The organism is Bowdeniella nasicola (assembly GCF_900107735.1).
GTDB lineage: Bacteria > Actinomycetota > Actinomycetes > Actinomycetales > Actinomycetaceae > Bowdeniella > Bowdeniella massiliensis.
The window spans coordinates 57168-169829 of record NZ_FNQV01000003.1 but is presented as its reverse complement, the minus strand read 5'-3'; the positions used below and the strand labels follow the sequence as shown (position 1 = coordinate 169829).

The following is a 112662-nucleotide window of genomic DNA, read 5'->3' as shown; positions in this document are numbered from 1 at the left end:
AGAATCAGTGGATCGATGCCGAGGTCGGGAAAAGCGGCCGATCGCGTGGCGTTGATCGCGCGATCAATCGGGTCGGCCGGGTCAAAGCCCCACGAAAATGGCTTGAAACTCACATCCACCCCATCGCCCATCGTGCGGGGTAGATAGCCCTGGCTCGGGCAGTGCCCAGTGGCGGCCGCGAAATCCAGCCAGCTCTGTGGAATGGCATCCGCGACGTCAATGGGGTGGCCGGCCGCGATCGCGACGAGGTGCGTCCAGGCGCGCGGCGGTACCGAACATACGGCGTAGCCACCACCGCCGAGCGCTACCCACCGCCCGTGGGCGTAGGTATCGATCAACTCTCGAAGCATGAGGGCCGCGGCGCGCATGCCGTCGATGGAAAAGGCTAGGTCGGTCAGCGGATCCCGCACGTGCGAATCGCACCCGTGCTGGGTGATGACGATCTCGGGGTGCAGCTCTGCCAGCACGGGCTCGACGATCGCCTCCAGGGCGCGCAATGCCTGGCCATCGCTCGTGCGCGGCGGCAGCGCAAGGTTGACGCTGTGGCCGCGGGCGTTCGTCCCGCCGATGTCTTGGGGGTAACCGGTAAAGGGAAAAAGCGTGTCGGGATGCTGATGCAGCGAGATCGTCGTGACCCGCGGATCGTCGCGGAAGACCTTCTCGACGCCGTCACCGTGATGGGCGTCAATGTCGATGTAGACGATGGAGGATGTCCCAGCCGCAAGGAGGTCTGCGATCCCGACGGCGGCGTCGTTGTAGATGCAGAAGCCCGCGGCCTTGGCGGGCATCGCGTGGTGCATTCCACCGGCGAAATTCACCGCCCGCTTCACCCCACCCGAACGAACGATGCGGCAGGCCGCAACGGTCCCGCCGGCGAGCCGAGCGGCGGCGCGATGCATGTGCACAAACGGGGGGCAATCGGCATCGGCGAGGCCAAAGCTGTAGCCGTCATCGGGCATGGTGCCGTCAGAGGCAGCTTTGATGGTCGCAACGTAATCGGCGGCATGGACTCTCAGCAGTTCCTCATCCGTCGCGACCGGTGGGGCGAGCACTTGAACCGTCGGTAATGCGGTGAGCCCGAAGGCCTGGATGAGTTCATAGGTCAGTTCCAGGCGGACGGGCGCCATGGGGTGGAAGGGGCCGAAGTCGTATTCGGTCAGTTCCTCGCTGTAGTACACCGCCAGGTCTGCCATGGGGCAACGCTACCGCGCGCGCTACGCTTGGGGATACCTAACGGCTTCGCTGGGTGATGAGGAGGATCCATGTCGCGTACCCGCGCGCTCGCGAGGCGGTCACGAGACTGGGTCGATGAAATCGCCCAGTCCTCTCCGGCCCGGCTCGCTCTCCTCGTCTTTACTGCCATCGTCCTCGTGGTCACCGCGTTGCTGTCGCTCCCGATCGCGACGACTGATGGGCACCGCGCGCCCCTCGCCGATGCGATGTTCACGGCGACCAGCGCCGTCTGCGTCACCGGTCTTGTCACCGTCGATACCGCCACCTACTGGTCGACCTTTGGGCATACCGTCATCATGGTGGCGATGGCCGTCGGCGGCCTCGGCGTCATGACTCTCGCGTCGATCCTCGGATTTGCCGTCTCCCGCCGGATCGGCCTCACGCAGCGGATGCTCACCGCTCGCGAGACCAAGACCGACCGCCTCGGCGAGGTGGGCTCCCTCATCATCGCTGTCATCGTTGTATCGCTTTCGGTCGAGATCGCTCTCACGCTGGTCCTCCTCCCCCGCTTTACCACGCTCGGGGAACCGTTCGGGGAAGCGTTGTGGCACGCGTCCTTTATGGCGGTGTCCATCTTCAATAACGCCGGATTTGTGATTCTGCCTGAAGGCTTGCAGCCCCATCTCGGCGATTGGTGGATCGGGCTGCCGATCACTGTCGGCACTGCGATCGGCGCCATTGGCTTCCCGGTCCTTCTCAATCTGCGCCGGCATCTGTTTCACCCTCGGCACTGGTCACTGCATACCAAGCTCACGCTGGTGATGTACGGCTTCCTCTCAGCGCTGGCCTTCCTCGTTATTCCAGCAATGGAGTGGACGAATCCCGCGACCTTTGGCCAGATGGATACCTCGGAGAAGATCCTGACCGGGTTGATCTACTCGGTCAACGCCCGCTCTTCTGGAATCGAGACGATTCCCGTGGCGCACATGCGGGAAGCGACCTGGTTCTTCCAAGATGCCCTGATGTTTGTCGGTGGCGGGACCGCGTCGACCGGCGGCGGCATCAAAGTGACAACCTTGGCGGTGCTGCTGCTCGCCATCGTCGCCGAAGCCCGGGGCGATCGCGACATCGAAGCCTTCCAACGCCGGATTCCGCCCGGTACCGTTCGACTGGCAGTCGCAGTCGCGTTTATCGGAGCCACCCTCGTTGGGCTGTCGACTCTCATCTTGTTGTCGATCACGAACCTGCAACTCGACATGGTCTTATTCGATGTCATCTCCGCCTTTGGCACGGTGGGACTCTCAACGGGTATTACCGGGCATCTGCCCGATGCAGGCAAGTATGTCCTGACCGGAATGATGTTCATGGGTCGTGTCGGCACCATGACGCTGGCTGCTGCTCTTGCCCTGCGCTCGCGGCGCCGCGTCATTCGGATGCCGGAAGAGCGTCCGGCGGTAGGCTAAGACCAGGTTTCATAAGGAGTTTTCATGCCGGAACGTCGCACCAATTCGGGCGTGCTTGTCATCGGCCTCGGCCGTTTTGGCTCGGCCCTGGCGATCACCTTGGAGAAGTCAGGTCGAGAGGTTCTCGCAGTAGAAAAGAACCCTGATCTCATCGAACAGTGGTCGGGCAGACTTCCGCTGGTTGAGGCCGATGCCACGAATCCCGAATCCCTCGAACAGCTCGGCGCCTCCGAGTTTCCGGTAGCGGTCGTTGGCGTGGGAACGTCGCTGGAAGCTTCAGTCTTGATCACCGGCAACCTCGTTGATCTCGGAATGCCGGAGATCTGGGCGAAGGCGGTCTCCGCGGAACACGGCCGAATCTTGCGTCGAATCGGAGCTCACCACGTCGTCTATCCCGAACATGATGCCGGGCAGCGCGTGGCGCACATGGTCTCGGGCCGGATGCTGGACTTTATTGAAATGGAGGACGGCTTCACGATCGTGAAGATGCGTCCGCCGCGCGAAACGTGGGGCTTCACCCTCGCCGAATCCGATATCCATAAGAAGTACGGCATTACCGTCATCGGGGTGAAGCCCCCGGGCGAGCCCTTTGAATACTCGACCGAAAACACTCGCATTAACCGGGACGACATTCTTATCGTCTCCGGCAATACGGAACTGCTCGAGCGTTTCGCGCAGCGTCCCTAGTTACTTCTCGATAGGACCGAGCACAACATTGGCCCATGCCGCGTGCGTCGATTCGTCATCGGAGGGCTGGAAGAGGCCCGCGAGGACGTCGCGATAGAGGCGCGAGAGTTCGTGGGAGTTGTAGTACGAGCGTCCGCCACATGCCCGAATCGCCTTTTCCACGGAGTTCTTTGCGGCTTCGGTGGCACGCACCTTGATCGCCGAGACCATCGGCATCCATAGTGGCCCGCGGTCCACTCCCTGATCGATATCTCGGGCGGCAAGGGTGAGCTGCGGGTAGATGCCATCCATCTCAATTGCTGCGCTGGCGAGCCGCCAGCGGATATCCGGATCGGCGGCGTAGCTCGTTTGGTTCTTCACGCTGGCACGGTTTTTGACTGTCTCAGCCGCTACCTCGATCGCGCGCTTGCCGATGCCGGTGTAACAGGCCGCGAGCAGGATCTCGAAGTGGGAAAAGATCCCCCATACAACCGGGTGAGCGTTAGGCCCCGGCTCGATACGGCACAGAATCTGTTCTGCCGGCGCGTGTGCCCCTTCCAGCTTGGTGGTGTGGGACTGTGTAGCCCGCATCCCCAGGGTGTCCCAGTCTTCTTTAATGGTGAAGCCGCCGTCTTCCCGGTTCAGTACCGCGAAGACGCTCATGGGATCTCCCTCGGAATCATCCCGCCCAAAGGTCATCAGCCGCGTCCACGCCGGTGCTAGGGAGGTGAAGATCTTCGTGCCGGTGAAACTGAAGCCGCCCTCGCCATCTGGCTTTGCTTCGGTGATGGATCCGAACAGGACGAGATCGTTTGACGGTTCGGAAATCCCGAAGGCAAACAGGTGGCCCTCGCCTGCATCTTTCAAAATGCGAGCGCCGCCTTCGAGACCGGCATCGTGCAGCATCCTGCCGACCCCGACGACAATGTGGTGCATATTGACGGCGAGCGCTGTGGCCGGAGCGGCACCGGCGAGCCGAATCTGCTCGTTAACGATCTCCTCCAACGTGAGCCCAGCTCCCCCGAACTCCGTGGGCACGAAGGCGGAGAGATAACCTGCGGCTTTCAGATCAGCAAGATCCTCGTCGAAAAATACGTTCTCCCGGTCGGTTTTCTCCGCCCGGGAGTGGATCGTTGAAAGAAGCTCGTCGGTGAGCACTGCGCTTGTCATGACATCCTCGATTCGATCGGCCACTGCACTTGACGCCATTGTTTCGCGGCAGGCAGCTGTACTCAAGTGCACGCCTGCTGGCAGCGACGTCCTTACCACCCCGTAGGCTGGCCCCATGGCTCGAACAAAGGCGGCATATGCATGCACAGACTGCGGGTGGACGACCACCAAGTGGGTGGGACAGTGCCCGGCCTGTAAGGCGTGGGGAACCGTTGAGGAAGAGGCATCGGTGGCGACCTCCGTTCGCGCTGTGACGGCCTTAGCGCCATCGCGCCCGGCCCAACCGATTGACGAGGTCAAGGCTGAAGATGCCCGCGCCCGCACAACCGGATTGAGCGAGCTGGACCGCGTCCTTGGCGGTGGCATCGTTCCCGGAGCGGTGATCCTGCTGGCCGGTGAACCGGGCGTCGGAAAGTCGACGCTGCTCCTTCACGTCGCCGCCCGCGCGGCCCAGAAAGCTTCGAGGACAGGCGCTGGTCCGGTTCTGTATCTCACGGGGGAAGAATCCGAAGCCCAAGTGCGAATCCGCGCCGACCGAATCGGAGCGGTATCGAGTAATCTGCTTCTTTCCTCCCTCACTGATGTTGGAGCGGCCCTCGGACATATCGAACAGACGCGCCCCTCAATGGTGATCGTCGATTCCGTCCAGACCTTCGCCTCCGCGGATATTTCCGGCGTCCCAGGTTCTGTCACCCAGGTGCGAAATACGGCCGGAGCGTTCATTGAGGTTGCCAAGACTCAAGGGGTCCCGATCGTCCTGGTCGGACACGTCACGAAAGACGGTTCGATTGCCGGACCCCGAGTCTTAGAACACCTCGTCGATGTCGTCTGCCAGTTCGAAGGCGAGCGCCATTCTCGTCTCCGCATGTTGCGCGCGTTGAAGAACCGGTACGGCGCTACCGATGAGGTTGGTTGTTTCGACCTGACCGATGCAGGAATCATCGAGCTGCCCGATCCGTCCGGGCTCTTTCTCGAAGGCGCGGACGTCCATGTGCCAGGCACCTGCGCCACGATCACCCTCGAAGGCCGCCGACCGATGCCGCTGCAAGTGCAGTCCTTGCTGGCAGAAACGACATTCTCCTCCCCACGGCGCACGACCTCGGGCCTGTCGCAATCTCGAACGATGATGACCCTTGCCGTTCTACAAGCACGGCTCCGCCTGCCCCTCGGCAATTTCGATATCTACGTCTCCACGGTCGGTGGCGCGGCAACGAGTGAGCCGGCTGTCGACCTGGCCATAGCAACATCTGTCGCGGGTGCGGCGCTCGATAAGACCTTCCGCCCCGGATTTATTGCCCTTGGCGAGGTCGGACTGACCGGTCAACTTCGCTCTATTGTCGGCATTGACCGCCGCCTCAACGAGGCAGCGCGGCTTGGCTTCACCGACTCGATAGTCCCGAAGCAGGCCGCTGGCCACGCCAAAGTGCCTGCCGGCATGTCACTGCACCCTGTTGACTCCGTATCAGCAGCCCTGCGGGTGGGACTCGACATGGATGCCTAGCGCGCTGGTGCACCGGTCGGCAATCAGGGCACTACCATAGAAGTGTTCGAGCACACATGAGAATTGGGGGCACCCGTGGTTTCACCAGACCTTCGCTCCACACTCGCCCGGGTCGCGCCTGGCACGGAGCTCCGTGATGGTCTAGAACGCATCCTGCGGGGTCGTACCGGCGCCTTGATCGTGCTCGGGGATAACGACGTGGTGGAATCGATTTGTTCGGGTGGCTTCCAACTTGATGCCGACTTCACCGCGACCCGGCTGCGTGAGTTATCGAAGATGGATGGCGGCGTTGTCCTGGATGCCTCGCTACGAACCATCACCCGCGCCAATGTCCAGTTGCTCCCGGCCTCAGATATCCCCACCACGGAAACCGGGATGCGGCACCGGACGGCTGACCGGGTTGCCAAACAAACGGGCTTTCCCGTCATCTCCGTTTCTCAATCGATGAGTATCATCGCCCTGTACGTCGAGGGCACCCGCCACGTGCTGGAAGACTCGGACGTCATTATTTCCCGGGCGAGCCAGGCCCTCGATACTCTGGAGCGCTACCGGACGAGGCTCGATGAGGTCCTTGCTACCCTCACCTCGCTCGAACTTCGCGGACTCGTCACCGTCAGTGATGTCGCCGTCGTCATGCAGCGCCTCGAGATGGTCATCCGGATTTGGGACGAGATCGAGTCCTACGTCATCGAGCTTGGAATCGATGGCCGATTGCTCAAGCTCCAGCTGGATGAACTCGTCACGGGTGTGATCAAGGACGGTGAACTCGTCCTAGCGGAGTACTCCCGAGTTCCCCCGGAGCAGGTGTGGGAGGAACTCGACCATCTCACGTCGGCGCAATTACTCGAGCCACAGCTCGTCGCCGCAGCGCTCGGCCTCGGCGGCGAAGCTCGCGGTGTGGATCAACTCCTGCCCGTGCGTGGGCTTCGTTTACTCTCCAAGATTCCGCGCCTGCCGTCAGCGGTGGTCGAAGAGCTCGCGGTCCATTTTGATTCGATCGAGGACTTGCTCAGCGCATCAGCAGCAGACCTGCAAGAAGTCGAAGGCGTCGGCCCACAACGTGCGCGAGCGATCCATGATGGATTGGAACGCCTCGCCGAATTGACGATGTTCGGCCGCCATTAGCTAACGGACTTCAAAGGTCGCAGAGTCTTCCGCTCCGCCGACTGACACCCTCGCCTTGTAGACGCCAGGCTTTGCCTTATCGCCTGCCTCACATCCCGAGGTTCTATGCTGCCCGGGCCACACGATCGTCCGTGACGTCTCTTCGCCTGCCGGCAGCAGTAACGTCTGCGAATCGCCCGCACACGAGGCGCTGGTCCAGATGGTCTCGTCACCGGAGGTGATGACGGTAGCGATCCGGGCATCGGTCGTGTCAACCAAACAGGGAACGGGGAAGTCGTTCGTGATGTGAGCGACGACGTTGAATGCCCCACCGCTGCGATTAGCGATGTCGACGGAGACCTTCACGCTATCGGCCGGACACACCTCCGGAGCCCTACCCTTGAGCGCCATAAGACGCTCCTGCTCATCAAGCGCTGCCCACTCTGCCGAGGATGTTGGGACCGGATTAGCGGTGGGCTCAACCTTCGAGTTCTGCGTCAACGACTGAGTTATGGCCTTGGTAGCGGCCCAGGCCCCCCAGATCACGAGTCCCGCCAAGGCCAAGACAAGCAGGGAAAAGACGACGCGTCGCACCATGATCTGCCCCCGAGTCGGGCGCTTAGCCTTGGTCCGGTTCGATTTCGCTGCGGTCGGGCGCTTCCCGGAAGCACTGGCTGAACGCGCAGCATTACGCGGCGCCGACTTGGTCTTCGGCGCTTGCTTTCGTCCATTATTCTGGGCCACCTGCTACCTCCAGTAATCACGGTAGATGATGGCGCTTCGCTTACGCGCCACGCCACGCTTAGCATTGCCAGGCACAATGAGAGATGTGCCAACATCGCTCACCACTACCCTGCTGACCTGGTTTAGCCATCACGGTCGATACCTGCCCTGGCGGGAGCCGGGGACGAGTCCCTGGAGCATTCTCGTCTGCGAGGTCATGAGTCAACAAACGCCGGTGTCTCGGGTGGTTCCCCGCTGGCACGAATGGCAACAACGCTGGCCCACCCCAGCTGATCTCGCGGCCGCTGACCGCTCCGACGTGTTGCGAGCCTGGGACCGTTTGGGATACCCGCGGCGCGCCATTCGTCTGCACGAATGCGCCAAAGCTGTGGTCGAACGGTTCGGCGGCAAACTCCCCACCGATGTGGCGACCCTCCTAACGCTCCCCGGCATTGGCCAATACACCGCCGCCGCAGTCGCGGCTTTCGCCGGCGGACATCGCGTCGTCGTCGCAGATACCAATATTCGCCGCGTCCTTGCTCGGCTCCACGGCGAAGCCGGGGTTCCTGCTCACCTTCGACGATTTGAGATAGACCGGGCGGAGAGGATGCTGCCACAGGATCCCGAACAGTCCGTCGTGTTTAACGAAGCACTCATGGAACTTGGTGCGCTGGTATGCACGGCCCGAAACCCCGAGTGCGAGAGTTGTCCCTTGCAACCGCACTGCCAGTGGTTTGCTGCTGGCAAGCCAGCAGACCCCACGCTGCGGTCTCGCACGCAGTCGTGGCACGGTACCGACCGCCAAGCCCGCGGCGCGATCATGGCACAACTCCGCCTCCTCCGAGACCACCAGGCATTACCGCGCGAAGATGCACTGACGGCCGCCTCATCCGATGTGTCACAGGCAGAACGAGCCCTCTCCAGTCTGATCGCGGATGGCCTAGCGCAGGAGGACGAGCGCGGTTGGATCCGGTTAGCGTCCTCGCGGTAGATTGCACATCGTGAGCACCGAATCTTCCCTCTCCACCGATGACGTCATGCATGCCCGCGCTGTCGCCACGGCACGCCTGAGTTTGATCGTCGGTGTCGCGCTCGCGTTTGCCACCGGAGCACTCAGCGCACTCCTCGTGCTCTCCACCCCGAAGGACGCTGCCGGGCAGGTCGCGCTGTGGCTTGCACCGGTGGGCCTGCTTGGCTCCCTTGTCATTGCGGGTCTTGGATTAGTGCTAGTTTTTGCTCCCGAACCTCGTGCGGCGCTCCTTCGTCACGCCCGGGGGCTACGGACCCTGTGGCGTCTCGGGGCGATCGTCATTATTGCTTCGGTCGCAGGTCTCATGCTCATGCGCCCCGGCACCTGGCTCGTCACGGTCCTAGGCGCTGTCGTTGCCGCCCACTTCGTCGTGGCAGCCTATGTCCTGTCACCGATGGCTGCCCGCCGCGCCGACCCAAAGCCACTCGGCGCACCCGATCGGCTCGCAGAGTTCTAAGTCAGATCGGCATACAGCGCCGGGATCGCTTGGATACCGGTTGCGACGGCGACACCTAGCAACAGCAGCGCGAATACCAGCGTCAAAACGGATGAGGGGACTCGCTTCGTCAGTGGACCCCCGAGCACCCCACCTAGTGAGGAACCAACGGCGAACAACGCAATTACTGGCCAGTCAATATGAATATCCGCACCGAGACGCGATGCTAGGCCTGCGACAGACGCAATCACCATGACAAGCAGCGAGGTTCCCGAGGCCTGTTTCATTCCGAACGCCATGACGAGAACCAGCATCGGCACCACCGCGAATCCGCCGCCGACACCGAAAAACCCGGTGAGGAAACCAGTAAGCGTTGCTGACACGATCAACAGTAATAGCCCGTGAGAGTCGCGCGCTGCTGCCGCCCACGTGGCCTTGCGGACGATCTCATCTTCGCGACCGGCCGCGATGAGTCTTTCTTCTTTTCGAGTCAGGCGCGCCCGTCTCAGCATGACAAGCCCGACGGCGACGAGCAGCACAGCGAACAAGCTCATGAGGACATCAGAGGAGACAAAGCGCGAGAGCAATCCGCCCAGCAACGAGCCGATTACCGATAGCGCTCCGAAAACCAGGCCATCCTTGACTCGCACATCACCGGCGCGCCACCGCCCCGGCAGTGCCACTAGCGCAGTCACGCCCACGATCATGAGAGATGCTGCGGCAGCGTCGTGAGGATCCTGGTGCAGGAGATACACGAGGATCGGGACAGCGAGGATGCCACCTCCGGCGCCGAGTGCGCCCACGATGATGCCTACCGCTAACCCGATAATAAAAGCCATAAGACTCTCGCCTTTCGTCTGCCGTCAGTGTAATGGGCGCGATAGACAACCAGCGCATCGGGTCCGCGGTAGGTCCGAGCGCTGTCTCGATAATGGCGGGAGCGTCAGCTCAGCGGTTTGACCAGCGGGAAGAGAATAGTCTCGCGGATGCCGCGACCAGTCAGCGCCATAAGCAGCCGGTCCAGCCCCATTCCCATACCACCGGACGGCGGCATGCCGTACTCCATGGCCTGCAGGAAGTCCTCATCTAGGACCATTGCTTCCGGATCTCCTGCCGCGGCGACGAGCGCCTGGTGCTCGAAGCGTTCCCGCTGGATGACGGGGTCCACGAGCTCGGAGTACGCAGTAGCGAGCTCGAAACCTCGAACATAAAGGTCCCACTTTTCCACCACGCCTTCGCGCTCGCGGTGACCGCGGACGAGGGGCGAGGTGTCGACGGGGTAGTTCATGACAAAGGTTGGCGCGTACAGGTTCTTGCCAACCAGTTCTTCCCAGATCTCCTCAACAATCTTGCCGGGAGTGTAGTGCGGGGCGATGCCGATGTCGTGCTTCTCCGCCAACGCCTCGAGCGTTTCGCGCGGTGTTTCGGGAGTGATGTCTTCGCCCACCGCTCCGGAGATTGACTCGTAAAGGTCGATCTCCGTCCAGGTTCCTGAAAGGTCGTACTCGCTACCATCTGCCAGCGTGACGATCTCGGATCCGATCGCTTCGCGAGCTGCGGTCTGGATCAGATTGCGCGTTAGCTCGGCCATTGTTCGATAGTCGCCGTAAGCCTCGTAGGCCTCGACCATCGCGAATTCGGGCGAGTGCGAGGAATCTGCCCCCTCGTTTCGGAAGTTTCGGTTGATTTCGAAGACCTTCTCAATACCGCCCACCACTGCTCTCTTGAGGAAGAGCTCGGGCGCGATGCGCATGTACAGCTCCATGTCAAAGGCGTTCATGTGGGTCACAAACGGGCGGGCGGCAGCGCCGCCATGAATGACCTGGAGCATAGGGGTCTCGACTTCGATGAAGCTGAGTTCATCGAAGGTCTTACGTAGTGACTTCACGACCGCCGAGCGCGTTCGAACCATCTCGCGTGCGGCGGGACGGGTAATGAGGTCGACATAGCGGCGCCGGACGCGCTCCTCATCCGACAAACTCACCTGTTCGCCGTCTTCGGTCGTGAATGTCTTTGGCAGCGGGCGGATCGCCTTGGACGCGATGCGCCAGTCCTGCGCGAAGATCGATAGCTCGCCGCGGCGCGAGGAGATGACCTTGCCGGCCAGGAACAGGTGATCGCCAAGGTCGACGTCAGCCTTGTAGTCGGTCAGCGAATCGACCCCGATTTCGCCAGCGGAGAGCATGCCCTGAATGGTGGTGCCGGCACCGTCCTGGAGCGTAACGAAGCAGAGTTTTCCGGAATTGCGCTGGTAGATCACCCGGCCTGCGAGTCCAACGACATCCTCGGTTTCTTCGCCAGCTTGGAGGTGACCGTACTTCTCGCGCACGTCCTTGATCGTCGTCGTCAGCGGCACGGAAACGGGGTATGCCTCCCGACCCTGGGACAGGATGCGCTCGCGCTTTTCATGGCGCACGCGAATCTGCTCAGGCTGATCGGATACGTTTGATGCGGAAGTCTCGGTCATAACCCGATGGTATCGGGCAAGTACTGACTGAAGAAAGCCTCACCCCTTATACCCCTAGGGGGTATCTGCTAGCATGGGTTCATGGTTGAACTCGATACCGCTGAGGCACGCGCGGCCCGCAATCGCCTGGCGCGCGCTAATGGCCAGCTTGCGGCGGTGATCCGCATGATTGATGACGGCGAGGATTGTCGCGACATCCTCACCCAGCTCGCAGCATGTTCCCGCGCCATCGACCGCGCCGCCATCACGTTGCTGTCGACCGGGATGAAGCAGTGCTACCTCGATAACGAGTCGGAAGAAGCCCAGGCGGAGCTCGAAAAGCTCTTTCTTTCCTTCACCTAACCACACCCACCTAGGGAGTATGACCTGTGACCAAGATCGTCGTGATCGGCGGCGTCGCGGGCGGCATGTCCGCGGCTGCTCGCGCCCGCAGACTGGATGAGAATGCCAGCATCATCGTCCTCGATAAGGGCCCGTACGTATCGTTTGCGAACTGTGGCTTGCCTTACCACGTCTCCGGTGAGATTCCCTCACGCGACAGCCTGCTACTGCATACGCCCGAGACACTGCGAGCTCAGCTCAATCTCGATGTCCGAGTGAACAGCGAAGTCACGCGCATCAATCGCGAGGAGCGGACCGTCACGGTTAACGGCCCGGAGGGCACGTACACGCTCGGATACGACACGCTCATCTACTCCCCCGGTTCCAAGGCCGCCACTCCCCCTGTGACAGGGCTCGACCATGCCTCCGTTCACTGGCTCCGCACAGTGCCCGAGATGGACGGACTTATTGCTCGTATCGAAGGCCGCTCAGAATTTGACGCGGTAGTGGTCGGCGCGGGCTTTATCGGATTGGAAGCTGTCGAGGCTCTTGCCCACCGCGGTGGGCGAGTCACCCTCGTCGAGTTCGCACCACACGTTCTGCCCCCGCTCGATTCCGAGCAAGCGGAATGGGTCGATCGCGAGCTTCGCAAACACGGCGTTCGCGTCGTTACCGGCACCTCCGTGGAGGCGATCAGCGACGCCAACGGTGCCGCGCGAGTCCGTCTGTCCACGGGTGAGGTACTCCCCGCTGACCTCGTCGTCATGTCAACGGGCGTTATCCCAGATTCCTCGCTCGCAAAGGATGCCGGACTAGAACTCGGGTTGCGCGGTGCGATCGTTGTCGATGGTTATCTACGCACGAGCGATCCCCACATATTCGCCATGGGCGACGCCGCCGCAATGCGGCAGGAAATCGGAGATGGGGACCTCATCGCTCCAGTTCCGCTGGCAGCACCGGCGAATCGGCACGGTCGTCGTGCCGCGGATGCTGCGGTCCTCGGGATCGGGAGGGCAGCCGACCGCGTGGACGATGCGCACCAGGCGCCGCGGGTGCTCGGTACCGCGATCGTTCGCGTCTTTGACCTCACCGCGGCGTTGACGGGTGCCAACCGCCGGACGCTGAGCGCTCAGGAAGTTGACCACATCACCGTGCACGTCCACCCGGCCGATCACGCCGGCTACTTCCCCGGCGCCGAGCAAATGCACATCACGGCACACTTCGCGAAAGACACCGGCGAGCTCCTCGGTGCTCAGATCGTCGGCGGAGCCGGCGTTGCGAACCGGATCAATGTTTTCGCCACCGCACTGAAAGCTAGGATGACCGCGAACGATCTGGCTGATCTTGACCTGGCCTACGCCCCGCCCTTCGGCAGCGCCAAGGACCCGGTCAACATGACAGCATTTGTTGCCCAGAACATCCTCACCGGGCAGATGCCGGTCTGGTATTCCGAGGATCTCGAGCAGGTCGCACGTGAAGCCCTCATTTTGGATGTGCGTTCCGCAACAGAATGCGAAGACGGCATGATCCCCGGCGCGCTCAATATCCCACACACCGAAGTTCGGGATCGAATCGAGGAGATCCGCAAGGCCTCAGCCGGGCGGTGGATTGCCGTCCACTGTGCCTCCGGCGTCCGCTCCTACCTCGCCACCCGGATACTCATCGGCCATGGTTTTGACGCACGCAACCTTTCCGGGGGCGCGCTCACCCTAGACGTCACCCGTCCGGACTGGAAGCAAAATCCCAGCTAGCCAACGGGCGACCTCCAGCGACCTTCCATCGCGTCGGAGACCGAAGTTCCCTCGTCCACAATTGTGCAGTCTCAGCGGCGGTAGGTCTCAAACGGCATACCCGAGGGCTCCACATCGTGCGGGTTATCGGCCGGGACCTGACTCGGATCGGTGTTGATGTCGATAATCCGGTTGGCTTCATCAACAAACACCACGTGCGGCTGGTAGGTGCGCGCGGATTCGTCATCAAGCTGACCGTAGGCGATGAGGATAACGAGATCACCCTCATGGATAAGATGAGCCGCCGCGCCATTAATACAGATCTGGCCCGAGCCACGCTCACCCGGAATCACATAGGTAGTAAGACGCGAACCGTTGGTGACATCGACGACGTCCACCTGCTGCCCAGCAAGCAGATCCGCCGCGTCCAACAGATCCTGATCCACGGTAATAGAGCCGACGTAGTTCAGGTCCGCGCCGGTGATCGTGGCACGGTGGATCTTGGACGTCATCATCGTCCGCACGTACATGTCAGGAATCTTCCTTCGCTTCCAGCTCGATCCGCCGATTATCGATAAGCCGGGTGGGCCCAACAAATGCGGCGAGCGCAAGGATGATCTCGCGCGTTGCGGCATCGGCCGGCAGGTAGGTGCTTGCGTCCACCGCGGCTACATAATCTACCCGCACTCCCGGTGCATCGGCCAGTGCACGCTCAGCGATGTCCGCCAACTGCGCAGGGCTGCTCGCGTCGCCCGTTGCCGCGGCCTGCTCGGCAGCATCAAGGGCCGCGACGAGGGCGCGGGCGTGGCCACGCTCTTCGGTGGAGAGGTAGGCATTGCGAGAGGAGCGGGCAACGCCATCATCGTCGCGGGCGATGGGGGCTCCAACGATGCGCACCGGGATATCCAGGTCGGCAACAAGGGTACGAATTAGGGCGAGTTGCTGGGCGTCCTTCTCACCGAAGATCGCCACATCGGGCTGGGTGAGGTTCAGCAGCTTGGTGACGACCTGCACGACGCCCGCGAAATGCGTCGGCCGCGTCACGCCCTCGAATAGTTGTGCGACCGGGCCCGGGTCGATGCGAACGAGGGGTTCACGCGGGTACATCTCCTCGATACTCGGCGCGAACACGACGTCCACGCCCTCGCCCCGTAGCAGCTCGACATCGCCCTTGAGATCACGCGGGTAGGAATCAAAGTCCTCGTCCGGGGCGAACTGCAGCGGGTTGACGAAGTCGGTCACGACGACGACGTCCGCGAGTTCCTTAGCGCGGCGCACGAGGCTCAGATGCCCCTCGTGAAGCGCCCCCATCGTCATCACGACGGCGCGCCGGCCCGGCCGGATCGCAAGCGCGGCACGCAGCTCAGCCTTCGTCGTGACAACTTCGGTCGGTGGCAGCAGCACACCGGTGAGATCCGCGAGCTGGTCATCGCTCAGGACGTCCCGGTCGTAACAGCGCTCGGCGGTCGTCAGGGCCAGGGCGCGGTAGGAGGCCTCAATATCGCCCTCACCGATGTCTGCGAGCGCGGCGAGGTGGGCGCGGATGGTGCCGGCGTCCCCGCGCATCACCGGTCCGGTCAGGGCCGAATCGCCGGCTCGCAATGCACCTTCGACAGCTGTGCGCACGAGCGCCTTGAGAGTTGCTCCCGGGTCTACCTGGCCGATCGCCGTGAGCAGTCTGCGGGCCTGCGCAATGAGCGTGACGGTGTGGTTTGCGGCGTGAGACAGCGCAGCGTGATACGCGGGCCGGTCGGCGTTCGCGATCGTGACGGGGTTGCCGCCGAGGTCGGCAACGAGGGCGTGCGCGATCGGAAGCACCGCCGGGTTTGCCGTCACCGCGAAGGCGCAGTCCTGCAGCCGGGCGATATCGAGTGAGGTGCCCGAAAACGTCATCGCGGGGTGCAACGCGAAAACGAGCGCCCCGCGCGCGGCGAGCGGCTCCAAGATCTGCAGGCCATGGGCGCCGGAGGTATGGGCGACGAGCTGGCCGGGCTCAACCGGCAGCTCGCGGGCAATGTCGGCAAGTGCGTCATCGCTGACCGCCAGCAGGATGAGGTCCGCCCCCTGAGCGATATCGGCGAGCTCCCGCACGGGCACGTCGGGTAGGACGGCGCTGACCCGGTCGATCGCCGCATCGTGGCGCGCCGTGATCCCGACGATCTGGTGTCCAACCTGGCGGAAGGCGGCGGCAAGGACGGGGCCGACTCGGCCCGAGCCGACGACGGCAATGCGTAGCGGGGTGGCAGTAGCGGAGGCGCTCATGCCCTCTATTATGACGCCACGCTTACCGCGCGCCGCATCCACTCCTCGGGGCCCTCATGACCACGCGCAATACGCGCTCGCTCAGCTTGCTCCACCAGGACCGTGAGCGCGACCTCTTCAGGCAGGTGGTGCGTCTTGGTGTAGACCGGCCCCGAAACCGAGTGTGCCGCGAAGTTCGCGAGCTTCAAGGCGCGCTCAAGCGGCCCCTGCTCGATCCCAAGCGATTGGGTTCGCTCGTGCGGAACGACGGCTGCGCGCCGGACGAAGAAGCCGCCACGGATCAACAGCACCGTTCGCGTCACCTTCAGCCCGTGGCGCCGCCAGGTAAACCAGTCGAGGTAGCGCGCCCGGCGCGGCGCGGTGTAAAAGCCCTGGGCGCTACCGGTTCCGGTCAGCAGAGCGCTAATGACGGCCTGCGGATCGTCGACCCCAAGATCCGGCACGATGAGCCACAGCACGCGCTCCAGATCGAGCCGGCTGCCCACGGGCAGCAGCACCGTCTTGGTGTCCGACGTCGATGACTTGTCGGACTCGCCGCTGCCGCCGTAGCCCGCGACGTTCACTTCCACCCGCCACCAGTCCTTCAGCCGCCACAGCATGGGCTGGGTGATTCCCACAGCCTGGATGCGGCGCGGCGGAATCGTCTGCGCGCGGGTTTCGGTCAGGCCGTGCCGGGAGCGAATACCGTCGGGCGAAATCGCGAGCGTGAAGTCAAACTCGCCGGCGACGCGTGCCCACAGCCAGCTCACGAGCCCGATGATCGCCGGAACCATGCCGAACAGGAAGCCCCAGGCACCGTTGGCGATGGCGATCACGATGCCGATCACCGTCGCGAGCGTGAAGATCACGAGGGCGGGTGACATGAGGATCGAGGTGATGAGCTGGCCGAAGCCGACGTTTAGGACCTGGCGTTCGGGGGCTTCGACGAAGTCGGCGCTGGCATCGGGGGTGGCCGGCCCCGCCTTGACGCCAGCGGCGCGGGCGAGGATCTCGTTGCGTACGCGCTGGGCGTCGTCTTCCTTCAGGAACTGGATCTGGACGTTGGAGTTGGCACCGCCAGCGGTCTGGACGTCGACCGCGGCGAGCCCAAAAAAGCGGGCCAGCAGCGGGCGCACGATGTCCACCGCCTGAATCCGGTTGAGCCGCGCGTGGCGCTGGTTTCGAAACAGGATGCCGTGGTGGTAGTAGACGGCTTCCTCGCCGATCGCGTACTGGATGCGACGCCACGCGAGGAAGGAATACAGCCCGATCACGATGATGATCGCGACGATGACCCCCACGACGATGAGGAACACGTAGCTCGGCAGCGCGCGGGCGCTACCCGCGATCTCGTCGATCTGGTCCTGGACGATATCGAACAGCTGCCACACCGCGAAGGCAGCGAGCACCGCCAGGCCTTTGATCGCTTGGATGAGCGGCGTGACCACGTGCACCGCACGCCAGTCGATGGCGGTTTCGGCAGGCGCGCTCTCGGGAGCCTGGTCCTGGTTCATAGCCCCGCCAGGTTCGCTTCGCCCTTGGCGGTGAGCCGGTCGCGTAGCCGGGCGGCTTCCGCTGGCGGCAGGCCGTCGATGGAGGCGTCCGTCGCCGCCGAAGCGGTGTGCAACTGGATCGAGGCGATCCCGCACCAGCGCGCGATCGGCCCTTCGGACACGTCGACGTATTGCATCCGGCCGTAGGGCACGATCGACAGCGAACGGAACATGATGCCGCGGCGGATGACGAGATCGGATTCGGTTTCCGCATAGCCCAGGGCGCGCACCTGGCGTGGGATCAGCCAGCTCAGCCAGGCCGCGAGGACGGCGATGACGCCGACCGCGATCCAGAGCCACGCGGTGAGCGTTAGCGCGATGATGATGGCCGCGATGAGCGGTACCGCGAGCACGGCTGCGGTGATGATGAGCCGAGCCTTCATGAGTCCGTCTGACACCGGCCGAAACTCGATGCCGGCAGGGTCGAAAATGGTGCGTGCCCCCTGTGATGTCATAGCGCTATTGTCCCACATCATGCGGGGTTGGCTGACCGCACCCCCGTTGGTGGGTCCTGGTCATCGGGCGGGATCTCGCACCAGGATTCGACGATGAGCGCAACCGTCACCAGGGCGAGGCAGGCAAGGAGCGTCGTTGCCGCAATCCACGTGTGCTCGAAATACAGCGGCGAGGAATAGTTGCGGGCGCCGATGAACGTCTGGGCCCCGAAGTAGCCCGCGAGGCCGGAGCCGCCGAGGGAACAGGCTTTGGCGAACATCGCCACGCGCGCCGCACCAATCGCATCGATTCTCGTTTCTTGCCGCGCGATCAACTTCTTCACGCCGAGGCCGAGGCGCCAGAGCATCACGGCGAGCGCCAGCAGCAGCATCGTCGTGATCGCGGAGACGGGCACGGGGTGGGCGCGCCGATCATCGAGGTAGACGAGCACGAGCTGGGATGCCAGGCCGACGATGATGGCGATCGTGACCAGGCGTGGGATCGACGTGCGGGTCACAGCCAGTCCTCGATGCGCTCATAGACCTCGCCCGTGGCGGCGGCGAGCAGGTCGCTCAGCTGGTGTCCCGCGAGCGTCGCGTGCGGGCGCAGGGCCGCATAGGGCACGAGGACGAAGGCACGGTCGCGCGCCCGGGGATGCGGGATGGTGAGCGCGGGATCGCAGGAGCAGTAGCGCGCGATATCAACGATGTCGATATCCAGGGTGCGCTCGCCCCAGGTTTCAGTGCGGACCCGTCCGAGGGCGTCTTCGATGCGGTTGGCGAGCGCCAGCAGCTCCGTGGCGGCGTACCTGCTACGGGCGATCACGACGGTGTTGTAGTAATCGGGCTGCGGGCGCTGGCCGGGCGCGAGGACGGGTGCGGTGCGCAGCAGCGGCCCCACCTCGACCTCCGAGAGTTCGGCGCGCAGCAGGTCGACCGCGGCGCGCAGCTGCGCGATCGGGTTACCGAGGTTCGCGCCGAGGGAGAAGACGACCTCGCGCGCTCCGGCGGGTACGAGGCTCGCCCGGGTGCGGGTGATCGTCAGGCAAACGTCGGAAAATGGGACGTCGATCGGCGCTTCGGGTTTGTGCACGCTGACACGCACCTCGTCGGCCCCTTCAAAGCCGAGCACGATGCGTGCGAGGTTTTCCGCGAGCGTCTCGATGAGGTCCAGGCTGCCCGTTTGCAACCCCTCGGCTACGGCCTCGGCGACCTCGGCGTAGGAGACGGTCTCGGCCAGGTCATCACCGCGGGCCGCCGCCCGGGTATCGAGCTGGTAGGCGATATCGGCGATGAAGGTCTGACCAGCCTGCTTCTCGGCGGCAAAGACGCCGTGGTAGGCATGCGCGGTGATGCCCGTCAGGGTAATGACGTCAGGCATGACGCCCCCGGCCCAGGCGTTCGGCGACTTCCAGGGCGACGCGGGTCGCGGCCACGTCGTGCACCCGCAGCGCCCACACGCCGCGCTCGGCGAGCAGCGCGGAGAGCACGGCCGTTGCGAGGTCGCGCTCGCTCGGCCCATCGGCCTCGTGCGGCACGAGATCGGATAGGAAGCGCTTGCGCGAGGCACCGATCATGACGGGGTAGCCGAGCGCCGTGAAGCGCTCGAGGTGGGCGAGGATGCGCCAATTGTGCTCGGCGTTCTTGGCAAAGCCGACGCCCGGGTCCACGAAGAGCTGGTCATCGGGCACCCCGGCGGTGACGGCCTGATCGAGTTGGTCGGCGATTTCGCGTGCGACGTCCCCGATGACGTCGCGGTAGTGCGCGAGATCGGCCATCGTCTCGGGGGTGCCGCGCCAGTGGCCAAGGATGTAGCGCGCTCGCGGCTCGGCGGCGATCGCGGCGTGCATGGCTGGATCGGCCAGTCCGCCCGAGACGTCGTTGATATAGGTGGCGCCGGCCGCGAGCGCGCGGGAGGCCGTAGAAGCGTTGAGGGTGTCGACGGAGACCGCCGCGCCCAACGCCGCGCATTCGGCGACGACCTGCCCGATGCGTTCCCACTCCTCATCGGCACTCACTCGGTGGGCGCCGGGCCGGGTCGATTCGCCCCCGATGTCGATGATGTCGGCGCCCGCGGCGATGAGATCACGCGCGTGGCTGATGGCGGCATCGGCGGCGAGGAATTTCCCGCCGTCGGAAAACGAGTTCGGCGTGACATTGACGATCCCCATGATGAGGGGGCGGGGCCGTCCCATGGTTACCTCCCGGACATGATGAGGCTCATCGCCTCCGCGCGGGTGGCCGCATTACGCATTTGGCCGCGCACCGCGGAGGTGATCGTGCGGGATCCCGGTTTGCGCACGCCCCGCATCGACATGCACAGGTGTTCGGCCTCCACGACGACGATGACACCGCGCGGGTGCAGCCGGTCGACGAGGGAGTCGGCGACGAGCGAGGTGAGGCGCTCTTGAACCTGGGGCCGGCGCGCGTGGCCCTCCACGAGCCGCGCGAGCTTGGACAGGCCCGTCACGTGGCCCGATTCGTTCGGGATGTAGCCCACATGCGCGAGCCCGTGGAAGGGCAGCAGGTGGTGCTCGCACATGGAGTACATCGGGATGTCCTTGACGAGGATCATCTCCTCGTGGCCGATGTCGAAGGCCGCGTCGAGGGGGTCGGCGGGGTTTTCGTGCAGGCCCGCAAACATCTCGGCATAGGCCCGCGCCATCCGCCTCGGGGTGTCGATCAGGCCGTCGCGATCCGGATCCTCGCCGACGGCGATGAGGAGATCGCGGACGGCTTTTTCCACCCCGGCGGCGTCATAGGCCCGATTGGGGCCGGCGCCCACGCCGTTGGTGAAGTGGTCGCTGCGCTCGGGATCGGGCCGCGACATCGCTAGTGTCCTTCCGATATCGGCGGCAGCGGGTCGCCCGCCTCCGCAGCCTGATCCACCGGATCCTTCTCCGCTTCGCCCGCCTCGATCTCGGCGGGGGTGCGTACCGGCGGGATATCGGAGATCGTGCGATCCGGCGAGGAGTGCCACACCGGGCGCGGATCGCGCTTCGTGACCGAAGCGAAGATGCGCGCGATCTCCTTTTCGTTCAGCGTCTCATGCTCGAGTAGCTCGAGGACGAGCTCGTCGAGCACGTGGCGGTATTCCGTCAGGATCTCCCAGGCCTCGTCATTGGCGCGATCGAGCAGGCGACGCACCTCATCGTCGATGACGCGGGCCGCGTCCTCGGAGTAGTCGCGCTGGTGGCCCATGTCGCGTCCGAGGAAGGGTTCGGAGGAGTCCTGGCCGAGCCGCACCGAGCCGACGTGTTCGCTCATGCCGTATTGCGTGACCATCTTGCGGGCCATCGACGTGGCCTTTTCGATGTCATTGGAGGCGCCCGTCGTCGGATCGTGGAAGACGATCTCTTCGGCGACGCGTCCACCCATCGCGTAGGCGAGCTGGTCGAGCAGTTCGTTGCGCGTCGTGGAATAGCGGTCCTCGGAGGGCATGACCATGGTGTAGCCGAGTGCGCGGCCGCGCGGCAGGATCGTGACCTTGGTGACCGGGTCGGTGTAGCGCAGCGCCGCCGCGACGAGGGCGTGCCCGCCCTCGTGATAGGCGGTGACCTTCTTTTCCTTCTCATTCATCACGCGGCTGCGCTTTTGCGGGCCGGCGATGACGCGATCGATTGCCTCGTCCAGCGCGCGGTTATCGATGAGCTGGGCGTTGGAGCGGGCCGTCAGCAGCGCCGCCTCGTTCAACACGTTGGCGAGGTCCGCACCCGTGAAGCCGGGCGTGCGCTTCGCGACCATATCCAGGTCGACGGAGGCCGCCATCGGCTTGCCCTTGGCGTGCACCTTCAAAATTGCGGCGCGGCCCACAAGATCGGGAGCCTCGACCGCGATCTGGCGGTCGAAGCGGCCCGGGCGCAGCAGCGCCGGATCGAGCACGTCGGGGCGGTTGGTCGCCGCGATGAGGATGACGTTCGTGTTGGAATCGAAGCCGTCCATCTCCACCAGCAGCTGGTTCAGCGTCTGCTCGCGCTCATCGTGTCCACCGCCCATGCCTGCGCCACGGTGGCGTCCGACGGCGTCGATTTCGTCGACGAAGATGATGGCCGGCGCGTTGGTCTTTGCCTGCTCGAACAGGTCGCGCACGCGCGAGGCACCGACGCCGACGAACATCTCCACGAACTCCGAGCCGGAGATCGAAAAGAACGGCACGTTGGCCTCGCCCGCGACGGCTCGCGCGAGCAGCGTCTTACCGGTTCCGGGCGGGCCGTAGAGCAGCACGCCCTTGGGGATTTTGGCGCCGACGGCCTGGAATTTTTGCGGCTCGGCCAAGAACTCGCGGATCTCCTGGAGCTCCTCGACGGCCTCGTCCTCGCCCGCGACGTCGGCGAACGTGACGTCCGGGGTCTCCTTATTCACCATCTTCGCGCGCGCCTTGCCAAAGCCCATCGCGCCGCGGGTGCCACCCTGGGCACGCATCATGAGGAACCAGAAGACGCCAAGGATGAGGATCATCGGCAGCAACAGCGTCAGCAGCGAGGACCACCAGCTCGGCTGCGGCACCTCGGAGTTGTAGCCGTTGGCGGGTTCGGCCTTCTCGATCGCGCGGATGACGCCCTCGCCCTGCGGCTCGACGTAGAAAAACTCGACCTGTTTGCCCTTATCGACGTCCTTGCCCTGGGCGTCCTTCGTGGTGAAGGGCTTGCTGAGTTTCATCCGCACGCGCTGCGCGCCCTCGGTGACCTCGACCTCTTGGACCGTGGTCTCCTTGGCGTTCAGCAGCTTCAGGCCGTCGGAGGTATCGATCTGTTTGAAGGCCGGGCCGGTCAAAAATGACATGCCCAACCAGGCGAGGATCACGATGAAAAGGAGCCACACGACGGGCCCGCGGGCAAACTTCATCTTGCCCTTGTTCTCGGGCTTCTGCCCAGATTTCTCGGTTGCCATAATTTCCTTTACCTACCCGCCGTACACGTGCGGGGCGAGCGTGCCGATGAACGGCAGGTTACGGTATCGCCCGTCGTAGTCCAGTCCGTATCCGACGACGAACTCGCTGGGGATATCAAAGCCGCAGTACGCAACGTCGACCTCGACCTTGGCCGCCTCCGGCTTACGCAGCAGCGTCGCGACCTTGATCGATGCCGGCTCCCGCGAGGACAGGTTACGCACGAGCCAGGACAGCGTCAGGCCCGAGTCGATGATGTCTTCGACGATGAGGATGTGCTTGCCGTGGACGTCGGTCGACAGGTCCTTCAGGATGCGCACGACGCCCGATGATTTGGTGCCCGACCCGTAGGAGGAGACGGCCATCCAGTCCATCGTGACCGGGGTGTGGATGCGCCGCGAGAGGTCCGCCATCACCATGACCGCGCCGTTCAGGACGCCGACGAGCAGGACCTCCTTGCCCGCGAAGTCACGGTCGATTGCCGCGGCCAGCTCGTCGAGCTTTGCCGCGATCTCGTCCTCGCTGATGAGGACCTTGGAAAGGTCGCGTCCCATGTCGTTAGCGTCCACGTATGTCTCCTTGGGGTGATGCCACCATTAGCATGCCATTAACTTTCTGTGCGATCACACCGCCCGGGGTGAAAATCGGCCCGTGGACGCCGCCCGTCGTGACGAGGCGATCGACCTCGCCGACGTGCACCGAGCCGATCTGCACCCCCTCGCCCGCGGCCGCGGCAAGCGCGCGATGGATGAGCCTCGTGCGGATCGCGGGGTGGGCGGCGCGCAGGGCGGCGAGGTCAAAGCAGGTGCCAGCGGCGCCCTCGCAGGCCACCTTCGCGGCATCGGCAAGGTCACGCGCGAGTTCGCTTAGGGCGTCATCGTCGCGGGCGAGCTGATCGGCGGTTCGGGCCAGGGCCAGCGGTACGGCGGGGCCGAGGATCTCCGTCAGGGCCGGCAGGACGCGGTGGCGCAGCGCGATGCGTCGCAGCGCGGAGCCGTCGGCCGCGCGCCACGGCCCTTCCAGGTCGTTGCTCGGATCCTCGATCGGGCGCAGCGCGTGCGCCTCGCAGATCGCGCGGGTCTCATCGCGGCGCAGGCCCAAGAACGGTCGGGCCCACAGGCCGTCGCGACGCCGCATTCCGGACAGCGAGGCCGCGCCCGAGCCGCGAGCAAGCGCCAGCAGCACCGTCTCGGCCTGATCGTCGAGCGTGTGGCCGAGCAGGATCGCGTCCGCCTCGTGGCGCTCGGCTGCGGCTAGCAGTGCGGCGCGCCGGGCCGTTCGCGCGGCGGCCTCGGGCCCGCCGTGCCCGGTGCCACCCGCCCCGCCCGGCACCGTGATGGCAATGACGTCGACGGGTAGGCCAAGAAAGCGCACCATCGCGGCCGCCGCCGCGGCCTCGGCGCCGGAGGTCTCGCGCAGCTGATGATCGACGACGATGACGTGCACGTCCCAGCCATCGCGGGGCGCCACGAACGCCGCGCACGCCGCGAGTGCGAGCGAATCCTGGCCCCCGGAACAGGCGAGAATCGCCCGCCGCGAGCCGAGCTCGCGCAGCGCCCGCCGCCCGCGCGCGACGGCCGGATCAGGGCCGGCCACCTACGCCTCGCGAGCCGCGGTGCGTTCCACCCAGCGCTCGGGCTCGCGGATCTCCGCGGCGCTTGGCAGCATCTCGGCGGACTCGAATACCCGGTTCAGCCCGGCGTGACCGACCTGCTCGACGACGGCGCGCACGAACGCCGCTCCGTCGCGATACTGGGCGAGCTTGTCCTCGATGCCTAGCCCGCGCCGCAGGACCTTTTCCAGCCCGGTCGGTGACATCCGCCGCTTGTCGAAGGCCGCGCGAATCCGGCGGACGCTCGGCAGCCGCGCGGGCGAAATCGCATCCATGACGACGTCGGCGTGGCCCTCCAGCAGCGCCATGATGGCGCTCACCTCGGCCATCGTCTCCTGCATCGCCTCATCGAGCAGCGCCTCGGTGATGGGCGTATCGTCATCGCCGCGCAGCGCCTGGTTGAGCCACGCGACGAACCGCTGCGCGCTGCCCTCACTGTGCTCCTCGAGGTCGCCCAGCAGCGTGCCGGTCAGCTTGTGCAGGTGCTCCGCGAGCCATGGCGCGGCCGCGAACTGTACGGCGTGCGTGGTCTCGTGCAGGCACACCCACAGCCGGAAGTCCATCGCGTCGAGGTTGAGCTCTTTTTCCACCTTGAGCACGTTTGGGGCGACGAGCAGCAGCCGCTTATGGAACGGGTCGTACTGGCCGAGCACCTTGGTCGATAAGAACGCGAGCGCCGCCCCGAGATCGAGCCGCCCCATCGAGACCTGCGGCATGCTCTCGCCGATCATCACGTCAAAAAGTTCGCGATTGGCGGCCTGAAAGCGCGGCCGGTCAACGACGTAGACGGGCACGTTAGCGGCCTTCTCGGCGGCGCGATGCAGCCCGGTGATTCGGCCCACCTCCGCCGGCGCCTGGGCGGCGCTACGACGCAGCACGTCGACGACGGCGCGAGCCTGAGCTTTGCTGCCGGGATCCCCGGCGGGCGTGAGCGCCGCGATCAGAGCGGTCGGTGAGGAAAGAGAGGTCATAACCTCCACACTAGTCAGCAAACTTCGCGAGGGAAGAGATGAACGCATCAAGTTCACCTCGGGCTTGCTGATAGGCCCCTTCTTCGACCTCGGGCGCCAGAATCGAGAACGCAAATTGGCGGCCGTCGGACTCCAGCACCCCCGACAGGCTGATCGCCGTCACGAGCGTTCCCGTCTTGGCGCGCACGAGCCCCGCCGCGCCGTCGAGCCGAGTGCGCAGCGTCCCGTCCAGGTGGGCGACGGGCAGCGCGCTGATGATCGGTGCAAGCTCGGGGTTTTTGCCCGACGCGGCTGCCTCGACGATGTCCGTCAGCAGCCGGGCGGAGACCTTCGTCGCCGAATCCAGCCCGCAGGAATCCGCGAGCGTCGTGCCTTCGACGCCAAATCCCGCATCGGCCAGCTGGGCCAGCACCGCTGCCCGCCCGGCGTCAAAGGTCCCGGCCTCACCGCGCGCGATCGCGACGAGCCGCGCCGTCGCCTCCGAGGTCGTGTTATCCGAGGCCTTGAGCGTATGTTCCACGAGGTCCGCGACGGATTCCGCCTCGTGCGAGGCGAGCAGCACGTCCTCGGCCCCGGCCTTGCCGCGCGCCGTGCCGCTCACCTCGATTCCGGCTTCGGTGAGAGCCGTCGAAAACACGCGTCCGGCCGCGATCGCTGGATCGGCGTCCGCGCGCGAGCCATCGGTCTTACCCGAGTTGATGCCAAGCGCCTGCACCGGCTGAATCCACGGCCGGTCGAGATCGCCCCAGCCGGGCGCCCACACCGGGCCGGTAAACAGGGAATCGTCCACCCGCACCGCCACGCGCTTGAAGCCGGCAGCGCTAAGCCCCGCCGCCGTCTGGTCGGCCAGGCGCTGCACATCGGCCGTCGTAAGCCGCATATTGCCGCCACCTACCAGGCTGACGGTCCCCGAGCCATCGAACATCACCCGCGTCGCTAGCGGCTGATCCGGCCCCAGCGCCGCGAGCGCTGCCGCGGCCGGCAAAATCTTGACCGAGGACGCCGTCGTGTACGCCGTATCCGCATCGCGTTCGGCGAGCACGGTCCCGCTTGGCACGTCCCGAATCATGACGGCGATGCGCCCCCCGAGCGCCCTCGATCCGGCAGCAAAGTCGTCGACGAGCTGCTGCAGGCTGCCCGCGGACTCATCGGGCTGGAGGCTCGGGCGGTTAACGGCGCTCGCTGCGGGCGGCAGCGGGCGCGGGTAGTCGACGGGCTTGGCCCCGCGCGGGGCGAGCGTCAGGACGCCGGGGACAACATCGAATGCGTCCGCGGTCGCATATCCCCCTAAACTGAGCACCAGCGCTCCCGACAGGAGGAGGGATGTTGCCTTCTTCATCGTTCCACCTCTCGATGCGCTACCGCTTATAACGTACGTGGGTCAGACTAATGTGTAGAGGGACAGTTTTCATAGAAAGGGCCGGACGTGGAATTCGACGTCACCATCGAAATCCCCAAGGGGAACCGTAATAAGTACGAGGTAGACCACGAGACCGGACGCATCCGCCTCGACCGGATGCTCTTCACCTCTACCCGCTACCCCGATGATTACGGCTTCATCGACGACACCCTGGGCGAGGATGGCGATCCCCTGGACGCCCTCGTCCTGCTCGAAGAGCCGACTTTCCCGGGCTGCGTGATCCGCTGCCGTGCGCTCGGCATGTTCCGCATGCGCGACGAAATGGGCGGCGACGATAAGGTCCTGTGCGTGCCCGCGGGCGATCAGCGCGCGTCCTGGCGTACCGATATCGACGACGTATCGGAGTTCCACCGCCTCGAAATCCAGCACTTCTTCGAGGTGTATAAGGATCTGGAGCCGGGCAAGAGCGTCGAGGGCGCACACTGGGTGGGCCGCGAGGAAGCGGAAGCCGAAATCCAGCGTTCCTTCGAGCGCGAACGTGAGCGAATCGCGAGCGAAGGCGCACACTAACCCTCAGTTGTCGGTCCCGGGTGACATTTCGTAAGAAACAATGTCACCCGGGTCACACTTTGTGTGGCACACTATCCTGAAATGGCCTCCGATCCATGCTGGTGGCCACCACCGTTAAGGGAGGACATGTGACCGCTATCTTGAAACAACTCGAAGACTTCTTCGGGTGGCTCTCCAGCATCGTCTGGGGGCCGTTCCTGCTCATTCCGCTGCTGCTTGGCACCGGCATCATCCTGTCGATCCGGCTCGGCTTCCTGCAGTTCCATAAGCTGTGGCCAGCGCTGAACCTCGGAATCCTCAAGCGCCGCGATCACGGCGCCTTCGGGGGCGATGTCTCCCAGTTCCAGGCCCTGACAACCGCGCTCGCCGCGACCGTCGGTGTCGGTAACATCGTCGGCGTCGCCGGCGCCATCATGCTCGGCGGGCCCGGCGCACTGTTTTGGATGTGGGTGACCGGCCTGCTCGGCATGGCCTCCAAGTACTCCGAGGCCTTCCTTGGCGTTCGCTTCCGCACCAAGGACGCTGCGGGCGAGATCTCCGGTGGCCCGCAGTACTACCTCGAGCGCGGCATCAAGGGCGGCTTTGGTAAGTTCCTTGCCCTGTCCTTCGCGATCCTGGCGGTCCTGGCCTCCTTCGGTATCGGCAACATGACGCAGGGCAACGCCATCACCGAAAACATCCAGAACACCTTCGGTATCCAGCCGTGGATCGTCGGTATCGTGCTGACCGTCGTCGCCTTCGCTGTGCTCGTCGGCGGCATTAAGTCGATCGGCCGCGTGACGGCCGCGCTCGTGCCGTTCATGATCGTCGTCTACATCCTCGCGGCGATCTTCATCCTCGCGGTCAACGCCTCGCAGATCCCCTCGGCGATCGGCCTGATCTTCACCGAGGCGTTCACCGGACACGCCGCCTTTGGTGGCGCCGCCGGTTCCGCCTTCATGCTCGCGCTGCGCTACGGTGTCGCGCGCGGCATCTTCTCCAACGAGTCGGGCATGGGCTCGGCCGCGATCGCTGCCGCGGCCGCCAAGACCACCCACCCGGTGCGCCAGGGCCTCGTCTCGATGACGCAGACCTTTATTGACACGATCGTCGTCGTGACCTTCACCGGACTCGTCCTCGTGACGACCGGCGTATGGGAGGATCCGAAGGCGTCGCAGGCGACGCTGACGGCCGAGGCCTTCAGCCATGGCCTGCCCGGTACCTGGGGGCACGCGATCGTGACGATCTCCATCGCGCTGTTCGCCTTCTCCACCGTTCTTGGCTGGGCCTACTACGGCGAACGCTGCACCGAGCGCCTGTTCGGTCGCAAGGGCGTCATGCCCTACCGCGTGATCTTCTCGCTCATGGTCTACGTCGGTTGCACCGTGCCGCTCGCCGTCGTCTGGAACTTCTCCGACCTCATGAACGGTCTGATGGCGCTACCGAACCTCGTCGGCCTCATCATCTTGTCGGGCCTCATCGCCCGCGAGACGAAGCACTACCTGAAGAACGATCCGACGCTGTCGGCGTCCAAGGAAGAGATCGACGCCTTCATGGAGGGCCACCCGGGCGGCATCGATACCTACGAGTCCACCGGCAAATAACGAGCCCAACACTGAGCGGCCCGGCTACCTTCCCCAGGAGCCGGGCCGCCTTTTGTGTGCCTCCCTATGGCGCGCTATTTCACGCGACCACCGTACGGCAGAACGTTGGTCCAGTACATCTTGACCAGTTCGACGCGCTTGCCGGGGCTCGGAGCATGCACGCGCATGCCGTTACCCGCGTAGAACGCGACGTGGTAGATGCGGTTATTGGGGTTGCCGCCCTGGGCGTAGAAGATGAGGTCGCCCGGCTGCAGCTGCTTGACGGGCACGCGTGCCGTCGCGTTGTACTGCCCACCCGAGGTGCGGGGCAGCTTGACACCGACCTGCGCGTAGGAATACATCACGAGGCCCGAGCAATCAAAGCCCGAGGGCGTGGCACCGCCATAAACGTAGGGCACGCCGACGTAGCGCTTAGCGACCTCGAGCGCCTGCTGCGCCTTCGACGAGGCTGGCGGCGGCGGTGGGGGCGGCGGCGTCGGCTTAGGCGTAGGCTTGGGAGCCGGTGTGGTCGGAGCCGGAGCGGGCGTCGTGGGACGCGGGGCCGGCGTCGTGGGACGCGGGGCCGGCGTCGTGGGACGCGGGGCCGGCGTGGTCGGACGCGGGGCCGGGGTCGTCGGGCGTGGGGCCGGTGTCGGAGCCACCGTCGTCGGGGCGGGAGCAGGGGTGGTGGGAGCCGCCGTCGTCGGGGCCGGTGCGGGGGTCGTCGGAGCGGGAGCCGTCGACGGAACCGGTGCCGGCGTGTAGGTGATTTCGGGGCGCGGGGCCGTCGTCACCCGCGGGACCGGGCGGGTCTCGGCATCGCGCGACGCCGCATTGAGCTGATCCTCGCGGGACTGCTCCTGGATCCGCGCGTAGGCCACCTGTGATTCGCGCTCTCGGCGCTGCTCATCGAGCTGATCCTGGCGTTCGCGCTCCAGCTCGATGGTCGTTTGGCGCTGCTGGGCAAGCTGCGCGATCAGCTCATCGCGACGCTGGGTATATTCGCGCTCCTGCGAGTTTGCCCGGTCAAGAGCTGCGGAGGCTTCGAGTCGACGCTGTTCGGCGAGGTCGGCGGCCGCCCGGGCTTCATCGCGCGCCTGAGACGCCTGAGCTTCGAGCATGTCGGCCACGGCCTCAACGCCGAGGAAGGACTGAAGCACGTCGCTCGTACGGCTCGTGAGCGTTCGGGTGAGGTGCTTGAGCGTCGCGAGCTCTTGGAATGTCGTCTCGGCAACATACGGCGCAGCGCCACTGACGGGCACCGAGCCCTTGCGATACAGATCGCGTGCTTTGACTCCGAGTTCACCGCGAGCTTCCTCAACAGCCGCGCGGGCCGCTGCAGCAACCTTGGCCGCCTCGGTGGAGCGCGCTTCGGCAGCGAGTCGGCCATCGTCAGCCAGCAGGTATTCTTCGGTCGCGATCTGGGCGTCGATGCCCGTGTTCTCGGTGGTGCTTGATAGCTCGGCGAGCGCAATCTCGAGCTCGGCAATTTGCGACTCGGTGGAACGTTCCGCCTGCCGGGATTGATCAATATCGTCGTTCGACGGGGGCACCGCGACCGCCATGGGCACGGCGAGGCCTGAAATCGCAAGGGTTAGCCCGCAAATGCTGGCCAGAGAGCGGGTTAGCGTGATTCGCACGGCCACACGTCCTCCGAGGGGATTGAGGGTCTCTCGGCGCGTCTTCTTGACGACCGACAACTAGGTACGCTTCTAAGCGTATACGAGACTGGACGCAAGGGGAACACCTGTCTCGCTAGTCACACACTACACGATCTTCTCTTTTGTCACACACACCTCAGTTGTCACAGTTGCCCCACTGTTCGAACGCAGGCCACTTACCTGACGTGGGCGTGTCAGTGGTCGATGATCCAATAGTTTTATGACCACAGAAGTTCCTCAGACTCCGGGTGAAGCACCGGAGCCGGCTGACCAATTGCGTCAGTTCGCGGAGATTTCTGTGCGATCTTTTGCCACTGTCAATACGATGATCGACGGCGCGCAGATCCTGACCGAGACGATGTCGTATTCCGAGGCTGATCCCGGACTGCACATTAAAGCTCTTGCCGAGGCGTCCCGCGCCAAGAACCGCCTCCATGCCGTCGAGCTCCACCATGCGTACCTAGCGGCCCAGTCGAATGAGTATCACTACGCTGACCGCCACGGCATGATCTGCACCGCCGCAGAGGATCTTGGTCTCGTCCTTGGCATCTCCGCCACCCAGATGAAGCACTTCATCAAACGGGGCACGACGTTCTTTGACCACCTGCCCATCCTTGTCGAGGCGCTCAACGAAGGCCGCATCTCGCCCGACAAGGTCACCATGATCACCAACAAGCTGTGCGATCTCCCAGCGCCCATCACCTTTGAGGTCGAACAGCAGATCATCGACGTCGTCGACGTGATGTCCTGCAGCGAGTTGCGTCATCTGATCGACAAGATCCTCATCGAGATCGATCCGGACGACGCTGACGATCGTCATGCGCGCGCGGCCGCGAGCCGCCGAGTCACTCGCCCGCAGCGAGGAAACGATGGCATCTCCTTCATCCGCATCGCAATGCCCGATGAACAGGCCGCCAGCTTTGACACGGCCCTCGAAGCCGCGGTCGACGCTGCGATCAAGGCCGGCGATTGCCGCTCCCGCTCTCAACTCCGCGCCGATATCCTCGCCTCTTGGGCGATCTTCGCTATGCGTGAGGGGTGGACATTCACGACCGATTGCGGCGAGCCGGTCGAGGTACCGCCAACGAAGATCAACGTCACCATCCCCTTCGAGGTCCTGCTACGCGCCCTGCCAGGCTTCACCCCGCCGCCAAGCTACGCTGAAGCCTTCGTCCATGACGTCCTCGGCGACGATGACGACGATGATCTCGAGGCATCCCCGGCTGTCACGACCACTCCAACCTCCCCCACGCGCCTCGAGGGCAGCGATCCACCCACCCAGGGGGCGGCGCCCGCACTCATCGCGGCGCCACCAAGTCCCCCGCCGCCGCCCGAACCCGAGTCATGGACCAGCAACCCGATACGCCCCGTATCGGGACTGACCCAGGCCGCCTGGATCGAGGGCTACGGCTACATCTCCCCCACGCTCGCGCTCATCCTCGCGCAGGGCGGCCAGTGGCGACGCATCGTCACTGACACCCTCACGGGCGCCCCGCTCGATATCGGCCGGGAACGATACCGTCCCCCAGCCGCGATCACCGCGGCTGTGCGGACGCGGGATCGGATGTGCCGCCGGCCGGGATGCGCACGGGCAGCAGCCCACTGCGAGATCGATCATGTCAAGGCCTTCAGCGAGGGCGGGACCACCTCGGTCTCCAACCTCTGGCTGCTCTGCGGCCGGTGCCACCGCACCAAGACGATGGGCGCGGCACGCATCCTCGAGGTCAACGACAATGGCACCCGGACGTGGGAGACCAAATCGGGCACCTTCACGATTCCAGCTGCGCCTCGACGTAAGCACCACCACCTCGAGCTCAGCGAGCTCACCCAGGCGCAGGCCCGCGAAAAACTCGCGGAATACGATCCCGACGCGCCCATCCCCTTCTAGCCGAGCGCTCCGGCATATCTCACATGGTGAACCGGCATTGGCTCACTGTGCGTCACTGCGGCTAGAGTCACACACATGTTGTGCAACCGTCGAATGTGCCGCTGACGCGGTCTTTCGCCTGCCCGCCGTCAGTTCTATAACGGCCTGGGCCTGCAGCAAAGAATCCACACCCCCTCGGGCATAGCTATATCTGGATTCTAGATCGACCGTGTCACCCCAGGATCGGGAGCGGCCGGACCGTAACCCGGTCCAGCCCGGCCCCCAGCCCCCCGCTCATCCGAACTGAGGACCCACCATGACTTGGAACTTTGAAACCCGCCAGATCCACGCCGGCCAGAGCCCCGACGGCGATACCGGCGCCCGTGCCCTTCCGATCTACCAGACCACTTCCTACGTCTTCGACTCGGCCGACCAGGCCGCCAACCGTTTCGCGCTCGCCGAACTCGGCCCGATCTACACCCGCCTGAACAACCCGACCAACGAGGTCGTCGAAAACCGGATCGCCAGCCTCGAAGGCGGCGTCGGCGCGCTCCTCGTCGCCTCCGGCCAGGCCGCCGAAACCCTCGCTATCCTCACGATTGCCCAGCAGGGCGACAACATCATCTCCTCGCCCTCGCTCTACGGCGGCACCCGCAACCTCTTCGCCAACACCTTGCCGCGCTTCGGCATCGAGATCCGCTTCGTCGACAAGCCCGATGATCCGGCCGCCTGGGAAGCCTTGGCCGATGAGCGTACGGTGGCCTTCTTCGGCGAGACCATCCCCAACCCCAAGGGCGACATTCTCGACGTCGAGGCCGTGGCCGACGCTGCCCACCGAGTCGGCGTACCACTCATCGTCGACAACACTGTTGCCACCCCCTACCTGCTGAGGCCCATCGAGTGGGGCGCCGACATCGTCGTGCATTCCGCGACAAAGTTCCTTGGCGGTCACGGCACCGCCATCGCCGGCGCAATCGTCGACGCCGGAACGTTCGACTTTGGCGCGGACCCGGCGCGCTTCCCGCGCTTCAACGATCCGGATCCGTCCTATGGCGGCCTCGTCTACGCCCGCGACCTCGGCCCGGACAGCCCCTTTGGCGCGAACGTCTCCTTCATCTTCAAGTGCCGGATCGAGGGCCAGCGAGACTTCGGCTTTGCCATCTCACCGTTCAACGCCTTCCTCATCGCCCAGGGCATCGAAACGCTCTCCCTGCGGCTTGACCGGCACATCGACAACGCGCGCAAGGTCGCCGAGTATCTCGAAGGCGCCGACGGCGTCGAGGCCGTACGTTGGTCCTCCCTACCGTCCTCGCCGTACTACGAACGCGCCCAAAAATACACGCCCAAGGGTGCGGGCAGCATCGTGGCCATCGACCTCGAGGGCGGCCGCGAAGCCGGCAAGGCCTTCATCGACGCGCTCACCTTGCACTCCCACGTCGCCAACATCGGCGACGTTCGCTCGCTGGCCGTCCACCCCGCCTCGACGACGCATTCGCAGGTTCCCGACGAGGGCCTCGCTGCCGCCAGCATCACGCCCGGCACGGTGCGACTGTCGGTCGGGCTGGAGCACATCGACGATATCCTCGCCGATCTCGATGCGGGGCTAGCAGCCGCGCGCGCCACCACGCAACCCTCCATTCAGGCGATTGCGTAGGCCCGGTCATGCACGAACCAGAAAATACCGCGACGATCCCCGCGACCGGGGCCTGGCGCACCGGCGATGACCCGGGCGAGCGACGCTTTGCCGACCTCGGCACAGTGCTGCTCGAATCGGGCGAGTCCCTACCGGTGACGCTCGCCTACCAAACCTTCGGCCAGCTGAACGCAGCGCGCGATAACGCGGTCCTCATCTTGCACGCACTCACGGGCGATACGGACGTGCCCACCTGGTGGCCCGGCATCGTCGGTCCGGGCAAGATCATCGACACCGATCGCTACTTCGTGCTCGCACCAAACATCCTGGGCGGCTGCCAGGGCTCCACGGGGCCCGCGTCGTTAGCCCCCGATGAGCAGCCGTGGGGGGCACGCTTCCCGCAGATCACCGCGCGCGATCAGGTCCTTGCCGAATCGCTCCTTGCCGATCAGCTCGGCATCGCGCGCTTCACCCTTGTTGTTGGCGCCTCCATGGGAGGTCACCGCGCCCTGGAATGGGCGATCTCCAGGCCGGAGCGTGTCGCGCGATTGGCGGTGATCGCTTCGGGAGCGCGCACGACGGCAGATCAAATCTCACTAGGTCATACGCAGCTGCTGGCCATCTATGGCGACCCGAATTTCGTTCACGGCAACTACTACGACCGCTCGCCGGGAACCGGGCCCTGGTACGGGCTCGGCCTCGCACGCCGCATCGCGCACATCTCCTACCGCAGCGCCTACGAGCTCGATCAGCGCTTCGGGCGGATCTCCCAGGGCAGCGAGGAACCCCTCGCGGGTGGGCGCTTCGCCGTCCAGTCCTACCTCGACCACCACGGCGCCAAGCTCGCCCGCCGCTTCGATGCGAACTCCTACATCACCCTGACGCGGGCCATGCTCACGCACGACGTGGGGCGCGATCGCGGGGGGGTGCGTGAGGCCCTATCCCAGATCACCGCGCGCACCCTCGTGATCGCGATCGATTCCGACCGGCTGTTCCCGCTGGCCGAATCCCAGCTGCTCGCCGAGGCGATTCCCGACGCCTTCCCGCTCGCCCTCATCGCCTCCGACTACGGGCACGATGGCTTCCTCATCGAGACGGACGCCGTCGCCACCCAATTGGCTCGGCTCCTCACACCGGTGAGGGCGAAACGTGAGCAAGGTCAATGCGTGCTGGATTAGTGTCACACCCCGAGGCGATTCCGGTCCCGGCCCCGGCACGCGACAATGGCTAGGTGAGTATTCAGCCTGCCGAAGCTCCCGTCGACGCCTGGGGTAGCGACCTCCTCGGGTGCGGTTTCCAAGCCCGTACCCTGCCGCTGCTCGACGACGATGAGGGCGCCTGCGTGGCAACCCTCGTGCGGCACGTCGCCGCGGAGGACAGCAAGGCGCTGCCGGGGACGCCGTCGAGCCCGCACTTCGCGATGCTCTACGTGCACGGCTGGAACGACTATTTCTACCATCCGCACCTCGCCCGTGACGTGGCGCGCGCGGGCGGCGTGTTTTACGCCCTCGATCTGCGTAAATACGGCCGCTCGCTGCGCAGCCATCAAACCCGCGGTTTCATTACGGACCTCGCCACCTACGACGAGGACATCCACGAAGCCATGAAGGTCATCCGCGCCGAACACGGTTTCGGCATGGACGTCGTCATGATGGGCCATTCCACCGGGGGACTCACCGCCTCGCTGTGGGCGGACCGGCATCCCGGCGCGCTGCGCGCGCTCGTCTTGAACTCCCCGTGGCTCGCGCTGCAGGGCTCGGCGCTGCTCAAACTCGTCTCACAGCCCGTCGCCGACGTCGTCGGCCGGCGCAACCCCAAACGCATTTTCCCGCTGCCGGATAACGGGTTTTACTACCGCAGCCTGCAGGAACTCGGCTGGCAAACCAATGACCGGTGGCGCACGATGCCCTCGGCTCCCGTGCGCGCGGGTTGGCTTTCGGCGATCCTGGCCGGGCACGCGGCCGTCGCAGAGGGGCTGGATATTTCTTGCCCCGTCCTCGTCATGACCTCCGGCGCGACCGATTTTTCGCTGTCATGGTCCGAAGCGCTGCTCGGCTCCGATACCGTCCTCGATGTCAAAGAGATCGGCCTGGCCGCCCTCAAGCTCGGGCCGCTCGTTACGGTCGCCCGATTCGAGGGCGCGATCCACGACGTCTTCCTCTCACGCGAGGACGTTCGCGCCTTCGCCTCCGGGGAACTGCGCCGCTGGCTAGGAGCGTACGTCTAGCTCGTCGGCCTCGTCGAGCTCGTAGCGGGCGTCATCCAGGTTCGGGCCCGCCTCACCAAAGCGCCACACGCGCCAGCCATCCACATCATCGCGGCCCGAAACCGCGCACGCCGCCGCCGACGGGTCGCGGTACTCATCGCCGTTTTCAAGCACGAGCTCGCCCGTCACTCGCAGCGTCGCCTCGTGGCTGACGCCCTTGCGTAGCTGCAGCCACGTCAATCGGGTGTCCTCCCCCAGGTACTTCGCGATCGCGAGCAACGTACGGGCCGCCTCATCCATCGGGGCGGTATAGCTCGGCTGGCTGGGCTCGGCCGCCGGCTCCTCCGGTTCGGTTTCCATCGTCCCGGTCGCTTCGACGTCGCCGTCGGCCTCGTCTTCTTCGGGCGCGACGGGCGCGAACTCCTGCGCGGAGGCCAGTAGTTCGACTTCCTTGGTCGCGCGCCCCAACATGACCATCTGCGAGCGGGCAGCGAGCGGCCCGCGCACGGGCGCCACATCGATGAGTCGGCGACCATCGCCGAACTCACGCAAGCTCAGTTCGTAGACGTCAACGCCCGAGCCGGACAGCAATTCGAGCGCGGGGCGAACGTCGTCGGTGATGTGATCGGCGACGATGACGACGCGCGGACCCGCCGGGGTGCGTGGCGGCAGCGATTCGCGAAACTCATTCCAATCCCGCCGAAAGGCGCCCTGCCCTGCGGGATACATGGCGGCCAGGTCGAGCCAGCCGAGGGCCGCCCAGTTACCGGCGCGCGACAGCGCAGCAACGAGGCTTGCAGCATTGAGTTCGTCCAGGACCTCGACGGTGACGACCTGGCCGGAGGCGTCCATGCTGAGCAACTGTGCCTGCTGGCGCTCTTCCCAGACGACGGGAAACAGCGGCCGGCCGACGAGCTCGAGGACCTGATCCTTGACCGCTCGCAGCATCTGAGAATCGAGCCGCGCGCTGCTCGTATGCCCAAAGCGGGCGGGAATGAGGTGACCGGAGTCGAACTCGAAAAGAGACATCTTCACAACCCTGCTGCTATTGGAATCGTTGTTCTATTGTGTCATGCCGCGCGAGCCTTGCAGAAGTGCAGCGAGGTGGATTGCGCGGCGATCCGAGAGCTGCGCGATCTGGGTTCGGCAGGAGAACCCGTCGGCCAGCACGAGCGCATCCTCGTGCTCGCGCAGCGCGGGTAGCAGCGCGGTTTCGGCGACGGCTCGCGAGACCTCGGCGTGGTCGGCCTCCATGCCGAAATTGCCCGCCATTCCACAGCATCCGGTTATCGTGGTGACCTCGGCGCCGGCGGCGGCGAGGAGCTCGTGGTCGGCCTGCCAGCCCATCACCGCATAGTGGTGGCAGTGCGGCTGGGCGAGGATTCGAACGCCGGTGAGGTCCGGCGGCCTGAAATCCGTCGGCCCCAACTGCGGGTGGGTGAGGAACTCGGCGAGGGTGAAGGTCATGGCGGCGACGGCGCTCGCGCGCGGGTCCTCGGGATTGAGCGCCGGTAGGTCATCGCGCAGGGTGGCCAGGCAGCTGGGTTCGATGCCAACGATGGGCACGCCATCGAGCGCGAGCGGTGCCAGCGTTTGCAGCAGGCGCTGCTGGCTCGCGCGAGCCCGCTCGAGCTGGCCCGTCGTGACATAGGTCAGCCCGCAGCAGGCGTCCTCGGGCGCGAGCAGGACGGTGTAGCCGAGTTCGGAAAGGAGCTCGATCGTTGCTTTCGCGCCGCCCGAATCAAGCAGGTGGGAAAACGTGTCGGCCCATACGATGACGAAGCGTTCGGGGCGCTGGCGCCGGGCGGCGCGGCGACGGAACCAGCGCGTCAGGGAGACGGATTCGAGGTCGATGAGCTCGCGGGACTCAGCCATCCCGGCCGCGCGCAGCACGAGGCGTTCGAGCGGTCGGATCCGGCGCACGGCGCGAGCCGCGGCGGCCGCGACCGGCGGCCCGGCCGGGGTGGCGGTCAGCAGCCGGATGAGGCGCGGCAGCCAGCCGAGCGTGTAGTGGGTGCGCGGGCGGCGACGCCCGGCATAGATCTGGGAGAGCACCTCGGACTTGTAGCGCGCCATGTCAATGCCGGTGGGGCAATCCGAGCTGCAAGCCTTGCACGCCAGGCACAGGTCGAGCGATTCGCGCACCGCGTCCGAATCCAGGGCGTGGACGAAGGAGCCGTTGGCGACCTCCTGCAGGATCCGGGCGCGGGCACGCGTCGTATCCTTTTCGTCGCCGGTGGCCCGAAACGAGGGACACATGACGTGCCCGGGGGAGGTGACGCGGCATTTGCCGACCCCCGTGCAGCGGTGCACGGCGCGGCCCAGATCATAGCCGTCGGAGCCGAGCGTGAAACTGCGGGAGATAAGCGGCTGCCCCTGCGGCAGGCGCAGGTCCTTCGCGAGCGGCGCGGGATCGGTAATGACGCCCGGGTTCAGGATGGCGTCCGGGTCGAACAGGCGCTTGACCTCGGCAAAGGCGGTCAGCAGCGCCGGGCTGTACATCGCGGCGAGTACCTCGCTGCGCGCGCGGCCGTCGCCGTGCTCGCCGGAGATGGAGCCGCCGTGGCGCGCGATGATGGGGGCCATCGCGTGCATGAAGTCGTCCATGATGCGCGCGCCATCGGGCTCATCGAGGGGGAAGTCGATCCGCACGTGAACGCAGCCATCGCCGAAATGGCCGTAGATGAGCCCGTCGAGGCCGAAGCGGTCGAGCTCCGCGGTGAAATCGCGCAGGTAGGCGCCGAGGTTCTCCGGCGGGACGGCCGCATCCTCCAGCCCGGGCCAGGCGGGCTTGCCCTCCGGGGTGCGGCCGCCGAGGCCGGCACCGTCGGCGCGGATCTTCCACAGCGCCGCCGCCGCGGCGCCCGGCGGGTAGAGCGCGGAGTCGATCGCGTGCGAATTCTCCGCGAGCTCGCGCGCTCGGGCGCGGGCCCGGGCCGGGTCTCCCGTCGGATCGGCGACCTCGACGAGCAGCCAGCCGCCGCCCTTCGGCATCGCGGGCACGGCGGATGCGCCCTTCGCGGCAATGACGTAGTCGACGAGCCGCGCGTCAAAGCCCTCGATCGCCGTGACCGCTTCGTCGAGCAGGCGCGGCACGTCATCGGCCGCCGTAATCATGTCCGGGTAGCCGAGCACGAGCAGCTGCGGCTGGCGCGGCGCCGTCACGAGAGCCAAGCGCGCCCGCGTGACGATGACGAGACTGGCCTCGGTGCCGACGAGCATCTTCGGCAGGTCAGCGCCCCGCTCCGGTAGCAGGTAGTCGAGGCTGTAGCCCGAGACCTGCCGCGAGAACGTTCCGAGTTCGGTGCGGATTTCGGCGAGGTAACGCCGTACGATCTGATCGAGTCCGGCAACGCTGCCGAGCTCTCCAGCGCGCGCGGTAAACGTCCGACCCGTGCCGTCGATGCAATCCAACTCCAGGACGTTATCGGCCGTCTTACCATAGGCCACGGCCCGCGGCCCGCACGCGTTATTGCCGATCATGCCGCCGAAGGTTGCGCGCGTCCACGTCGAAGGATCGGGCCCGAACCGCAAGCCGTGGGGCGCCGCCAGTGTCTGCAGGCTGCCCATGACGACGCCCGCATCGACGTCGGCGACGCGCGCGTGCGGATCGAGGGCGTGAATCGTCGTGAGATGGCGGGAGGTATCGAGCACGAAGCCGTCCGAGATGGCGTTGCCCGCGATCGACGTGCCGGCGCCTCGCATCGCGATCGGGACGCCGTGTTCGCGCGCGAACTGGACCGTCGCGACGATGTCCGCCACGTCCCTCGGATAGATGACGGCGGCGGGCAGCAGCCGATAGTTGCCCGCATCGGAGGTGTACTCGGCGCGCCGGCGGGGGTGCGTCTCGACCGTGCCGGACAGCTGCGGGCGCAGCCGGGCCGCGAGCTCGACTCGCCACTCGCGCTGCTGGATCATGCTCCTAGTGTGGCACCGCTCGGCGGCCCGATGCGCCCCGGGCCGGGTAGTGGACTGCGGGGTCTAGCGCTTGGGGGCGAAGAAACAGCCGGCGCAGCCTGGGCGCATCTCGGCCTCGGGATTCGCCCCGGGGCAGGAGCTGCAGCCGGGCGCGCCGGGCTCACGAACCTCGATCAAGCCGAGGCGCTCATAGTGTTCGGCGGCGAGCGCGGCGACCTCGGGCGAGTAGCCGGCTTCGCGGCCGGCCTGGGCGATCGTCGCGCCGCGTCGAAACGCGCTCAGCATCGAGGCCATGGCTACCACCAGAGCCTTGCGACGTTAAAGACGCCCACCGACAGCACCCAGGCGAGCGCGAGTTGGACGAGGAGCGCGGCGCCCGTGATCTTGAAGCCCAGCATGCGGCGCTGTTCGGCGAGCGTTGCCAGGCACGGGGTGTAGGCCAGGACGAAGATGAGGAATGCGAGCGCCGCCGCCTTGCCGTGGCCGCCGGAGGACTGATTGAAGTTCGCGCGGATCTTCTCCCCGAGCGTGCCGGCATCGTGCGGGTCGTCGGGTTCGTCGACGGCGAAGGACTGCGCCATGTTTCCGACGACGACCTCCTTCGCGACGAAGCCGGTGATGAGCGCGGAGGACGCCTGCCACGAGCCGTAGCCGGCGGGCGCGAAGGCGGGGGCGATGCCTTCGGCGACGGTGCCGTACAGCGAGTCTTCGACGGGAACGTCGGCGATGCGGTGGCCGCCCGTAACCGGGATGGCTTGCAGCAGCCAGACGAGGGTGAGCGTCGCGATGATGACGCTGCCGGCGCCGGTGATGAACGCTTTGACTCGCCGCCAGGTCGAGGCGGCGAGTGCGGCCAGGCGCGGCAGCTGGTAGGCGGGCAGCACGAGCAGCAGCGGCTCGTTGCGGCTTCTGGCCTCCCCCACGATGGCGCGCATGACGAGGCCACCGAGGACGATGAGGAGGATCGAGACGAGGTACATCGCGAAGATGACGTTGCCGGCCGCGGAGCCGAAGAACGCGGTGGCGAGCAGGATGTAGACGGTCAGGCGCGCGGCGCACGAGGCGTAGGGCACGAGGATCGCCGTGATAAGGCGCTGGCGGGCGTTTGGCAGGGTGCGGGTGGCCGCCAGCGCCGGCAGGTTGCAGCCGAACCCGACGATGAGCGGCATGATGGCGCGCCCGTCGAGCCCGATCAGGCGCATGGCGCGGTCGGCGGTGAAGGCCGCGCGCGCGAGATAGCCGGAGTCTTCCAGGATCGCGATCGCGGCGAACATGATCGCCATGAGCGGGACGAAGGACAGCACGGTTCCCACGCCCGCGAGGATGCCGTCGATCAGGAAGCCGTGCAGCCACGGCACGTCGATCCCGGCTCCCCCAAGGACGGCGACGACGCCGGAGGTAACCGGGCCGGTGACGAGCGATTCGGCCCAGTCCATGATCGGCTCGGCGACGGCCGTCGTGAGCTGGAAGAGCGTCCACATAAGGAAGAGGAAGACGGGGATGCCAATGAGCGGATGCAGCAAGAAGCGATCGATCCGGTCCGAGCGGGTGGCGGAGCCGCGGCCGGCATCGGCGCCGATCGCGCCCATGATCGATTCCACCCACGCGAACAGGTGCTCGGCCTCGGCCAGTTCCTCGGCGAGCGGGGCGGCGCCCTCGCGTGGGACATCGGGGGCCGCGGTTGCCGGCGGGGTGCAGCACGAGGACGTGCCCACGCACCGGCAGCCAGGCTCAGTTAGCACGGGGATCTCGGGCACCTCGCGCGGGGCGGGCTTGAAACCGCAGACGAACGACGGGCTCGCGAGCGCATCGGCAACGACGGCGGCCAGCTCGCTCAGGCCGGCACCGGTGCGCGGATTGACCGCGACGACGGGGATCGCGAGGGCGGCAGCGAGGCGCTCGGCGGCCACGGGCTCGCCGGAGGCCTCGGCGATATCGCCCATGGTGAGGATGCCGACGACGGGCGTGGCGAACTGGGCCACCTGGCCGAGCAGATAGAGCGAGCGGGCGAGCGCCGTCGCATCGAGCATGACGAGCGCGAGATCGGTGCCGGGCGCGGCAATCGCGTCGGCCGTGACCTGCTCGTCGGGCGATTTGGCGAGCAGCGAGTAGGTGCCGGGAAGGTCGGTGACGCGGGCCCCGAGCGCGCCCCAGGTGCCGCTGAACATTTCCACCGTTGTGCCGGGCGCGTTGCGCACGTCCTGGTGCGAGCCCGTCATGCGGTTGAACAGCGTCGACTTGCCCGTGTTGGGATTGCCGACGAGCATGAGGCTCGCGGTCTTGTTCTTTGGTGAGCTCTCGAGCGTCATGGCTGGATCTCCTCGACGCTGATGTGCTGGGCGGTGGCGCGGTCGATGGCCACGCGCGAGGTGCCGATGGCAAGGACGAGGCCGCCGAAGGCGCCCCGCTGGGCGATCCGGATGACCTGCCCGACGCGCAGCCCCATCTCGCGCACGCGCAATCGCGCTGCGGGCACCACGTCGATGTCGGTGATGCGCAGCGAGCCGGCGGGCAGTCGGCGGTGCAGGCCGCGCCGCGGTGCGGCGGCAATGAGCTGAGCAAGCGTCACCTTACCAAGGTAAGGCCATCCTTGCCTTAGGCGAAAGGGCTTTGGTCCTACAAGCGGCACACACAAAAACCGCCCGGCCTCTCCAGGCGCTGGAGCGGAGAGGCCGGGCGGCGGTCGGGGGGCGACTTAGGCGGTCGCATCGCCTCCGGATTCGACGGCGGCGCGGCCCGCTTCCAGGCGCGCTACCGGCACCCGGAAGGGCGAGCAAGACACGTAGTCCAGGCCCACGCGGTGGAAGAAGTGGATCGAGTCCGGATCACCGCCGTGCTCGCCGCACACCCCGAGGTGGATGTTCGGCTTGACGGCGCGGGCCCCGTCCACGCCCATCTTCACGAGGGTGCCAACGCCCCGCTCGTCGATCGATTCGAACGGCGAGACGCCGAAGATCGAGGCTTCCTGATACTCGTCGAAGAACGCGGACTCGACGTCGTCGCGGCTAAAGCCCCACACCGTCTGCGTCAGGTCGTTTGTGCCGAAGGAGAAGAAGTCCGACTCGTCGGTGATCGACTCGATCGTCACGGCCGCGCGCGGCAGCTCGATCATGGCGCCGATCGGCAGATCGACCTCGATGCCGGCCTCTTCGGCCACCTCCGCGAGGATCTTTTCCGCGCGTTCGCGCACGATCTGCAGCTCACGCACGGAGCCGACGAGCGGCACCATGATCTCCGGCTTCGGATCGCCGCCGGCCTTCTTGCGTTCGACGTAGGCCTCGGCGATGGCGCGGATCTGCAGCCCGAACATGCCCGGGATCTTCACGCCCAGGCGCACGCCGCGAAGGCCAAGCATCGGGTTGGCTTCGTGCATGCGGAGCACGGCCTCCAACAGCTTTTCCTCGCGGGAAACGTCCTCGCCACGCTCCTTGCCGAGCGCGACCTTGACCGACAGGTCGGTCAGGTCCGGCAGGAATTCGTGCAGCGGCGGGTCGATGAGGCGCACCGTCGTGGGCAGGCCGTCCATCGCCTCGAAGATCTCGATGAAGTCGCCGCGCTGCAGCGGCACGAGCGCCTCGAGCGCCGCGTCCTGCTCCTCGGCCGTTTCGGCCAGGATGACGCGCTCGACGTAGGTGCGCCGATCGCCGAGGAACATGTGCTCGGTGCGGCACAGCCCAATGCCCTCCGCGCCGCGTTTGCGCGCCGCGATGGAATCCTCGGGCGTATCGGAGTTCGCGCGCACCCGCAGGCGCCGCACCTTATCGGCGTGCGTGAGGATGCGGTCCACGGCGTGGACGAGCTCCTTGGTCTCCTCGTCGTGGGCCTGCTCGAGCGCCGCGTCCAGGCCGTCGGCGATGTAGGTCATGACGGGCGAGGGTACGACGGGCACGTCGCCGACGAAGATCTCGCCGCTCGTGCCGTCGATCGCGATGATGTCGCCGCGGGTGAGGACGGTGTCGCCGACGCGCAGCTCCTGCTTGGCGGCGTCGATCGTCACGGCTTCGGCGCCGACGACACACGTCGTGCCCATGCCGCGCGCGACGACGGCCGCGTGCGAGGTCTTGCCGCCGCGCGAGGTCAGCACGCCGATCGCGGCGATCATGCCGGGCAGGTCATCCGGGTTGGTCTCGCGGCGCACGAGGATCGCATCGCGCCCCGCGGCCTGCGCTTCTTGCGCCTGCACCGAGTCGAAGGCGATCTCGCCGACGGCCGCGCCCGGGGAGGCGGCCATGCCCTTGGCGAGCAGCGTCTTGTCGGCGTCCTCATCGAACTGCGGGAACATCAGCTGGCTGAGCTGGGCGCCCGTGACGCGCTCGATCGATTCGTCGACGGTGATGAGTTTTTCGTCCACGAGCTGGGTGGCGACGCGGAAGGCCGCCGCCGCGGTGCGCTTTCCGACGCGGGTCTGCAGCAGCCACAGCTTGCCCTTTTCGACCGTGAACTCGATGTCGCACAGGTCGCGGTAGTGTGTCTCGAGGCGGCGCATTGCAGCGCGCAGTTCGTCGTAGGACTTCTTGTCGAGCTTCTCGAGCTCGGCCAGCGGCAGCGTGTTGCGGATACCGGCGACGACGTCCTCGCCCTGGGCATCTTCCAGGTAGTCGCCGTAGACGCCGGAGTGGCCCGTCGCGGGGTCGCGCGTGAAGCACACGCCCGTGCCGGAGCCTTCGCCGAGGTTGCCAAAGACCATGGTGCACACGTTCACGGCCGTGCCCAGGTCGTGCGGGATGCGCTCGCGGCGGCGGTAGAGGACCGCGCGCTCGGTGTTCCAGGAGTTGAAGACGGCCTCGACGGACTTATCGAGCTGTTCGCGCGGATCCTGCGGGAAGTCCGCGCCGGACTGCTCCTTGGTGATCTGCTTGAACGTCGCGACGAGTTCCTTCAGGTCCTCGGCGCTGAGCTCCGGGTCAGTTGCGACGCCGCGCGCCTCCTTCAGGTCATCGAGCGCGTTAGCGAACAGGTCGCCGTCGATGTCGAGCACCGTCTTGCCGAACATTTGGATGAGGCGACGGTAGGAGTCCCACGCGAAGCGCTCGTTGCCGGAAAGCTTGGCAAGCCCCTCGACGCTCTGGTCGTTGAGCCCGATGTTGAGCACCGTTTCCATCATGCCGGGCATCGAGAATTTCGCGCCCGAGCGCACCGAGACGAGCAGCGGATTGTCGTTGTCGCCAAAGCCGCGGCCAATGGCGGCCTCCACCTCTCGCAGCGCGGTCGTGACCTGGACTTCGATCTCTTCGGGCATCGAGCGGGTGTCCATATAGGAGCGGCACGCGTCGGTCGTGATGGTGAAACCGGGCGGAACGGGCAGGCCCAGGTTGGTCATCTCGGCAAGGTTTGCACCCTTGCCACCGAGCAGGTCTTTCTGCTCTTTGTCGCCCTCGCTGAACATGTAAACGTACTTCGGCATGGTGAAAGCCTCCAGCGCCTTTCGGGGGTAGTGACGAACCTCGTTGCGCGTCACGCCCCCCAGCCTACCCAGTGACCGCTTTGACCGTGGCAGGACCAGTGACCCACGGGCGATCGAAAGAATGTGCTAGGTGGGATCGGTGGGGCGCTGACAAACGGCGACGCCCCGCCTCACGGATTCGTGAAGCGGGGCGCCGCGTGAGTAGGAACAGTTGGCTTACTTGAACGCGTCCTTGACGTTCTCGCCGGCCTGCTTGGCGTTGGCCACAGCCTGGTCCTTCAGGCCTTCGGCTTCCATGGACTTGTTATCGGTGGCGTCGCCGACGCCTTCCTTAACCTTGCCCTTGGCTTCCTGAGCCGCGTTCTTAATCTTGTCTCCCAGACCCATAAGGTTCTCCTTTCGTCGGTGACAGTACTTTCACGCTAGCCCCAGGCGGCCGCCTTCGCATCTTTTTACCCGACGGCGGGCCCGGAGCTCGGGCGGGCGTCTTCGGGCTGGCCGTCGGTTGCCGGCTCGTGATCCGAACCCGAGCCGTGTTCGACCAGCATGGAGCGCTGCGCGGCGATGTCCGGATCCCCGATGTGGGGGGCCCGCACCGGCGGCAGCTCGTCGACATCCTCGCCGCGGAAGATGAACTCGCCGAGCACACCTTCGCCCTGCGCATCCACGATGACCTTCTGGCCGGCCTTGATCTCTCCGAAGAGGATCTTTTCCGACAGGACGTCTTCGATATCGCGCTGGATGGCGCGGCGCAGCGGCCGGGCGCCGAGGACCGGATCGTAGCCGCGTTCGGCCAGCAGATCGCGGGCGGCGTCGGTGAGCTCGATCGTCATCTCCTGCTCGCGCAGTCGCTCGTCCAGGCGCGCGATCATGAGATCGACGATGCGGCGGATCTCGTCCTTCTTCAGCTGCGGGAAGACGACGATCTCATCGACACGGTTCAAGAACTCGGGCCGGAAGTGCTGCTTGAGCTCTTCGTTGACCTTGGACTTCATGCGCTCGTAGTCGGTGGCGAGTTCGCCGTGGGCCTGGAAGCCCGTCATGACGCCCTTGGCGATATCGCGGGTGCCGAGGTTCGTCGTCATGATGATGACGGTGTTCTTAAAGTCCACGAGGCGACCCTGCGAGTCGGTCAGGCGGCCGTCTTCCAGAATCTGCAGCAGCGAGTTGAAGATATCCGGGTGGGCCTTTTCGACCTCGTCGAACAGAACGACGGAGAACGGCCGGCGGCGGACCTTTTCGGTCAGCTGGCCGCCCTCGTCGTAGCCGACGTAGCCGGGAGGCGAACCGAACAGGCGCGAGGCGGTGTGCTTCTCGCCGAACTCGGACATGTCGAGCTGGATGAGGGCGTCCTCATCGCCGAACAGGAATTCGGCCAGGGCTTTGGCCAGCTCCGTCTTACCGACGCCGGTGGGGCCGGCGAAGATGAAGGAGCCGCCGGGGCGCTTCGGATCCTTCAGGCCCGCGCGGGTGCGTCGGATCGCCTGGGACAGGGCCTTCACAGCGATGTCCTGACCGATGATGCGCTTGTGCAGCTCGTCTTCCATGTGCAGCAGCTTGGTGGACTCGGCCTCGGTGAGCTTGAAGACCGGGATGCCGGTGGACTGGGCGAGCACCTCGGCAATGAGTTCCTCATTGACCTCGGCGATCTCGTCCATGTCGCCGGAGCGCCACTTGTTTTCCTTCTCGTTGCGCGCGGCAATGAGACGGCCTTCTTCATCGCGCAGGGCGGCGGCGCGCTCGAAGTCCTGATCGTCGATCGCGGACTCCTTTTGGCGCTTGACCTCCTGGATCTGGGCCTCCATCTCGCGCAGCTCCGGCGGCGCGGTCAGGCGGCGGATGCGCAGGCGGGCGCCGGCTTCGTCGATGAGGTCGATGGCCTTATCGGGCAGGTGGCGATCCTGGACGTAGCGATCGGCAAGGGCGGCCGCGGCCTTCAGCGCGTCGTCGGTGATGGACACGCGGTGATGCGCCTCGTAGCGATCGCGCAAACCCTTCAGGATCTCGACGGTGTGGGCGACCGTCGGCTCCTGAACCTGGATCGGCTGGAAGCGACGCTCCAGGGCCGCGTCCTTTTCAATGTGCTTGCGGTACTCATCGATCGTCGTCGCGCCGATCGTCTGGAGTTCGCCGCGGGCGAGCATGGGCTTCAGGATCGAGGCCGCGTCGATGGCGCCCTCGGCGGCGCCCGCCCCGACGAGGGTGTGGATCTCGTCGATGAACAGCACGATATCGCCGCGGGTACGGATTTCTTTCAGGACCTTCTTCAGGCGCTCTTCGAAATCGCCGCGGTAGCGGGATCCTGCAACGAGCGAGCCGAGGTCCAGGGTGTAAAGCTGCTTGTTCTTCAGCGTCTCGGGCACATTGCCGGCGACGATGTCCTGCGCGAGGCCCTCCACGACGGCGGTCTTGCCGACGCCGGGCTCGCCGATGAGGACGGGGTTGTTCTTGGTGCGGCGCGACAGGACCTGCATGACGCGCTCGATCTCGTTATCGCGGCCGATGACCGGATCGAGTTTGCCCTCGCGGGCGGCCGTCGTGAGGTTGCGGCCGAACTGGTCGAGCACGGCCGAGCCCGCGGGCTGATCGGCGGCGGGGCCACCGGAGGCGACGGGCTCCTTACCCTCGTAACCGCTCAGCAGCATCATGACCTGCTGGCGCACGGCCTGCAGATCGGCGCCGAGCTTTTGCAGCACCTGAGCCGCGACGGATTCGCCCTCGCGGATGAGGCCGAGCAGGATGTGCTCGGTTCCGATGTAGCCGTGGCCGAGCTGCAGGGCTTCGCGCAGCGAAAGTTCGAGGACGCGCTTGGCGCGCGGGGTGAACGGGATGTGGCCGGAGGGCGCTTGCTGGCCCTCCCCGATCATGTTGATGACCTGCTCGCGGACGGCCTCCAGCGAGATGTCGAGGGCCTGCAGCGCGCGGGCGGCGACTCCCTCACCCTCGTGGATGAGGCCGAGGAGCACGTGCTCGGTCCCGATGTAGTTGTGGTTGAGCATCCGCGCTTCTTCCTGCGCGAGGACGACGACGCGGCGGGCGCGATCGGTAAACCGTTCGAACATCTGCTCTCCTTGGGTGCTAGGGGCGTTGTTCGATGGTATCCAGGCCAGCCAGCCGGCTGCTCATCTGTTCGCCACAGGCGTGAGGGTTACGGGCTTTCCACGATCAGGGTGACGGGCCCGTCGTTGATGAGGCTGACCGCCATGTCCGCGCCGAAGACGCCGGTGGCGACCTCGATGCCGCGCTCGCGCAACAGTTGCGCGACGCGTTCGATCAGGGGTTCGGCGACGTCGCCGGGCGCGGCCTTCGACCAGGAGGGTCGGCGGCCCTTTTTCACGTCGGCATACAGCGTGAACTGGGAGACGATGAGGACGGGGGCGCGAAGATCGCCGACGGATTCTTCGTCGCCCAGGATGCGCAGATCGTGAATCTTGCGCGCCATCCACTGGCATTGCTCTTCGCCGTCATCGTGCGTGGCGCCGAGCAGGACCAGCAGGCCCGGGCGGGTGATCTCGCCGACGATCCTCGAATCGACTTCAACGCTCGCGCGCGTGACGCGCTGCAACACTGCTCTCATGGCAGGCAGTCTAGTGGGCCCGATTGCGGCGCATAATAGAACTATGACCTCTGCCATCACTCGCCGCGCCGCCATTGCCGCTTCCGCCGCCGGACTCGGGGGCGTCCTCGTCGCCTGTTCCGGCTCCTCACAATCGGCCGGTGAGGCGGGCGAGGTCCTTGGCACGACGGCGGATTTCACCGACGACGCCTTCGTCACGCGCACCGCTGCGGGGGCGGATGTCGTCGTCGTGCGCGACGGCGAAAAGGTGCGCGCATTTTCCGCGACGTGCCCCCACGCCGGGTGCATCGTGCGTAAGAAGGACGGCGTGCTCGACTGCCCGTGCCACGGCTCGCTGTTTAATGCCGCGACGGGCGAAGTCGAGCGCGGACCGGCGACGCAGGCGCTCTCGCCGATCGACGTGCGCCTGGACGGCGATAAGGTCGTCGTCGCCTAGAACTTGCCGAGGCCGCCGAGCGTCGGGGGCTTCTGCAAGCCGCGATCGCGCACGCCGCGTAACTCATCGCCCGGGCGCGTCTCGGGCCGGGCCGCGCTGACGCCCTCGGGGCTCACAATGATCTCCTGCTTGGCGGGGACCTCATCGACGAGGAGCTCGGCGTCCGCGGGCGTGTTGCGCTTGAGCAACGCGAGGGCGATGGGGCCGAGTTCCGGGTGACGGATCGAGCTCGTGACATGCCCGACGCGCTTGGCGCCGAGGCTGACGTCGCTGCCGGGGGCCGGGAGGTGTTCGGCGCCGCCGTCGAGGTGCAGCAGGGTGAGGCGCCGGGGTGGACGGCCAAGGTTCACGACGCGAGCGATCGTCTCCTGGCCCGCATAGCAGCCCTTGTTCAGGTGCACGGCGGTGCGCAGCCAGTCGAGTTCCATGGGGATGGCGCGCTCATCGACTTCGCTCGCGAAGCTCGGCCGCCAGGAGGCTATGCGGGCCGCCTCGCATGCCCACGTGCCGGCGATGGCCTCGGGGTGGGTTGCCGCGAAGTCGGAAAGCGCCTCCTCGGTGGCGAGCGCGAGGGCGATCGGTTCAACCTCGGGTTCGACGCCCGGCGGGGTGAAGGTCGTGCCGCCGGGCACGTGCGGCCACGGATCGCGCCAGATGGCGGTCACATCAAGCGGCGGGGCGTCAATCGCGGCGCCCGCGAGCGCCACGACGGTGCCGGGCGCCTGGGTGATCGTGACGCGCGCGGCGAAGACCATGCGTTGCAGGTGCTCGAGCGTGGCCGAGAGCCCGGCCCGGTCGACGTAAGTGAGGACGCGCTCGCCGTCGTCGATGATCCGCAGCTGGGCCGTGATGTGCCCGTTGGCGGTGAGGATCAGCGCCTCCGTCGGGGTTCCGGCAGCCAGCTGGTTCAGGTGCTGGCTGGACAGCGTATGCAGCCAGGTGAGGCGGTCCTGGCCGGAGATCTCGATCGCCGCGAGATCATTGCGGACGACGATCGCGCGGCCGGCGAGAAAGTCGCGGTATTCGTGGACGGGGCGGCCGCGGTGAAGCAGCACATCCGGCTCGGCCTCGGACGTGACGGCGCCGTCGAGGCGGGACAGATCAAACATCGGTGGGCTCCTCGTGATCGGTGCAGGCCAGCCGCACGGTGAGGTATGGGGCGAGCTCGTTTCCGAAGGCCGCCATGGCGGCGGACCACATGAGCTCGCCATCGGTGAGCAGGTAGCGGCGCTCCAGTTCCGTGACGGGCGCCGCGGTGGCGGTGGCCGCGATGGCGGTGGCGGAAAGGGCCGCGACGTTTTCGCTCGCGCGGCCGGCGAGCGCTGCGGTAAATCCAGCGGGATCGGCGAGCATGCCCTCGATATCGTGCGGCGCGGGACCGCCGATGGCGTCCGGGCGCAGCCGCAGGTAGAGCGTCTCGGTGCCCCACACGTCCTCGGTCGTAAGCGCTGCGAGTCCCTCGCGCGCGCTCGCATCGGCGGCGATGCTGCCAGCCGGAGCCGAGGCGGTATAGAACGTGGACACGGCGATGAGGTAGGGGCCGCCATCGTGGGTGACGGTGAAATCGTGGATGAGGACCTGGTGTTCGACGCCGCCGCCGCTGAAGGCTCCCCAGCCGCGCCAGGTGCCTAGCAGCCAGGCCAGGGGTGCAATTTCGATGCCAGGCTCGCCGTTGTTCGTCATACCTCTACCGTAGCGATTGCGCGCGCCACGATATAGACGACGATGCCGGAGGCAAGGACCGGGAGCAGGGCCGCGGCGATGGCGGGGCGCACCCGGCGCGAGGCCGGAAACATGCCAAACAGGATGTGCATGCCGGTATAGAGCACGCCCACGCTGAAGCCGGTGATGAGGCCGGGCAGCCAGCCAACCGAGGGGAAGATCCAGCCGACCCCGGTCCCGATGCCGGTGGCAAGCAGCGTGGCGAAGTAGGCCGAGACGGCGCGGGGAAAGACGATGGAGCCGATCGTCGCGCCGGTCAGCGAACAGGCGCCAACGAGGATCATCGCCATGGGCAGCGGATGGTTCAGGGCGTCGGTCTCGCCATAGCGGGTCACGACGGTCACCCAGCCGGCACCCAGGGTGACGACGATGACGCCGGTCACCGTCGCGGAGACGGATTCCACGAGCCGGGGCCTGCCGTCGGTGCGCAGCATCTGGTGGACGAAGGAGGCGACGACGCCGGCCGCTAGCACGATGGGCAGCAGCCGGAACTGGTGGGTGGTCACGGCGATCACGAGCGCGCCGAAGCCGGAAAGTGCGATGACGCTGGAGGCGCCGCGCTGGGCGGGAATACCGAGGAGGCGCGGCCAGCCGGCGGCGAAGAATGCGACGGCGACGGCAAGGATCGCCGCGATCGTGATCCCCTGCGCGTTGTTCTCGTGACCGATGAACGCGGTGAGCGCGAGAGTCGCGGATGCGGCGGCGGTGACTCCCCCGCGCATGGGTGCGGTCATCAAGGCGCGTCAACTCCATTTCCGTTCTCGGGTCAGGATCTATTGTGCCTTATCGACAGGTGGCTGCTGGCGCTAGGCGGCGTCCGGGAATGGCAGCGGGAGGGCATCGTGGCTGATCCGGCGAAACGCGCGTGCGGGATAGCTCGTATAGGTACCGGTGGGTGTTTGCCACACGCGCGAGCCATCGGGGCGCACCGCAATGAGGTATTCCCCGGCGGCGGACTTTCGGCGGTGGCAGCGTTTGCACAGCACGAGGAGATTGCCGACGCTCGTGCCGCCCCCGTCGTGCCACTCGATGACGTGGTCGAGCTCACCGCGAGCGCGCGAATCACAGCCCGGGCCTTGGCAGGCCAGGTCGCGTGCCCGCACGGCCGCTTCGATCGCTGCCGGTGGGCGATACCGGTGACGGCCGACGTCCAGCGGGACGCCACTCGGCCCATCGGTGATGATCCGCTGCCACGTGCCGCCGGCGGCCAAGAGCGCTCCGAGCGCGGGCGCGATCGGCCCATAACCTTCGACCCACGCGGCCTCGGTCCGCCCGACTGGCCGCCCGAGCGCGTCCCGGCTTAGCTCGAGGATCTGGCGGCCATCGCCGAGGAGCTGAGCGGTTCGCTCGGCCGTTTCGGCATCGCCGTCGTATAGATCAGCCAGCACTGCCGCGGGTGCGCGGTGTGGGTCCCAGCCGGGCAAAAGGCGCGCGAGCACCTCGAGCGGCACGGTCACGGCGATCTTGGTCGGTGGGATGTGGACCGGATCGCCGCAGGTCGTCGTGAGGTGGGCGCCAGTTTGCAGGGCTGTGATCGCCCAGCTCGCAAGGACGTCGGCGCGCAGCTGGTGATACGTGCGGCAGTCCCCCGCCGTCAGGGCCGCGCGGGCCGCGGCATCGAGGGCGTGATCGATACTGGCACTCTGCTCGGCGGTGAGGTCCATCCGCATGAGCGCCATGCCATGGGCACGCGAGCGCGGCCGACTGACCCGGCGGCGCTCGCTGGCATCGGCGTGCAGTTCATTAGCGGTGTCAGGATCGAGTTCGATCAGGAGCCGCTCGATGTCCTTGCGGATTTCGCTCACCGTGCGGACGCTGGCGTGGCTGAGCGCCACGCTTTCGACCGCGTGGGCGAGATGCGGCGGGACCCCGCGCAGCCCATCGGCCAGGACGATGGCTTTGTCGAGGGAGAGTTCCCCGGCATCCAGGGCGGCGGCAGTATGTGGCAGGTGGTCGTAGATTTGGGCGGCGGCGCCGAGGAGTTTGCCGGCCTTGTAGGTGGAGATGCCAAGCGAGCGCGCCAGCTGCTCCCCCGTCGTGTCGAGCCCGCCGGCTGGGTCATCGAACATGAACGCGCGGGAGGCTTGCGCATGCATGGCGTGGCGCAGCAGTGCGGCGTGCGCGCGGTTAATGAGGCGAGCGACCTGACCGGCCGCGACGATATGAGTCATCCCACTGACGTCATCGCATGCCGGCGACTCGGTGAGGATTTGCACGGGTTCGAGCATCCGCTCCACGACCTGGTAGCTGTGGACAAGCGCCTGTCGCAACTCGGTATCGCGCGCGTGATTGGCCCGATTGTGGCGCACGTAGGCCTCATGGGCCGTCTCGACCTCGAAGTCGAGGAACTCCGGGTCGTCTTCCGGTGGTGGGGTGTCCGGTTCCATGATGCCTCCAGCGTGATCGACGTGTGGGAAGTCAATCACCTCGCCATGACACGGGCGGAAACCGCGTGGGCTTGTCCACATTGGATGGCGCGGCTGGGCACCTTGTGCATATAGTTCTTCAGTCCCGGATCGGCAAGCCCCGGGCTCCAACATTTGCCGCTTCGAGCGGCCTCGCGCCGTCAGGCGCCTGCCGGTCCGGGGCTTTTTCATGCCATCGGTGGTCTCACTCTCACCGGTGTCGGGACGTAAGTACCAGATGGCCTAAGTCAGCGCGCGGGGTGACCCAAATGTGAACGGGACCCTAATGGCTGGTTGCAGGTTTTCTATGACTTTCGCCGATCGTGATCTACCCTGGTTGCGGATGTGGCCGACCGCCTGTCCGCCCGTCACCATTCAGGAGATTCCGTGCGATTTCGAGTAACTCCCCACGACAGTTCATTCTTCGACATCATGGCCGAGACAGCTGACTGTCTCGTGCGTGGATCCGCGCTTTTGGTGCAGATTCTGAACGCTGACATGAAGGACCGCAAGGAACTGGCGGCCAAGCTTCACGAGGTGGAAAACGAGGCCGATGGCTTCACCCACAAGCTCTACCAGAAGCTGAACCAAACGTTCGTCACGCCACTGGATCGTGACGACCTGTACCTTCTCGCATCCAATATGGATGACTGCATGGACTACATGGATGAGGCCGGCGACCTCATCGTGTTGTACAAGATCGGTGAGCTGCCCAAGCGCGTCGTCGCCCAGGTCAACGTCCTGCAGCGCTGCGCCGAACTCACCGCGGAGGCCGCTCCCCGACTGCGCTCGATGGATTCGCTGCGCGATTACTGGGTGGAGATCAACCGGCTCGAAAATGAAGCCGACCGGGAATACCGTCGCCTGCTTGCCGACCTTTTTGAAAAGGAAGACGATCCCAAGCGGATCATCAAACTCAAGGACATCATCACGTCGCTGGAACGTGGCGTCGACGCCTTCGAGCGGCTCGCCAACGCCGTTGAGACCATCGCGGTGAAGGAGTCCTAAGGTGGATTTCGCTGGGGTGCTTGTCATCCTCGTCATCGTCGTAGCCCTCGTCTTCGACTACACCAATGGCTTCCACGACGCCGCCAACGCGATCGCTACCTCGGTCTCGACGCGGGCACTGACCCCGCGTGCGGCGTTGCTCATGGCGGCCGTCATGAACCTCATCGGGGCGCTCCTGGGGACCGGGGTGGCCGAGACCATCGGCTCTGGCATCATCTCCGCTCCCGAAGGGGTGCATGGGCTCACGATTGTCTTTTCTGGCCTCGTTGGTGCGGTCGTGTGGAACCTCATCACCTGGTGGTTCGGGCTACCTTCCTCGTCCTCGCACGCGCTGATCGGCGGCCTTGCCGGCGCCGGTCTAGCGAGCGCTAGCCAGGTGCACTGGACGGTCATCGGGGAAAAAGTCGTGATTCCGATGGTGGTCTCCCCCCTCGTCGGCTTTGGCCTCGCGTATCTCGCGATGGTCGGACTCATGTGGTGGCTCAAGGACGTGGCCTACCGCCCCGCGATGCGACGCTTCCGGCTCCTGCAGACGATTTCTGCCGCCGCGATGGCCCTGGGCCACGGCCTGCAGGATGCGCAGAAAACGATGGGCGTGATCTTCCTGGCCCTCGTCGCCCATGGCTGGGCGAATCCGGGCGATGGCATCCCCTTGTGGGTCAAGCTCGCGGCGGCTTCCGCGATCTCGCTTGGCACCTACTCCGGTGGCTGGCGCATTATGCGGACCCTCGGACGCAAGATGATCGAACTCGACCCAGCACGCGGCTTCGTTGCCGAAACGGTGGCGGCCGGCGTGCTTTATTCGACCGCGTTCTTGTGGCACGCCCCGGTTTCCACGACCCACACGATCACCTCGGCGATCATGGGTGTCGGTGCGACGAAGCGGCTGTCGGCGGTGCGCTGGGGGGGTCGCGGGCAATATCGCAGTCGCGTGGGTGCTGACGATCCCGGCGGCTGCCGGCGTCGCGGCGTTGATGTACTTCCTGTTTACGCCGATTCTCGGCTAACAGATCTCGTCATCGAGAGACGCGTTCGGAAATGAATTTTTCGAGCGCGTCTTTTGATTCCCCCAGTTTTTTCACTGAGTATCCGAGCGCTTCGGAGGCCTCATTCTTGTCCAGCCGGAACGTGTCATTGCCGCTGGAGATCTCGACATAGTCGAGGTTCTTGATCAGCCCGAGAGCTTCCGTCGCCTTGGTCATCACCGCGCTGTCGGCAACGGCTCCCTTGATTTCATCAAAGCGGAGCTTCAAGCCGTGGGGTACCTTCTCGGTATCGAGTTCGATGGTGTATTTGCCGAGATCGTCGAAGCCGATCTGATCGAGGAGCTGGGTGACCTTGGAGTTATCTCCGATGTAGTCCACGCGGTGATCGAAGAGGTCACCGGCACCGCCGCCTTGTTCGGAGCAGCCTGCCAGTGCGATCGCGCCAGCCAGCAGCGCGGCCGCAAGAGTCCGTACCAGTTTCATTTCTCCCCCAAGGTCATGAATTGTGGTGGTGACATCGTAGCGCCGATGCTCACACATGTGGCGGCGGGACCCTCCATCCCGCCGCCACACCTCACCCCCGGTTTGCACCGGAAGACGTGAAAGGTTTAACCGAAGCGACCCGAGATGTAGTCTTCGGTTTCCTTTTGCGACGGAGTGGAGAACATCGTCTCCGTGGTGTCGATTTCAACCAGGCGGCCGGGCTCGCCCGTCGCCTTGAGGTTGAAAAAGCCCGTCCTATCGGAGACACGAGCCGCCTGCTGCATGTTGTGCGTGACGATGACGATCGTGTACTTCTCCTTGAGCTCGATCATGAGGTCTTCGATCGCGAGCGTGGAGATGGGGTCGAGGGCTGAGCAGGGCTCGTCCATGAGGAGAACCTCGGGGCGCACCGCGATCGCGCGGGCGATGCACAGGCGCTGCTGCTGTCCACCGGACAGCGAGGAGCCGGGACGGTCAAGGCGGTCCTTGACTTCGTTCCACAGGTTCGCGCCGCGCAGCGAGGACTCCACGAGGTCGGATGCTTCCGAGCTCTTCATCTTGCGGTTGTTGAGCTTGACGCCCGCGAGCACGTTGTCCGCGATCGACATTGTCGGGAACGGGTTGGGGCGCTGGAAGACCATGCCGACGAGGCGGCGCACCTGGACGGGGTCGACCTTCGGGTCGTACAGGTTGTGGTCGTCAATGAGGACTTCACCTTCGACGCGGGCGCCGGGGATGACTTCGTGCATCCGGTTGAGCGTGCGCAGGAAGGTGGACTTACCGCAGCCGGAGGGTCCGATGAGTGCGGTAATGGAACGCGGTTCGATCACCATGTTGACATCGGCCACGGCCTGGAAATCGCCGTAGTAGATATTCAGGTCACGAACATCGATTCGCTTCGACAAGGGATGGCCTTTCGTGGAGGGAGGGAGTGGGTGAGGATTGCTGGCCGCTAGACGCGGCCCTTCGGGGCGAACAGGTAGGCGACGAGCCGGGCAATGAGGTTCAAGCCCATGACGATGATGATGAGCACGAGGGCGGCAGCCCAGGCGCGGTCATAGTTGATCGTCGTAATGCAGTCGACCTGGTCCGGGCGGCAGGGCACGAGGCCCTGGGAGTATTCCCGGTAGACGAACACGGGCAGCGTCATCATGCGGCCGGAGAAGACGTTGTTGTTAATCTTGTCCAGCACGCCGACCGTGATGAGCAGCGGTGCCGTCTCACCAATGACGCGGGCGATGGCGAGCATGACCGAGGTCGTCAGACCGGTCGCGGCAGTGCGCAGTACGACCTTGACGATCGTGAGCCACTTCGGCACGCCGAGCGCATAGGAGGCTTCCCGCAGTTCGTTCGGAACCAGGCGCAGCATCTCTTCGCTGGAGCGCACGACCGTCGGGATCATGAGAACCGACAGCGCGACAGCGCCCATGATGCCAGCGCGATAGCCGGGACCGACGAGCAGGTGGAAAGCGGCGGCGGCGAACAGGCCCGCGACGATCGAGGGAATACCCGTCATGACGTCGACGAAGAATGTCGTCATCCGCGCCAGGCGGGAATTGTTGCCGTACTCGACGAGGTAAATCGCGGTGAAGATACCAATCGGTACCGAAATGATCGTCGCCCAACCGGTGATGAGCAGCGTTCCGATGATCGCGTGGTAGATACCGCCCGCATCCATACCGCCGTAGACGCCGTTCATCGACACCGACAGGAAGTAGGGGCTGAGCCGCTTAATACCGTGCGAGATCGCGACCCACAGCAGCGAGAACAGCGGAATCATCGCGAGGACGAAGGCCGCGGTCACGAGCCCCGTGGCGAATCGGTTTTCCCACGCGCGGCGGCGCTCGAGCGCCGGGTTAGCGGGCAGGAAGGGGTTGGTCTTGGTGGCGCCTTCCGGCGCGGTTTGCACGCTCATTAGTTGGCTCCTGAGAACTCAGCGCGACGCGCGATGATGGCGCGTGCCGCCATGTTGACGACCATGGTGATGACGAACAGCGCAAGGCCCGTGGCGATTAGCGCGGAGGCGATCTCGGCGTTGGACTCGGGGAACTGCAGCGCGATGTTCGCCGCGATCGTCGAGTGCTGGCCGGCCTTGAGGATCTCCCAGCTGTAGGTCGAACCGATCCCAAGGACCATGACGACGGCCATCGTTTCACCGAGGGCGCGGCCAAGGCCCAGCATCGAGGCGGAGACAATGCCGGAGCGGCCAAAGGGCAGGACCGCCATCTTGATCATTTCCCACCGCGTCGCACCCAGGGCGAGCGCGGCTTCTTCGTGCAGCTTGGGCGTCTGCAGGAAGACCTCGCGGGCAACCGCGGTGATGATCGGCAGAATCATGACCGCCAGGATAATGGCGACGGAGGCCATAACCTTGCCGGAGGCCGAGACCGGGCCACGGAATAGCGGGATGAACCCGAGGTAGTCCGAGAGCCATTCGTAGACCGGCAGCAGCCGTGGCAGCAGCCAGACGCCGCCCCACAGGCCGTAGAGCACGGAGGGGATCGCGGCGAGCAGGTCGACCAGGTAGCCGAGGGTCGCGGCCACTCGTCGAGGTGCATAGTGCGAGATGAACAGTGCGATGCCGACGGAAACCGGGACGGCGATGAGCATCGCGAGGAAGGCGGATAGCAGCGTACCGAAGATCTGCGGGCCGGTGAAGGCCGCGAGGGAGACGGTATCGGCGGAGCCGACCGTGCGGATCCGAAGTTCGGAGTCCGTCAGCGCGGGCCAAGCCCGGTAGATCAGGAACGCTGCCACGGCGGCGAGCGTGCCAAGGATCATGAGGGCGGCGCCGGTGGAGACGCCCGAGAAGATCTTGTTGCCCTGCTTGCCGGTACCGCGAGCTGACTTGAGCTTCGAGCTGGTGGGTTTCGGTGTGGTGCTCTGGGGGTGAGAGGGAGCGGTGGTCACATGTTCTCCGATGGATTGAGCCATGGGTGTGCCGCCGGCTCCGCGTGTGAGGAAAACGGAGCCGGCGGCAGTGGAGTCGTTAGCCGACCTTGATCGAATCGATCGCGGCCTTGACCTTTTCGGCCATCTCGGCCGACAGCGGGGCCGAGCCCGCAGCGTTCGCGGCGACGTTCTGGCCCTCTTCGGAGGCAACGAAGTTCAGGAAGCCCTTGACGAGCTCACCGGACTCAGCATCCGGGTAGCTGGAGCAGACGATCTCGTAGGCCACGAGGACCAGCGGGTAGGCTTCGGCCGAATCCGGCTTGCGCTCCAGGACGAGCGGCATGTTGGTGTCGGTCGCACCTTCCGCGGGCTTCGCGTTGTCGACGGCCTTGGCGGCGGTCTCAGCGGAGAACTTCACGAAGCCGTCAGCGGTCTCCAAGGCGATGGTGCCAAGGGAGCCGGCCTGGGAGGCATCGGCGTAGCCGATCGCACCCTGGGCGCGGTTGACGACGTCGACGAGACCAGCGGTCTTGTCGCCGGACTCACCGCCGGAGATCGGCCAGGACTTGTCGGCCTCGTGGGGCCACGCGTCCGGAGCGGCTTCGTGCAGGTAGTCGGTGAAGTTCTCGGTGGTGCCCGACTTGTCGGCGCGGTGGACCGGCGTGATGGCCAGGTCCGGCAGCTCGACGTCCGGGTTGTCCTCGGCGATGGCCGGGTCGTTCCACTTGGTGATCTCGCCCGCGAACACCTTGGCGATGGTGTCGGCCTTCATGTTGAGGTTCTCGACGCCCTCAAGGTTGAAGATGACGGCAACCGGGGAGATGTACATGGGCAGGTTGAGGGCGGGGGCGCCACAACGCTTCTCAGCGCTGGCGACCTCGTCGCCTTCCAGAGCCGCATCGGAGCCGGCCCACAGGACCTTCTCACCGATGAACTGTTCGATTCCGGCGCCGGAGCCGACCGGGTCGTAGGCGACCGTGGCTTCGGTGTTCTTGCCCTGGAACTCAGCGATCCACGCCTTCATTGCGGATTCCTGGGAGGAAGCACCCGCACCGGCGATGGAGCCCTTGAGCGAGGCAGTTGCCTCGGTGGTTTCGGTGTCGGTGGTCTCGTTGTCCGAGCCACCGGTGGTGCCGGTGGAGCCACTCACGGCGTCGTCGGACCCGCAGGCGGCCAGAGAAAGGGCCAGGAAGCTGGCTGCGGTGACGGCGGTCAAGCGACGGGTACCGTTGCGCATGGATATACGTCCTTCGTCTCGAATGATCGTGGCCCAGTGCGGGCCGACGAGTCGACCGTAAGAGTCCAAAGTGACCGCAATGGTCAAAGAAGGTAAACGCGACGTGAACGCGGGCTTGGTTTAGGTCACAGTTCGGTCGCGGGGTTAACCGACCGGACGCTGATGCTCGATTGCCGTGACAATCACGCGGCCCTTGTGGTGCGCAGCCAGGTGGACAACGAGGACCTCGGCGGGCTTGAGCCACGGGTCGGTTTCCGGCAGCTGTTCCATGATGCGGTAGGGCGTGTGCTCGGTCAGGGCCTCGATAATCGTGGGCATCACGGGCCGGTGGGTGCACAGGGCGACGACCTCCCCCGGGGTGAACATCTCCTCGCGGATGAGTCGCGTGACCTTCTTCGGCTTCTTCTCATGGGCCGCTTCCGTCAGCTCCGACGCAGTTTCCAGTTCGGCACCGATGACGTTCGCGTAGGGCTCGACCGTCGCGGCGCAGCGCTCCCACGGCGAGGTGATGACGCGCGCGACGCCATAGGCACTGAGCAATGGCACGAGCCGCTTGGCTTGATCGCGTCCTTGCTTCTCGGTCAGCGGTCGGCGCTCTTCGGGCCCGTCGAATGCTTCACGCTTCTTGGCTCTCGCATGCCGGACGATAAGGACGGTCCAGGTGCGCAGGCGATCGTCGTTGTACTCGTCCAGGAGTTGGAAGAGAGGTTCACGATCGTGCGGGTAGGTCAGCAGCTTGGCCGCCTGCTTGGCGCCGACCCAGCGGGTTTCATCGATTTCTTTTTTCGGGGCACGCTTGACCTTGCCGCGGGCCTGATCCCAAATTCCGACGGGGGCATCGGCATTGGCGGCCCAGTAGTGCGATTCCTTGTGGCGTCCGTCCTTCAGGCGGTAGCGCACGGTGCCAAGGGAACGTGAGAGCGCGACGCGGTAGCCGGTTTCTTCCTCGACTTCGCGCACGGCGGCAGCGGGCAGGGATTCGCCTTTTTCTACCTTGCCTTTGGGCCATGCCCAATCGTCGTAGGTCGGACGGTGTACGAGAAGGACTTCAAGTTTGCCGCGGCGTTCGCGCCACAGAACTGCTCCGGCGGCGTGGACTACCCCGGTCACCGGGCAGCGAGCCTTCCGCGCGTCTGATCCATAATGACGACCTGCGAGTCGGCCAGTGGCTCGCCGTTGGCGTCGGTCGCGTGCCGGGTCCAGGTGCCGTCTTCTTCCAGGTGCCAGCTCATCGTCGTATCAGCCATTGACAGCTCGAGCAGGTCGAGCAGCTTCTGCTTGTGCTCCTCGTCGTCGATCCGGATGAGGGCTTCGACGCGGCGGTCGAGGTTGCGGTGCATGAGGTCGGCAGAGCCGATAAAGATATCGGGCTCGCCGTCGTTGGCGAAGGCGTAGATGCGGGCGTGTTCGAGGTAGCGCCCGAGGATGGAGCGCACGTGGATGTTCTCCGATAGGCCCGGAACCTGGGCGCGCACGGCGCAGATTCCGCGCACGACCATGTCGACCCGCACTCCTGCTTGGGAGGCGCGGTACAGGGCATCGATCGTTGCCTCGTCGACAACGGAGTTGCACTTAAAGCGGATCCAGGCATCCTTGCCGGCGAGTTTGTTCTCGATTTCGCGGTTGATGCGTTCGATGAGGCCGGTGCGGATGGATCGCGGCGCGACGAGGAGGCGGTGGAACTTCGTCTTGGGCGCGTAGCCGGAGAGTTGGTTGAACAGCCGGGTCAGGTCCTGACCGACATTGCGATCGCAGGTCAGGACTCCGAGGTCCTCATACCCGCGCGCCGTCTTCGGGTTGTAGTTACCGGTGCCGACGTGGCAGTAGCGGCGCAGTCCGCCCTCTTCCTTGCGCACGACGAGCGCGAGCTTGCAGTGGGTCTTCAGGCCGACGAGGCCGTAGACGACGTGCACGCCGGCCTGCTCGAGTTTGCGGGCCCAGGTGATGTTGTTTTCCTCATCGAACCGGGCTTTGATCTCCACCAGGGCGAGAACCTGCTTGCCGGCGTTAGCGGCATCGATGAGGGCATCGACGATCGGGGAGTCGCCGGAGGTGCGGTACAGCGTCTGCTTGATGGCAAGGACCTGGGGGTCGGCGGCGGCCTGGGTCAAGAACTGCTGGACCGAGGTCGAGAACGACTCATAGGGGTGGTGCAGGAGGATCTCATTTTCGCGGATCGCGGTGAAGAAGTCGGTAGGCGTCGCGGATTCGACGCGCGCGAGCCGTTCGGCTGTCACCGCCACGTATTTTGGGAACTTCAGCTGTGGCAGGTCCAGGTCGTGAATGATGTTAAGGCCGCGCAGATCCAGCGGTGCGGGAAGGACGAAGACGTCCTGTTCGCTGACGCCGAGCTCGCGGATCAGCAGTGACAACACATTCTTGGAGATGCCCTCGGCGACCTCCAAGCGGACGGCGGGGCCGAAGCGGCGCCGCACGAGCTCCTTTTCGAGTGCCTTGAGGAGGTTTTCGGCATCGTCTTCTTCTACCTCCAGGTCCTCGTTGCGGGTGACGCGGAAGGTGTGATGCTCGATGATCTCCATGCCGGGGAAGAGGTGATCGAGGTGCTGGCCGATGATCTCCTCGATGGGCACAAAGGATGCATCGGCAAGTTCCTCGGAGCCGATGTCTTCCGGCCGGCGAGGCTTACCGGAGGCGTCGACGGCGATGTAGCGCGGCAGCAACGGCGGCACCTTGACGCGCGCGAAGTGCTCCTTGTTCGTCGCCGGGTGGCGCAGCATGACGGCGAGGTTGAGGGACAGACCGGAGATGTAAGGGAAGGGGTGGGCCGGGTCAACGGCGAGCGGCGTGAGGACGGGGAAGATCTCCTTGCGGAAGAACTTTTCGAGGCGCTCCTGCTCCTTGTCCTCCAGGTCCGGCCAGTGCAGCAGCCGGATACCCTCGGCGGCGAGCTTGGGTGAAACGTCGTCGGTAAAGACCCGGGCGTGGCGCTCGCACAGTTCCTTGGCGCGCACCGAGATGCCGTCCAACACCTGGCGCGGGGTGAGACCGGATGCAGCCGTGACGGCCATGCCGGTGGCGATGCGGCGTTTCAGGCCGGCGACGCGCACCATGTAGAACTCATCGAGGTTGGAGGCGAAGATCGCGAGGAACCAGGCGCGCTCTAACAGCGGCAGGCTTTGGTCCTCGGCCTGTTCCAGGACGCGCTCGTTAAAGGCGAGCCAGGATAGTTCGCGGTCGGCAAAGCGTCCCTCGGGCAGGGGCTGTTCCCAGGGCGGGAGGGAGTCTTCGCTCTGGTCGGCGATATCTTCGGCGAGTTCATCGGAGCTCAGCGCGACGCCGGCCTCGAGGGTGTGCTCGTGTAGATCGTCGGGTTCGCTCTGATTATCGGCGACCTCGGCCCGGTCCTCATTACTCGACATCATCATCACCCTCGCTAGGCGTTAGGCTCTCGCTACCAACGTATTGCACGTCGGTGCCCTTATGAACGAATCCTTGCACCTCGTAGGTGTGGATCGCGACCTTGTCCGCTCCATCGACGTAGAGCTCTGCACGCGTGGCCCCCATGTTGACGGCCGTCGTCAGGGCTTCGCGCATCAAGAGGGAACCGATCCCCTTGCGCTGCTGGGTGGGATGCACGCCGACGACGAAAATTTCCATGACGCCTGGCTTGGCTGGCTTGAGCCACACAAATCCGGCGATGGCGGGCTCCCCCGGTGCGGGATTCTTGATCGTCAGCAGACGCAGCAGGTGGGGCTGCCACCATTTTTCTTCGCGCAGTTCGGCAAACGCGGCTTCGTCGACCTGGGACTGTTCGGGGTGGTCGGCGAATGCGGCCTGGTTCGTATGGACCCAGTCGGCTTCGTCGCCCTCACTGAAGCCGCGCAGCACCATACCGGCAGGGGGCTTGAGCGAGGCCGCCATCTCGTCGGCGTTATGCTCCATGAGCTCTTCGATCGGGCCGAGCTCGCATTCCATGTACCACAGCTCGCGAACGGGACGCAGGCCCGCGTCGCGCGCAACGGCCTCGGCTCCCGGTAGGTTGCCGTGGGCCCACACGGCGGCCTTCGGGTAGCGCTTGTGCACTGCGCGCAGCAGGAGTTTACCAAGGCCCTTGCCGCGGTGGTCGGGGTGAACGCCGAACTCCGCACTCGTGCCGTCGCACCAGGCGAATGCGACCGGTTCCTCGCCCTCCATGAGGACGGCGTATTCATCTCTCGGCTGCGGACGTCGCAGGTCCGCGAGCGCCGTTGCTCCGAAGGCGGCGATGCCATCGTGCTCGGCGATTTCCTCGGCAAGTGCGACCAGTTTGGTCGCGATGATGGGGTCGAGGTCGGCTAGTGATTTCATGATTCTTCCCCCTGTAGCAGCACGCCGGCTCGATGCCGGTGGGCTGCCAGCTCCAAGTCGGATGCTGTCGTCTCAAGCTTGTCGCGATCGATCCCCTCGGTCCTGTCGTCGGCGCCCGCGAGGACGACTCGGATGAGGGCAGCACTCCGGTCGAAAGCGACGTCGATATCCCCGGTGAAGACGCCCCCAAAGATCTGGTCGATCGTTGCGCGGACCTCGTCGGGGCCGTGCAGCGGCGGGACGCCGGCGACGGCGTGGTTGACCTCGGAGGCCTCTAGCCCCCGGTTGTACAAGCGCGCGACTTCGGCATCGGAGCGCACGATCCACTCCCGCACAACGTATAGCCGCCACAGTGCTCCGGGAAGGGATGCTGCGGAGGTGTGCGCCCACAGGTTTGCGACGATTTCGATCCCTTCGGTTTCGACCAGGCGCATGAGACGAGCGTGCACGTCGGGGTCTTGCGTGTCACGGCCGTAGCTGACAAGCACCCGAGCAGACTCGTACGCGGCGGTAAAGGCGGCCTCTGGGTCGACCCCACCTTCGACGCGGTCGAGGTAGGTCGGCTCCCACATTGCGGGCCGCCGGGGCGGGGTTCGATGTGTCACACATTCCTTCCCGATACGCGCAATTTTGCACGTATTCGTGGCAATTCCATTGTCCGTCGGCCGTGCCCTTCGCGCGACCTGACTCCCCGAGCAGGATAGCAATCTGATTTTTTCCCGCCCGCTCGCTACACTGTCATATCGCGGGCCTCTAGCTCAGTTGGCAGAGCAGCGTCCTTTTAAGTCGCGGGTCGTGGGTTCGATCCCCACGGGGCCCACCATCTAATTCTCCGCCATATCGACAAACCCCGAACTGCCCGGTTCGGGGTTTTTCACTGCAAGCGCTACTGCGGAACGATTAGTGGCCCTGCCGTGACCGGATCGACCGTCACAAACGCAGCGAGGTCAAAGGCAAGGTCTTTGACAAGAGCGCCGAGGCGGAGACGGTCATCGCCGAGGACGCCGCCCTGTTTGAAAGCGCGAAGCGCGAGAGGCCCCAGCTTGCGGGCGCGAGCGGCGTCCTCGCGCAGTACATCAAGTCTCGCGGCATCGGCGTCGTCGTTGATCCAAAAGAGCCCGGAAACTCGTTCTTCTATGACCTGGGGATGAGGTTTCCCGACGCGGTAACGCAGCTCCCGCAGCGCTCTGGGCGGGCCATCGTCTCGGCGGAGAATATCGCCACCCTCGAGGCAGATTTCATGCTCATCTATCCCCACGAAGGCACCGCGCAGGACATGGAATCCACGCCCGGCTACGGCGAGCTCCGGCAGGTGAAAACCGGGGCGACAGTCGTGGGCGATATGACCTTGGTGCAGGCGATCAACGACCCGAGCGCGCGCAGCCGCGCCTGGGCGCTAGACCAACTGCGAACAGCGTTGAGCTCGGTTACCCCTGGCTCGTAGCTACCCTTAGCCCGAGCACAAAGCGGGCGGCGGCTGCACACTTGGTGCTCGCCGCCGCCCGCTGCTGGGGGTTCGGGGTCAGATCGATGCGTGCTCGGATACGGCCTGCCGGGCCCCCGTCGCGCTGGTGGTCGCGAGCGCGGCCGTGGCGATGGTTTGGCAGTCGGCGAGCGTGTGCTGAGCGAGGGCCGCGCGCACCTCGGGCACGCGTGTGAGAGCCATCGACAGCGAGGAGACGCCAAGGCCCACGAGAACGAGCGCGAGCAGCGGGTCACCCGCCGCTTCGCCGCACACCCCGATCGTGGCACCGGCATCGTCGGCACCTTCGCAGGCGAGCTGGATCATCCGCAGGACGGCAGGTTGCCAGGCGCTGAGGAGGTCTCCGAGCTCGCCCTGCATCCGGTCGGCCGCCATCGTGTACTGGGTGAGATCGTTCGTGCCGATCGACGCGAAATCGAGACCGGCAACGACGTCGCTAGCGCACAGCGCGGAGGCCGGCGTTTCGATCATGATTCCGACGCTGGGTATGCCGCGCTCGCGAACCTTGGCCGCGAACCACTGGGCTTCCTCGGGCGTTGCCACCATCGGGGCCATAATGCGCACATCGGCATTGGTCGCCTGGTACGCGTCGGCGAGCGCATCGAGCTGGGTGTCGAGGAGTTCCTCGCGCACGCGCGTCAGGCGGATGCCACGACGACCGAGCGCGGGGTTATCTTCCTCGCCGAGATCAGCGAAGGCGAGCGGCTTATCGGCGCCCGCATCGAGCGTGCGAATGACGACGCGTCGGCCCTCGAAGGCTTCGAGCACGCTCGTGTAGGCCTTGGCCTGCTCCTCGCGGCTCGGCGGGTCCTGCCGGTCCAGGAACATGAATTCCGTGCGGAACAGGCCCACTCCTTCGACGTCGTGACCCGCGGCAAGCAGCGCTTGATCGGGGTTCCCGATGTTTGCGAGCAACGCGACCGGGTGCCCATCGGAGGTGGCTCCCGGGCCGGAATAGGCGGCGGCAGCCGCGAGGCGGCGCTCTTGTCGTTCGGCAAACTCAGCCTGCTGGGCCTCGCTCGGCCGCAGAATCACCTCGCCGGTGCCGCCATCGAGTGCGATGAGCTCGCCGCTATCCAAGTCCTCGATGCCCGCGGCCTGAACGACTGCGGGAATGCCAAGGCTCGCGGCGATGATTGCCGTGTGGCTCGTGGGACCGCCACCGGAGATGACGATGCCCTGAACGAGTTCCGGTTTCAGCACGGCAGTCTCGGCCGGCGCCAGATCGTTCGCGACGATGATGCCGGGTTCGGTCATCGTCGGGACACCCGGCGCGGGCAGATCGCGCAAGACCGCGATGATGCGATCGCGCACGTCGCTTAGGTCGGTCGCTCGCTGCGCCATGTACCCGCCGAGCAGGGCGAGCTTGTCCACGTAGGACTCGATCGCCTCGTGCACCGTCGCGGTGACGCCGCGACCCTGAGCAAGGAGCTTGTCAACCGACTTCACGAGGCCCTTGTCCGTCGCAAGCTGCGCCGTAATGAGCAGGACGTCCTTGGCTTCGCCGCTCGCGTTTTCAGCGCGCGACATGAGCTCATCGGAGACCTCCCGCAGGGCATCGCGAATGCGCTGCCCATCGGCCTGCGGGTCTCTCGAGCCGGGCTCGCTCTCATTGATTCCGGGGGCCGGCCGCACCGGGACGGCGGGCCCGTAGGCCGAGCCTACGGACACGCCGATCCCGTGCAGGGTGAGCGATGAGCTCATGCCTCACTCCGGCTCAGCAGTTCAACGAGCTCATCGAGCACGCTGGCCGCGGAGTCCTCTGCCATCAGGGTGACTTCATCGCCCCGTTCCGCGCCGAGCGTGATGACCTCGAGCAGGCTGGAGGCGTCAGCCTCGTTGCCATCGAAGCTAATCGTCACCTCTGCTCCGGAGTCGTTCACGGCGTTCACGAAGAGCGCGGCAGGGCGCGCGTGGAGCCCCGACTTGGCTCCAATCGTTGCGGTTCTGCTGATCATAGGAGTGATCCTCTCACTTGAGGGTGACGATGCACACCGGCACGTCATCGCTTTCGTCGACGGTCATCTTGGCGACCTGGGCGGCCTTGGTGCACACGACCGGGGTGACCGGGTCGAGGCCCTTGGCGCGCACGGCGGCGACGTCCATCCGGATGACCGGCTGGCCAGCCTCGACGTGATCGCCGGTGGCGGCGAGGGCCTCGAAGCCCTCGCCCGCCAGCTCGACGGTCTCCAAACCGATGTGCACGAGGATCTCCAGACCTTCATCGGAGACCATCGCGAACGCGTGCTTGGTGTTGAAGACGCGGCTGAGCTTGCCCGCACAGGGAGCAACCACCTCGACGACTTCAACGTCCTTGGCCGGCCGAATGGCAAACCCGTCTCCCAGCATTTTCTCGGAGAAGAGCTGATCCGGCACGTCGACTAGTGCGACGAGCTCGCCCGCAAAGGGTGCGCGCAGTTCGACCTTCTTCTTGCCAAATCCGAATACCATCAGATTTCCTGCTCACCGTGCAGCGATGCCTCGCTGCCCTTCAGCTGGTCGGCGGCCGCGTCGTAGACGAACTGGACGTGGGGGCCAATAACGACCTGGACAGCCTTGTTCGACGGACGGATGAGGCCCGCAACCTTAGCCTTCTTGATCTCCGCTTCATTGACGAGCGAGGGATCCTTCACGACGGTGCGCAGGCGGGTCGCGCAGTAATCGAGGGTGTCGATGTTCTGCGCTCCACCCAGGCCAGCGATGACCTGACGGGCCACTGCCGAAGAATCGTCATCGGCAACGGTTCCGTCATCGGATGCTTCCACCTCGTCGCCGCGACCCGGGGTCTTGAGGTTGAACAGCGGAATGAGGAAGTAGAAGACAGCGAAGTAAATCGCAGCGAAGACGAGACCCTGAACGAGCAGCATCCACCATTTGTTCGCCAGCGGGTTCTGAGCCGACAGGAACATGTCGACAAAGCCTGCCGAGAAGCCGAAGCCGGCGGTCCAGTTCATCGCAGCGGCGACAGCAACCGAGATACCGGTCAGGATCGCGTGCACGACGTACAGCAGCGGGGCAACGAACATGAAGGCGAACTCGAGGGGCTCGGTCACGCCGGTGAAGAAGGAGGCCAGGGCGCCCGCGAACATGAGGGAGCCAACGGTCTTCTTGCGCTTGGAATCGGCGCGCAGGAACATCGCGAGGGCAGCGGCCGGCAGGCCGAACATCATGATTGGGAAGAAGCCGGCCTGGTAGCGGCCAACCACGCCAACTACGTCACAGGAGGTGCCGGTCCAGTTGCCGGGGCAGCTGGTGGCGTCGGTGGCAGCTTGAGCAGCAGCAATGGTTTCGCCACCGCGCAGGAAGTTGCCAATGTCATCGATGCCGATGACATCGAACCAGAAGATCGAGTTCAGTGCGTGGTGCAGGCCGGTCGGGATGAGCAGGCGGTTCACGACACCGTAGATGCCGGCGCCCAGGGCACCCATGCCCTGGATCCACTGACCGAAGTTAAACAGGCCGTTGTACAGCAAGGGCCACACGAAGTACAGGATACCGGCAAGGACGATCGACAGCAGGGCGGTCATGATCGGCACGAGGCGGCGGCCGGAGAAGAATGCCAGTGCATCGGGCAGCTTCGTCTTGTGGAAGCGGTTGTAGACCCAGGCGGCGAGAATACCGACGAGGATACCGATGAGGACGTTCTTATCGTTGACGGCTCCCCAACCATGGGAAACCCATTCGAGCTTTGCGGCGCCCTCGAGGTTTTCGTAATCGACGCCCTGGTAGCCGGCAACAGCCTTTTCACCAATGAGCTTCGTGACGGTGGCGTAGCCGATGAAGCCTGACAGCGCCGCAGCACCGTTGGAATCCTTGGCCAGGCCGAAGGCGATCGCGATCGCGAAGATCCAGCCGAGGTTATCGAGGACCGCGCCTCCGGAGGTGATGAGGATTGCGGCCGCAACGTTGTCGGCGCCCCATCCCGTCGGATCGATCCAGTATCCAATGCCCATGAGGATCGCGGCGACCGGCATGACTGCCACCGCGCCCATAAGGGCCCTTCCGAGCCGTTGCAGGCCCTGCATGATGCTCATCTTGTTTCCTTCCCTGATGGTGATTGGCGCTCCATTCGCCAACCATGTACCTGTACTGCGAGGTAGGCGGCTTCGCCCTCAAAGGCCCTCGGTACAGACTTCTCGCCGAGGAGGCGAGTAAGAATATGGGCCGCGATCTCGTAATCGGGGCCAAGCATCCGACGGATCACGGCGGCCACGTCGTTCTCGCGCGGCTGCGTGGTATTCAGGCGCCGATGCAGCGCCACTAGATCATGGGTCATCACTTCCAGCGTGGACTCATCGCCCACCGAGAGCATTCGAGCGACATCGTTCACGATGCCCGCGAGGCGGTTGGCGCGCTGCAGCGGCTGTTTGACGGGCTCACCGGCGCGGGCCGCATTAAGGTGCAGGGCGATGTAGGCGGCTTCGGCATCGGGTAGCTGCACGGCGAAGGCCTCATTGAGATCACGCACGAGAAGCTGGGCGGTGGCGAACTCTTCGGGAAACATTTCCCTGATCTGCGGTAGCAGCGGGTTTTCGATTGTCTCGCCACTTTCGGCACGCTGGACAGCGAAGGCGATGTGGTCCATGAGGAGCACGTAGGCGGCTGGATGAAGCTCCCCGAGCTCATCGGTGGCAAGGTCAATCGACCGGGAGATGGCATCGGCGGCGGTCGGACCGAGCGAGGAAATCCAATTGATCATTTGGACGCGCTCGGGATCGAGCTCGACGTAGCTTTGCTGGATTGCGGACTCGTCAATGAGGTCGCCAACCTGGCGACCAAATCCTATTCCGCGTCCAACAAGAACGATCTCTCCACCGGAATCGCGAGTAAGAACTGCGTTATTGCTCAAGACGCGAAGCACGCGGCGTGGTGTCCGTTCCACAGGTACTCCTCACTGAGCGGTTCACGGCATGCCAAGCAATGCCGAACCGGTAAAGCCTGCGGACAGTTACTCCCGGACTGGATAACTTACTAAGCGCACCTTATCAACACAATTCGAACAAAGGCAACCATTTTGGGCAAGAAAGTGTGAGATTGCTTAAATATAGCGTGCTAGCAGCTCGCGCGCCTGTTCGGTTGTGGCCGCATTGAGGCGGATCGCGCCATCGCGATTCTCGCCGAGCGCCTCGAGCGTCAGGGGTGCCATGCACACCGCGAGGCCCGCCCGCTGCAGCATGCCGTGATCGTTTTCGCTGTCCCCCATCGAGATGACGTCATCCCACTCGGCGTTCAGGGCGGGCAGGATCGCTGCACCGCCCTTGGTCTCGTGGGCGCTTTCGGAGATGAGGTCGGTGTAGTCGCCGCCGGAGTTCACGACGACCGCTCCCTTAATCCGTCCGAGTTCGCGCACGGCTGCCTCTTCCCGCTGGGTTCGTGGCAGCAGCAGTATTTTGCCGAAGTCATCGGCGAACTCGGCAAGCGTCGCGGTGCGGGCCTCGTCGTTGATGTGACGGATCTCGTTTCGCGAGCGTGGCGACCACCGCTCGATCAGCCATTCACGCGGGGTAAAACCCCAAACCTCGATGCCCTGCTCCGTCGCGAGCGCCAGTGCCCGGTCCACCGCGGGCCGCGGGACCGGCGTGTGCTGCAGGACGTGCCATTGTCCGTCGCGGCGCTGCAGGACCGTCGCGCCGCTACTGCTGGCAAGGAATTCCACGTGCGGAATGTCCTTGACGATCGAAGTCAGCGATCCGGTGGTGCGGCCCGAGCACAGCGCGACGTGGATGCCCGCGCGATGCAGGTCGTCGATGAGTTCGAGTGCGCCCGGATTCCACGCGTCCTTGACGCGCAACGTGCCATCGACATCGAGCAGGGCGACGCGTTCATTCACTGATTCTCCTCGCTAGAGTCGGCCGAGCAGGTCTGCTTTTTTCGCCTCAAACTCCGCCTCGGTGAGGACGCCTGCGTCGCGAAGCTCACCGAGTTTTCGCAGTTGATCCATCACATCGGTAGGGGGAGCCGGCTGGGGTGGGGCCGGCGGGATGTGGGGGCGCTCGCCCGCCTTCAGGCGCACGATGAGATCCTTGAATTGCGCGGCCTCAGCCTTGCTGCAGCGCATCGTAATCTCACCGGCCGCGGTATGAATGCCGACGACGTACTTGAGCATTCCCGACTTCTGGCTCGTCACCGAAGTGATGGCGTCGATGACGACGACCTGGGTGTCGGACTTGCCGCGAATGCCCGTCGCAAGCAGCGACATCCCCGCGGTCACGGTGCCGAGCGCCGCCTTCGCACCCGTCGACATCACGCCCGTTTTCTTCCACTCCACGCGGTCAGGAAAAACCCGCACCATCGCGTTCTTTCCCGCAATGTGGCTATCGAACTCCATTAGCGGTTGCTCGCTCATCTGCCCAGCCTTCCTTCTACGCTCCACCATAGCCGCCGGGGCTAGCATGAGGGCATGGCCCGCAACCCCGTCCGCTCCAGCTGCGCGCACCCGCACGAGTGCTCCCTGGAGGTCCGGCTGAAGGTCCTTGCCCGCTCGCCCCTGACGAGCGCGCTGAGCCGAGAGGATCACCTCGATCTCGACCGCTACCTCACGGCGCTCGGCTGGGCGGCCGGCGATCCGCTCATCTTGGCGGGCGAGCAGGCTCACGGCACGCTCATGGTCGTCGCCGGGCGAGTGCGGATCACGAAGGACACGATTGATGGCCGCGAGGTCACCGTCGACATTGCTGGCCCCGGCGACATCATCGGCCCGCTGCACACCTTCGCGAGTCCCGCGACGGAGTCGGCTTGGGCGATGGAGACCTCGTGCACCCTCTACCTGCCGGCGACGGCGCTCGAGACCGTCGTGCAGCGCTATCCGACGATTGCGCTCGCCATCATGCGGATGCAGCAGGAGCAGCTGGCTCGCTCGCGCGCCCGCAAAACCGCGCAGGCCACGACGAGCGTCGAGCAGCGGGTCGCCGCCACGCTCGCCCACCTCGATGCGAAGTTCGGGGACAGCCGGCACGACGGCTCGCGGCTACTGCAGGTGCGGCTGCGGCGCGAGGACATTGCGGGCATGGCCGGCACGACCATCGAGTCCGCCTCCCGCACGCTCGCGAAGATGAAAGCCGCCGGCACGATCGATTCTGGCCGCGAGTGGATCGCCATCACCGACCGCGACGCCCTTGCCGAGTTGGCCGCCTCCTAAGCAATTCGCCGCTCATTGATCTAGGTCAAGGACGCGTGCGCTCGCCCTTCCTATCGTCGAAGTGAGCCGCCACGGTGGCGGCGCACTCACCCGAAAGGACGTGGCTGACATGGCCTCCACGACAACGACTCTTCGCTCCGATGAACTCTCCTGCCCCAGCTGCATCGCGAAAATCGAAACCAAGCTGACCTCGCTCGATGGTGTGAGCGAGGCGGAAGTGAAATTCTCCTCCGGCCGGATCCTCGTGACGCACGACCCGCAGCGCGTCGAAGTGCGCGACCTGCTGAACGCCGTCGCGGAGATCGGCTACAGCGCCAAACCGTCGGCGATCTAAGCGCGCGACACGGATCGGAGGATCGAGATGCGGAAGTGGACAACCTGGCGAACGACGGGGGTGGCGGGTGCCCTGATTATCCTGTCCTTCCTCGCGCCAAGCGGCGTTGGCGATGCGCTCATGATCGCGGCGGCCATCGTCGCCGGTTGGCAGATCGCGCTCTCGGCGCTGCAGGCACTGCGCGTCCGGATGATCTCGATCGACCTGCTCGTCGTCGTCGCCGCTACCGGTGCCCTGTTCATCCATAACTATTGGGAAGCTGCGGCCGTGACGTTCCTGTTCGCGCTCGGCAAGGCCCTGGAGCGCACGACGATGAGCCGCACCCGCCGGGCGCTGAGCGACCTCGTGGAATCGGCGCCCGAGACCGCGACGGTGCTGCGGGGCGGTGAGCCCGTCACGCGTGCGCTGTGGGAGCTTCGCGTCGGCGACACGGTGCTCGTGCGCAATGGCGAGCAGATCCCCGTCGACGGGCGGGTGCTCTCCGGGCGCGGCGGCGTTGACGAATCGAGCATCACCGGGGAATCGCTCCCGGCCGAGAAAGCGCCCGAGGCGCAGGTCTATGCCGGAACGTGGCTGCGCAGCGGCGTGCTGCAGGTCGAGGCGCTCGCGATCGGCTCGGATTCGACGCTCGCCTCGATCATCCACCGGGTGGAAGAGGCCCAGGACGATAAAGCGAAGACGCAGACCTTCCTGGAGCGGTTCTCGCGCTGGTACACCCCCGGCGTCATCGTGGCCGCGCTCCTTGTCGGCGCCATCACGCGCGATATCGAGCTCGCGCTCACGTTGCTCGTCATCGCCTGCCCGGGGGCGCTCGTTATCTCGATTCCGGTCTCGATCGTCGCGGGAATTGGCCGCGCGGCCAAGGACGGTGTGCTCATCAAGGGCGGCGAATACCTGGAGACGGCCGCGCGCGTCGATACCGTCGTCGTCGATAAGACCGGGACGCTGACGAACGGCCGGCCCGTGCTGACCGACGTCGTCTCGCTCGATCCGGCGCTGTCGAGCGATGAGATCCTGCTACTCGCGGCGCGCGCCGAGACCGCCTCGGAGCATCCGCTCGCCGAGGCCATCATCGCCGGGGCCCGCGAGCGCGGCCTTGCGGTCGCGCTCGTGGATTCCGCCGAGAACATCACGGGCAAGGGCATTATCGCCACGGTTGATGGCGCGCGCGTGAGCGTCGGGTCCGCCGCGCTGCTCACCGAGGCGGCCGACGGCGGGCAGCTGCAGCGCTTTCACCAGGAGGGCAAGACGGCGATGTTCGTCGGTCTGCAGGGCCGCGCGGTGGGTGTCATCGCCGTCGCGGATACTGTTCGCAGCGATGCCGCGGCAGCGATCGCGGCCCTGCATGAGCGCGGCATCCGCGTCGTCATGGCGACGGGCGATGCGCAGCGCGTGGCGCATAGCGTCGCCACGAGCCTCGGTATCGACGAGGTGCGAGCGGAGTTGCTACCCGAGGACAAGCTGGCGATCGTCGCCGAGCTGCAGGCTGCGGGACACACCGTGGCGATGATCGGCGATGGCGTGAACGATACGCCCGCGCTCGCGGCCTCCGATATCGGGGTCGCGATGGGCGCCGCCGGCTCCCCCGCAGCGATCGAAACCGCCGATATCGCGCTCATGGCCGACCGGCTGCCACGGCTGGCCTATGCGCTCGGCCTGGCACGACGCACCGTGACAACGATGCGCGTCAACATCGCGATCGCACTCGTGACCGTCGCGCTCCTCGTGGCGGGCGTGATCCTTGGGGGCGTGACGATGTCGCTCGGCATGCTCGTGCACGAGGGCTCGGTCCTCCTCGTGCTCCTCATCGCGATGGCGCTGCTGCGCCCGACGCTTACCGATTCACAGCACGCCGGCCCTGCTAGCGCGGATCCAGCTCGGCCTGCCAGCCGGCCGCGAAGCACTGCGCTACAGCACGGGTGACGTCCCCGGCCGGGAAGTCGTGATCGTCCCAGCTCGTGACCGCTTGCACGTCGCGGGTGGAGGAGGTGATGAAGACTTCGTCGGCCTGCTGCGCCTCGACCACACTCAGGTCGCGCTCGACTACCTCGAGCGCGGCCTGCTCATTCCACCAGCGGATCACGAGCGCGCGCGTCACACCATCGAGGATCCCGGCGGTCAGTGGCGGCGTGACCACCTGGTCGCCGAAGACGAGGAAAATGTTCGAGCCGGTCCCCTCGGCGAGGTAGCCGGAGGTATTGGCGAAGATGCCTTCGGTGGCACCGCGCTCCTCGGCAAAGGCCAGGCCTCGCACGTTTTCGCCATAGGACGTCGTCTTCACCCCCGTCATCGCGCCCGATAGATTCCGCGTCCACGGCAGGGTGATGATCCTCGTCTCGGGCGCGGGCGGATCGACGGCTTCGGCCGCGACGATGAGCGTGCCGGGCCCCCAGGCCGCGCCGGAACCCAGCGGTCCCGCTCCCCCGGTCAGCGTGATGCGAATCTTGCCGAGTTCCCACTCGCGCCCCGCAAGCACCGCATCAATTCCGGCCCGGCAAGCATCGTGGTCGGGCTCGGGGAGCCCAAGCGCAGCGGCCGAGCGCGACAGGCGCTCCAGGTGCCGGGTGACCGCGAACGCTCCGGCGGCCTCCACCTTGAGCGCTTCGAACACCCCGTCGCCGACGACCAGGCCGTGGTCGATGGGAGAAATGATTCCCTGCGTCGGGTCAGTAACGAGGGAGCCGTTGAACCAGATTCGCTGCGTCGTTGCCATGGTTCTATCGTGCCGCAAAGCCCGCGGCGCGGGATGTCGTTAGGCGCATCGAATATGCCAAACGGCCCGCCTCCCCCGAAGGGCAGACGGGCCGCGTGACGTGTTTTCGGCTGCGTGTCTTAGACGCGCTTGGAGCCGCGGGTCACCATGAGGAAGATCGAGATGAACAGGATCGACATCAGGATTCCGAACAGGATGTAGGCAAAGTTGCCGTCCCATCCGAAGACTTCGCTGGCGAGCCAGCCGCCGGCGACGCCACCCAGGGCGCCGAGGATGATCGTCCAGAGAACCGAGAGGCCCTGGTCGCCCTTCATGAACAGTCGAGCGAGGGCACCGAAAATGGCGCCGATGATGAGGGTCCACAGAAGATGCATCATGATGGATTCTCCTAACTGAGGGTTTGTTGACACTACAACCGTTGCACAGGTTGTTCAGCTTTGCACGCGCTATGGAGTTAAACAGATCACTTCCAACGGCTAGGATGCCGAGTTTTCGCGGCGTTTGCCGGTAAGTGCGACGGCAATTGAGATAAAAAAGAGACCAATCAGTTCAAAGACGTTCGGGATCTGGGACAGCATGATGGCCCCGACGATGACCGAGGTAGCCGGCAACAGGGCCGTGAGGATGGCAAAGGCGGAGGCCGACAGCCGCCCGAAGTTGACCTGATCGATGGCGTAGGGAAAGACGGAGGACAGGATCGCGACCCCGACGACGGCAAGGAAGCTCTGCCAGCTCGCAAGTGCAGGCGACATCGTCGTGGCGGCCATCGGTAGATAGATCAGCGCGCCGACGGCCATGGCCAGGGCGAGCGAATCGATGCCCGTTGGCCCATTGGGGGCCGCGGCCTGCCGCGAGGTCGCGAGCGAGCGCCCGATGACGATGTACAGCGCCCAGGCCACCCCGGCGGCGAGCGCGAACAGGATGCCGCCGATGACACCCGGCTCGCTGCGGTCCAGCCCGAGCCCGCCGATCGCCAGAACCCCGAGCGCGGCCAGGGCGATGGCGGTTCGATCCCGCCAGCCGCGGCCCGCGAGCGCCGCGACGAGGACGGGACCGGTGAACTCGAGGGCGACGGCGGGGCCCATCGGGATTCGGGCGATCGCGAGGTAGAACAGGATATTCATCGTCGCGAGGAAGAATCCAAACAGGGCGGCATGGCCGATATCGCGTCGGGACCATCTCACGCGCGCGCCGAACGGGCGGCGCCAGGCAAGTAGGACGACGGCGGCGACGGCGAGGCGCCACCACGCGACCGTCGTGGCGGGCATGAGGGCGAACAGGACAACGGCGAGCGAAGCGCCGATGTACTGGGTGAAGCCCTGGGCGATGAAGAGCGCGGGTGCGAGCGCCCCCGATGCGCCGGCAGCCCGCGCGCGCTTCACTGCCCGGCTGCCTGGCTCGGGGCGATATCGGCCCACGCGAGGCAGTGATCGGAAAACGGCATCTGACACACGTGGGCGCCGCCGCAGGTCACGGGCGTGTCGGCGATGAGGTGATCGATCTGGCTCGCGGCGTTCGGATTGGGGAACGTTGGCGCGGTCACGAGGTTGGTGCCCGGCAGGGTGGCGGCGACGTCGGATGGGCCGACGTTGAAGTCGCCCGCGAGGATGCGCGTGCCGGGCAGGAAGCGCAGCGAGTGCGCGGCCTGGATCTGCTGGGCGCGCGCGACATCGGCGGCCGCGGGGGCGTGCAGGTTGGCGAGCGAGACGAGCGCGTCGCCCTCGCGGATCGTGGCGGCGAGCAGCGAGCGCGTCGTGTCGTAGATGCGCAGCCGGTTCCACAGGTGCTCGCCGACGGAGGAGAACTGGATCTTGGGCAGCCGCAGCGGGAAGCGCCGGGCATGCCAAGAAACGACCGGCAGGCGCGAGATGATCGCGACGCCGAAGCCGGGCGTACCCGAAAATAGCCGCGGCGGCGGCAGGCGCAGCGAGCCCGCCTGGCCGATGTAGTGCGGCACAAAGCGCGCGTCGGCCGCGCCGAGCGCCTCGGCGATGATCGCGGTCTGGTCCAGGCGCGAGGTGCGCTCCTGGAAGCGATCAACCTCCTGCAGCGCGATGACGTCGATCTCGTGTTCGGCGATCGTCTCAGCTAGGCGCACCAGGCTATCGCCCGTGACGTCGCCGCCGGCATAGATGCTGCCGCGAGCGCCGCGCCCGGCCTGGATGTTCCACGTCGCGATCCGCACTTATTCCGCCTCGAAGCTCAGCGAGACCGAGTTCATGCAGTAGCGCTCGCCGGTGGGGGTGTGCGGCGCGTCGGGAAAGACGTGGCCGAGGTGGGAGCCGCAGCGCGCGCAAGTGACCTCGGTGCGGACCATGCCGTGGGAGCGGTCCTCGCGCGTCGTGACGGCCGCGGAGTTGATCGGATCGTAGAAGGAGGGCCAGCCGCAGTGCGCGTCGAACTTCGTATCGGAGCGGAAGAGCTCGGCGCCGCACGCGCGGCAGGAGTAGATGCCCTCGCGCTTTTCGTGCAGCAGCTCGCCGGTGCCGGGCCGCTCGGTGCCGGCCTCGCGCAGGACGTGGTATTCCAGGTCGCTCAGCTCCTGGCGCCACTGCTCATCGGTCTTGTTGACGGGATCAGTCATGCTCGTGTCCTTCCTTACGACGGCGCTCTGCCGTCTCTTCCCGCTCGGCCATCTCCTCCTTGGAGGGGCCCTTCATGCGCTCGGCGCGCTCCTCGGCGTCCTTCGAACCGGAATACAACCGGTCGTTGGCCGTCGTGGGTTGAGCCTCGCCGAGCGCATCGTGCAGGGACTTCACATCGTCCTCTGTTAACACGCGCGTCGCATCCGCACTGGGCACGGGCTCGCGCCAGGCCGTCGGCCCGAGCTTGCGCAGGTCGAGCTTGGCGGCTCGCCGGTCCGCCTTTTCGGCGCGGCGCCGGGCCCGCCGAGCCGCCTCCTGGCGCAGCTTGCGCTTGTGCTCGTCCTCGGTCTTGACGGCGAAATCGAGCAGCTCCAGGGTGTCGTCCTTGTCGCGCTCGCGCTTCTTTTCCTCCGCCTCCCAGGCTTTGCGCATCTGCTCGTTGAACTTCTCGCGTTCCTCAAAGCTCGGGGCCTGGTAGGGCTCGGGCTCGATGCGTGTGCGCGGCAGGGAGTAGGGGGCTTCGGCAACGAGCCAGTGCACGAGCTGCTCGCGCACGGTGCAGCGCAGGTCCCACAGCGCGCCGGAGCTGTCGGCCGAGACGACGGCCCGCAGCCGGATGCGCGCCTCGGTGGCGTCGGTGACCTGCAGGCCGCAGGAGCGGCCGTCCCACAGGTCGGACTCGCTGACGATCCGCATGAGTTCGGCGCGCAGCGCCTCCACGGGCACGAGCCAGTCGACGTCGAGCTCGACCGTGCCGAGCAGTTTAGGTTCGAGCCGCGTCCAGTTTTCAAACGGCTCGGTCGTAAAGCGCGTCGAGGGCAGGATGAGCCGGCGGTCATCCCAGGTGCGCGCGACGACGTAGGTGAGCGTGATCTCCTCGATCGTGGCGAGCTGGCCGTTGATCGAGACGAGGTCATCGACGCGGATGGCGTCGGAGAACGCGATCTGCATGCCAGCGAAAACGTTCGTGAGGCTCGACTGGGCGGCAAGACCGGCGACGACGGAGATGATGCCGGCGGAGGCGAACAGCGAGGCCCCGATCGCGCGCGCCCCATCGAAGGTCAGCAGCGCGCCCGCGAGCGCACAGATGACGATGACGGCGGAACCCACCCGCCGCAGCACCTGCATTTGCGTCTTGACGCGCGCGGTGTGGCGCGGGGAGGAGGAACGTGCCTGGTGGCTCACGACCATGTCTTCGATCGCGGCGATCACCGAGATCAGCAGCCACGCGAGGGCGGCGATCAGCAGCAGAATGCAGACGTGGTTGAACAGCAGGCGCCAGACTTTGCCGGCGGAGCCCGTCGTCGGGATGAGAACACCAAACCAGATGCCGATGACGAGCAGTGCCGCCTGGAAGGGGCGGCGCGCGTGCTTGGACAGCGCGGAAAGCCCCGGCCGGCGTTTAGCTACGACGCGGACGATGACCCCTACGAGGATCGCGACGAGCACCGCCGCAGCGGCGCCGATCCCGGCGAAACCGAGGAGCGTCAAAATATCGATCGCGGCCTCGGTCGCTTCTTCCGTCGGCGTCGGAGTTTCGAACACAACCATGCCTCTAAGGCTAGCCGCCCGCGCTAGTCCCACCCCAGTGCGGCCAGCGCCTCGTCGTCGATCCCGAAATGATGCGCGATCTCGTGGATGACCGTGATCGCCACCTCGTCGACGAGCTCCGCGCGCGAATCACACATGGCGAGCAGGGGCCGCTGATAGATGAAGATGCGATCGGGCAGCGCGCCGGCGGCCCAGCCGTCATCGCGTTCGGTCAGCGGCACTCCCTCATAGAGCCCGAGGGTGTCGGGCGGCAGATCGGCGGGCGGGTGATCCTCGACGATGATGGCGACGTTGTCGAGCAGATCGAGCAGTTCGCCCGGGATGAGCTGCAACCCGTCCTCGACGAGCGCCTCAAACTCCTCGTCGGTGAGATCGTCCTCGATGGCCATCGCTCTCCTTGTCGCCTGCGGGGTGTACCTGGCTGCCAGGCTATCGCGCCGCACGCGAGGTGTGAGGGGAAACACCCCCCTACCGATTTTGCATTCACCGGCAGTTTCCGCGTATGCTAATCGAGGTCTCGGAGCCCGCTAGCGAGCGTCGGACCCGAACTGGCCCCCATCGTCTAGTGGCCTAGGACGCCGCCCTTTCACGGCGGTAACACGGGTTCGAATCCCGTTGGGGGTACGAGTACTATAGGTCTCACCACCATGAGGCCCCGTAGCGCAGTTGGTTAGCGCGCCGCCCTGTCACGGCGGAGGTCGCGGGTTCAAGTCCCGTCGGGGTCGCGATCACGATTCACCCGGTCACGCACCGGGTGATTGTGTTCACGGGCTCTGTAGCTCAGTTGGTAGAGCGTCCGACTGAAAATCGGAAGGTCACCGGATCGACGCCGGTCGGAGCCACGCCTAACGCCCCTGGCTTTCCAGGGGCGTTTCGCTTTGCCTATTGGCGCCGGCTTACTGCCCAGCCGCCTTCAGCGCCGCGGCGATCTCCTCATACCCGCGCGATGACGCGTGCTGCAGCGGCGTGACGCCGTCGCCGTCGGCCAGTGCTGGATCAGCGCCGCCCGCCAGCAGCGCTCGGACCACCTCGAGATAGGTGTCGCTACCGTCGCCCAGGATCACGGCTTCCAGTAGCGCCGTCCACCCGAGATTGTTCACGTGGTTAACGTCGATCTCGGTGTTGGCAAGGACCCAGCGAACGTAGTCGAGGTGCCCGCGCTCGCTCGCGGGAATCACCGAGACTCCCCCATAGCGGTTCGTCAGCGAGAGATCGGCCCCGGCCGCGGCGAGCACCTCGACCATTTCGACCGAGCCGGTCACGCCCGTCACGAGCCAGGGTGTATCGCGTTGATCATCGACGGCGTTCGGATCAGCTCCCGCGGCGATGAGCTGCTTGGCGACGTCAACGTGATCGTTGGCGGCAGCAAGGAGCAGCGGCGTGCGCCCAGCTGAATCTCGCACCTCTAGATCTGCTCCGCTCGAGATAAGGTCCGCGACGCTCGCCACATCACCGCTCTGGGCCGCAGTCAGCAGAGGTTCGGAACTAGCGCTTTTCGTACTCATAGCTGATGGAGTCCTTTCCGACGTGGCCTCGCAACTCGCAAGCTGAGCGATCGGTGAGGTTATGGAGACATCGGTGCAATCGCCTTTTCCCGTTCTCTCCATTCCTCCCCTAGCAACCGCAAAAATGGGTGGGACGGAGGTCTTCTTACGCTCGGGGACATGAAAACGCGCTTGGAATGGAAAGGAGGCGGCCACGGAATCAATCCGTGGCCGCCTCTTCTCGTTTCTCCTACGCCGCGTCCTTAGCGGGTGCGACGGCGGATGAGTACGATGCCGGCACCGATGAGGACCAGTGCGAGCAGCGCGATTCCAACGATCTCGGCGCCCGTGATCGGCAGCCCCGGCTTACCAGGTAGGCCCGGTTCTCCCGGCTTACCCGCATCCGGAGGCTCAATCGTGGGCTTGTCGCCCGGATCGGTTGGCTGCGCGGTCGGCTCGGTCGGGCCAGGCGTCGGGTCCGTGGGACCGGGCGTCGGGTCCGTGGGACCGGGCGTCGGCTCCGTCGGGCCAGGCGTGGGCTCCGGATCGGGATCCTCTCCCTTAATGACAATCGGGTTGATGCCAACGATCACCGGGTCGTGGTCCGACGAACGGTACTGGTCGGGTGCGTACAGATCCTTGATGTTCGCGTTGTGGCGCGAGTACTCGAGCAGGATCGACTCGACCGAGTTGATGTTCCAGACGGTGGCTCCGGTGACCATCTCCAGCGCTGACTTATCGGCGAGGACGTGGTCGAGAGAGCCAACCTGACCACCGAAGAGGTAGGTCTTGGAAAGGTCGAAGTGATCACCGAGATCGGTGTAACCGGCACCGTAGAGGACCTGCATCGGGTCTTCCTTGGTGTAAGCGTTGAAGTCACCCAGCAGGAAGACCGGGAGTTCTTCGCTCGCCATCCAGGCCGCTAGCGCCTTGGCTTGAGCGATACGGTCCGGGTTGGCGTTGCCCTGGTTGGTGCCATCATCGACGCCCGAGCCCTTGGACTTGAAGTGGTTGACGACCGTCGTGAAGGAGTCCTGCACGGTGTCGTTTTCGCCGGCCTCCACGCCGAGGATCTGCCAGTTCTGGGCAAGGGGCTTGCGGGCGTTGTGGAACGCTCCGTCATCAAGAATCCTGGACTCTCCCACCGGCTTTACTGCGGCCGGCTTGTAGATGTAGGCCGTGCGAATGACGTCGTCGCCTGCCGGCACGGTGGCCGGGGAAGGAACGAATGCCCACGTGCCAGCGCCCGCATCCGCGTTCAGCGCGGCCACCAGGTTGGCAAGTGCCTCGTCGCGATCCTTGGACGCGTCAACGGCCGAGTTCGCTTCGATCTCTTCCAGCGCGATAACGTCCGCACCCAGCTTGTTGATCGCCGCAACGATCTTGACCTGCTGACGCTCAAACGCTGCCGCCGAGTAGGCGCCGCGCACGGTGCAGCGGTTCGCCGTCGTCGGGTTGCCTTCCCGGTCCTTGTAGAACTCGCATCCGGCCTCGTCCTCACCGAGGTCGTTGAAGTAGTTCAGCACGTTGAACGAGGCCAGCTTGACCTTACCGCCCACGGCTTCCGGAGCTGCGGTGCGGGTATTGGTGAAGGTCACCGGTTCAGTCGACCGGTCATTGCCGTCAACTGGCTGCGTCGGCTGGTAGTTCCACGCGTTGAAGCGGTAGTCCAGCAGGACTCCAGAGTCCTTGAACGCAACCGGGGCGCCGATGCGGGCATCGCCGCCCACCTCGATGTAGGAGATAGCTTCGTCGGTGACGCGCGAGAAGTTCGTCGACTTGCCGTCATCGAGGGTGATCGTCAGCGAATTCTTCAGATCATCCTGCTTCTTCCACTCGGCTGCTTGTGAGACCGGGTTAAAGAGCTCGCCCGGGTGGACGATCGGAGAGGTTCCGTAGGCGAGCTTCAGCGAACCATAGTTGGTGAGGTCCGTGTAGTTATCCGACACCACGTAATCACCCTGCGGCGCCACGAGCATCGACTCGTAGGCTTCGCGCACATCAGCGTTGTCCGTGAAGGTGAACGGGATCGGATTAAGCGGCTGACCCGCGGTCTTTTCCACGAGGGTTGGGTTCGACAGCTGGGTCAGCTCGTAGTACTCCCCTGCCGTACCGGTCAGCGTGACACGGTCGCCGATCGTGACGTCCAGGCCCTTGGGACCGGTGTAGACAAAGATGCCATCGGACGCGTCACCTGCGGTGCGAGCCTCGGTCTTGGCGTTCTCATCCATGAGGTAGAAGCCGTTGAAACCGCCAGTGAAGTGCGTTCCCGTCACCACACCAGAGGTCTTCACGACCTTGCCATCCAGCGGAGTCACCGAACCGGTGCCCTGAATCTCGGAGATCTTCACTTCCGGGACCTCGGGGTCGACCGGCGGGTCCGTCGGATCGACCGGCGGGTCCGTCGGGTCAACCGGCGGATCGGTGGGGTCAACCGGATCGCCCCACGGCACGGTGCCGGGGGTCACGTCGGCGGTAAAGGTGAAGTCAGCGGAGTTATCGTCGGTATCCGTCGAATTCGTGCGCGCAATCGCGCCGGGGGTGGAATTCGAGCCGGTGTAGGTCGCGGCCGCTGTTTCGAAGGCGTTGGCAGTTCCGTAGCCGACGAGATCAATGATGTTCTCATCGACGACCACGGATTTGGCGGGCACGTTAACCCGCTCGGTGCCTTCGGCAAGAATGACGACGCCATTGGTGCCACTCAGATTCAGCGTGCCGGGCAGATCGACCGGAGTTTCTTCGCCGTTGGCGGCATTTGAGCCGGCCCCAACAACGAAAACGCCGCCAGGCTGAATGACGCCCGACAGCGCGGTCACTCCGGAAACACTCGTCCCGGTGGCGGAGCGGTACTGCACCGACTTGCCGGACAGGTCAATGGCGCTGTCGCTGGCATTGTAGAGCTCGATGAACTTGTTCTTGTAGGGCTGATTCGTTGAACCGCCGCGGGCATACACCTCAGAAATAATGAGGTCAGAAGAGGGGGCTGCAGTCGCGGGAACGGTCGCCAAGCCCACAGGGAGGGCAAGTGAGGCGGCCGCGGCAAACGCGAGCGCAGTTCGGTGGTGTCTCACGGGTGGTAACTCCTGAGGATCGGACTGGTACGAGAGGAAAATGCCGTTCTCACGTGAGTACACGTGATTGGCTAACCTCTTGCCGATTGTAAACACACGGAATCAAACTTTGGGTGAACCCGATGACTCTGCCTGGTAAGTGGGCGATAGGTCTCAGCCCACCATTGAACGTGCATCCGAGGCCCAAACCGGCAAAGATAGGAAGAGCACAGCTTTCGCGACCCGAACATAGGAGTGGCCCACGTGAGTGTTAAGGGAACAGATCCTGCAGTCGGTACATCGAGCGCCGCACCTCGCCCGGAGGCAAAGAAGTCCATCGGGGAGCTCGTCGCAGATATTTCCGAGAACTTTTCCACCCTCGTGAGAGACGAGATCAAACTAGCGCAGACCCAGCTCACCGAGAAGGTCTCCAAGCTCGGTGCCGGTGGCGGAATGCTCGCAGCAGCGGGCGTCCTAATCGCGCTGTATGCCGTGCCGGTCCTGCTCTACTCGGCGATCCACGGCCTGGCGAACGCGGTGCCGCTGTGGCTCTCGGCACTGATCATTGGCCTCATCCTCGTGATCATCGCTGCCATCATCGGTTTCATTGGCTACAAGAAGCTGCAAGATGCAAAAGATGTCACGAGCCCCGATCCCGTGGGCGGGATGAAGAAGAACGTCGAAGCTGTGAAGAAGGGACTGCACTCATGAGCGAGGACAAGCGCTCCGCGGATCAGATCAAGGCTGATCTGGAAAAGCGCCGCAAAGAACTCTCCGACTCCGTCAACGCCCTCGCGGACCGCGTGAGCCCGCGCGCCGGCATTGAAAGCGCGAAGGCCGGCATCATGTCGGTCGCGAACGATGCCTCCAAGGCTGCGGTCTCCCTCACCGATGACGCTAGCCGGCAGGCCAAGCTGCTCGCCGAGGACGCCTCGATGCACGCCAAGGTCTTCGTCGAGGACGTTAAGCGCGGGGACCCGAAGACGATCGCTCTCGCTGGCGTCGTGGTCGCCGGCGCGGCAGCGCTGATCGGGTTGGCGTTCAAGAAGTAGCGCCCGACCCCCCCTGATACGGCATCGCCCCGACGAGAATTCGTCGGGGCGATCACCGTTTATCGGAGCAGCTGGATGGAGGCTGGCGTGGCTAGTGGGGAAAATCGAGGTGCTCGTCCTCGCGCAGCGAGCCACATCGCCGCATGAGTTCTTCAACCTCGCTTAAGCGAAACCTGCGATGACCCCCGGCAGTCCGAATGACGCCGAGTTTTCCTTCGTCCGCCCACCGTGCCACGGTTTTTGCGCGGACGCGAAACAGCCGAGCGACCTCGCCCGGTGTCAGCATGGTTTCGCTCATGAGTTCACCCGAGTTCATCGGTGGACCTCCTTCGCCAAACACTTGAGTCAAGGCTAGGCAGCACCCGCGCGGGTTTCGCGGGCCCATAGTCCCACAACCGCCCAAATCGGCATCACCGACAGCCAAAGAGTGGCGCAGCAGACGAAGAAAAATTTCGCCCACCATTTCGCGTCTTTCCGCCGCTTTGGCAGCTCGTTATCTGGATGGCGAATAGCAATGCGGGCGCAAACATTGTACGGTTATGGCACCAGATATGACTGAACCAAGGGGCCGCATCCGCTTGGATGCCGCCCCGCATCGACGTTGGAGGGGGTCACGCCATGGGGCGCGGCCGTCAAAAGGCCAAACAGACGAAGGTTGCCCGCAAGCTGAAGTACTTCAGCCCGGAGACCGACTACGCAGCTTTGGAACGAGAATTATCGTCAAAGCGACGTGAAGAGTCCGCTGATTACGACGAGTACGAGATCCCTCCAGCCACGGATGATGACTGGAGCGACTATCGCTAGCGTGCGGTAGCGCGGGAGTTTCCTACTCAACAACGAAACCCGGAGGGCCTGGGGCCATCCGGGTTTTCGTCGTGCCTAAAGAACCTAGGACATGCGGTAATCGCCCAGGAGCTCGACGCTGCCCCCGGCCACGCCCTTGACGCCCGAGATGTGCGTACCCTCGATGGGATCGTTATCCGAGCCGATCTCGCCGAGCACCCACGAATCGCAGTCCTGCTCCGAGGCCATTGCCTGGACCTCGTCGACGGCATCGGGGGTGCACACCACGGCCATGCCGATCCCCATGTTGAGCGTGTTTTCCAGGTCCGCCAGCGGGACATTGCCCCAGGTGTGCACGGCGGTGAAGACGGGCGGAACCTGCCAGGCGGAGCGGATGACGCGGGCCCGCAGGCCTTCGGGTAGGACGCGCGAGAGGTTGGCGCCCAGTCCCCCGCCGGTGATGTGAGACAGGGCGTGGATGCCCTCGATCCGCTCGAGCATCGGCAGGCAGATGGGCGCGTACAGCCGCGTCGGCTCCAGGAGTTCCTCGCCGACGGTGCGCCCGAAGTCCTCGTGATGCTCCCCGAGCCCGACGCCTGCGGCCTCCAGGGTGGCGCGCACGAGCGAGTACCCGTTGGAATGCAAGCCGGAGGCGGCCAGGGCAACGACGACATCGCCCTCTTCAACGCGGTCGGGCCCGAGCATGGCGTCAGCCTCGACGACGCCGGTGACGGCGCCCGCAATGTCGTATTCGTCGGGGCCGAGCAGACCCGGATGCTCGGCCGTCTCACCGCCGATGAGCGCCGTATCGCAGGCCTGGCAGGCGCGCGCGATGCCGCCGACGATCGCGGCGATGCGCTCGGGGTCGACCGAGCCGCAGGCGATGTAGTCCGTCATGAACAGGGGGCGCGCACCGATGACGACGATGTCGTCGATGACCATGCCGACGAGGTCCTGGCCGATGGTGTCGTGCTTGTCGAGGCGGCGGGCGATCTCCACCTTGGTGCCGACGCCATCGGTGGAGGTGGCAAGCAGCGGGCGGCGCATTCCGGCCAGGACGCTCGCGTCGAAGAGCCCGGCAAAGGATCCGAAGCCGCCGACGACGTTGGGGCCGTGGGTGCCTGCAACGGCGGCCTTCATGAGCTCGACGGCGCTATCGCCGGCGGCGGTATCGACGCCGGCCTCGGCGTAGGTCAGCTGCGGGGCGTCGGGGTTCTCAGTGCTCATGGGCGGCGTCCTTTGCGGTGAAGTCCTCAGGCGTGGAGGCCGGGTAGTTCCCGGTGAAACAGGCGGTGCACAGCTTGTCCGGCGCGATCATCGTCGCCTCGATCATGGCCTCGAGGCTGATATAGCCGAGCGAGTCGGCGCCGAGGTTATCGCGAATCTGCTGAACGGACAGCCCGTTGGCGATGAGCTCGGCGCGGGTGGCGAAGTCGATGCCATAGAAGCACGGCCACTTCACCGGCGGGGAGGAGATGCGCACGTGGACCTCGGCGGCGCCGGCCTCGCGCAGCATCCGCACGAGCGCGCGCTGGGTGTTGCCGCGCACGATGGAATCGTCGACGACGACGAGGCGCTTGCCGGCAATGACCTCGCGCACCGGGTTGAGCTTCAATCGGATGCCGAGCTGGCGAATCGTTTGCGTCGGCTGGATGAACGTGCGTCCGACGTAGGCGTTTTTCACCAGCCCCTGGGCAAAAGGGATGCCGGAGGCCTGCGCGTAGCCGATCGCGGCGGGGGTGCCGGAATCCGGCGTGGAGATGACGAGATCCGCCTCGACGGGGTGTTCGGCGGCGAGCGCGCGGCCCATCTGGGAGCGGGCGGCCATCACTGAGCTACCGGCGATGCGGGTATCGGGGCGCGCGAGGTAGACGTATTCGAAGATGCAGCCGGCGGGCTGGGCCTCGGCGAAGCGCACGGAGCGCAGGCCCGCCTCGTCGACCATGACGAGCTCGCCGGGCTCGACCTCGCGCGCGAAGGAGGCGCCCACGATATCGAGCGCCGCGGTTTCCGAGGCGATCGCCCAGCCGCCGGACAGGCGCCCAATGACCAGGGGCCGCAGGCCGTGCTTGTCACGCGCCGCATACAGCGTGTGTTCATCCATGAAGACGAGGGAGAACGCCCCGTGCAGGGTGGGCAGGAGTTCTAAGGCCGTGGCCTGAAGGCTGCCCGCGCCGCTGCCGCGCAGCAGCGCCGTCATGACGGCCGTGTCGGTGGTGGAGCCGCGGCCAAACTCGCCGCGCAAGTCCTCGCCGAACTCCTCGCGCACGCGCGCGGCGAGCTGGGCGGTGTTGGTGAGGTTGCCGTTGTGGGCGACGGCGACGGTGCCGTGCTGGGTGGGACCGAGGGTCGGTTGAGCGTTTTCCCACGTCGAGGCGCCCGTCGTCGCATAGCGGACGTGGCCGACGGCCATGTGGCCGCTCAGCGAGGACAGGGCGCGATCGTCGAAAACCTGAGAGACGAGGCCCATGTCCTTATAGACGAGGATCGTCGAGCCATCGCACGTGGCGATGCCCGCGGATTCGGTGCCACGATGCTGCAGGGCATACAGGCCGAAATACGTCATGCGCGCAACGTCCTCGCCGGGCGCCCAGACGCCGAAAACGCCGCATTCGTCGCGCGGCGGGGCCTCGTCCGCAATCTCGGCCGGGGCAGGGGTTGGCTGGTGATCACCGCGTCGCACGCGTCCAGTTTGCCACATGGACGCCGCTCTAGTGCTCACCGCCCGCGTCCGCATCGACGACGTCGAGCTCGATCGTGCCCGTCGTCGGATCGGCGGCGCGCACGCGCACGGTGACGCGGGTACCGGGCGCGAGATCGCCCGCGACGCGGCCGCGCACGGCCGGGGTGCGCAGCAGCACGGTGCCGCCGCCGTTCCTCGCGTCGATCACCGTCGCGGAGAACGTCTCGCCGATATGGCTGGAGAGCACGGCCGCCTCGACGAGGTCGATCGCGCGGCGCTCATAGCGGCTGGCGAGCTGGCTCGTGCGCGCCATGATGGCGGGCAGGCACGCGAGCCCCTCGACCGCCCACGGCGCAATCGGCTCGCCCGCGCAGGCGGCGGCGCAGATCTCCAGGCCGTAGCGGTCCACGAGCCGGCGCAGCGGTGCGGTGACGTGGGCGTATTCCGCCGCGATGGCGGCGTGCGGGTGGGACTCCCCCAGTGGCTCGGTTGCCTCGCCGTCCTCGCCGAGGATGGCGCCGCCCGCAAACGCGAGGTAGCCCGAGCCGCGAAACAGCGTCGTCGCCTCATTCAGGAACGCAGCCGCGGCGGCGTCGGCGGAGGACAGCGAGCGCACGAAGTCCTGGTATGTCATCTCGCTCGGCCAGGAAAGGCCGAGTGCCCGCGCGGTGTGCCGCAGCCGGCGCAGGTCGCGCTCTTCGGCCGGGGGCAGCGTGCGCAGGATGCCGGTGCCGGCGCGCCGCATAATACGCGCCGCCGCGATGCCGGTGGCGAGCGAAAGCTGGGCGTTATAGGACTCGACGGGCAGGTTGGCGCGGTAGGAAAGGACATAGCCGTCGGGACTCTCGGCCACCTCCTGCTCGGGGATGTCGAGCGAGACGCCGCCGCGTGCCGCCTCGCGCGCGATGCGCAGCTGGCCGATGCGCTCCAGCAGCTGCGGGAAGTCGGCGGGCACCTCGCCCTCGAGCTCACCGGCGCCGTCGAGCGCCCGCTGGACGTCGGTGTAACTGAGCTTCGCGCGACTGCGCACGAGCGCGGGGCGGACGCTGTAGCTCGTCATCGCGCCCTCGGCATCCAGGCCGATCTGCCAGACGTAGGCGAGGCGGTCCTCGCCTGGCAGCAGGGAGGCGGCATCCGCCGAGATCGCCTCGGGGTGCAGGGCAATGACGTGGCCCGGGCCGTAGATGCTCGTGCCGCGTTCGCGCACCTCGGTATCGAGCGGGCCGCCGGGTCGCACCATGAACGCGAGGCAGGCGATCGCGTAATAGATCGTGTAGCCCGCTTCGCCCGCATCGGACCCGCGGGTGAGGTAGGCGGCCTGGTCGAGGTCCATCGAGCTCGGCGGGTCGACGGTGACGAACGGCAGCTCGCGCATGTCGACGGGCGCGATGCTCGGACGGCCGTGCTCCGGGAGGCTGCCGGGCGCGGGCAGCCCTTGGGCGGCGGCGTCCTGTGCCTGGGCGAGCACGTCGGAGGGGAAATCCTCGCGGATCTCGAGCTCGGCTCGCAGTTCGGCGAGCGCGCGGTCGATCGTCGCAGATTCAGCGGTGAGGAGGAAGCGGCGCCGCGGCATCTACGCGCGCCCTTCGGGCTCATCGGGCGATGCCACCATGGCATCGACGTGGGTGAGCGAGGCGCGATCGCGCAGGTAGGCGATGACGGAGCCGGCCAGCATGCCGAGGAGCCCGAGCGAGATGAGCAGCAGCCAGAAGGTGTTCGACGTGGACAGCGCCGACCAGCCGCGCGTGAAGAGCGCGATGACGAATGCGAGAAGCGCTCCGGCGAGCAGGCCCGTCAGGATGAACCGGCCGTAGCGCGGGGCACGCCGGTGCACGACCTCCACGCCCTTCGCGCCGGAGGCTTCCGGGCGCTTGGCCGCGGCCCGCTGCGCATCGAGCTTGGCGCGTTCGACGGGCGGGATGGGGCCCGGGTCGCGGCGCGGTCCGAGGTTGGGGGCCATGGTGCTCCTCTTGTTACACGTAGGGCAGGTACTCGCCGAGGTCGGCGCGCGTTCCTGACCACTGTACGTCGCCGGATGCGCACGCGTCCTGCCAGCTGCGCTTGCCCAGCGCGAGCTCCAGCCACACCTCGGGCCGCGTTTCCACGACGTTGGGCGGGGTGCCACGCGTGTGCGCGGGACCGGCGATGGCTTGGACGACGGCGGCCGGGGGCAGCCGCACTTCGACGCTGCGCCCGGGATGCAGGCGAGCAAATTCGGCCAGGGCGTAGCGGGCGGCGAGCCGAAGCTCCGCGCGGGTGAGCTTGTCGCCTGCTCCGAAGCGCGCCAGCACCTCGCGCGCGGCCGCGTCATCACGTGTGCGAGACATGGGGCCATTGTAGGAGAGATCGGTGCACCCGGCGCCGGCCGAAGTCTCCGCAAGGCTACCGATCCCTCGCACTCGCGGGTGAGCGGGCCGCGCCCCAGGTGGGCGCAACGAAACCGGGCGCGAGCTCCCTAAGGGAATCCGCGCCCGGTTGCGCGTTGGCTGCTAGCGCATCAGCTAGCTAGCCGATTCGTGGTTAGCGCAGCGCCTGGCGGCGTGCGATACCAACGGATGCGAGGCCAGCGCCCACGAGCAGCAGGGCGGCGATACCAAGGTGATCGCTCTGCGCGCCCGTGATCGGCAGCGCAGGCTTGCCGGGCTCCGTCGGCGTACCGGTCGGATCCTCGGTGGGCTGCTCCGTCGGCTCTTCCGTCGGCTGCTCCGTCGGCTCTTCCGTCGGCTGCTCGGTGGGGTCTTCGCCCGGAGTGCCGTCGACCTTGCCCGTGGCTACGGTGACCTCGTCGCCGAGATCCGTGGAGCACACGAGGGCGATCGTCTGGCCTTCGCGGCCGGTCAGGTCCGGAACGGTGAGGTCGATGGTGGCCTTGCCGGTCTCATCGGCGCCATCGCTGACGGTGTTGTCGACCGCAACGGTTTCCTTGCCGAGCGAGTCGCCGTCCACGAGGGAGAACTCGCAGGTGAGCTCCGTTGCGACCTTGCCGCCGGTGACGGCCTCAGCCGAGAAGGACAGCGAGGAGAACTCCAGGGAGAGCTCGGTGCCGGAGACGACCAGGCCCTCGGGCAGGTTGCCCTTGACATCGTGGATGCCGATGGAGCGCTGGTTGAACTTCGGCTGCAGCGCCGTGTCCTTGGTGGCGGCGGTGTTCTTGATGTAATCGATCGTGGCATCAAGATCGATCTGGCCGGTGTCCTGAATGGGCTTGCCGGCAAGAACGTGGAAGTTGTCGCCACCGGTCGCCAGGAACGAGTTCGCGGCGACGCGGTAGTTGGCAGCCATATCGATCGGCTCGCCGTTATCCAGCGTGATCGAGGTGATGCGCTCGCCGCGCTCGGCGGCGGGATCGTAGGTGTAGCTGAAGCCGGCAATGCCGAGCTTCAGGAAGGCGCGGTTGGGGACGTTGCCGTCCTTATCGAGCTGCCACTGCTCTTCGAGCATTTGCTTGATCTCGGCGCCCGTCAGGGTCACGACCATGAGCGAGTTCGCGAACGGCTGGATGACCGCGGCGTCCTTCAGGGTCACAGCGCCATCGGAGTCGGCCTTGTACAGCAGATCCGCACGGATACCACCCGGGTTCATGACCGCGAAGTCGGTATCCTCCTGCGTGACCTTCGCCTGGGCGAGGTGGGCCTCGGCGACGAGGTTACCGATGGTCGATTCGCTGCCGCGGTTTTCGCTGCCGTCGGTGTTCTTGCCACGCAGGAAGTCGCCGGCGGTGTAGCCGATGACCTCCTTGCCAATCTCTTCAGCCTGGTCGGTGACTTCCTTGACGTAGGCCGCGATCTCGGGATCGGGCGTCACGTCAAGGGACTTGGTGGCGGTGATGCCAGCGGTTTTGACCAACGGCTTGTAGAAGCCCTCGACGTCGTGGTTCTCGTCGTACTGCAGGGCGAGGTGGCCCACGCCTTCGCCGTACTGGCCGGACTGAAGGAACTGGATTCCGCGGTGCTCGGTGTTGTAGGCGATGTGGGTGTGGCCCGCGAAGACGGCGGTGTACTTCTCGGAAATCCCGTTAGCGAGAGTGGAGAATTCGCCGTCGGCGACATCGGGGGTGTTCGGGCCTTCGTGCACGAGCGCGATGAGAACATCGGCTTCGCCGTTAGCCTCGTCGCCGTCGGTCAGGATCTCGGCCTGAGCATTGGCGTGCTTGACCATATCGCCCCAACCGATGCCCTTGACGCCGTCCGGGGAGACGAGCGAGCCCATGTCCTCGGTCAGAATCCCAACGAAGCCAACCTTCACACCGTTCAGGTCAACGACCTCATGGCTGGGCAGGTCCGGGACCTCGTTCTCGACGTTCGCGCCGAGGTAGGTGAAGTCGGTGGTGGCGTTCTTCGCAACGAAGTCGTCCCAGCCCTTGTCGAACTCGTGGTTGCCGACGGCGGAGACGCGCAGCCCCATCATGTTCAGGACGGTAATGGTGGGCTTATCATCCTGGGAGCTCGACTCGAAGGTCGTCGCGCCGATGTTGTCACCGGAGGAGGTGAAGATCGTGCCGTCCGGGTTCGCGGAGCGGAACTGGTTGAGGAAGGTCGCGATCTTTGCGGCCTGGTTAATGCGGCCGTGGAAGTCGGTGATGTTCAAAATGTCCAGCGCCACGTAATCCGGGGCGGCCTGCGTGGATGCCTGGAGCCCGACCTTGGATTCGGTCGTGGAAGTTTCGCCCGCTTCGCCTTCATCGGCGGCGTCGCCTTCGCTGTTGCTAGCCTCATCGGCGGGAGTTTCGGCATCAGCGTCGTTGCCGTTACCGGCTTCGTCAGTGGCCTCGGCGCCCGACTCGGCTTCCTCGCTGGGAGCCTCAACCGTATCGGAGGTGGTCGGCTCGGGGCTTTCCGCCGGATCAGCGGCGGCGGCACCGGCGAGTCCTACGAGCGCGAGCGCTGCAGCGCTCAGGCCCGCAAGAGACCTGGTGTAGATGGATTTCGACATGAAACCTCGTCCTTTTGTTCATGGATAGGTCTGGCTGCGGGGACAGCCGTCCACTCAAGGCTAACCCGCAGGCGCAATGTTGTGAAGAAGGTTGACCGCATAAGGGAACAAACTCACCCACTTTTGATTGCGTTCACCAGGCTCTCACCTGGCGGCCACTCGGGCGCAAACCGCCGGTTGCCCATATAGGTGATAGAACAGCTTGTGTGTCGAGCCCTCACGAGTCTGCCGCCCTGCCACCCGATGAACGCAAGCGCGCATTCGCGGTGATTCTCGCGGCGGGCTTCATGACGCTGCTCGACGTCTCCATCGTTAATATTGCGCTGCCTTCGATCGAGGCCTCGCTCGATGCGACTCCCGCCCACATCCAGCTGATCGTTGCGGGCTACTCATTGGCGTTCGGTCTCGCACTCGTGCCGGCTGGCCGGTTCGGCGATGTGTATGGCCGGCGCCGCATGTTCCTCATCGGCGTCATCGGCTTCGTGATCGCCTCCGTCGCGTGCGGGCTCGCACCCACGGCCGCGGCCCTCGCCGCCTTCCGGCTCGCGCAGGGCGTGGCGGCGGCAATCATCAACCCGCAGGTCGTCGGGCTCATCCAGCAACTGTTTTCCGGCGCGGAACGTGGCAAAGCATTCGGGATGTTTGGCGCGGCGATCGGTGTCTCGACGGCGCTGGGACCGGTGCTTGGTGGCGTGCTGATCGCGGTGCTCGGCCCGGAGCTGGGGTGGCGGTCCGTCTTCCTCGTGAACCTGCCCGTCGGCATCATCCTTGTCATTGCGGCAGCGCGCTACCTGCCCGATCACGACCGGGGGGCGGCAGGCAGGCTGAAGCTCGATGTGCTCGGCTTACTTCTCCTGGGGATCACGGTGCTGGCGCTCATGATTCCGTTCGTCGGCACGGAGCAGGGCGGACTCGCGAACGCCCCGTGGTGGTGGCTGGCCGTCGCAGCGGCGGGGTTCATCGCGTTCATGACGTGGGAGATTGTGCTGGATAGGCGCGGCGGCTCCGCCGTCTTGCCGCGCTCGCTGATGCGTAATACGGGCTTCGCGTTCGGCACCGCGATGGGCACCGCCTACTTTGCGGGCTTCACTGGGATTTGGATCGTTATGTCGGTCTACGTTCAATCGGGGCTGGAACTCAGTGCGCTCGTGGCGGGTGCGCTCGGCCTGCCCTTTGCGGTGACCGCGGGCTACACCTCGGCCCGCTCGGGCAGTTGGCTGCCAGGACTGGGACGCTGGCTCGTCGTCATCGGGCTTGCTGTCATGGCGCTCGGGATCACCGCGATCGACCTCGCCTCGATCTATGTGCCGCAGCCGCAACTCATCTGGGTGTTTGCCGCACTCATGGCGGTTTCGGGTGCGGGCTCGGGCGTCGTGATCTCGCCTAACCAGACCCTCACCCTCGCTGATGTTCCGGTCTCCTACGGCGGCACGGCGGGCGGGGTGCTGCAGACGACCCAACGGGTGGGCGCCTCCGTGGGGCTCGCCGTCATGACGAGCGTCTTTTTCGCAACGCAGGCAATGACGGCCGGAACGCCGGCGGAGTCTTACGGCCACGCGTTTTCGATGGCGCTGCGCGTGACGGTGGGGATGATCGCAGTTGCGCTCGTCATCGCGGTGATCGATGCGATGCGGCGACGCGGATCGGATAGCTCGTCGTGACGCCGGCGGTGCAGGAGGCGCTGAATGCGGGGGCTGCCGCGCTTGGAGCCGGGCCGCTCGTCAGTCCCGGGGACCGCGGGTGGCGGAAGCATTATCGGTCGGCCTTTCGGCGCCTCACCGAACTCGAGGGGCCGGACGGTAATCCCGCCGTGGCACGCGCCGGGCTCGAGGTCCTGCACGAGGCAGCCCCCTCGCCGGAGCGAGCAGAACCGGCGGAGGCCGATGAGTCCGACACGGCCAAGCCATCGCACGCCCCCGCCCGCTGTCCTGCCCCAGCTCTCTCGCCGGCGCTGCCGCCGGAGATCATCTCGCCGCTCGGTCTTGCCGCGTGCGCGGCCGTGGCGGCACATCCCCAGTGGTGGTTGCTTTCAGGCAGGACGGTCGTCGTCCTCGGGGCAGGCGCCGAACTCGCTCCGACGCTGCCGCTCATCGCCGCCGGAGCGCACGTGCATGCCGTCATTCGCTCCAATTCTCAGCGCCGCCCGCTGTTGTCGGAAGCTGCAAGCTCGGCTCCGGGAACGCTGACGTTCGCACCCGCGGAGCTCAGCGATATCCTCGCCGCGCCCGACGCCCTGGCCGATCACCTCGCTTCGCTTCCCGGCGAGCTTGCCGTCGTCAACGCTCTATATGCTCCGGGGCGCACCAACGTCCACCTCGCGCTGGCCGCCGATCGGCTCGTCACCCGGCTGCTTCGCGCGCGCCGCGATGTCACGCTCGCGTACTCAGGGACGCCGACGGACTCCTACTGGATAAACGGACGGGTGCGTGACGCGGCTCTTTCCGCTCAGGGCCCGAACTACCTGGCCGCCAAGCGTATCGATAGGTGGCGCGCGACCGTCGCGAGAGTCGAGGGCATCCGTGTACTCGCACCGGTGTTGCCGCCAACGCTCACAGAATCGGTCCTCGTTTCATCCGCCATCGAACGCGGACTGTCAGGTGCCCGTCACTTTGGGATCCACGCGGCACCGCCCCACATCGCGGCACGTCTCGCGGCCACCTGGCTGATCCACTCTCTTCATACGCCCGCCGACGCCGCGCCCTGGACGGGCTATGCGGCGCCGGCGGGAATGTGGCAAAAAGGCTTGCTCGCTCGCCTCGCGGCGGGCATCGCCCTTGGTGGTTAAACGATCCCCTGCGCGAGCATCGCGTCCGCGACGCGCGTGAAGCCCGCGATGTTTGCCCCGAGGACGTAATCGCCCGGCTGGCCGTAGGCTTCGGCGGTTTCGGCGCACTCGTCGTGGATCGTCTTCATGATCTTCGTCAGCTTGGCTTCAGCCTTATCGAAGCTCCACTGCTCGCGCGATGCGTTCTGCTCCATTTCCAGCGCGGAGGTCGCCACGCCGCCAGCGTTCGCGGCCTTACCCGGCGCGAACAGGCACTCAGCAAGCTGGAAAATCTCCACGGCTTCGGGCGTGCATGGCATGTTCGCCCCCTCGGCAACAACCTTGACGCCGTTGTTCACCAGCGTGCGGGCAGCGGCCTCGTCCAACTCGTTCTGCGTCGCGCATGGCAGCGCCACGGTGCACGGCACGTCCCAAACGGACCCACCGGTAACGAGCTCCGCGCTCGACTTGTGGTCGACGTAGTCGGAGACGCGTCCGCGCTCGACCTCCTTGATCTGCCGCAGCAGGTCAACGTCAACCCCTTCTTCATCGACGACGTAGCCGGAAGAATCGGAAAACGATACGACGGTCGCGCCCAACTGCTGAGCCTTCTCGATCGCGTAAATCGCAACATTGCCCGAGCCGGACACGACGACGCGCTGGCCATCGAAACCCTCGCCATGCTGGTGCATCATCGATTCGGCGAACAGCACCGTGCCGTAGCCGGTGGCCTCGGTGCGGGCGAGCGAGCCGCCCCATCCGAGCCCCTTGCCCGTGAGGACGCCGGCCTCGTAGCGGTTGGTGAGGCGCTTGTACTGGCCGAACATGTAGCCGATTTCGCGCGCACCCACGCCGATATCGCCCGCGGGCACGTCGGTGTATTCACCGATGTGCCGGTAGAGCTCGGTCATGAAGGACTGACAAAACCGCATGACCTCGTTATCCGACTTGCCATGCGGGTCGAAGTTCGAACCGCCCTTGCCGCCGCCGATGCCCTGCCGCGTTAGCGAGTTCTTGAAGATCTGCTCAAAGCCCAAGAACTTCACGATCGAAATGTTGACCGACGGGTGGAAACGCAGCCCACCCTTGTACGGGCCGAGCGCCGAGTTGTATTCGACGCGGTAGCCGCGGTGGACCTGCACCTTGCCGTAGTCATCGATCCACGGCACGCGGAAGACGATCTGGCGTTCGGGCTCAATCATCCGCTCCAGGATGCCGGCGTCGCGATACTGCGGGTTCTTCACGAGCGCGGGACCGAGCGATTCGAGAACCTCGTGCACGGCCTGATGGAAAACGTCTTCCCCGGGGTTCAGGGTGCGTACATGCTCGAAGAGCGCGTCCAGGTAGTCGTCCACGGGTCCTCCTTCACCAGGACCGCGCCGGCCACCGGGCCGAGCGGCCCTCGTTGGCTAACTTGAGTTCGAGGCCAACGCTACACACCTATTGCGCTGACCAAAAAACGGTGACCACATAGTAAAACCGCCGGCTGCCGTCCCACAATCTGGCACGGTCTTCTTCCACCCCACCTTTAGAACGTGCGCAGTCACCAGATCGCTTCGCTGCAGCACGTGGGCGTCGAGACGATCCGCTCGACAGCGAAATCGATCTATCGGCGCCTGGGCGTAAAGAACCGGGAGAACGCCGTGCGGGTGGGCAAGGCGCTCAACCTCATCTAGCCGAAGTGCTGCTGGAGCGTCGCCGCGGCGGCCTCGGCCAGCTCGCCAAGACCCAGCTGCACAGTGCCCTCGGGCACGGTGATCGTCAGCTGGTCGCCGCCCGTCGTGCCGATCTCGGCCACCGGGACGCCGGCTTCCTCGGCGAGGGCGCGGGCGGCCTCGCCGTCCTGCGGATCAAGGGCAACGATCGCGCGGGCACCGGTCTCGGCGAACAGCGCGCTCGTCGTATCGATCCCGTCGCGCACCAGAACCTCGGAGAGGTCCACGTTGGCGCCGGTGCCAAAACGCAGCGCCGATTCGATCAGCGCCTGGGACAGGCCGCCGCGCGAGACATCGTGCGCGGCGCGGCTCATGCCCTGCTGGCCGAGTGCGATAAGGACGTCGGCGAGGGCACGTTCGGCGCCGAAATCGACCTTCGGCGGCATGCCACCGATGTGCTCGTGGATGGCGCGCGCCCACTCCGAACCGGATAGTTCCTCGCGGGTGGCACCCAGCAGCAGGAGGGTCAGGCCCGCGTCGGTGAAGCCCGAGGGCACGACGCGCGAGACGTCCTCGATGACGCCGAGCACGCCGACGACGGGCGTCGGGTAGATTGATTCGTCGCCCGTCGTGTTGTACAGCGAGACGTTGCCGCCGGTGACGGGCACCGACAGCTCCCGACAGCCGTCGGCAAGGCCCGTGATGGCCTGCACGAGTTGCCACATCGCGTCGGGCTTTTCGGGGCTGCCGAAGTTCAGGCAGTCGGTGATGGCGCGGGGGCGGGCGCCGACCGTTGCGACGTTGCGGTAGGCCTCGGCGAGCGAGGCCTGCGCTCCCGCGTAAGGGTCGAGGTAGGCAAAGCGCGGCGTTGCGTCGGTGGCGATGGCGACGCCGAGGCCGGTTTCCTCATCGACGCGCACGACGCCGGCGTCATCGGGCTGCGCGAGCGCCGTGTTGCCCTGGACGTAGCGATCGTACTGGGAGGTAATCCACTGCACGCTCGCGCAGTTGGGCGAGGCCGCGAGCGCGATCATCTGCTCGCGGATGTCCTTCGCGCTGCCGGGGCGGGCGAGCTTTTCGGCCGCGTCGGCCTGGACGGCATCGAGCCAGTCCGGCCGGGCGTAGGGCCGGTCGTAGGTCGGGCCGTCGTGGGCGACGGTTTTGGGGTCGACGTCGACAATGCGCTCACCGAAGTGGTCGATCGTCAGGCGCCCGTTGCCGGTCACGGTGCCGATGACGGCCGTCTCGACCTCCCAGCGTCCGGTCACGGCGAGGAACTCGTCGAGCTTGTCGGGCGCGACGATCGCCATCATGCGTTCCTGGGATTCGCTCATGAGGATCTCGCCCGCGGTCAGGCTCGGATCGCGCAGCAGCACGTTTTCCAGATCGACGTGCATGCCGGAATCGCCGTTGGAGGCAAGTTCGGAGGTCGCGCAGGAAATGCCCGCAGCGCCGAGATCCTGGATCGCCTCGACAAGCTCGCGTTCGAAGAGTTCCAGACAGCATTCGATCAGGAGCTTTTCCATGAACGGATCGCCGACCTGCACGCTCGGGCGCTTCGTCGGGCCGCCCTCGTCGAAGGTTTCGGAGGCGAGGATGGAGGCACCGCCAATGCCGTCACCGCCGGTGCGTGCACCGAACAGGACGACGTGGTTGCCCTCGCCCGTCGCGTTGGCGAGGTGGATGTCCTCGTGGCGCAGCACACCCACGCACAGGGCGTTGACGAGCGGGTTGCCCTGGTAGACGGCGTCGAATTCCGTCTCGCCGCCGATGTTGGGCAGACCGAGACAGTTGCCATAGCCGCCGATTCCGGCAACAACGCCGTGGACGACGCGGGCCGTGTCGGGGTGGTCGATTGCGCCGAAGCGCAGCTGGTCCATGACGGCCACGGGGCGCGCGCCCATCGAGATGATGTCGCGCACGATGCCGCCGACGCCCGTCGCAGCGCCCTGGTAGGGCTCAACGAAAGAGGGGTGATTGTGGGATTCAACCTTGAAGGTCACGGCCCAGCCATCGCCGATATCGACGACGCCGGCATTTTGCCCGATGCCGACGAGCAAGTGCTCGCGCATCTTTTCCGTCGTCTTCTCACCGAACTGCTTGAGGTGGATTTTGGAGGACTTGTAGCTGCAGTGCTCCGACCACATGACCGAGTACATGGCGAGCTCCGCGGCGGTGGGGCGCCTGCCGAGCAGCCGCCGGATCTGCTGGTATTCCTCTTCGCGCAGACCGAGCTCCGCAAACGGCATCTCACGATCTGGGCTCGCGGCGGCATCCTCGGTGGTGTCGGGATGGTGGGCGGGCGTCATAGCAGGCATGTAATCCCCAAAACGGCAACGATGGACCAGGCGTCATCGAGCTTACCGCTCGGGCGCCCGGCCCACGTGGTGGGCTCACCTTTCGGGAAGCGGCACTACTTTTTCCGCGCGCCCGCGAAGGGCACGCCAGATTTGGGCGGGGCGCGAGACCTTCGGATCCTTGTTCGGCAGCGCGAGGCGGAAGATCTTCTTCGTCACGCTCGCCACCTGCACCGGCATCGGGCCCGTGACGTAGGTCAGGCCGTAGCGGCTCATGATCTCGCGGATGCGCGGCGCGATCTCGTGATAGCGCGAGCTCGGCAGGTCCGGGAAGAGGTGGTGTTCGATCTGGTGGGATAGGTTGCCGGTCATGATGTGCAGGGCGCGCGGCCCGGAAATATTGGCGCTGCCAAGGAGCTGGCGCAGGTACCATTCGCCACGGGTTTCGCCGTCGATCGATTCGGTTTCGAAAGTCTCCACCCCCTCGGGGAAGTGCCCGCAGATGATGACGGTGTGGGACCAGACGTTGCGGATCAGGTTCGCTAGGACGTTCGCGCCGAGGGTGGACAACGCGCTCGGGCCGGACAGGATCGGGTGCAGGACGTAGTCCTTGAACGCCTGCCGTTTGATCTTCTCGATCACCGCGCGGGACTCGGCCTTGAACTGCTCTTCCGACTTGTCCGAGGTGCCGTTCAGGTAGGGCCCGAGCTCCAGATCGTAGGCGGCGATGGAGTATTCGAACATCACGGCGTTCACGAGGTTAATGACGGGCTGGGCGAGGTGGAAGGGCCGCCACTCCTGTGCCTCATCCACGCGCATGATGCCGTAGCCGAGATCGTTATCGCGGTCCAGGACGTTCGTGTAGGTGTGGTGCAGGTGGTTGTGGGAGTACTTCCACTGCGCGGCCGGCGAGACGTGGTCCCATTCCCACGTCGAGGAGTGGATTTTTGGATCGCGCATCCAGTCCCATTGGCCGTGCATGACGTTGTGGCCGATTTCCATGTTTTCTAGGATCTTGGCGACCGCGAGGCCGCTCGTGCCGAGCCAGAAGGCGGGGCGCCACTTGGAAAACAGCAGGACCGCGCGGCTGCCCATCTCCAGCCAGCGCTGGGTGGCGATGACGCGGCGAATATAGGCGGCATCATCGGCTCCGCGTTTGGCGAGGATTTCATCGCGCAGGGCGTCGAGCTCGGCGGCGAGGGCCTCGACTTGCTCATCGCTCAGGTGCGGGGCGGGGCGGGTGCGCGGGGGCGCTGCGGGGGCGGGTGGGGCGAGAGTGGTCATGGGGAGGGCTCCAGATTCTCGGGGGTTACAGGTCGATCGTGCAGGGGCCGGCGGCGGCAGAGATGCAGGTTTGGATGGGAACGGTTTCGCCGTCGGCGGCGGTAGTGACCTCGCCGTTGCGCAGGTCTTTCACGCTGCCTTCTTTCAGGGGCGCGAGGCAGCCGAAGCAGATACCCATCCGGCAGCCGGAGGGCATGAGGACGCCCGCGTCCTCGCCGACATCCAGCAGCGCGCTACCGCCGTCGGCGACGACGGTGGTGTTGCTGCGGGAAAACGTTGCGGTGCCGCCGTCGCCGATGGCGGCAAGGGTGGGGCGGAAGCGTTCGACGGTGAGGCGATCACCGATCTCGAACTCGCCCCAGTGGGCCTGGCAGTCGTCGAGCAGCCCGGTGGGGCCGCACGCGAAGGTATGGCGCTCGCGCCAGTCGGGCACGAGGTGATCGAGATCGGACAGGCGCAGCTGGCCGTCGTCGTCGGTCACGCGAACGACGAGGCTGTTGCCGTGCTCGCGGGCCCAGGCGGCCAGTTCCTCGCCGGCGACGAGATCGGCGGCGCGGCGGATGGAGTGGATGAGGGCGACGTCGGCGCCGGCAAAGACGCCGGAGCGCAGCATCCCGAGGACGGGGGTGAGGCCCGAGCCGCCGGTCAGCAGCAGGACGCGGCCGGGGGCGGGCGTGGGGCTGATGAAGTCGCCCGTGGCTTGGTCGAGGGCGATGAGGGAGCCGACGACGTCGCCGGTCACGAGGTGGGCGGAGACGAGGCCCGAATCGATCATCGTGACGGTGATGGTGAAATCAGCCGCAGCGCCAGCTCTCGGCGAGGTGATCGAGTAGGCGCGCCAGCGGCGCACGCCGTCGATATCGACGCCGATGCGCACGTACTGGCCGGGAATGTGGCCGCGCCAGGCGCCGGAGGGGCGCAGCGTCAGGGTGGCGGTGCGCTCGGTCTCGCGGTGGCGGGCGATGATGCGGGCGCGCAGATCGGCGCCGGAGCGCAGGGGCGAGATGAGATCGAGGTAGTCGCCGGGCACGAGCGGGGTGGCGAGGGAGGCCGCGAGGCGCCCCGCGCCGGAGCGCACGCGCGAGAGCATGCTGCGGCGCGCGGCGGGTGTCGGCTTGATACTCACTACGCCACCGTAACTTACGGCTCCGTAGGTTGTCGCGGGGATATCCCCCGTCGTGATCGAATCGCGACCTAGCCGACGCTCAGCATTCCGATGCTTGCCAGGCGGCGGGTGTGGGCAATACAGGCCTTTGCCATGGCCTCACCCTCGACGTCGAGCAGGGCGGCGAGGGCGGCGGCGATTTGGCCCACGGTGAGGCTGCCATCGGCGGCCGACAGTAGGCCCGCCATTTCAGTGGGGCAGGAAACGACCTGGTGCAGGCCGCCGCCCTGGGTGGCGGTGATGACCTCGGGCTGGGATTCGCCGATACGGAAATGATGCTCGAGCGTGACATCGTCTGCCGCCGTGATGCGGCTCGCCGCGAGGTCGCTATCGGAGGTTCGTTCCAGGCGGGCACGCTCGGCCGCTAGCCGCCACAGGGTCTCGCCGTCGGGTGCGGCATGACCGGTGAGGTCGGAGGTCTCGTGCACGCCGCGCTCGCTGCTCAGTGGGCGGGTGAAAAGGAGGTAGCCGAAGTCGACCCAGCGCACGCCACGGGCGGCGAAATCGGCGAGGTAAGCGCGGTACAGCGCGTCGTAATCATCGCTCAGGCCCCCGTCGCGCAGCCACATCTCGGCATACTCCGCGGCGTCCTGGAACTCGCGACGAATGATCCACGAATCCAGGGGCACACCTGCACGGGCTTCGGCGGCCGCCACCCAGGCGCGCGGCCGCGCGAACTCGTCCTCGTTCGCGCGCACTTCCCAGTTGGCCAAGATGATGGCGCGTCCGCCGGGCGCGAGGTGGGTGCCGAGATCGGCGATGAGGCGCGCGAGGAGCTCATCGCCGCTCGCGCCGGTGCCAGAATCGCGGTATTCCATGACCGGCAGGCCAGCGTCGTAGGCCGCGGCGGGCGTGATAACGAACGGCGGGTTGGACACGATGAGGTCGAACGTCTCGCCCGCCACCGGCTCGAAGAGCGAACCGGCGCGAGCCTCGATGACGCCGTCGGGGATGTCCGCGAGCGCCGCATTAGCGCATAGGAAGGCGAGGGCCCGCTCGGACAGGTCGGTGGCGATGACCCGTTCGGCGCGACGAGCGAGGGTGAGCGCCTGAATGCCCGACCCGGTGCCGAGATCGAGCACGGTGCCGAGGCTGCCACCTGCCGGGGGTTGCGGCAGCAGCGCGTGCAAGGTCTGGCTCGCTCCCCCAACGCCGAGGACGTGCCAGGGCGGCAGGGCATGGCCGAGGACGGTTTCGGGCAGGTCGGAGACGATCCAGGCTGGGCCGTCGGCCGGATCGATGCCGGTGGGCGAGATATCGACCGCGGCGCGAAAGCGCCCGGTCGCGCTGCGGGTAACGAGGTGCGCGGCTTCGGCGCGCGCGGGCGTCGTAGCAGGCAGGGCCCGCTCGACCTCGGCGCCGGTCAGTTCGTCGCCGAGGAGGAAGAGTCGAGCCAGCAGCGCTAGCGGCTCGCTACTTTCGGCGAGCGCGATTCGGGCGGGAATGCGCTGTTCGCGAGCAAGGGCGGCAGCGGCGACAGGTCCGAGAAGCTCATCGAGCACATCGGAGGTGTAGCTGGCAAGGTCGGCGCGCAGGTCGGCCGCGAGGGCGGGGTCGCCGAGGTTCGGCGGCGGTGGCGCGGTCACGTCAGTGCGCTCGTCATCGCCGATGGACCGGATATCGGGTGCTGGCATGTCCTCAGCCTAGACACCCTGAAACGTTAGGACTGGCGGGCGACGCGCACGATCCAGTCGGTCGGACCCTCCTGAACCATCTCGAAGGCCCATTCGCCTTCGAGTTCGGTGATCTGGTTGAGCAGCGGCGTTGGGACGTGCGGCGCCTTAATGAGGATCGTCGCGCCGACCGGCAGCGAGGAAACCGCGCCAAGGATGGCGGCATGACGGACGGAGTGCGGGATCGCGAGGACGTCGATTGTCTCTTCCAGCAGGTTGGTGTGCTGGCAACCACAGGTGTGTGTCATACCCATTATTTTACACACCCTTTTCCGTAGTTATTTTGACAACGTGTCGATCGGGCTGTGGTTGAGCTCATAGCACGATGTCACCCAATGTTCACCAACGTCTGGTGCAGTGAAGCCGGCTCGCCTTATGCTGGGCGAACCTTATCAACGACGAAGGGACCTTCATGCGATCTCGCATCTTCGCCAGTGGTCTCGTCGCTGCGGCCCTCACCGCTTCGACGATTCTTCCTGCCAGCGCAGCCCCCGGAGACTCCGTGGACCTGACGCTGCTCGCCACCACCGACGTGCACGGGCACGTCATGAACTGGGACTACTTCCGGGACGCGCCTTACGGCCCCGGCAAGGAACTCGGCCTCGCCCGGGTGGATTCGATCGTGCAGCAAAAGCGCGCCGCGGCTGCCGATCCGGATTCGGTCATGCTGTTCGATAACGGCGATGCCATTCAGGGCACTCCCCTGACCTACCTCGCTGCCGTCCAGCCCGAAAAGCTCGACATCTCGCAGCACCCGATGGCCATTGCCTACAACACGATCGGCTATGACGCCCTCGTGGTGGGCAACCACGAATACAACTACGGCCTGCCGCTGCTCGCCAAGTACGATTCGCAGCTGAACGCTCCCCTGCTCGGCGCTAACGTCATCAACGTCGAGACCGGTGGCCCGGCCCAAAAGCCCTACGAAATTTTCGAGCGCGAGATCGACGGCAAGACCGTCAAGGTCGGCGTCCTTGGCCTCGTGACCCCGGGCGTCCGCACCTGGGATAAGGCCCTGGTCGAGGGCAAGCTCGACTTCAAGGACATCGTGGAGACGGCACAAAAGTACGTGCCGATCATGAAGGACGCCGGCGCTGATGTCGTCGTGGCCCTCGCCCACACTGGCCAGGATCCGGATGGCGCGACGTGGAATCCCGCCGAGCTTGGCGAGAACGTCGCCCGCTCGCTGGCCACGAACGTCAACGATCTCGACGTCGTCATCGCGGGCCACTCGCACGTGGAGAACAAGGGCCAGAAGTTCACGGCCCCAGACGGCGATCCCGTGCTCCTCGCCCAGCCCAAGTTCTGGGCGCAGTCCGTTGCCGAAGTGTCGCTGAAGCTCGTGGAAGGCGAGAACGGCACCTTCGCCATCGACTGGGACAACACGACCTCGACGACGCACGCCGCGTCGGAGGCCGCCGATTCCGAGCGCATCACCGGCAACGCGGAGCTCGACAAGGCCCACAAGGCCACCGTCGACTACGTCAACACCGTCGTCGCGCAGTCCACCCAGGAGATGAAGACGGAAACCTCGCGCTATGAGGACACCCCGATTCTCGACCTCATCGGTCACGTCATGGTGGAGTCCGTCAAGGAAAACCTCGCGGGCACCGAATACGCGAACCTGCCCGTCATCGCGCAGACCTCCCCGTTCTCGCGCGAGTCGGTCTTCCCCAAGGGGGACGTGACGATCAAGGACATCGCGGGTCTGTACATTTACGACAACACCCTGGCCGCGGTCAAAATCGATGGCAAGGGCATGAAGGAATACCTGGAGTACTCCGCTCGCTTTTTCTGCCAGGTCGAGCAGGGCGCTGATTTCGATCCCGAGACCGGCACCAACTGCCAGTACCCGGGCGCAACTCGCGGCATCCCGGACTACAACTACGACGCCCTGACCGGAGTCTTCTACGAGATCAACGTCTCCAAGCCGGTCGGCGAGCGCATCGAAAACCTGCGGATGCCCGATGGTACGCCGATCAAGGACACCGACGAGTTCATCCTCGCCGTCAACAACTACCGCCAAAACGGCGGTGGCGGCTACCCGGTCGCCGTTGATGCCCCCGTGGTGTGGAACGATCTGCTCGAGATCCGTCAGCTCATCATCGACTGGGCTCAGAATGTCGGCACGATCGACCCGAAGGACTTCTTCGAAGACAACTGGAAGCTCGTCACCGCGTCGGTCGCCCCGACCGAGCAGCCCACGGAGCAGCCCACTGAGCAGCCCACTGAGCAGCCGACCGAGGAGCCCACGGACAAGCCGACCGAGGACCCGACCGAGCAGCCCACGAGCCAACCAACCACCCCGGGTAAGCCCGGCCAGCCCGGCAAGCCGGGGATGCCGGTGACCGGTGCGGACTCGACCGGTATCGCGCTTGGCGCCGCCGGCCTGCTTGCTCTCGGACTCGGTGTGCTCGCCGCACACCGTCGCCGCGTGCTGAGCTAGTCACCTGACACAAAGCCGGGCGGGAGCTGGATTCATCCAATTCCCGCCCGGTTTTGTCGTTACTCGCCGGTCTCGCCGTCGAACGCTTCACGCAACAGATCAGCATGGCCGTTGTGCCGGGCATACTCCTCAATCATGTGCAGGAGTATCCAGCGCAGCGAGACATCGTCCCGACCGCCCCATGCCGGGTGTGTTTCTGCCAGGGCTCCCTCGTGCTGCAGGGCGCGATCGACGATGGCCTCGGATTGCCCGACGGCCTGACGCCACAGTGCACGCATCTCATCGGCCTCCAGCGTGGTAGCCAGTTCCCAATCGCCATCGTGATGGGCCTGCCAATCGATGCCGGCCCATGGCTCGCTCGGAGGCGTCTTGGCAAGAACGGTGCCGAACCAGAAGTCCTCGACCCAGGCCAGGTGCGTGAGCAAGCCGCCGAGCGTCATCGTCGTGGGATCGATCGCTCGCCCGAGTTCGGCTGTCGACAGCCCTCGAGTCTTCCATTCGAGCGTCGAGCGCTGATAGGAGAGGAATCCCCTGAGGCTTTGAACCTCCGAACCCGCCAGGGGTGGCTCGGCTCTGCCCTGGTCATCGATGCGCGCGGTCATGGCTGGCTCCTACTGTCGGCGTTGGTGCCATGAGACCAGCAGGCGCAGTTTCGCGCAACGGATTATTCCGGCAGGTTCAATCCCGCCTCGGATAGCTTCGCTAGCGCTTGTGCTTCGGTGATCCCGCCGGCGTGAATACCGGTGATCGTCCCATTCGCGTCAAGGAAGACGTGATGCGGGATCGCGATGACGTGGAACTGCGCGGAAACAGCGCCATCGGGGTCCGGAATGTGGGGGTAGGTCAGGCCGAGGCGCCCGGCGAAGGTGGCGACTTTGCCGAGATCCTCGTTGAGGTAGATGGCGACGACATTCGCATTCGAGCCGACTTTTTCGTGCACGGCCTGCACATCCGGGGCCTCGGCGCGGCAGGCCGCACACCACGAGGCGTTAAAGACGAGCCAGGTAGGCGCGCCCTTGTAGTCAGCAAGGGCGACCTCGTTGCCCTCCCAGTCGGTGGCGGAAAACTCCGGTGCCTGCTCGCCGACCTCGGGTCGAGCGCCCTGGCCTTCGGAGACTTGCCCGGAGGTTGCGAAGCTCGCCGGATTGGCAGCGTTGGCGCGGTCGGGAGTGTTGGCATCGGCCGAGGTCGACATGAAGCCGCCCTTCAGCGCCGATGCGGCTAGCACGAGGACGACGGCGATGACCGCGACGACGGCAATAGGAACGAATCGCTTATGCATAGGAGTGCAGGCCACCAAAGAAGTGATTGCCGAAATAGGCGAACAGAACCGAGATGAAGCCGATGATCAACAGCCAGGCGGCCTTGCGGCCCCGCCAGTCCCGCACAACGCGGGCATGCAGGTAGGCCCCGTAGATCAGCCACGTCACGAAGGCGGCCGTCTCCTTGGGGTCCCAGCCCCAGTACCGGCCCCACGCGGTATTCGCCCAGACCGCGCCGAGCACGATCATGATGGTGAGCAGCGGGTAGGTCACGACGGCGGCCTTGTAACCGATCTCATCGAGGCTCTCCTCGCTCGGCAGCCCGCGCAAGGTGATGCGGCCACGCAGCAGGTAGAGCACCGCCGCCCCGAAGGACACGCATGCCGCACCGTAGGACAGGATCGCAAACCCGACGTGCAGCGTCAGCAGCAGGTTGTTCTGCAGGGCCGGAATGAGCGGCTTGATGCCGGTATCAAGCGATAGCGCGTAGACGAGCAGCGCTGCCGTCACGGGCAGCACGACGAGGGCCAATGCGCGCAGTTTGTAGCGCAGCGCAAACACGACGTAGGCGAGCAGGATGCCCCAGGTGAAGGAGACCGCGAACTCATGCTGGTTGGCGAACGGGCCGTGCCCGGTGATCGACATCCGGATCCCGAGGTAGGCCGTCAGCATGACCAGCGCACCGATCAAGAACGCATTGGCATACCACGCCAATCCGTGCGCGGGGGCGGGCCCCTCCTGCTCGGGTGCCGTCTCGCGGAGCTCACGAACGCCCTCGGGCGTCGCAATCGTCGCGACACGCCCGCCGGTGGCAGCGCCCACAACGGCGGATTCCCGCTCGCTGGCAGGCGCCGCGGCGCGGCGTTTGGAGGTCAACACGACGGCGAAACTCACGAGCGCGAGGATCGTGAACGCGAGCGCCGCCATGAGGAAGTATTCAGCGATTTCAAGCATCGGTCGGCCTTTCTCAGAGCCGCTCGTTGACGGCGGTAACGGTATCGGTAAAGAATCGGCCGAAGCCGGAATCAGTCTTTTCAGCGGAGGCGAACTGTACGCTCGGGCCATCCTCGCCCTCGATCACGCGTGCCCAGATCCGCCGGTGGCGCATCCCAAAGGTCATGAGCGAGCCGCCCACGAGCAGGATCGAGCCGATCCACATCCACCACGTGCCCGGGTCCTGTCGCAGGTTGATCCCGGTGTACTGGCGCTCGCGCTCAAACGTCACCGTCTTGCCCGCAACGTTCGTCTCCTGGCCCTGGGTCACGGGCTTGACGTCGAGCGGCTGGGTTTGGCCAGTTGGATACATCTCGATGACGGCGGTGCCGGCCGGGATGGGGGAATCGGCGCGGCCGGAGGCGGGGGTGACGACGATGACGTCGATACCGGCCTCGGGCAGATCGATCCGGCCAATCGAGTTCATCTTGTCTTCGGAGCTAAAGCGCAGCGGGACGGAACCGGCGTAGATTTCGCTGCCCTCTTCATCGACGATGCGAAGGTCCGCCGCAATGCCATAAAAGGCTTGGTGGAAGGAGAATCCGCCGTACTTCAGCGGGCTATTGACACGCACATCCTGCTCGGCGACGACCGCATCCCCCTCAAGAACACGCAGGCGCGAGACGTAATCGGAGGGGCTGCCATCGTCGTAGAAGGACTCGGTAAAGGACTCCGCGGCGAGCGTGAGTCCGGAGTCGTGACCGACGGGGACGGATGATCCGACGGGCACGGTCAGCTGCTCGTCGATACCTGCCAGCGAGGAGATCGCGAACGCCGCCAGGATGATGACGAAGGAGGCGTGCGCCGCGACGGTCCCGAACGGACCCCACCGGTTCTTATCGAGATAGCGGGCGTGCGGGTCTTTCTCATCGGCGACGACACGCAGGCCCTTGGCCGCGGCCGCTTCGTCGAGCGCTGCGAGCGCGCTAGCGGCATCACCCTCTGCCGGGAGCTCTGCGCGGTAGCGAGCGTGGGTGAAGAACGCTCCCGAGACGTGGGTGCGCGGCCGGGTGGCGCGCTGCCACAGCTGCGGAATCCGGTGCACGGTGCACGCGATGATCGAGATCGCGAGCAGCGCCGTGATGATGAGGAACAGCCACGAAGTGTAGATGTTGAAGAAGCCGAGGTGATAGAGAATCGAGGTCCAGCCGCCGTAGCGGGGCCGCATCTCGGTAAGGAAGTGCTCCGCACCCTCGGCGGTCGCGAGGGTTGATCCGGGGGCCTGCGTGATGATCGTGCCGAGCAGGGTCACCACGGCCATCGCGAGGATGAGCAGCAGGCCGACCGTCTTGGAGTAAAAGAAGCGGTAGATGCGGACGAAAAACTCGGTGACCGGAACGTCATCGTGGGTGGGGCTCGGTGCTGGCGCGAGATCACTCCTTGCCATCGTTCAGCCCTCCTAAGTGCATCTGGGCGGTGCGGGCGAGATCGGAATCGGGCGCCAGTTCCACGACCTTGCCCCAGGCCTCGCGGGCCTTGTCCTCCTCGGCCGGGTCCTTGGACAGGTAGAGGAAGCCGAGGTTGTACCAGGCCTGCACCTCGCTCGGATCCGCCTCGATGACGGCGGTCCACTGCTCTTCGGCCTTGGCGGTCTCGCGCTGGTTGAACTGCAGGACGCCGAGCTCCAGGCGGGCCTTGGTATCGCTCGGATCCCCCTCGATCTGGCTTTGCAGCTGCGCAATCCGCTCGGCGCGCTCGGCGGCCGAGGGCGCCTGCTGCTGCTCGCCCATCGTCGGGTGGTTCGCGGGCTGGGTGGCTTCGGGGGTGGGTTTGCCCGCGAGGTAGATAGCGAAGACCACCGCGAACGCGAAGATCAGCGCGAGCGCGATTTTTCCGCCGGAGGAGGTGGGCTTTTTCAGGTACTTCGGGTTCGTCGGGCCGCTCGCCGCGCGCGTGGCCCGTGCCGCGGTGCTCGCGCTCGCGACCGCGGCGGTCGTGGCATCACCCGTCGCGTCCTGGCTGAGGGCGGGGCGGTGCTTTCGTCCCCGAGCCTTGGGCCGGCTCGTGACGATATCGTCGTCTTCTTCGCCGAGCTCGGCCAGCAGGATGTCGTCTGGATGCTGCTCGCGAGGCGCCGGCTCAGCGACGGTCTCACGGGTAGCGCTCGCGCGCCGGACGGCGGCCTCTTGGGCGCTTGCCCACTCGGCGATCTCTTCGGGTGCGGTCTGCAGGAAAGAAAGGATCCGCTCGGCGGTGTCCGGATTTATCGATTGGAGCTCTTTGTCCGGTTCGCTGGGACGGCGCTCTGCCCTACTGCTCACGAGCCGCGCTTTCTTCTCCGAACCGCTCCTTGTTCGCTTCCGTGATGTCGGAGGCAGCGAGTTCTTCGGCGCTGGCGCCACGCAGGGCGAGCTGGCCCTTGCGTGCGGCGTCGAGCGCGTCGGACAGGATGCGCTGCGTGTAATCCGGGGCGTGGAAGCCGTAGGAGTTTTCGGAGTAGACGTAGTCGATGTAGAAGCTCGACTTGTTTTGGTATTCGCGAGCCAGGTCGATCTGGGCTTCGTCGACGCCGTCGGCAATGCCCTTTTCGATATCGCGGATCAATGCCACGAGGGCGTCAAAGGCGACGTCGCGGGTGTGCACGAAGCGGTCCTGGATGACCTCCACGCGGCGCTTC

103 protein-coding genes, 4 tRNA genes and 1 pseudogene (2 of these 108 running past the window's edge) are annotated in these 112662 nt (G+C 65.8%); 32 read left to right on the top strand and 76 right to left on the bottom strand.

Annotated elements, in window-relative coordinates:
• Window positions 1–1193 carry the 5' portion of an acetoin utilization protein AcuC gene (locus BLU67_RS03130; RefSeq protein ID WP_092561962.1) on the bottom strand. It extends 4 nt beyond the left edge of the window, so the window shows 1193 of its 1197 coding nt (coding positions 1–1193); the start codon lies at window positions 1191–1193; the stop codon falls past the left edge of the window.
• A 69-nt stretch (window positions 1194–1262) separates the two neighbouring features.
• Here BLU67_RS03130 and BLU67_RS03125 point away from each other — a divergent pair, with 69 nt between their 5' ends.
• Entirely contained in the window at window positions 1263–2636 is a 1374-nt protein-coding gene (locus BLU67_RS03125; RefSeq protein WP_092561959.1) for a TrkH family potassium uptake protein, read from the top strand.
• A 24-nt stretch (window positions 2637–2660) separates the two neighbouring features.
• The gene (locus BLU67_RS03120; protein ID WP_092561956.1) at window positions 2661–3323 is read left to right on the top strand and encodes a potassium channel family protein; all 663 of its coding nucleotides are present in this window, start codon (window positions 2661–2663) and stop codon (window positions 3321–3323) included.
• Here BLU67_RS03120 and BLU67_RS03115 read toward each other — a convergent pair whose 3' ends face one another.
• The gene (locus BLU67_RS03115) at window positions 3324–4472 is read right to left on the bottom strand and encodes an acyl-CoA dehydrogenase family protein (RefSeq protein ID WP_092562163.1); all 1149 of its coding nucleotides are present in this window, start codon (window positions 4470–4472) and stop codon (window positions 3324–3326) included.
• Between the two features lie 115 nt (window positions 4473–4587).
• Between BLU67_RS03115 and radA the strand changes: the two genes are divergently transcribed.
• Both radA and disA read left to right on the top strand, forming a co-directional pair.
• Window positions 4588–5973: a DNA repair protein RadA gene (gene radA / locus BLU67_RS03110; protein WP_092561953.1), complete on the top strand. Its 1386-nt coding sequence runs from the start codon at window positions 4588–4590 to the stop codon at window positions 5971–5973.
• Window positions 5974–6048: 75 nt separating this feature from the next.
• Window positions 6049–7098, top strand: a complete 1050-nt coding sequence (disA, locus tag BLU67_RS03105) for a DNA integrity scanning diadenylate cyclase DisA (protein WP_092561950.1) — start codon at window positions 6049–6051, stop codon at window positions 7096–7098.
• On the opposite strand, the gene BLU67_RS03100 is transcribed toward disA, so the two are convergent.
• A complete protein-coding gene (locus BLU67_RS03100) occupies window positions 7099–7674 on the bottom strand; it encodes a hypothetical protein (RefSeq protein WP_143027319.1) in 576 nt (191 codons plus the stop codon).
• Window positions 7675–7897: 223 nt separating this feature from the next.
• Between BLU67_RS03100 and BLU67_RS03090 the strand changes: the two genes are divergently transcribed.
• Entirely contained in the window at window positions 7898–8791 is an 894-nt protein-coding gene (locus BLU67_RS03090; RefSeq protein WP_092561940.1) for an HhH-GPD family protein, read from the top strand.
• 10 nt (window positions 8792–8801) lie between these two features.
• The gene (locus tag BLU67_RS03085; RefSeq protein ID WP_143027318.1) at window positions 8802–9287 is read left to right on the top strand and encodes a hypothetical protein; all 486 of its coding nucleotides are present in this window, start codon (window positions 8802–8804) and stop codon (window positions 9285–9287) included.
• Here the strand turns inward: BLU67_RS03085 and BLU67_RS03080 are convergent.
• The gene (locus tag BLU67_RS03080) at window positions 9284–10105 is read right to left on the bottom strand and encodes a sulfite exporter TauE/SafE family protein (RefSeq protein WP_092561934.1); all 822 of its coding nucleotides are present in this window, start codon (window positions 10103–10105) and stop codon (window positions 9284–9286) included. The two genes, BLU67_RS03085 and BLU67_RS03080, sit on opposite strands and share 4 nt — an antisense overlap.
• 104 nt (window positions 10106–10209) lie before the next feature.
• Window positions 10210–11733, bottom strand: coding sequence for a lysine--tRNA ligase (gene lysS, locus BLU67_RS03075; protein WP_092561932.1), 1524 nt, complete (start codon window positions 11731–11733; stop codon window positions 10210–10212).
• Between the two features lie 81 nt (window positions 11734–11814).
• Here lysS and BLU67_RS03070 point away from each other — a divergent pair, with 81 nt between their 5' ends.
• Together BLU67_RS03070 and BLU67_RS03065 are read left to right on the top strand one after the other, a co-directional pair.
• Window positions 11815–12075 (top strand): metal-sensitive transcriptional regulator, encoded by a 261-nt coding sequence (locus BLU67_RS03070; protein WP_092561928.1) that lies wholly within the window; start codon window positions 11815–11817, stop codon window positions 12073–12075.
• A gap of 26 nt (window positions 12076–12101) precedes the next feature.
• The gene (locus tag BLU67_RS03065) at window positions 12102–13805 is read left to right on the top strand and encodes an FAD-dependent oxidoreductase (protein ID WP_222842347.1); all 1704 of its coding nucleotides are present in this window, start codon (window positions 12102–12104) and stop codon (window positions 13803–13805) included.
• A 71-nt stretch (window positions 13806–13876) separates the two neighbouring features.
• Here BLU67_RS03065 and panD read toward each other — a convergent pair whose 3' ends face one another.
• The 13 genes from panD to BLU67_RS03000 are packed head-to-tail and all read right to left on the bottom strand — an operon-like array spanning window position 13877 to window position 26822.
• A complete protein-coding gene (gene panD / locus BLU67_RS03060; RefSeq protein WP_092561925.1) occupies window positions 13877–14314 on the bottom strand; it encodes an aspartate 1-decarboxylase in 438 nt (145 codons plus the stop codon).
• Between the two features lies 1 nt (window position 14315).
• On the bottom strand, window positions 14316–16046 hold the full coding sequence (panC, locus tag BLU67_RS12630; RefSeq protein ID WP_092561922.1) for a pantoate--beta-alanine ligase: 1731 nt from the start codon (window positions 16044–16046) through the stop codon (window positions 14316–14318).
• Between the two features lie 8 nt (window positions 16047–16054).
• Window positions 16055–17539 carry a PH domain-containing protein gene (locus BLU67_RS03050; protein WP_092561919.1) on the bottom strand — a complete coding sequence of 495 codons (1485 nt, stop codon included), beginning with the start codon at window positions 17537–17539 and terminating at the stop codon, window positions 16055–16057.
• The gene (locus BLU67_RS03045; RefSeq protein WP_092562156.1) at window positions 17536–18033 is read right to left on the bottom strand and encodes a PH domain-containing protein; all 498 of its coding nucleotides are present in this window, start codon (window positions 18031–18033) and stop codon (window positions 17536–17538) included. The genes BLU67_RS03050 and BLU67_RS03045 overlap by 4 nt, the downstream gene beginning before the upstream one ends.
• 17 nt (window positions 18034–18050) lie before the next feature.
• Window positions 18051–18530, bottom strand: coding sequence for a DUF3180 domain-containing protein (locus BLU67_RS03040; protein ID WP_176780681.1), 480 nt, complete (start codon window positions 18528–18530; stop codon window positions 18051–18053).
• Window positions 18527–19393 (bottom strand): 2-amino-4-hydroxy-6-hydroxymethyldihydropteridine diphosphokinase, encoded by an 867-nt coding sequence (gene folK, locus BLU67_RS03035; protein WP_092561913.1) that lies wholly within the window; start codon window positions 19391–19393, stop codon window positions 18527–18529. Before folK ends, BLU67_RS03040 begins: the two co-directional genes overlap by 4 nt.
• On the bottom strand, window positions 19386–20207 hold the full coding sequence (folP, locus tag BLU67_RS03030) for a dihydropteroate synthase (RefSeq protein WP_261977009.1): 822 nt from the start codon (window positions 20205–20207) through the stop codon (window positions 19386–19388). The genes folK and folP overlap by 8 nt, the downstream gene beginning before the upstream one ends.
• Before the next feature lie 2 nt (window positions 20208–20209).
• The gene (gene folE / locus BLU67_RS03025; RefSeq protein ID WP_092561910.1) at window positions 20210–20842 is read right to left on the bottom strand and encodes a GTP cyclohydrolase I FolE; all 633 of its coding nucleotides are present in this window, start codon (window positions 20840–20842) and stop codon (window positions 20210–20212) included.
• Window positions 20843–20844: 2 nt separating this feature from the next.
• On the bottom strand, window positions 20845–22902 hold the full coding sequence (gene ftsH / locus BLU67_RS03020) for an ATP-dependent zinc metalloprotease FtsH (protein WP_222842346.1): 2058 nt from the start codon (window positions 22900–22902) through the stop codon (window positions 20845–20847).
• A gap of 12 nt (window positions 22903–22914) precedes the next feature.
• A complete protein-coding gene (hpt, locus tag BLU67_RS03015) occupies window positions 22915–23469 on the bottom strand; it encodes a hypoxanthine phosphoribosyltransferase (RefSeq protein ID WP_176780680.1) in 555 nt (184 codons plus the stop codon).
• Window positions 23459–24496 carry a tRNA lysidine(34) synthetase TilS gene (gene tilS, locus BLU67_RS03010; RefSeq protein WP_092561907.1) on the bottom strand — a complete coding sequence of 346 codons (1038 nt, stop codon included), beginning with the start codon at window positions 24494–24496 and terminating at the stop codon, window positions 23459–23461. The genes hpt and tilS overlap by 11 nt, the downstream gene beginning before the upstream one ends.
• Entirely contained in the window at window positions 24497–25483 is a 987-nt protein-coding gene (locus BLU67_RS03005) for a zinc-dependent metalloprotease (protein ID WP_176780679.1), read from the bottom strand.
• 10 nt (window positions 25484–25493) lie between these two features.
• Complete coding sequence (locus tag BLU67_RS03000) at window positions 25494–26822, bottom strand: D-alanyl-D-alanine carboxypeptidase/D-alanyl-D-alanine-endopeptidase (protein WP_092561901.1); 1329 nt, start codon at window positions 26820–26822, stop codon at window positions 25494–25496.
• Window positions 26823–26909: 87 nt separating this feature from the next.
• Between BLU67_RS03000 and BLU67_RS02995 the strand changes: the two genes are divergently transcribed.
• Window positions 26910–27413, top strand: a complete 504-nt coding sequence (locus BLU67_RS02995; protein WP_092561898.1) for an inorganic diphosphatase — start codon at window positions 26910–26912, stop codon at window positions 27411–27413.
• Window positions 27414–27541: 128 nt separating this feature from the next.
• Window positions 27542–28996, top strand: coding sequence for an alanine/glycine:cation symporter family protein (locus tag BLU67_RS02990; protein WP_261977008.1), 1455 nt, complete (start codon window positions 27542–27544; stop codon window positions 28994–28996).
• Window positions 28997–29070: 74 nt separating this feature from the next.
• Here BLU67_RS02990 and BLU67_RS02985 read toward each other — a convergent pair whose 3' ends face one another.
• Complete coding sequence (locus BLU67_RS02985; RefSeq protein WP_143027317.1) at window positions 29071–30615, bottom strand: C40 family peptidase; 1545 nt, start codon at window positions 30613–30615, stop codon at window positions 29071–29073.
• A 319-nt stretch (window positions 30616–30934) separates the two neighbouring features.
• Between BLU67_RS02985 and BLU67_RS02980 the strand changes: the two genes are divergently transcribed.
• The 4 genes from BLU67_RS02980 to BLU67_RS02965 all read left to right on the top strand — a co-directional run bounded on the left by BLU67_RS02980 (window position 30935) and on the right by BLU67_RS02965 (window position 36363).
• Complete coding sequence (locus BLU67_RS02980) at window positions 30935–32524, top strand: HNH endonuclease (protein WP_176780678.1); 1590 nt, start codon at window positions 30935–30937, stop codon at window positions 32522–32524.
• Between the two features lie 295 nt (window positions 32525–32819).
• Window positions 32820–34157 (top strand): O-acetylhomoserine aminocarboxypropyltransferase/cysteine synthase family protein, encoded by a 1338-nt coding sequence (locus tag BLU67_RS02975; protein WP_092561886.1) that lies wholly within the window; start codon window positions 32820–32822, stop codon window positions 34155–34157.
• A gap of 8 nt (window positions 34158–34165) precedes the next feature.
• Window positions 34166–35314 carry a homoserine O-acetyltransferase MetX gene (locus tag BLU67_RS02970; protein ID WP_092561884.1) on the top strand — a complete coding sequence of 383 codons (1149 nt, stop codon included), beginning with the start codon at window positions 34166–34168 and terminating at the stop codon, window positions 35312–35314.
• 53 nt (window positions 35315–35367) lie between these two features.
• On the top strand, window positions 35368–36363 hold the full coding sequence (locus BLU67_RS02965; protein ID WP_092561881.1) for an alpha/beta hydrolase: 996 nt from the start codon (window positions 35368–35370) through the stop codon (window positions 36361–36363).
• Here the strand turns inward: BLU67_RS02965 and BLU67_RS02960 are convergent.
• The 9 genes from BLU67_RS02960 to dtd form a co-directional block, all read right to left on the bottom strand.
• Window positions 36346–37371: a restriction system modified-DNA reader domain-containing protein gene (locus BLU67_RS02960; protein WP_092561878.1), complete on the bottom strand. Its 1026-nt coding sequence runs from the start codon at window positions 37369–37371 to the stop codon at window positions 36346–36348. The two genes, BLU67_RS02965 and BLU67_RS02960, sit on opposite strands and share 18 nt — an antisense overlap.
• A 33-nt stretch (window positions 37372–37404) precedes the next feature.
• On the bottom strand, window positions 37405–40260 hold the full coding sequence (locus BLU67_RS02955) for an FAD-binding and (Fe-S)-binding domain-containing protein (RefSeq protein ID WP_092561874.1): 2856 nt from the start codon (window positions 40258–40260) through the stop codon (window positions 37405–37407).
• A 63-nt stretch (window positions 40261–40323) separates the two neighbouring features.
• Entirely contained in the window at window positions 40324–40554 is a 231-nt protein-coding gene (locus BLU67_RS02950) for a hypothetical protein (protein ID WP_092561871.1), read from the bottom strand.
• A gap of 2 nt (window positions 40555–40556) precedes the next feature.
• Complete coding sequence (gene feoB, locus BLU67_RS02945; protein ID WP_092561868.1) at window positions 40557–42569, bottom strand: ferrous iron transport protein B; 2013 nt, start codon at window positions 42567–42569, stop codon at window positions 40557–40559.
• Window positions 42566–42829, bottom strand: a complete 264-nt coding sequence (locus tag BLU67_RS02940; protein ID WP_250506594.1) for a FeoA family protein — start codon at window positions 42827–42829, stop codon at window positions 42566–42568. Before BLU67_RS02940 ends, feoB begins: the two co-directional genes overlap by 4 nt.
• A 126-nt stretch (window positions 42830–42955) precedes the next feature.
• Window positions 42956–45664, bottom strand: coding sequence for a pyruvate, phosphate dikinase (gene ppdK / locus BLU67_RS02935; RefSeq protein WP_092562141.1), 2709 nt, complete (start codon window positions 45662–45664; stop codon window positions 42956–42958).
• Between the two features lie 216 nt (window positions 45665–45880).
• Window positions 45881–46051 carry a CsbD family protein gene (locus tag BLU67_RS02930; RefSeq protein WP_092561865.1) on the bottom strand — a complete coding sequence of 57 codons (171 nt, stop codon included), beginning with the start codon at window positions 46049–46051 and terminating at the stop codon, window positions 45881–45883.
• 65 nt (window positions 46052–46116) lie between these two features.
• Window positions 46117–48726 carry an ATP-dependent Clp protease ATP-binding subunit gene (locus BLU67_RS02925; protein WP_092561860.1) on the bottom strand — a complete coding sequence of 870 codons (2610 nt, stop codon included), beginning with the start codon at window positions 48724–48726 and terminating at the stop codon, window positions 46117–46119.
• Between the two features lie 86 nt (window positions 48727–48812).
• Window positions 48813–49241 (bottom strand): D-aminoacyl-tRNA deacylase, encoded by a 429-nt coding sequence (gene dtd, locus BLU67_RS02920; protein WP_092561856.1) that lies wholly within the window; start codon window positions 49239–49241, stop codon window positions 48813–48815.
• Window positions 49242–49284: 43 nt separating this feature from the next.
• Here dtd and BLU67_RS02915 point away from each other — a divergent pair, with 43 nt between their 5' ends.
• A complete protein-coding gene (locus BLU67_RS02915) occupies window positions 49285–49677 on the top strand; it encodes a Rieske (2Fe-2S) protein (RefSeq protein ID WP_176780677.1) in 393 nt (130 codons plus the stop codon).
• On the opposite strand, the gene BLU67_RS02910 is transcribed toward BLU67_RS02915, so the two are convergent.
• From BLU67_RS02910 to BLU67_RS02900, 4 genes are all read right to left on the bottom strand, one after another.
• A complete protein-coding gene (locus BLU67_RS02910) occupies window positions 49674–50786 on the bottom strand; it encodes a CAF17-like 4Fe-4S cluster assembly/insertion protein YgfZ (protein ID WP_176780676.1) in 1113 nt (370 codons plus the stop codon). The genes BLU67_RS02915 and BLU67_RS02910 overlap by 4 nt on opposite strands.
• Window positions 50779–51360: a heme-binding beta-barrel domain-containing protein gene (locus BLU67_RS12025; RefSeq protein ID WP_143027316.1), complete on the bottom strand. Its 582-nt coding sequence runs from the start codon at window positions 51358–51360 to the stop codon at window positions 50779–50781. Before BLU67_RS12025 ends, BLU67_RS02910 begins: the two co-directional genes overlap by 8 nt.
• Complete coding sequence (locus BLU67_RS12020; RefSeq protein WP_143027315.1) at window positions 51357–52133, bottom strand: hypothetical protein; 777 nt, start codon at window positions 52131–52133, stop codon at window positions 51357–51359. Before BLU67_RS12020 ends, BLU67_RS12025 begins: the two co-directional genes overlap by 4 nt.
• A 72-nt stretch (window positions 52134–52205) precedes the next feature.
• Window positions 52206–53786: an HNH endonuclease signature motif containing protein gene (locus BLU67_RS02900; RefSeq protein ID WP_176780675.1), complete on the bottom strand. Its 1581-nt coding sequence runs from the start codon at window positions 53784–53786 to the stop codon at window positions 52206–52208.
• 405 nt (window positions 53787–54191) lie between these two features.
• Here BLU67_RS02900 and BLU67_RS02895 point away from each other — a divergent pair, with 405 nt between their 5' ends.
• Together BLU67_RS02895 and BLU67_RS02890 are read left to right on the top strand one after the other, a co-directional pair.
• On the top strand, window positions 54192–54812 hold the full coding sequence (locus BLU67_RS02895) for a DUF47 domain-containing protein (RefSeq protein WP_092561844.1): 621 nt from the start codon (window positions 54192–54194) through the stop codon (window positions 54810–54812).
• A 1-nt stretch (window position 54813) separates the two neighbouring features.
• Window positions 54814–55819: pseudogene (locus BLU67_RS02890) on the top strand (inorganic phosphate transporter).
• 9 nt (window positions 55820–55828) lie between these two features.
• Here the strand turns inward: BLU67_RS02890 and BLU67_RS02885 are convergent.
• The 9 genes from BLU67_RS02885 to BLU67_RS02845 form a co-directional block, all read right to left on the bottom strand.
• Window positions 55829–56281, bottom strand: coding sequence for a DUF4825 domain-containing protein (locus BLU67_RS02885; protein ID WP_176780674.1), 453 nt, complete (start codon window positions 56279–56281; stop codon window positions 55829–55831).
• Window positions 56282–56406: 125 nt separating this feature from the next.
• A complete protein-coding gene (gene pstB / locus BLU67_RS02880; RefSeq protein ID WP_092561838.1) occupies window positions 56407–57186 on the bottom strand; it encodes a phosphate ABC transporter ATP-binding protein PstB in 780 nt (259 codons plus the stop codon).
• A 47-nt stretch (window positions 57187–57233) separates the two neighbouring features.
• Window positions 57234–58196, bottom strand: a complete 963-nt coding sequence (pstA, locus tag BLU67_RS02875) for a phosphate ABC transporter permease PstA (RefSeq protein ID WP_092561835.1) — start codon at window positions 58194–58196, stop codon at window positions 57234–57236.
• Complete coding sequence (gene pstC / locus BLU67_RS02870; RefSeq protein WP_092561831.1) at window positions 58196–59215, bottom strand: phosphate ABC transporter permease subunit PstC; 1020 nt, start codon at window positions 59213–59215, stop codon at window positions 58196–58198. Before pstC ends, pstA begins: the two co-directional genes overlap by 1 nt.
• 55 nt (window positions 59216–59270) lie before the next feature.
• Complete coding sequence (gene pstS / locus BLU67_RS02865) at window positions 59271–60410, bottom strand: phosphate ABC transporter substrate-binding protein PstS (RefSeq protein ID WP_092561828.1); 1140 nt, start codon at window positions 60408–60410, stop codon at window positions 59271–59273.
• Between the two features lie 144 nt (window positions 60411–60554).
• Complete coding sequence (locus BLU67_RS02860; RefSeq protein WP_092561825.1) at window positions 60555–61520, bottom strand: NUDIX hydrolase; 966 nt, start codon at window positions 61518–61520, stop codon at window positions 60555–60557.
• Entirely contained in the window at window positions 61517–63790 is a 2274-nt protein-coding gene (locus BLU67_RS02855; RefSeq protein WP_092561822.1) for an RNA degradosome polyphosphate kinase, read from the bottom strand. Before BLU67_RS02855 ends, BLU67_RS02860 begins: the two co-directional genes overlap by 4 nt.
• Entirely contained in the window at window positions 63780–64718 is a 939-nt protein-coding gene (mshD, locus tag BLU67_RS02850) for a mycothiol synthase (protein ID WP_092561819.1), read from the bottom strand. Before mshD ends, BLU67_RS02855 begins: the two co-directional genes overlap by 11 nt.
• Window positions 64715–65323, bottom strand: coding sequence for a hypothetical protein (locus BLU67_RS02845; RefSeq protein WP_092561816.1), 609 nt, complete (start codon window positions 65321–65323; stop codon window positions 64715–64717). The genes mshD and BLU67_RS02845 overlap by 4 nt, the downstream gene beginning before the upstream one ends.
• A 142-nt stretch (window positions 65324–65465) precedes the next feature.
• Between BLU67_RS02845 and BLU67_RS02840 the strand changes: the two genes are divergently transcribed.
• Window positions 65466–65541 (top strand) — tRNA-Lys (locus BLU67_RS02840).
• A gap of 99 nt (window positions 65542–65640) precedes the next feature.
• Window positions 65641–66162: an ABC transporter substrate-binding protein gene (locus tag BLU67_RS02835; RefSeq protein ID WP_092561814.1), complete on the top strand. Its 522-nt coding sequence runs from the start codon at window positions 65641–65643 to the stop codon at window positions 66160–66162.
• A 78-nt stretch (window positions 66163–66240) separates the two neighbouring features.
• On the opposite strand, the gene ptsP is transcribed toward BLU67_RS02835, so the two are convergent.
• The 7 genes from ptsP to BLU67_RS12365 all read right to left on the bottom strand — a co-directional run bounded on the left by ptsP (window position 66241) and on the right by BLU67_RS12365 (window position 72547).
• Window positions 66241–67905, bottom strand: coding sequence for a phosphoenolpyruvate--protein phosphotransferase (ptsP, locus tag BLU67_RS02830; protein ID WP_092561811.1), 1665 nt, complete (start codon window positions 67903–67905; stop codon window positions 66241–66243).
• Window positions 67902–68159, bottom strand: coding sequence for an HPr family phosphocarrier protein (locus tag BLU67_RS02825; RefSeq protein WP_092561808.1), 258 nt, complete (start codon window positions 68157–68159; stop codon window positions 67902–67904). Before BLU67_RS02825 ends, ptsP begins: the two co-directional genes overlap by 4 nt.
• A gap of 13 nt (window positions 68160–68172) precedes the next feature.
• Window positions 68173–68652: a PTS sugar transporter subunit IIA gene (locus BLU67_RS02820; protein WP_092561805.1), complete on the bottom strand. Its 480-nt coding sequence runs from the start codon at window positions 68650–68652 to the stop codon at window positions 68173–68175.
• Complete coding sequence (gene nagE / locus BLU67_RS02815; protein ID WP_092561802.1) at window positions 68652–70235, bottom strand: N-acetylglucosamine-specific PTS transporter subunit IIBC; 1584 nt, start codon at window positions 70233–70235, stop codon at window positions 68652–68654. The genes BLU67_RS02820 and nagE overlap by 1 nt, the downstream gene beginning before the upstream one ends.
• A complete protein-coding gene (locus BLU67_RS02810) occupies window positions 70232–71083 on the bottom strand; it encodes a PRD domain-containing protein (RefSeq protein WP_092561799.1) in 852 nt (283 codons plus the stop codon). The genes nagE and BLU67_RS02810 overlap by 4 nt, the downstream gene beginning before the upstream one ends.
• 156 nt (window positions 71084–71239) lie before the next feature.
• Entirely contained in the window at window positions 71240–72031 is a 792-nt protein-coding gene (locus tag BLU67_RS02805; protein WP_092561796.1) for an HAD hydrolase family protein, read from the bottom strand.
• A gap of 12 nt (window positions 72032–72043) precedes the next feature.
• Window positions 72044–72547, bottom strand: coding sequence for an SHOCT domain-containing protein (locus BLU67_RS12365; RefSeq protein WP_222842344.1), 504 nt, complete (start codon window positions 72545–72547; stop codon window positions 72044–72046).
• A gap of 54 nt (window positions 72548–72601) precedes the next feature.
• On the opposite strand from BLU67_RS12365, the gene BLU67_RS02795 reads away from it, so the two are divergent.
• The 3 genes from BLU67_RS02795 (at window position 72602) to BLU67_RS02785 (ending at window position 75596) form a co-directional block, all read left to right on the top strand.
• Entirely contained in the window at window positions 72602–73339 is a 738-nt protein-coding gene (locus BLU67_RS02795; RefSeq protein WP_092561793.1) for a Crp/Fnr family transcriptional regulator, read from the top strand.
• A 109-nt stretch (window positions 73340–73448) separates the two neighbouring features.
• Window positions 73449–73673 (top strand): heavy-metal-associated domain-containing protein, encoded by a 225-nt coding sequence (locus BLU67_RS02790; protein WP_092561790.1) that lies wholly within the window; start codon window positions 73449–73451, stop codon window positions 73671–73673.
• Window positions 73674–73700: 27 nt separating this feature from the next.
• Window positions 73701–75596 (top strand): heavy metal translocating P-type ATPase, encoded by a 1896-nt coding sequence (locus BLU67_RS02785; protein WP_092561787.1) that lies wholly within the window; start codon window positions 73701–73703, stop codon window positions 75594–75596.
• On the opposite strand, the gene BLU67_RS02780 is transcribed toward BLU67_RS02785, so the two are convergent.
• The 7 genes from BLU67_RS02780 to BLU67_RS02750 all read right to left on the bottom strand — a co-directional run bounded on the left by BLU67_RS02780 (window position 75535) and on the right by BLU67_RS02750 (window position 80911).
• Window positions 75535–76386: an aminotransferase class IV gene (locus BLU67_RS02780; protein ID WP_092561784.1), complete on the bottom strand. Its 852-nt coding sequence runs from the start codon at window positions 76384–76386 to the stop codon at window positions 75535–75537. The two genes, BLU67_RS02785 and BLU67_RS02780, sit on opposite strands and share 62 nt — an antisense overlap.
• A gap of 119 nt (window positions 76387–76505) precedes the next feature.
• The gene (locus BLU67_RS02775; RefSeq protein WP_092561781.1) at window positions 76506–76763 is read right to left on the bottom strand and encodes a GlsB/YeaQ/YmgE family stress response membrane protein; all 258 of its coding nucleotides are present in this window, start codon (window positions 76761–76763) and stop codon (window positions 76506–76508) included.
• A 99-nt stretch (window positions 76764–76862) separates the two neighbouring features.
• Window positions 76863–77768 (bottom strand): EamA family transporter, encoded by a 906-nt coding sequence (locus tag BLU67_RS02770; protein ID WP_261977007.1) that lies wholly within the window; start codon window positions 77766–77768, stop codon window positions 76863–76865.
• The gene (locus tag BLU67_RS02765) at window positions 77765–78571 is read right to left on the bottom strand and encodes an endonuclease/exonuclease/phosphatase family protein (protein WP_092561778.1); all 807 of its coding nucleotides are present in this window, start codon (window positions 78569–78571) and stop codon (window positions 77765–77767) included. The genes BLU67_RS02770 and BLU67_RS02765 overlap by 4 nt, the downstream gene beginning before the upstream one ends.
• Window positions 78572–78970: a peptide-methionine (R)-S-oxide reductase MsrB gene (gene msrB / locus BLU67_RS02760; RefSeq protein WP_092561775.1), complete on the bottom strand. Its 399-nt coding sequence runs from the start codon at window positions 78968–78970 to the stop codon at window positions 78572–78574. It abuts the gene before it with no gap.
• The gene (locus BLU67_RS02755) at window positions 78963–80522 is read right to left on the bottom strand and encodes a mechanosensitive ion channel family protein (protein WP_092561772.1); all 1560 of its coding nucleotides are present in this window, start codon (window positions 80520–80522) and stop codon (window positions 78963–78965) included. Before BLU67_RS02755 ends, msrB begins: the two co-directional genes overlap by 8 nt.
• A 23-nt stretch (window positions 80523–80545) precedes the next feature.
• Complete coding sequence (locus tag BLU67_RS02750) at window positions 80546–80911, bottom strand: metallopeptidase family protein (protein ID WP_092561769.1); 366 nt, start codon at window positions 80909–80911, stop codon at window positions 80546–80548.
• A gap of 162 nt (window positions 80912–81073) precedes the next feature.
• Here BLU67_RS02750 and BLU67_RS02745 point away from each other — a divergent pair.
• The 3 genes from BLU67_RS02745 (at window position 81074) to BLU67_RS02735 (ending at window position 81364) form a co-directional block, all read left to right on the top strand.
• Window positions 81074–81146 (top strand) — tRNA-Glu (locus tag BLU67_RS02745).
• A 27-nt stretch (window positions 81147–81173) separates the two neighbouring features.
• A tRNA-Asp gene (locus tag BLU67_RS02740) sits at window positions 81174–81247 on the top strand.
• A gap of 44 nt (window positions 81248–81291) precedes the next feature.
• Window positions 81292–81364, top strand: a tRNA-Phe gene (locus BLU67_RS02735).
• A 54-nt stretch (window positions 81365–81418) separates the two neighbouring features.
• Here the strand turns inward: BLU67_RS02735 and BLU67_RS02730 are convergent.
• The gene (locus BLU67_RS02730; protein WP_092561766.1) at window positions 81419–82027 is read right to left on the bottom strand and encodes an ankyrin repeat domain-containing protein; all 609 of its coding nucleotides are present in this window, start codon (window positions 82025–82027) and stop codon (window positions 81419–81421) included.
• A gap of 242 nt (window positions 82028–82269) precedes the next feature.
• Window positions 82270–85077 (bottom strand): ExeM/NucH family extracellular endonuclease, encoded by a 2808-nt coding sequence (locus BLU67_RS02725; protein WP_176780673.1) that lies wholly within the window; start codon window positions 85075–85077, stop codon window positions 82270–82272.
• Window positions 85078–85320: 243 nt separating this feature from the next.
• On the opposite strand from BLU67_RS02725, the gene BLU67_RS02720 reads away from it, so the two are divergent.
• Window positions 85321–85767, top strand: a complete 447-nt coding sequence (locus tag BLU67_RS02720; protein WP_092561760.1) for a phage holin family protein — start codon at window positions 85321–85323, stop codon at window positions 85765–85767.
• On the top strand, window positions 85764–86108 hold the full coding sequence (locus BLU67_RS02715; protein WP_092561757.1) for a DUF3618 domain-containing protein: 345 nt from the start codon (window positions 85764–85766) through the stop codon (window positions 86106–86108). Before BLU67_RS02720 ends, BLU67_RS02715 begins: the two co-directional genes overlap by 4 nt.
• Before the next feature lie 91 nt (window positions 86109–86199).
• Here the strand turns inward: BLU67_RS02715 and BLU67_RS02710 are convergent, their stop codons facing one another.
• Window positions 86200–86424 carry a BldC family transcriptional regulator gene (locus BLU67_RS02710; protein WP_092561754.1) on the bottom strand — a complete coding sequence of 75 codons (225 nt, stop codon included), beginning with the start codon at window positions 86422–86424 and terminating at the stop codon, window positions 86200–86202.
• Between the two features lie 302 nt (window positions 86425–86726).
• On the opposite strand from BLU67_RS02710, the gene BLU67_RS02705 reads away from it, so the two are divergent.
• Window positions 86727–86912, top strand: coding sequence for a DUF3073 domain-containing protein (locus BLU67_RS02705; RefSeq protein ID WP_092561751.1), 186 nt, complete (start codon window positions 86727–86729; stop codon window positions 86910–86912).
• 84 nt (window positions 86913–86996) lie between these two features.
• Here the strand turns inward: BLU67_RS02705 and purM are convergent, their stop codons facing one another.
• From purM to BLU67_RS02675, 6 genes are all read right to left on the bottom strand, one after another.
• The gene (gene purM / locus BLU67_RS02700; protein ID WP_092561748.1) at window positions 86997–88118 is read right to left on the bottom strand and encodes a phosphoribosylformylglycinamidine cyclo-ligase; all 1122 of its coding nucleotides are present in this window, start codon (window positions 88116–88118) and stop codon (window positions 86997–86999) included.
• Window positions 88108–89592 carry an amidophosphoribosyltransferase gene (gene purF / locus BLU67_RS02695; RefSeq protein WP_092561745.1) on the bottom strand — a complete coding sequence of 495 codons (1485 nt, stop codon included), beginning with the start codon at window positions 89590–89592 and terminating at the stop codon, window positions 88108–88110. Before purF ends, purM begins: the two co-directional genes overlap by 11 nt.
• Window positions 89593–89602: 10 nt before the next feature.
• Window positions 89603–91147, bottom strand: a complete 1545-nt coding sequence (locus BLU67_RS02690) for an RNB domain-containing ribonuclease (protein WP_092561742.1) — start codon at window positions 91145–91147, stop codon at window positions 89603–89605.
• Window positions 91148–91534: a hypothetical protein gene (locus tag BLU67_RS02685; RefSeq protein WP_092561740.1), complete on the bottom strand. Its 387-nt coding sequence runs from the start codon at window positions 91532–91534 to the stop codon at window positions 91148–91150.
• Between the two features lie 13 nt (window positions 91535–91547).
• Window positions 91548–91901, bottom strand: coding sequence for a sterol carrier family protein (locus tag BLU67_RS02680; protein ID WP_176780672.1), 354 nt, complete (start codon window positions 91899–91901; stop codon window positions 91548–91550).
• 193 nt (window positions 91902–92094) lie between these two features.
• Window positions 92095–94506 (bottom strand): 5'-nucleotidase C-terminal domain-containing protein, encoded by a 2412-nt coding sequence (locus BLU67_RS02675; RefSeq protein ID WP_092561738.1) that lies wholly within the window; start codon window positions 94504–94506, stop codon window positions 92095–92097.
• A gap of 206 nt (window positions 94507–94712) precedes the next feature.
• Between BLU67_RS02675 and BLU67_RS02670 the strand changes: the two genes are divergently transcribed.
• Complete coding sequence (locus BLU67_RS02670; RefSeq protein WP_222842343.1) at window positions 94713–96167, top strand: MFS transporter; 1455 nt, start codon at window positions 94713–94715, stop codon at window positions 96165–96167.
• A 149-nt stretch (window positions 96168–96316) separates the two neighbouring features.
• Window positions 96317–97291, top strand: coding sequence for a hypothetical protein (locus BLU67_RS02665; protein WP_143027314.1), 975 nt, complete (start codon window positions 96317–96319; stop codon window positions 97289–97291).
• On the opposite strand, the gene gdhA is transcribed toward BLU67_RS02665, so the two are convergent.
• Window positions 97288–98625: an NADP-specific glutamate dehydrogenase gene (gene gdhA, locus BLU67_RS02660; RefSeq protein ID WP_092561734.1), complete on the bottom strand. Its 1338-nt coding sequence runs from the start codon at window positions 98623–98625 to the stop codon at window positions 97288–97290. The two genes, BLU67_RS02665 and gdhA, sit on opposite strands and share 4 nt — an antisense overlap.
• 180 nt (window positions 98626–98805) lie before the next feature.
• Between gdhA and BLU67_RS12220 the strand changes: the two genes are divergently transcribed.
• On the top strand, window positions 98806–98946 hold the full coding sequence (locus tag BLU67_RS12220; RefSeq protein WP_176780671.1) for a MalT transcriptional regulator family protein: 141 nt from the start codon (window positions 98806–98808) through the stop codon (window positions 98944–98946).
• Here BLU67_RS12220 and purL read toward each other — a convergent pair.
• The 5 genes from purL to BLU67_RS02635 form a co-directional block, all read right to left on the bottom strand.
• Window positions 98943–101243 carry a phosphoribosylformylglycinamidine synthase subunit PurL gene (gene purL, locus BLU67_RS02655; RefSeq protein ID WP_092561732.1) on the bottom strand — a complete coding sequence of 767 codons (2301 nt, stop codon included), beginning with the start codon at window positions 101241–101243 and terminating at the stop codon, window positions 98943–98945. The genes BLU67_RS12220 and purL overlap by 4 nt on opposite strands.
• A gap of 75 nt (window positions 101244–101318) precedes the next feature.
• A complete protein-coding gene (locus BLU67_RS02650; protein WP_092561730.1) occupies window positions 101319–102506 on the bottom strand; it encodes a fatty acid desaturase family protein in 1188 nt (395 codons plus the stop codon).
• A gap of 25 nt (window positions 102507–102531) precedes the next feature.
• The gene (locus tag BLU67_RS02645) at window positions 102532–103632 is read right to left on the bottom strand and encodes a ferredoxin reductase (RefSeq protein WP_222842342.1); all 1101 of its coding nucleotides are present in this window, start codon (window positions 103630–103632) and stop codon (window positions 102532–102534) included.
• Window positions 103633–103700: 68 nt separating this feature from the next.
• Window positions 103701–105305 (bottom strand): DUF7059 domain-containing protein, encoded by a 1605-nt coding sequence (locus BLU67_RS02640; protein WP_092561728.1) that lies wholly within the window; start codon window positions 105303–105305, stop codon window positions 103701–103703.
• Between the two features lie 26 nt (window positions 105306–105331).
• Window positions 105332–105592 (bottom strand): DUF2249 domain-containing protein, encoded by a 261-nt coding sequence (locus tag BLU67_RS02635; RefSeq protein ID WP_261977006.1) that lies wholly within the window; start codon window positions 105590–105592, stop codon window positions 105332–105334.
• 164 nt (window positions 105593–105756) lie between these two features.
• Here BLU67_RS02635 and BLU67_RS02630 point away from each other — a divergent pair, with 164 nt between their 5' ends.
• The gene (locus tag BLU67_RS02630; RefSeq protein WP_092561724.1) at window positions 105757–107790 is read left to right on the top strand and encodes a 5'-nucleotidase C-terminal domain-containing protein; all 2034 of its coding nucleotides are present in this window, start codon (window positions 105757–105759) and stop codon (window positions 107788–107790) included.
• Window positions 107791–107849: 59 nt separating this feature from the next.
• Here the strand turns inward: BLU67_RS02630 and BLU67_RS02625 are convergent, their stop codons facing one another.
• From BLU67_RS02625 to BLU67_RS02600, 6 genes are all read right to left on the bottom strand, one after another.
• On the bottom strand, window positions 107850–108392 hold the full coding sequence (locus BLU67_RS02625) for a DinB family protein (protein ID WP_092561722.1): 543 nt from the start codon (window positions 108390–108392) through the stop codon (window positions 107850–107852).
• A 62-nt stretch (window positions 108393–108454) separates the two neighbouring features.
• The gene (locus tag BLU67_RS02620; protein WP_092561720.1) at window positions 108455–109072 is read right to left on the bottom strand and encodes a TlpA family protein disulfide reductase; all 618 of its coding nucleotides are present in this window, start codon (window positions 109070–109072) and stop codon (window positions 108455–108457) included.
• The gene (gene ccsB, locus BLU67_RS02615; protein WP_092561718.1) at window positions 109065–110006 is read right to left on the bottom strand and encodes a c-type cytochrome biogenesis protein CcsB; all 942 of its coding nucleotides are present in this window, start codon (window positions 110004–110006) and stop codon (window positions 109065–109067) included. Before ccsB ends, BLU67_RS02620 begins: the two co-directional genes overlap by 8 nt.
• Window positions 110007–110019: 13 nt before the next feature.
• Window positions 110020–111432 (bottom strand): cytochrome c biogenesis ResB family protein, encoded by a 1413-nt coding sequence (locus BLU67_RS02610; protein WP_092561716.1) that lies wholly within the window; start codon window positions 111430–111432, stop codon window positions 110020–110022.
• The gene (locus tag BLU67_RS02605) at window positions 111419–112306 is read right to left on the bottom strand and encodes a tetratricopeptide repeat protein (protein ID WP_092561714.1); all 888 of its coding nucleotides are present in this window, start codon (window positions 112304–112306) and stop codon (window positions 111419–111421) included. Before BLU67_RS02605 ends, BLU67_RS02610 begins: the two co-directional genes overlap by 14 nt.
• On the bottom strand, window positions 112296–112662 hold the end of the coding sequence (locus BLU67_RS02600) for an ammonia-forming cytochrome c nitrite reductase subunit c552 (protein WP_261977005.1). 1118 nt of this gene lie beyond the right edge of the window; 367 of the gene's 1485 nt are visible here — the last part of the coding sequence; the start codon falls outside the window, past its right edge — the gene reads right to left on this strand; the stop codon is at window positions 112296–112298. The genes BLU67_RS02605 and BLU67_RS02600 overlap by 11 nt, the downstream gene beginning before the upstream one ends.

Bases quoted from the DNA above. Each gene is read 5' to 3' on its own strand.
- BLU67_RS02755 (WP_092561772.1), bottom strand. From the start codon at position 80,522: ATGGTTGTGTTCGAAACTCCGACGCCGACGGAAGAAGCGACCGAGGCC.
- BLU67_RS03005 (WP_176780679.1), bottom strand. From the start codon at position 25,483: ATGACCTCTCTTTCCTCACCGACCGCTCTGATCGCGGCGCTCACGCCC.
- nagE (WP_092561802.1), bottom strand. From the start codon at position 70,235: ATGAGCATCATGCAGGGCCTGCAACGGCTCGGAAGGGCCCTTATGGGC.
- dtd (WP_092561856.1), bottom strand. From the start codon at position 49,241: ATGAGAGCAGTGTTGCAGCGCGTCACGCGCGCGAGCGTTGAAGTCGAT.
- BLU67_RS03070 (WP_092561928.1), top strand. From the start codon at position 11,815: ATGGTTGAACTCGATACCGCTGAGGCACGCGCGGCCCGCAATCGCCTG.
- lysS (WP_092561932.1), bottom strand. From the start codon at position 11,733: ATGACCGAGACTTCCGCATCAAACGTATCCGATCAGCCTGAGCAGATT.
- BLU67_RS12365 (WP_222842344.1), bottom strand. From the start codon at position 72,547: ATGAGCGAGCAACCGCTAATGGAGTTCGATAGCCACATTGCGGGAAAG.
- BLU67_RS02925 (WP_092561860.1), bottom strand. From the start codon at position 48,726: ATGTTCGAACGGTTTACCGATCGCGCCCGCCGCGTCGTCGTCCTCGCG.
- ptsP (WP_092561811.1), bottom strand. From the start codon at position 67,905: ATGAGCTCATCGCTCACCCTGCACGGGATCGGCGTGTCCGTAGGCTCG.
- panC (WP_092561922.1), bottom strand. From the start codon at position 16,046: ATGAGCGCCTCCGCTACTGCCACCCCGCTACGCATTGCCGTCGTCGGC.
- BLU67_RS02715 (WP_092561757.1), top strand. From the start codon at position 85,764: ATGAGCGAGGACAAGCGCTCCGCGGATCAGATCAAGGCTGATCTGGAA.
- BLU67_RS12025 (WP_143027316.1), bottom strand. From the start codon at position 51,360: ATGACGAACAACGGCGAGCCTGGCATCGAAATTGCACCCCTGGCCTGG.
- BLU67_RS02855 (WP_092561822.1), bottom strand. From the start codon at position 63,790: ATGTCGAGTAATGAGGACCGGGCCGAGGTCGCCGATAATCAGAGCGAA.
- BLU67_RS02635 (WP_261977006.1), bottom strand. From the start codon at position 105,592: ATGACACACACCTGTGGTTGCCAGCACACCAACCTGCTGGAAGAGACA.
- BLU67_RS02710 (WP_092561754.1), bottom strand. From the start codon at position 86,424: ATGAACTCGGGTGAACTCATGAGCGAAACCATGCTGACACCGGGCGAG.
- BLU67_RS03090 (WP_092561940.1), top strand. From the start codon at position 7,898: ATGAGAGATGTGCCAACATCGCTCACCACTACCCTGCTGACCTGGTTT.
- BLU67_RS02640 (WP_092561728.1), bottom strand. From the start codon at position 105,305: ATGCCAGCACCCGATATCCGGTCCATCGGCGATGACGAGCGCACTGAC.
- BLU67_RS02915 (WP_176780677.1), top strand. From the start codon at position 49,285: ATGACCTCTGCCATCACTCGCCGCGCCGCCATTGCCGCTTCCGCCGCC.
- BLU67_RS02705 (WP_092561751.1), top strand. From the start codon at position 86,727: ATGGGGCGCGGCCGTCAAAAGGCCAAACAGACGAAGGTTGCCCGCAAG.
- BLU67_RS02900 (WP_176780675.1), bottom strand. From the start codon at position 53,786: ATGGAACCGGACACCCCACCACCGGAAGACGACCCGGAGTTCCTCGAC.
- ccsB (WP_092561718.1), bottom strand. From the start codon at position 110,006: ATGCTTGAAATCGCTGAATACTTCCTCATGGCGGCGCTCGCGTTCACG.
- panD (WP_092561925.1), bottom strand. From the start codon at position 14,314: ATGTACGTGCGGACGATGATGACGTCCAAGATCCACCGTGCCACGATC.
- BLU67_RS03000 (WP_092561901.1), bottom strand. From the start codon at position 26,822: ATGAAGAAGGCAACATCCCTCCTCCTGTCGGGAGCGCTGGTGCTCAGT.
- BLU67_RS02675 (WP_092561738.1), bottom strand. From the start codon at position 94,506: ATGTCGAAATCCATCTACACCAGGTCTCTTGCGGGCCTGAGCGCTGCA.
- BLU67_RS02750 (WP_092561769.1), bottom strand. From the start codon at position 80,911: ATGGCCATCGAGGACGATCTCACCGACGAGGAGTTTGAGGCGCTCGTC.
- BLU67_RS02775 (WP_092561781.1), bottom strand. From the start codon at position 76,763: ATGATGCATCTTCTGTGGACCCTCATCATCGGCGCCATTTTCGGTGCC.
- BLU67_RS02930 (WP_092561865.1), bottom strand. From the start codon at position 46,051: ATGGGTCTGGGAGACAAGATTAAGAACGCGGCTCAGGAAGCCAAGGGC.
- pstS (WP_092561828.1), bottom strand. From the start codon at position 60,410: ATGCGCAACGGTACCCGTCGCTTGACCGCCGTCACCGCAGCCAGCTTC.
- BLU67_RS02825 (WP_092561808.1), bottom strand. From the start codon at position 68,159: ATGATCAGCAGAACCGCAACGATTGGAGCCAAGTCGGGGCTCCACGCG.
- BLU67_RS02910 (WP_176780676.1), bottom strand. From the start codon at position 50,786: ATGTTTGATCTGTCCCGCCTCGACGGCGCCGTCACGTCCGAGGCCGAG.
- BLU67_RS02730 (WP_092561766.1), bottom strand. From the start codon at position 82,027: ATGAGTACGAAAAGCGCTAGTTCCGAACCTCTGCTGACTGCGGCCCAG.
- ppdK (WP_092562141.1), bottom strand. From the start codon at position 45,664: ATGCCGAAGTACGTTTACATGTTCAGCGAGGGCGACAAAGAGCAGAAA.
- purF (WP_092561745.1), bottom strand. From the start codon at position 89,592: ATGTGGCAAACTGGACGCGTGCGACGCGGTGATCACCAGCCAACCCCT.
- BLU67_RS02970 (WP_092561884.1), top strand. From the start codon at position 34,166: ATGCACGAACCAGAAAATACCGCGACGATCCCCGCGACCGGGGCCTGG.
- BLU67_RS03115 (WP_092562163.1), bottom strand. From the start codon at position 4,472: ATGACAAGCGCAGTGCTCACCGACGAGCTTCTTTCAACGATCCACTCC.
- BLU67_RS02685 (WP_092561740.1), bottom strand. From the start codon at position 91,534: ATGGCCCCCAACCTCGGACCGCGCCGCGACCCGGGCCCCATCCCGCCC.
- BLU67_RS02820 (WP_092561805.1), bottom strand. From the start codon at position 68,652: ATGGTATTCGGATTTGGCAAGAAGAAGGTCGAACTGCGCGCACCCTTT.
- BLU67_RS02680 (WP_176780672.1), bottom strand. From the start codon at position 91,901: ATGTCTCGCACACGTGATGACGCGGCCGCGCGCGAGGTGCTGGCGCGC.
- BLU67_RS03080 (WP_092561934.1), bottom strand. From the start codon at position 10,105: ATGGCTTTTATTATCGGGTTAGCGGTAGGCATCATCGTGGGCGCACTC.
- BLU67_RS03100 (WP_143027319.1), bottom strand. From the start codon at position 7,674: ATGGTGCGACGCGTCGTCTTTTCCCTGCTTGTCTTGGCCTTGGCGGGA.
- BLU67_RS02620 (WP_092561720.1), bottom strand. From the start codon at position 109,072: ATGCATAAGCGATTCGTTCCTATTGCCGTCGTCGCGGTCATCGCCGTC.
- purL (WP_092561732.1), bottom strand. From the start codon at position 101,243: ATGCCTGCTATGACGCCCGCCCACCATCCCGACACCACCGAGGATGCC.
- BLU67_RS02785 (WP_092561787.1), top strand. From the start codon at position 73,701: ATGCGGAAGTGGACAACCTGGCGAACGACGGGGGTGGCGGGTGCCCTG.
- BLU67_RS02625 (WP_092561722.1), bottom strand. From the start codon at position 108,392: ATGACCGCGCGCATCGATGACCAGGGCAGAGCCGAGCCACCCCTGGCG.
- folK (WP_092561913.1), bottom strand. From the start codon at position 19,393: ATGCCTGACGTCATTACCCTGACGGGCATCACCGCGCATGCCTACCAC.
- BLU67_RS02975 (WP_092561886.1), top strand. From the start codon at position 32,820: ATGACTTGGAACTTTGAAACCCGCCAGATCCACGCCGGCCAGAGCCCC.
- msrB (WP_092561775.1), bottom strand. From the start codon at position 78,970: ATGACTGATCCCGTCAACAAGACCGATGAGCAGTGGCGCCAGGAGCTG.
- feoB (WP_092561868.1), bottom strand. From the start codon at position 42,569: ATGACGCTCGAGAGCTCACCAAAGAACAAGACCGCGAGCCTCATGCTC.
- BLU67_RS02630 (WP_092561724.1), top strand. From the start codon at position 105,757: ATGCGATCTCGCATCTTCGCCAGTGGTCTCGTCGCTGCGGCCCTCACC.
- BLU67_RS02885 (WP_176780674.1), bottom strand. From the start codon at position 56,281: ATGAAACTGGTACGGACTCTTGCGGCCGCGCTGCTGGCTGGCGCGATC.
- folE (WP_092561910.1), bottom strand. From the start codon at position 20,842: ATGTCGCGGCCCGATCCCGAGCGCAGCGACCACTTCACCAACGGCGTG.
- BLU67_RS03120 (WP_092561956.1), top strand. From the start codon at position 2,661: ATGCCGGAACGTCGCACCAATTCGGGCGTGCTTGTCATCGGCCTCGGC.
- BLU67_RS02795 (WP_092561793.1), top strand. From the start codon at position 72,602: ATGGCCCGCAACCCCGTCCGCTCCAGCTGCGCGCACCCGCACGAGTGC.
- BLU67_RS02955 (WP_092561874.1), bottom strand. From the start codon at position 40,260: ATGATCCAGCAGCGCGAGTGGCGAGTCGAGCTCGCGGCCCGGCTGCGC.
- BLU67_RS02610 (WP_092561716.1), bottom strand. From the start codon at position 111,432: ATGGCAAGGAGTGATCTCGCGCCAGCACCGAGCCCCACCCACGATGAC.
- BLU67_RS02950 (WP_092561871.1), bottom strand. From the start codon at position 40,554: ATGGCCTCGATGCTGAGCGCGTTTCGACGCGGCGCGACGATCGCCCAG.
- mshD (WP_092561819.1), bottom strand. From the start codon at position 64,718: ATGAAATCACTAGCCGACCTCGACCCCATCATCGCGACCAAACTGGTC.
- ftsH (WP_222842346.1), bottom strand. From the start codon at position 22,902: ATGGCAACCGAGAAATCTGGGCAGAAGCCCGAGAACAAGGGCAAGATG.
- BLU67_RS03050 (WP_092561919.1), bottom strand. From the start codon at position 17,539: ATGAACCAGGACCAGGCTCCCGAGAGCGCGCCTGCCGAAACCGCCATC.
- BLU67_RS12020 (WP_143027315.1), bottom strand. From the start codon at position 52,133: ATGACCGCACCCATGCGCGGGGGAGTCACCGCCGCCGCATCCGCGACT.
- purM (WP_092561748.1), bottom strand. From the start codon at position 88,118: ATGAGCACTGAGAACCCCGACGCCCCGCAGCTGACCTACGCCGAGGCC.
- radA (WP_092561953.1), top strand. From the start codon at position 4,588: ATGGCTCGAACAAAGGCGGCATATGCATGCACAGACTGCGGGTGGACG.
- pstC (WP_092561831.1), bottom strand. From the start codon at position 59,215: ATGGCTCAATCCATCGGAGAACATGTGACCACCGCTCCCTCTCACCCC.
- BLU67_RS02960 (WP_092561878.1), bottom strand. From the start codon at position 37,371: ATGTCTCTTTTCGAGTTCGACTCCGGTCACCTCATTCCCGCCCGCTTT.
- BLU67_RS03045 (WP_092562156.1), bottom strand. From the start codon at position 18,033: ATGACATCACAGGGGGCACGCACCATTTTCGACCCTGCCGGCATCGAG.
- BLU67_RS02650 (WP_092561730.1), bottom strand. From the start codon at position 102,506: ATGACCACTCTCGCCCCACCCGCCCCCGCAGCGCCCCCGCGCACCCGC.
- BLU67_RS02780 (WP_092561784.1), bottom strand. From the start codon at position 76,386: ATGGCAACGACGCAGCGAATCTGGTTCAACGGCTCCCTCGTTACTGAC.
- folP (WP_261977009.1), bottom strand. From the start codon at position 20,207: ATGGGACGGCCCCGCCCCCTCATCATGGGGATCGTCAATGTCACGCCG.
- pstA (WP_092561835.1), bottom strand. From the start codon at position 58,196: ATGAGCGTGCAAACCGCGCCGGAAGGCGCCACCAAGACCAACCCCTTC.
- BLU67_RS02790 (WP_092561790.1), top strand. From the start codon at position 73,449: ATGGCCTCCACGACAACGACTCTTCGCTCCGATGAACTCTCCTGCCCC.
- BLU67_RS02690 (WP_092561742.1), bottom strand. From the start codon at position 91,147: ATGCCGCGGCGCCGCTTCCTCCTCACCGCTGAATCTGCGACGATCGAC.
- BLU67_RS03125 (WP_092561959.1), top strand. From the start codon at position 1,263: ATGTCGCGTACCCGCGCGCTCGCGAGGCGGTCACGAGACTGGGTCGAT.